The organism is Nakamurella sp. GG22, from assembly GCF_052976845.2.
In genome coordinates this window covers 57,245-170,281 of sequence record NZ_JBRIIO020000011.1, presented here as the reverse complement: position 1 = coordinate 170,281, position 113,037 = coordinate 57,245, and the positions used below count along the sequence as shown (strand labels likewise).

Genomic DNA, 113,037 nt, shown 5'->3' with positions numbered 1-113,037 from the left:
CGAAGAAGTTCGCGCAGGGATCCAGCTGCGCGCCGCGGGTGACCGTCACCTTGATCGGCGTCGGTCGCAGTCCCAGCGCCACCCGCTCCTCGCGTCGGGCGTCGGTCCGCACCAGCAATCGCGGATTGTCATTCCGGACCGTCGCGGCACCGACCAGGATGGCGTCGCTGGACGCCCGGACCGCGTCCACCCGGTCAAAGTCGGCAGCGTTGGACAGCATCAGCCGCCGGTCGGTCGGGCCACCCACGTAGCCGTCGATCGACATGCCGCAGCTCAGCAGGGTGTACGGGCGGTCAGCCACCGGCCACCTTCTTCGAGCGCCGAAGGCCGGCGACCGCCAGCACCGCGGCCCCGGGCAGGCTGGCCACAAGGACGATCACGCCGTACACCACGGCTGTCGAAAAGCCCTGCGCGGCACCCATTCCGGCGGATCCGAACGCCCAGGCCGCTACCCCCTCGCGGGGGCCCCACCCTCCCACGTTGACCGGGACCGCCATGGCGAGCATCACCAGTGCGGCCAGGGGAATCATCCGATCCAGCGATTCCGTCGAACCGGCGGTCCGGGCGGCGATCAGGAAGGTGGCGCCGTGACCGGTGACGACCAGGGCGGACGCGATGACGATGCCGGGCCACGCCTGCCGGGCGACCAGTGCGGTACGGATGTCCGACCTGGCGGTCCGCACCCAGCGCATCCATCGCGCCGACCCACCGCGCCGCCGGGCCGGCAGGACCAGGACCGCGACGACGATGACGCCCGCCGTCCCCGCGATGACGAGGAACACCGGCATCAGCGACCGCACCGGTGACGGCAGCGCGACCAGCACGGCCACCGTCACGAGGACCTGCACGACCTGACCCGCGGAACGCTCCCAGCCGACCGCGCGGAGGCCCCGGCCGACGTCACCGGCGTCCCGCCCGTGCACGACTCCGCGGTGCACGTCGCCGACGACACCTCCCGGCACCGTGACGTTGAGGAACTGGGAGCGGTAGTACGCGGCAACCGCCGCCGGCAGCGAGAGCCCGACGCCGAGGCCGCGGGCCACCAGCCGCCAGCGCCACGCGCAGCAGACCGTGGTGAGCACGGCGATGCCGCTGCCAGCTGCCAGCGTCCAGCCGTCGATGGTCCGTAGACCGTCGATCACCGGTCCGCTGCCGAGCCGCCAGCCGAGCAGCACGAGCATCGCGCCGCCGCCGAGCACCTTCAGGCAGGTCCACTGGCGGCGGGTCATCGCGCGGGCTCCTCGCCGGGTGAGTCCGCCGCCGCGCTCCACCCGTCGCCCGTGGGCAGCACGAGCAGGTCGCGGTGCCACACGGTGGCCAGGAGCGCACCGTCGGCGGCTTCGGCAGCGCGACGGCCGGCGTAGTCGGTGGCAGCGGCGGTGAGCGAGGGCTCCTGCTCGCAGGCCGCCCGTACCCAGCCGGCGAACCACTCGGCGAGCAGCGGAGCGTGCGAGGCGTCGAGCCGCCAGGGAGTGTCCCGGTCGATGACGGTCGCGCCCGCCCGCTCGAAGGACTCGGCCGCCATCAGGACCGCGTCCGGACCGAGCAGGGTGCCGCTCTCCGTGTCGCGTCGTTGATGCGCGTTGAACGCGGCCACGATCGCCCCGTCCAGCGTGTCCGGTGGCGCGAGCTCGACCCGGCCGGTGACCGAGAGCGTCAGCAGCACAGGGCATCCTGCCCGCACGCAGGCCGCAACGATGCGGTCGAGTTCGTCCGCCGTGAGCATGTCCAGCAACGCTGATGCGGTGATCAGGGACGCGCCGGCGAGCCGCCCGTCGTCGAGCCTGGTGATGTCCTCCAACCTGGTCTCGCTCGAGATCTGCTCCCCGGCAGGGCCGGTGGTGGGCAGGCCGGACGCGGCGACGGACAGAAATCCGGGCTCTCGGTCGTACAGCATCCAGTGCTGACGGCCGCTCAGCTGCGGCGCCAGCCAGCGCCCCATCGACCCGGTGCCGCAGCCGAGATCGTGGATCACCGTTGGCCGGTCCGGCGGCAGCCACCGGCGGACCCGTTCGACAAGATCGACCGACCGGGCCTGCGCGTCGGCGGGCTCCCGCAGGGTCAGCCAGTCCACGCTCAGGTCCGCGGCGCGGGCGGTCATGCCGACACCGCCATCAGCACCTGCGAGATGTCGGACGACGCGTCCGTCCAGGTCCGCAGATGACGCCGCCGCTCCGCGGCCGAAGCCTGCAGGCGGCGACGCAGGCCCGGTTCGGAGAGCCACCGGCGCAGCGCTGCTGCCAGCGCGTCCGGGCTGTCGGGCGGCACCAGCAGTCCCGGCACACTGCCGTCGGCGGCGGTACCGAGGGCCTCACGTATTCCACCGACATCCGTTGCGAGGACCGGAATCCCACGGGCCAGTGCCTCCGTTACGGCCATCCCGTAGGTCTCCATCCGGGAGGCGACGACCAGCAGATCGCGGGCGGCGTAGGCCTGTTCGAGGTCGGCGCCGTGCAGCGGGCCGGTCAGTTGCAGCCGGTCCATGAGGCCGGTGGTCTTCACCTCCCGGCCGATGCGATCGGCGAAGGCGTCGTCGCGATCGACCGGCCCGACGCAGACGCAGCTCCAGTCGAGGTCGGTGATCGTCGCGAGCGCCGCGACCAGCACGTCCTGGCCCTTGAGTGGTGTAACCGCGGCGACGCAGAGCAGCCGCCCACCGTCGGTCGTTGCCGTGGCGGGCTCTGCCGGGTCCGCGCCCGGTTGCGCGACGTGCACCCGGTCGCGCGGCAACGGGTAGCGACTCACCAGCCGGTCCCTGGTCCAGCCGCTCGTCGTCACCACGGCCGCGGCGGCCGCCAGGACGGCACCCTCCCTGGCGTGCGCGCCGGGCGGCTCGTCGACCGTCGCGGCGGCGCCCAGCGGCAGGTGGACCAGGACGACCAGCGCGATCCGGGCGGCCTCCGGCACCAGCACCCGCGGTGCCGTCGACGCGATCAGACCGTCGACGAGCGCGACACCGCCGTCGGCGACGTCGGACACTGCCGCGGCCAGCGCGGCCAGGGCGGCGGCGTCCGGCGACGGCCAGCAACCCGGCACCTCCCGGACCCAAACCGACCACCCGAGGCCGGCCAACCCCCGGGAGACCCGTCGGTCGTAGACATTCCCACCGCTGGGCCGCGCGGGGTCGCAGATGCCTTCGGGCACCACGACGTGCACCGCGCCGAAGCCGGCCGGTCCACGCAGCGGCCCGGCGTTCACAGCTGTCGCTCGTAACCGGCCGACGCGACGTGCGATTCGTGCAGCGTGACGGCGATGGCGTCCAGTTCCTGCGCGCCGGGCCCGAGCTCGCCGGCCCCGATTCTTTCGACCAGCCGATCGGCGACCACCCGGGCGAGCGCTTCCGTCGACGTGTTGATGCCGGCGAACTCGTCCAGCTCGTCGAGGTTCCGATAGCTCAGCTCCCCGACGATCAGCTTCAGCACCTCGGCCGCCCGGCCAATATCGACGAGAACGTTGTCGCCGTCGAGGGTTTCACCCTTGAAGGTGGCGTCGACGACGTACGTTGCGCCGTGCAGCCGCTGCGCGGGGCCGAAGACCGCACCGCGGAAGCTGTGCGCGATCATCATGTGATCGCGGACCGTCACGCTGAACATCGCGGCACCCCACTGTCGTCATCGCACACTGTCGTCATCGCCGACCACCGGAGCCCGCGATGTCCGCGGCGCCGTCCGACGGATCGGTGTAGTCGATGGTGTGGCACAGGGCCGCAAGGCGCGCGTCGGACAGGGCCGCCATCACCTGCGGCAGGTCCTCGAACGGCGATGAACCGGTCAGCAGCGCGTCGAAAGCGGGATCCCGGAGCAGTTCGAGGGACAGCCCGAGCCGGTCCGTGAAGCTGCGGCTCGCCCGCCGCGCGGGCGACACCATGCCCACCTGGCTGGACCGGATGGCCAGCCGGCCGGAATGAAAGCGGCCGCCCAACGACACCTGCACCGCCGCGTCGCCGTACCAGCTCAGGTCGATGACGGTGCCCTCGTCGGCCAGCAGATCGAGCGCGCACTGCAGACCCGATGACGTCGCACTGGTGTGCAGGACGAGGTCGCGATTGCCCTCCGCGTCGGCCGGAGCCGCGAACCTCGCCCCAAGGTCCGACACCACTCGTTCCCTGCTCGCGTCGACGTCGACCACGGTGACGTCGACACCCGGGAACCGGGTGAGCAGGCGCGCGAGGCAGCAGCCGACCATCCCGGCCCCGACGACTGTGACCCGGTCTCCGATCAGCGGTCCCGCATCCCAAAGTGCGTTGACCGCTGTCTCGACGGTCCCGGCCAGCACGGCACGCCGGGCTGGAACCCCGTCCGGCACCGGGACGACCGCGGGGGACGGCACCACGTAACGGGTCTGGTGCGGATAGAGGCAGAACACCGTGCGCCCCGACAGCTCCGCGGGCCCGTGCTCGACGACCCCGACGTTGAGGTATCCGTACTTGACCGGCCCGGGAAAGTCGCCCTCCTGGAACGGCGCCCGCATGGCGGCGTACTGACCGGCCGGCACGCCGCCCCGGAACACCAGCGTCTCCGTGCCGCGGCTCACGCCGGAGTACAGCGTCCGGACGAGGACATCGTCCGGACCCGGGTCGGGCAGCGCCGCGGTACGGATCTCGCCGACGCCGGGTTCGCGCAGCCAGAACGCACGTGCGACACCCGACACCGGAACACCCTTTCACCGCTGGACATGAACCGCACGCCCGTCTTTGTCGTGTTACGTGCGTAGGCATCCACACCGGTACACGAACCCGGCATCACGATTCCGGGAACACGGTCTCGGGAACACGGTCTCGACAGGGACTGACTGGTGGGACTCCTACCCGGTACACGCCCACTCGACAGACACCCACTCGATAGACACCCACCCGATAGACACCCACCCGATAGACACCCACCCGATAGACACCCACCCGATAGACACGGAGGTTGGGGTGCGAACGGTTCAACGCGGCCCCCTCGCCGGCATGGCGGCCCAACTGGCGTTGCTCGGCCTCCTTGCGGCGACCGTCGGGATCGGGACGGCGGGCTGGGTGGTCGGCATCCTGGTCGGGTTGGTCACCAACGGGCTGCTCGCCCGCGCGCTGCACCGGAACAGCTGCACCGCCCTGGGTGCGGCGAACGCCGTCACCCTGACCCGAGCCACGCTGGTTGGCGGCATCGCGGCACTGATTGCGGCGTCGACGGAAACCCTGGGATCTGCGGAATCTGCCGGGGCCGCGACTCCGGCCACGGTGCCGGTGCTGGTCGCACTCTGCGCGGTCGCTCTGCTCCTCGACGGCGTCGACGGGCAGGTTGCGCGCCGGACCGGGACGGTGTCCGCGCTGGGCGCGCGGTTCGACATGGAGGTGGACGCGTTCCTGATCCTGGTGCTGAGCCTGTTCGTGGCGGAGTCGTTCGGTGCCTGGGTGCTGATGATCGGTGCCGCCCGGTATCTCTTCGTCGCGGTCGGAGTGCTGGCACCGTGGATGCGCGCATCCCTGCCGCCCCGCCACTGGCGGAAGGTGGTCGCCGCTGTTCAGGGGGTGGTGCTGACCGTCGCGGCGGCGCAGGTCCTGCCGCACGCGGCGGTCGTGGTGCTGCTGCTGGCCGCGCTGGCGTTGCTGGGCGAGTCGTTCGGCCGGGACGTGTGGTGGTTGTGGCTCCAACGGACAGCCGAGCGGGCCGAGCCTCAGTTCCCGTCCGGCCCGGTCCCGCCCCACGCAGCCGTGACTGAACCGCCGCCTCTCATCCGGAACGGAACCGATCCCGCGGCGCCAGGGACCGGTTCAGCCGATGGACCGCGCGGCGTTCAGGAGACGTCCGCAGCACCGAGCGCGGCCAGCAGTTCGTCGAACAAGGCCGGACCGGCGGCCAGGCAGCCCGTCTCGGCGCCGGTCGGCGTGACGACGGTGTACCGGGCGCCCGCCTCGCGCGCGATGAGGCCACCGGCAGCGACATCCCAGGCCTTCACGCCTTCCTCGAAGTAGCCGTCCACCGCGCCGGCCGCCACGGCACACAGGTCCAGCGCCGCCGAGCCGATCCGCCGGATGTCCCGGAGCTGCGGCAGCAGGGTGGCGATCAGCGCGCCCTGCACCCGGCGGCGTTCGGCGTCGTACCCGAATCCCGTTGCGATCAGCGCACCGGCCATCGGCACCGGGTCGTTGACCCGCAGGGGCCGACCGTCGACGGCCGCGCCCTCACCGCGGACGGCGTGGTACGTCCGGCCGTTGGTCGGGTTGTGCACGACGCCGACCAGCGGGCCGTCCCCGTCCTCGACGGCGACGCTCACCGAGAAGTTGTCCAGTTGGTAGAGGTAGTTGACGGTTCCGTCGAGCGGGTCGATCACCCATCGCAGACCCGAGCGTGAGGCCCGGCTGGCGCCCTCTTCACCGAGCAGCCCGTCGTCCGGCCGCTCGCCGGTGATCAGGTCCACCAGGATCTGTTCGGCGGCCCGGTCCGCGTCCGAGACCGGGTCGGTCAGTGACGATTTCGTGTCCAGCCCCTGGATCACGCCGTAGCGGCTCATCAGTTCCACGCCGGCGGCGCGTGCCCCGCGCATCGCGAGGTCGAGTAATGCGGCGGTGTCGAACGGCCCAACGGAATCGGCGCTAGTGGAATCAGCGCCAAGGGGATCAGCGCCAAGGGGATCAGCGGCGGAAGTCATCGGGCCATCAGATCAGTCGTCGTGCAGGGCCCGGTCGGCCGGTCCCGCCTCCCAGCGGGTGAACGTCACCGCGAGCCCGTCACGGGACGGCGCGCAGCAGTACGGCCCCGCATAGGCGACGGCGTCCGGGGCGATCGGCGCCAGCCGGAGGAACCGCCACGGCTGCGCTTCACGCCTGATACGGAAGGTCAGGGCGTCACCGGACCGGCTGACCCGCAGCGTGACCTCGCTGCCCGACCATTCCGGCACCCAGGCCACCGACCAGTCGGACCTCCCGTCGGTGACCACGACCGACGCCTGCATCGATCCGTCGCAGAACTCGAGACCGCCCTTGGTCCACCGACTCTCGTCGATTCTGACCATGATGCCGGCCTGGTCGAACTGCTGGTCGAAATCGGCGATGAAAGAGGTCTGGACGGCCCACCCGTCCGGGAGATCGCTGAGCAGGGCGTGCGCGGTGTCGTGGACGAAGCCGTAGGAGGTGGTCCGCCAGGCGTCGCTGCCCTCAGCTGCCCGCATGACGAGCCGGCCACGGTTGATCGCGACGTGCGGAGGGCGGTTCGACCACCAGCCCTGCTGCCACGGGATCGACTGCGTGCTCTCCATGATCGCGGAGCCTGCCACAGTGGGCCGGGCCGGGCCGTTTGTCCCAGATCGCTGCTGGCAACCTGGCCGGTATGGATCTCCGAATCTTCACCGAGCCGCAGCAGGGCGCCTCCCATGCGGACCTGCTGGCCGTCGCCCGCGCCACCAGGGACGGCGGCTTCTCCGCCTTCTTCCGCTCCGATCACCTGCTGCGGATGGGCGACGGAACCGGGTTACCGGGCCCGTCGGATTCCTACGTCAACCTGGGCGCGATCGCCGCCGTCGTCCCGGACATCCGGTTGGGCACGCTGGTCACCTCGGCGACTTTCCGGCACCCGTCGATGACGGCCATCGCCGTCGCGCAGATCGACGACATCTCCGGTGGACGGGTCGAACTCGGACTCGGAACGGGCTGGTACGAACAGGAGCACACCGCCTACGGGATCGACTTCGGCCGGTCGTTCGGGGACCGGTTCGACCGGCTCACCGAGCAACTCGAGGTGATCACCGGGCTGTGGGCGACCCCGGCGGGCGGGACGTTCGACCACAGCGGAACGCATTACACGCTGGCCGGCGCTCCGGGCCTGCCCAAACCCGTGCAGCAGGCGGCCGACGGCACGCCCCGGGTGCCGATCATCATCGGTGGTCACGGACCGAAGAAGACACCCGCGCTGGCCGCCCGGTTCGCCGACGAGTTCAACGTGGGCTTCGTCGACCTGGACAGCACCACGACGCAGTTCGGCCGGGTGCGCGGGGCGTGCGAGCAGGCCGGGCGCGACCCGGGATCGCTGGTCTATTCGACGGCGCACCCGGTGTGTGTCGGTCGGGACGAGGCCGAGTTCGCCCGGCGGGCCGCCGCGATCGGGCGCGAACCGGAGGAGGCGCGGAGCAGTCCGTTCGCCGGAACGGTCCAGGAAGTCGTCGACGCCATCGGCAGGTGGGGCGCGGCCGGGGTCCAGCGCAGCTACCTGCAGGTGCTCGACCTGTCCGATCTCGAGCACATCGCGCTGATCGCCGACGAGGTGCTGCCCGCGGTGCGCGACGCCTGACGATCCAGATGGCGATTGCGGTCCCTTCAGGCGAGAAATCGCAGCTGAACCGCCATCTCTCGACTGGCCCGTGCGTGCGGGCCTGGACGTGCGCCTACCGGGCCGCGCGACGGGTGAAGATCAGATGGAGAACCCCGGCCGGGGAGGGTGTCGCCTCGATGTCGAAACGTTCTTCCAGCCCTTCCAGTCCACCCCAGAGCCGTTCGCCGCGGCCCAGGATGATCGGCACGAGGACGACGTGCATGTTGTCGATCAGATCAGCCTCGAGGAACTGCCGAATCGTGCTCGCGCCGCCACCGATCCGGACGTCGAGGCCACCGGCCAGGGCGCGGGCCTGCTCGAGCGCCGAAGCGGGGTCGGCGTCGACGAAATGGAAGGTTGTTCCGCCATCCATCTCGAGCACCGGTCGCGGGTGGTGGGTCAGGACGACGACAGGAGTGTGGAAGACAGGGTTGTCGCCCCACCAGCCCTTCCATTCCTCGTCCTCCCACGGGCCGCGTTGCGGTCCGAACTTGTTACGCCCCATGATCTCCACGCCGATTCCGGGAGCCCACCTGCTGGCGAACGCCTCGTCGACACCGAAGGATCCGGCCGACTCGCCGTGGATGCCCATCTCGCGGAAGGTGCGCGTCTCGAAGGCCCACTCCAGCAGCCGGGTGCCCGCGTGACCGAACGGAGCGTCGAGTCGCTGGCCCTCACCGGTGCCGAAGCCGTCGAGGGAGACCGAGAAGTTGTGCACCCGGACAAGGGACATGGTGATCTCCCGAAGTGCTCGCAGACCCACAGAGACTTGTCAGCGACCTTAAGGGGACAGCGCAAGATGCACAGCGCGGGCGGTCGGACCGCGGGATCAGACCGAGCGATCAGACCGGAGCCGCCAGGCCCTCGATGACCTCGGCACCGGGCAGCCGGCCCACGTCCGCACCGTCAAGGATGATCTTCGAGCCGCGGATCCCCGAGCCGATCACCACCGGCCCCGCCGCAGCGACCGCCGCGTCGACCAGGATCGGCCAACCGGCGGGCAGGCCGATCGGGGTGATCCCGCCGTACTCCATGCCGGTGATCCGGACGGCCTCGTCCATGGGCGCGAACGACACCTTGCGGACGTCCATCCGCCGGCGCACCACACCGTTGACGTCGGCCCTGGTGGTCGCCAGCACGACCGCTGCCGCCCAGCGCTGCTCGCCGGCGCGTTTGCCGCTGACCACGACACAGTTGGCCGAGGCGGCGGACGCGACGTCGTAGGCCTCGCAGAACGCGGCCGTGTCCGCCAGTGCCGGATCGATGGGCGCCACGGAGACCACGCCGGTCCAGCCGTCCAGCGCCGCCCGCACCGACGGGGCGAGGAGCTCGGGGCGCTCCGCAGCAGGCGCGGCGTCGAGCCGGCCGAGGGTCAGAGGGGTGCTCATGGCGGACACCCTGCCATCCGTCGGGAACGGTCCGACAGGCGCAGCGTGCTGAGCGGCAGGAAGCACCCCCCGCACCGGGGACAATGGTCGGGTGAGTTCCTCCATCGCACCGGCCCGAGCGGGCACCCTCGCCATCGGCCCCTACCCGGTCTGGCCCCCCGTCGTGCTCGCGCCGATGGCCGGCATCACGAACTCGTCGTTCCGTTCTCTGTGCCGGGGCTTCGGCGCCGGCCTGTACGTCTGCGAGATGATCACCACCCGCGCGCTGGTCGCCGGTGATCCCAAGACGAGGGAGATGATCCGGTTCGGGGCCGACGAGCACCCGCGGTCGGTGCAGCTCTACGGGGTGGACCCGGTGGTGGTCGGGCAGGCTGTGCGGATCGTCATGGAGGAGAACCTGGCCGATCACATCGACCTGAACTTCGGCTGCCCGGTTCCCAAGGTCACCCGCAAGGGCGGCGGGTCGGCCCTGCCCTACAAGCGCAAGCTCTTCGAATCGATCGTCCGGACAGCCGTGCAGACCGCCGGGCCCGCCGGTGTCCCGGTGACGGTCAAGATGCGGATCGGTATCGACCCGGAGCACATCACCTACCGGGATGCCGGCCGGATCGCCGAGGACTGCGGGGTCGCCGCTGTCGCGCTGCACGGCCGGACCGCCGTCCAGCACTACTCGGGCAAGGCCGACTGGGACGCCATCGGCACGTTGAAGCAGTTGGTCACCAGCATCCCGGTACTCGGCAACGGCGACATCTTCGCTGCCTCCGATGCGCTCGCGATGATGGCGGCGACAGGATGTGACGGCGTCGTCGTCGGTCGAGGCTGTCAGGGCCGGCCGTGGTTGTTCGCCGAACTGGCGGCGGCCTTCGACGGCAGGCCGGCACCCACCCCGCCGGATCTCCGTGCGGTCGCGGTGATCCTCCGCCGGCACGCCGAGCTGTTGTGCCAGGAAATGGGACCGGACCGCGGCATGCGTGATCTGCGCAAGCACATCGCCTGGTATCTCAAGGGTTTCGCGGTCGGTTCGGAGCCGCGGCGGCTGCTCGGCATGGTGTCGACGCTGGACGAACTCGACGACCTGCTGGCCGGGCTGGACCTGGATCAACCGTTCCCGATCGCCGGTGACGGCCCCCGCGGGCGGCAGGGTTCGCCGCAGCGCAGGGTCGTGCTGCCGTACGGCTGGCTGGACGATCCGGACTCCGAGGTGGTGCCGGAGGGGGCGGAGCTGGATGACGGCGGCGGCTGACCGCCGCCGGGTCGCGCTCTGCGCCGCAATGCTGGCGGTGAGCGCCGTACTGAGCACCGGATGCACCGGGGGCGGTTCGGCGCCGACCACCGCCGTCGCGCCGGCCGTTCCGGTCGGCGACCTGGATGCCATCAGGACCACCGTCGATCGGTTGAACCGCTCGGCGGCCGGCGCGGTCGCCGAGCAGCAGGACGTGCTGGCGTCCGTGGTCGATCCGGGTTCCGCCGCCGCCTTGGACAAGTGCCCGACGGCGACCAGCACGCTCCGCTTCGAGCCGGTGTATCCGGCGCTGCGCCCAGCGCCGGAGTGGGCGCCGACCGACGGCACGCTGGCGGGCACGGTCTACGCACTCCCCAGCCTGATCCGGATCTACACCGGCGACCGGGTCACCGGCACGGACCTCACGACCCTGCACCTCGGCGTGCACGACGGTGAGGCATTGCTCACAGCGGTATGCGTCGGCTGAACCCGGACGTCTGCTCTGCGTCATCCGGGTGAAGCCGTACGAATGGCGTCGTTCGGGTAGCAACGGGGTACTTCCCCCGCCAGAGCGACTCGACCGGGGTCGACCGCTACGCCGCCCGGGATACATTCTGCCCAGATCAGCACTGTCCGTACGATCGGGAACGGGCAGCGGTGAACGCGGACCGCATGCGCACGCATGCACACACCGGCGGTCGAACGGCGAGTTCACCTGACGGCAGCAGCACCGGGCAGCACGCCATAGCGGAGACAGGGAGGTCGCGTGACCGACGAACAGCGCGACCCCACCACCGCGATCGACCCCGATGGCGACACCACGGCAGCGACCACCTCCACGACCAATTCCACCCCCCGGCACCGGGCCCGAGAACATCACCGGGTGCTGATCGCCGGTCGGATCGCCGTCGCCCTTGTCGCGATCCTCGTGCTGACCGGGACCGGGTGGGAATGGGCGATCAAGTCCAGGGCCGACTCCGGCATCATCTCCCGCAGCGTGCAGGCCATCGTCGCCGACGACACCAACATCGTGACCGCAACAGCGACCCCGCCCCCTGCCGAGTCGAACTCCTCCTACAAGCCGGAGAACATCCTGCTGCTGGGCTCCGACACCAGGGTGGGCGCGGCCAACACCGCGGCCGGCGGCGTCGACGACACGACCAGCGACGACGTCGCCAACTCCGATACCCAGATGATCGCGCACGTCTCCGGCGACCGGCAGCACGTCACGGTGCTGTCGATCCCCCGGGACACCATGATCGATGCACCGACGTGCAAGAGCTGGGATGCCAAGACCGGCAAGCTCTCCGAGGAGAACTACCCGGTTCAGCCGGGCGACCGCTGGCACATCAACTCGGCGTACTCCGTCGGCGGCCCGCAGTGCTCGGTGCGCGCGATCCAGGACCTGACCGGCCTGCGGATCGACCGGGTGATCGGCATCGACTTCGCCGGCTTCCAGAACATGGTGGACGCCCTGGGCGGCGTGACGGTCAACGTCTGCGGCCGGATCGACGACGCCGAACTGGGCGTGGTGGTGGCCGACGGCGGGGTCCAGAAGATCAAGGGCGATCAGGCGTTGAGCCTGGTCCGCGCTCGAAAGGTCAAGGGCGACACGGACTCCGACCTGGCCCGCATCCGCCGCCAGCAGATCGTGCTGTCCGCGATCCTGCAACAGGTCACCAGCGCCGGAACATTGCTGAACCCGGTGACGCTGGATGCGTTCCTGCAGGCTTTCGTGACGAACACCTTCACCGACAACGTGAGCATCGACGACCTCGTCGCGCTCGCCCAGTCGTTCGGCAGTCTGGACCCGGGCAGGGTCACCTTCTTCACACTGCCGACCGTGCCGAGCGAAGGCGACCCCGATGCGCTCGACGTCGACGAGACGAAGGCACCCGCTGTCTTCGACGCGTTGACCAACGATCGTCGGCTACCCGGCGAGCCGTCGGCCGCGGAGACACCGTCGGCGTCGGCCGCGCCGACCGAGACCTCGGCGGCCTCGTCCACCGCTCCGAGCAGCGCACCCGATTCGGCCACCACCGTCGACCCGGGCTCCGTCGACCTGACGGTGGTGAACGTCAGCGGCCGGTCCGGGGTGGCGACCGAGGCGATGGGGCTGCTGAACGACACTGGCTTCGGCGTCACAGACGCCGACCTGCTGGCGCCGGACGGCGATGTCCGTCCCGGGGTCACCGTCGAGTACGACCCGGCCAACCTGGCCGCCGCGCTCACGGTCGCGGCCACGGTCGAGGGCGCCGAACTGGTGCCGACCGACGGGCTCGGCAAGAAGGTCCGACTGCTGCTGGGCGAGGCGTGGGACGGCACCATCGCACCGGTGACCGCGGGGGCCGAGGTGACCGGCACGGTTGCCACCGGTTCCGCGGCCGCATCCGGCGGCAAGCCGCCCACGCTGACCTCCGGGGAGCTCCCGTCGATCAACGCCGGTCAGGAACTCTGCGCCTGATCTGCACGCGCCCCGGCGAGCTGCCCATCGGGCAGGGTCGCCAGGCGTTCACCGGCCGTTCACCGGAACAGTTCCGTCAGAACGAGCGGGGGGAACTATCGTTGACGGTATGAGACAGGCCTACCACCTCCGGCTCGCCGATCTGGGTGATCACGGATCGGCGATGTGCCAGGTCGCCAGCGACCTGCTTCGCGATGCCACCAAGGCCGTCCTCGACGCGGACCTGACGATCGCCGAACAGGTCATCGCATCCGATGTCCAGCTCGACCAGATGCGGTCGAACGCCGAGAAGGTGGCCTTCGAGCTGCTCGCCCTGGAGGCCCCGGTCGCCTCCGACCTCCGGACGGTCATCTCGGCCATCTGGATCGTCGCCGATCTGCAGCGGATGGGCGCACTCGCGATGCACGTCGCGAAGGCCGCACGGCGCCGTCACCCGCTGCATGCGGTACCGGCCGAGGTGCGGCCGATCATCGAACGGATGGGCCGCGTCGGCGTCCACCTCGCCGACCAGGCCGGCGTCGTGCTGCGCGAGCGTGACGTCGAACTGGCCCGCCAACTCGAGGTCGAAGACGACCTGATGGATGACCTGCAGAAGGAACTGTTCGTCGCTTTGCTCGACCCGGCGTGGCGGCACGGGGTCGGTCCCGCCGTGGACATCGCGCTGCTCGCCCGGTTCTACGAGCGCTTCGCCGACCACGCCGTCTCCGTCGCCCGCCGGGTGGTGTTCCTGGTGACCGGTGAGAACGTCGGCGGCGACACCACGCCGGCACTGACCTCCGCGCCCGAGAGCTGACCCACCCACCAGGGAGCCTTTCCGGCCAATGTGAATTGTCGGCCCGGCTGGTGCGAACAATGGATGAACGCGGGGACGTACCGGACAGTGCGGTGCGACACTGAGCGCCCATTGTTCGTGCGGGTCCACCACAGGGGCGACACCATGACGCTGATCGACAAAGCGGTGTATGTCGATGGTCAGCGGGCTCCGCAGGCATTGCCGACCCATGAGACACACGAGAGTTTCACCCGCAGCCACGGCATGGCCTGGATCGGCCTTTACCGTCCCGAGGAAGGCGAGATCCTCGCCATCGCAGACGAGTTCGACCTGCACGAGCTCCCCGTCGAAGACGCGATCATGGCGCATCAGCGGCCCAAGATGGAGCGCTACGGCGACACCTTGTTCGTCGTGGTCCGACCGGCGCGATATCTCGACAACGTGGAGAAGGTCGAATTCGGTGAGCTGCACATCTTCGTCGGCCGAAATTTCGTCATCACCATCCGGCGTGCCGAATGCCCCGATCTCGCCAAAGTCCGGAGGCGGCTTGAAACCACTCCGAAATTGCTGCGCCTGGGGACTGAAGCGGTGCTCTACGCCATTCTCGACGAGGTCGTCGACGAGTACATCCCGGTCGTCGCCGGCCTCCAGAACGACATCGACGAGATCGAGAACCAGCTCTTCGAGCGGGATCCGGATGTCTCCCGCCGGATTTACGAGCTGACCGGCGAGGTGATCGAATTTCAGCGGGCTACCCACGCGCTGCGCGACATCCTGGACGGGCTGGCCGGCGGCTTTGACAAGTACGGCGTCGACGTCGAGTTGCAGCACCACCTCGGCGATGTCGCCGACCATGTCCAGCATCTGGCGGACCGGGCCGACGCCTACCGGGCACTGCTCACCAGCGCGCTCTCGGTCAACGCCACCCTGGTGGCGCAGCAGCAGAACGAGGAGATGCGCTCACTGACCGAGGCGAGCTACGCGCAGAACGAGGAGGTCAAGAAGATCTCGGCCTGGGCAGCGATCCTGTTCGCGCCCACACTGGTCGGCACCGTGTACGGCATGAACTTCGCGACGATGCCCGAACTGCAGTGGACCTACGGCTACCCGTTCGCCATCGCGCTCATGCTGACATTGGGGATAGTCCTGCACCGGGTGTTCCGATCTCGGCGCTGGCTGTGACGCCGGTGCCCCGGTTATCGAACTCGGCGTGACGGTCGACCACCGGCTCCAGCATGCGGCACACCATGACCAGGGCGGCGGCCCACTCCGAACGCGGTATCCGCCACAGCACCGCCGCGACCCCGCGCCAGGCGCCGGTCAGCGCGGCCGGCAGCGCGCCGGCGGCGACATCGCCGTCGGTGACGTCTCTCTCGGGGACCAGCGATTGTCCGATGGCGACGTAGACGGCCGTGTTCTCGGCCGCCGACGCCTGATCGCGGGCGGCGGCCGCCGCCGCGTGGAAGGCGAAGATCCAGCGCGGGATGGTGCCCCTGCTCCCGCACCGCGGGCAGGGCCCCGCCGAGGAGCGATAGCTGGCCGGCTCCCCGCGGCGCTCGGCCACCACTTCACTCGAGGGGAAAACAGTCCCACAACTGTCACAGACCGCGGGTGAGAACAGCACAGCGCTCCTTCAGTTCGACGGCCGGCTCACCCCTCCGGCCCTGGCGCACAGCGTCGCCAGTGGAAACGAACGGAAGGTGAACGGACCATGAACATCAGGCCAACCGGCCGCCGGAAAGAATCGACCGCATGTAGCGGTCAGCCGAACCGCCCTGAAATGTAGTCCTCGGTGGACTTCTGCACCGGATTCGAGAAGATCTTGGCGGTGTCGTCGTACTCGACCAGCCGGCCCGGCTGACCGACGCCGGCCAGGTTGAAAAAGGCTGTGCGGTCGGAGACCCGGGCCGCCTGCTGCATGTTGTGGGTGACGATGACGATCGTGTAGCGCGTCTTGAGCTCGCTGATCAGATCCTCGATGGCCAACGTGGAGATCGGGTCGAGCGCTGAGCACGGCTCGTCCATCAGCAGCACCGACGGTTCGACGGCGATCGCCCGCGCGATGCAGAGCCGCTGCTGCTGGCCGCCGGACAGGCCCGCACCGGGCCGGTTCAGCCGTTGCTTGACCTCTTCCCAGAGGTTCGCCCCGCGCAGCGAACTCTCGACGATGTCGTCGAACTCGCTCTTGTTCTTCCGGGTACCGGCGATCTTGTAGCCGGCGATGACGTTGTCGTAGATGGACATCGTCGGGAACGGATTCGCCTTCTGGAACACCATCCCGACTGTGCGCCGGACGTTGACCGGGTCGACGCCGGGCCCGTACAGGTCCTCGCCGTCCAGCATCACCTTGCCGCTCACCCGGCCGCCCGGGATCACCTCGTGCATGCGATTCAGGATGCGGATGAAGGTGGATTTCCCACAGCCCGACGGCCCGATCAGCGCCGTCACGGACAGCGGCGCGATGTTGATCGAGGCACCTTCGACCGCCAGAAAGTCGCCGTAGAAAACGTTGACGTCCTCGACGTCGATGCGCTTGGCCATGTCTCACATTCCTTGTCGGTGGAGCTTCTCGTTCGTATGTGCTGCGGCGGCTCCCCGCCACAGAAGGGTCATCGGCTCTTGGGTTGCGCGAGTTTGGCCAGCAGCCGGGCGCCGATGTTCAGGATCAGCACCAGCAGGACCAGGGTCAGCGCGGCACCCCAGGCGCGGCCCTCGGTGAACGCGTTCGAGGTGGTGCCCGATCGCTTCCCGAGCTGGTCCCAGACCATCATCGGCAACGTCGCCTGGTCGCCGCCGAACGGATCGAAGTTGATCGAGGCGGTGTATCCGACCAGCAGGATCAGTGGCGCGGTTTCCCCCGCGACCCGGGCGATCGCCAGCAGCGCCGATGTGATCAGCCCGGACATCGCGGTCGGCAGCACGACCTTGATGATCGTGCGCCACTTCGGGACACCGAGTGCGTACGACGCCTCCCGGAGGTCCCGCGGCACCAGCTTGAGCATCTCCTCCGAGGCGCGCACGGACACCGGCACCATCAGGATGGCCAGCGCGATCGCCCCCGCCGCACCGAAGGGGCGCATGCCGAACCCGAGCAGCAGGAACGTGTAGACAAACAACCCGGCGACGATGGACGGCACGCCGGTCATCACGTCGACGAAGAACGTCACCGCCTTGGCGAACTTGCCCCGGCCGTACTCGACCAGATAGATGGCCGTGAAGATGCCGATGGGCAGCGCGATGACGGCCGCGATCCCGACGATCTCGAGGGTTCCGATCAGTGCGTGATACAGCCCGCCACCCTCCTGCCGGCTGGTCACCCCGTTCATCGACCGGAGGAAGAAATTGGCGCTGAGCACCGGGAATCCCTTGACGGCGATGTAACCCAAAATCAGCACCAGCGGGACGATCGCCGCGACGAAGGAGGCATAGACCAGGGTCGAGGCGAAGCGATCCTTCGCCCGGCGCCGCCCTTCCACGGAGAACGACCACCCGGTGAGGGCGATCACGAACAGCACCGCGGAGCTGAAGAACCAGGTGTACCAACCGGTCCAGCCGAGCATGGCCTTGAGACCGAACGCGACCAGCGCGCCGACCGCCCCTGCACCGAGCGGGGCCCATTTCGGCAACCGGGCGCCGACGAGCTCGGACGTCGTCGACGGTTTGCTGGGCGGCGGTGCGACGGCCACCGATCCGGCGCCGGCCGCGGGCGATCGGTGCTGCTCGCTCATAGGGTGAACTCCTTGCGGCGGGCGATGACGACGCGGGCGATCGAGTTGACCACCAGGGTGATGACGAACAGGAACAGCCCGGCGGCGATGAGTGCCGCGATGGCCGTCGGCGAACCGCCGGCCTCACCGAACTTCAGCGCGATGGTCGAGGCGAAGGTGTCGCCGCCCGGCTCGGTGAGGTGCCAGTTGATCCGGAAGCCGGAATTCAGCACCAGGGCGACGGCGATGGTCTCGCCCAGCGCGCGGCCGAGGCCCAACATGGCCGCGGAGATCATTCCCGGCCGGCCGAACGGGAGCACCGCGGTGCGGATCATCTCCCACTTGGTCGCACCGAGCGCCCAGGCCGCGTCGATGGTCTCCCTCGGCACCTGCAGGAAGACCTCGCGGCAGACCGCCGAGACGATCGGGATGATCATGATGGCCAGCACGATGCCGGCGATCAACAGCGACTTGCCGAACTGGCCGACGCTGGTCGCGGTCGAGTTGTCGAAGATCGGGATCCAGCCGAAATAGTCGGACAGCCATTTCTGGAATCCCTGGGTCTGCGGGATCAGGAAGTACAACCCCCACATGCCGAACACCAGGGACGGGACTGCGGCGAGGAGGTCGACCAGACCGCCCAGGGTCGTGGCCAGCCGCCGATTGGCGTAGTGCGAGATGAACAGGGCGATCCCGATGGCGATCGGTACGCCGACGATCATCGCGATGAAGGCGGCCACCACCGTCCCGAAGAACACCGCGGCCATGCCGAAGACCGGCGGGTCACCCTGCGGGTTCCAGGTCTGGGTGGTGAACAGGTTGCCGTTGTTGTCGGTGAACGCCGGGATCGCCTTCCAGATCAGGAAGCCCGCGATCGCCGCCATGACGACGAGGAGCAGCCCGCCCGATCCGGCGGCCAGTCCCTTGAACACCCGGTCGCCCAACCGGACGGAACGTCCGGTGATGCCGGCCTCCGGGCGACCGTCGGGCGTTCTCGACCCGGGCCGGTCGACCCGATCCTCACTGTCCGGGTCACCGGGGCCGACGGGGAGGGCGCCGGGGACCCCGAGCGCCGCCACCTCGAACTGGTCGTCCGTCATCGGGCCGGCACCCGTCGGGTGCGCGTCGTTCCGGTGCGGATCCGCGCGGTGCGCATCTGTCGGGTTGGCCATGTCTCCTCGACCGGTCGTTCGACTGAGGGTGGGCCGCCGATCGTCATGCTGCTCATGGTGACCGATTCGGCGGGTTGTGCAGAAGGGTGAAGCCGAACTCCGCATCTTGACGGCGACCGCCGGTCCGCCCGGCCGGGGAGTGCCCCCGGCCGGGCGGATGGGAAGGCGGCGATTGCCGTCACGACGTGGGCCCGACCTCGATCACGGCTCGGATCAGCTGCTGATCGACTGAGCGGCAGCGATCACCTTGGTCTGGATCTCGGCGGGCAGCGGAGCGGCTCCGAGTTCTTCGAGACTCGCCTGACCGTCGGTGGCGGTGTAGCCGAGGAACGACTTGAGCAGCTCGCCCTTGTCGCCGTTGCCGGCCGAGCAGACGATCTCGTAGGTGACCAGGACGACCGGGTAGACGCCCGGCTCGTCCGTCGCGTAGTCGAGCTTCAACGCGAGGTCCTGACCCGATCCGACGACCTCCGCTGCGGCGACGGCCTTCCCGGCCGACTCGGCGGTCAGCTCGACGGCGCCGCCGCCGTTGTCGATCTTGGCGACGTTCAGCCCGTCGTCGACGGCGAAGCCCCACTCGACGTAACCGATGGAACCGTCGGTGCTGGCCACCTGCTTCGAGACGCCGTCACTGCCCTGGGCGGCGACGCCGCCGGGGGCGGCCCAGGCCTTGGCCGGCTCGAAGGTCCATGCGTCGGCCGCGGCGGCCTTCAGGTACTTGGTGAAGTTCTCCGTCGTGCCGGAGTCCTCGGCGCGGTGGACGGCCTGGATACCGAGCGCGGGAAGGGTCACACCCGGATTGACCGCCGCGATCTCCGGGGCGTTCCACTGGGTGATGGTCCCGGCGAAGATGCCGGCCAGCACGTCCGGGGTCAGCGTCAGGCTGTCGACGCCGGAGATGTTGTAGGCAAGGGCGATCGGACCGGTCACCATTGGAAGGTCCAGCGCGGGGTTGCCCGCGCACCGGCTCTCCTTGGCGGTGGCCGCCTGGTCTTCCTTCAGCACGGAGTCCGACCCCGCGAAGTCGACCTGGTTGCCGATGAAGTCCTGCACACCCTTGCCGGAGCCGCCGCCGCCGTAGGCGTTGAGATTGGCTCCGCACTTGCTGTTGTAGTCGGCGATCCACTGCTCCATGACCTTGCCCTGGGCGGTCGAGCCGGAGGACCGTAGGTCGCCGGTCGCGCAGGCGAATCCGGCGCCTTCGAAGGTGGTGTCCCCGCCGGCGGCCGAACTCGCGGCCGACCCGGCCGATGTCGCGACCGACCCGGCCGACGACGCTGCCGAACCAGCCGCCGACGTCGCTGCGGCGGCAGACGTGCCGGCCGCGGCGGCCGACGATGTGCTGGGCGTGTTGTTGTCGCTGCCACAGGCGCTCAGGGTCAGTGCCCCGGCTGCCAGCAGGGCCATCAGCCCGCCCAATCGCGTGATCTTCACGCAGAAACCTCCATTGACTCGAACCGACTGCTCGGACTCTTCGCCCGTCAGGGCAGGTGGGATCACCGGGTGATGACCGCCAGAACTGGACGCTAGAGGCCCCGCATGGACAGCAGACCCCGCCAAAGTGAACGGAGAATGAACCGGTCGGAGCCGTCCCGCGCCGCATGGTGGTGGCTCTTCGCTCCGTCGACGGGAGACCTATCGCGACTGCGGTTGGACCCGCCGGGCCCGCTGTTCGGTTGGCTTGCCGGCCGGCCGCGCCGCCACCGTCAGCTGGTATCCGAAGCCACGAACGGGTCGGATCCACGACTCACCGGCGCTGCGGTCGAACCGTCGCCGCAGCCGGGCGATGTGCACAGACAGGCTGTTGCTGTGCAGCGTGACCGGCTCTCCCCACACCGCCGACACCAGCTCGTCGCGGGAGATGATCTGGTCGTGCCGTTCCGCGAGATACCGGAGCAGCAGGAACTCCATGGGTGGGATCACGCTCTGCACGCCGTCGATCCAGATCCGCGGCCCCGACCCGTCCACCCGCAGCCGGCCGAGGTCGAGCGCCATCGGCTGAGCCCGGAAGGCCGAGCCGTCCCCGATGGAGGCTTCGACGGCCTGCAGCACGGGAGATGCGGCCAACGGCAGCGGCACCACGGCGGTCGCGCCGGCCGGGATGGCGTCGGTCATCGCCGGCGGAGAACCGGGCACCCCGACGATGACCGGCGTGCGGCAGTCCACCTGGCGCAGGATCCGCAGGAAGTCGATCACCCGCAGGCCTGCGCCGCCGGTACCGACGACGATCACGTCCGGGGCGGCGCGGCCGGCCAGGTAGAGCACCTCGCCAAGGTCACAGCGGTGTTGTATGTCCACGGACTGCCCGACCCAGCCGGCGCGCAGGACCGACGCCTCGTCGTCATCGCACGCCAGCAGAACGAGCAGCCGACCCGCGGCGCGCAGTCCACCTGCCCGCAGCTGCTCCGATCGATGCTGCTCTGATCGCAGCTGCTCTGATCGCATCTGCTCTGATCGCATCTGCTCTGATCGCATCTGACCCGGTGGCGTCTGCTGCGAGCGCAGCCGGCCGCCGACGACACCGATGGATCGGTCGTCGAGGCTGGTGCCGGCTGCGCTCATCAGGGGTTCACCAGGGGCTCAGTGGAACTGCGGGATGATGAGGTAGAGGCCGTAGAGCACCAGGAGGCCGGAGATCCCGACGCAGGCGTACCCGGCGAACCTGGCGGCCGGGCCGACCGTCCTGGTGGTGCTGCCGTTGCCGCCGGTCAGCGTCACGACTCCCAGCGAGAAGACGCCGACGATCGCGATGGCAGCGACGACCGTGGTGATTGCGACCAGCAACAGCGAGTTCCAGTCGATGTTCATGCCGCCACCTTCGTGCGCTCGGGCGTGACCGTGACGTCGGCCGCGTCGTTGACGTTGGAGCTGGAGACCGGTGCGCGCTTCGAGATCGCATAGATGGCAGCAGACCCGGCGATGAGTGCGACGAACACGAGCACGATCCCGACGGTGCCGGTCAGCGCGATGGCCGCTGCCACCCCGCCGACCAGTGCGGCGGCCGGCAGCGTCAGCAACCAGCCGTAGAGAATTCTGCGGGCGGTGGTCCATCGCACCTTCGCGAGCTTCTTCCCGATTCCGGAACCGAGGATCGAGCCGGAACAGACCTGCGTCGTCGAGAGCCCAAATCCCATGTGTGACGACGCGAGAATCGCTGCTGCGGACGTGGTCTCGGCGGCAAATCCCTGCGGCGCGTGCACCTCGACGATGCCCTTGCCCATGGTCCGCATGATCCGCCAGCCGCCCGAATAGGTTCCCAGCCCGATGGCGATCCCGGCTGCGGCGATGACCCACAACTGTGGTCCCGACCCTGACTCCTGATATCCCGCGGTGATCAACACGAGGGTGATGACACCCATCGTCTTCTGGCCGTCCGAGGTTCCGTGTGCCAGCGCCACCATGGACGCTGACACCGTCTGCGCGTGCCGGAACCACCCCGCGGCCGGTTCCCGGTCGGCCTTCCTGATCATCTTGTAGAGGAAGAAGGTGGCCAGGCCCGCGGCGATCGCAGCCACCAGCGGCGCCATCACCGCCGGCAGCAGGATCTTCGACACGACGACGGAGACGTTCACGCCCGACGCACCCGCGCCGATCCAGACGGCACCGATCAACCCGCCGAACAGGGCGTGCGAGGAACTCGACGGCAACCCGAACAACCAGGTGGCGAGGTTCCACAGGATGGCGCCGACCAGCCCTGCGAAGATCATGGTCGGAGTGACAAGGTTGTCGTCGACGATCCCGCCGGAAATCGTCCTGGCCACCTCGGTGGACAGGAATGCGCCGGCCACGTTCAGTATCGCCGCGATCAGCACGGCCCTCTTCGGCGTCAGCGCCCGGGTGGCCACAGAGGTCGCCATGGCATTCGCGCTGTCGTGGAAGCCGTTCGTGAAGTCGAAGAACAGTGCGGTGATGATGACCACCGACACCAGGAAAAGGGTTGTCGACATTGGGAAGTCGCTTCCGTCCGCGGGAGTGGACCCCGGCAGTCGCGCGCGGCCGTCGGTTCCAGGAACGACGGAAAGGTAACGCCGCTAAGTGAACGAAAGGTGAATGCTCCGCATATATCGAGGGCGTCGGTGTGAATGCCGCATCGAATTCGCTCATGTGGTGACAAATGCGAAAATCGGCTCCCCCTGGACCACGGCGACGGGGCACCGCGCCTGCCGAACGAGCGCGAGCCCGGTACTGCCGGCCAGCAGGGTGGTGAGCGATCCGTGCGGACGGCTGCCGACGACCGCCAACTGCGGCCGGCCGTTGGGTGCGTCGGCGAGGTACCGCATCAGGGTGCGAACGGGCCGACCGTGCAGCACCACCGAACGCACTGGCACCGTCGGGTACTTGGCCGCCCACCGCGCCGTGAGTTCCACCAACCGCCGGTGCCGTTCGGCGTCGCCGTCGTCCTCGGCACTCCGGTCCAGCGAGCTCCCCGCGGGCGGCGCCGCGCCGTTCCCGACGTGCACCGCGACCAGCAGTGAGTTGCGGATGGCCGCTTCCTGGAAGGCGAAGGCGATGGCCGGCTCGGTGCGGGCCGAGCCGTCGATGCCGACGACGACCGGACCGTCCGCCGCGGCCCAGGGGGAGGGCTCGTGCGCCTCCGCGCCCGGAGCCGGCACGAACACCACGCGACCACGCGCGAGGGCCGCCAGCTTGGCGCCGACGGAGCCGAATACCGTGTCCGAGATCCTGCCACCGCCGGATGTGCCGACCACGGTGACCGTGGCCCGCCGGGATTCCTTCAGCAGCACCGTCAGGGGGGATCCAACGTGGCTGACGGTCTCCACCTGCAACCCGGGATAGTCCGCGAGCAGCGCCGACCGTGCCGTGCGCAGCAGCGTTCGGGTCCACCGCCGGGTGGCCTCACTGACCCGGGACGCCACCAGTTGCGGCTCGAGATAACCGCCCTCCGGACTCGGCGTCATGACGTGGACCAGACGCAGCGGTACCGCCCGGCGGAGCGCGTCCTCGGCCGCCCACCGTGCGGCTGCCGCGGACGCATCCGATCCGTCGAGACCGGCCACCACGATCTCCGGGTAGGACATTTCCATCCGACGCCTCCTCGTTACCGCAGCGCGGCGAGAAGCCGCGCCACCGCAACGAGCATCTCGATACGGAGTGCCGGGAAGACGAACCGCAGGTGAACAGTCGGCATCGAACGGACAAAAGCCCCACGCGGCTGACCCAGTCGGTCTCGGGGGCGGCGCCGAAGGAGGCGCCGAAGGAGGAGCCGGGGGAGGAGCTCAGACGGAGTCGGACGCAACCTGCGGGCCGCGGACGACCGCGACGGGGCAGTCCGCATGGGCGACCATCGCCATGCTGGTCGACCCGAGCAGCATGCTGGCAAACCCACCGCGGCCGCGGTTTCCGACGATCAGCAGCTGCGGGGCGCCGTCCGGCGCGGCGGCCAGGTAGGACAACAGCGTCGCTGCCGGGCGCCCGCGCAGGACGCGCTGCTCCAGTTGGACGTCGGGATAGCGGCGCACCCAGCGGGCCAGGTGGTCCGCCAGCCGCCGGCATTCCTCTCCGTGCACCACATCGGCGTCGATGGCGAGCGGGTAGTGCCCGAAGGCATGCTCCAGCGGATTGTCGTTCCAGGTGTGGATGGCAACTAGTGGCGTCGACCGGATCCGCGCCTCGAGGAAGGCGAAGGACACCGCCGCGTCGGCCTCCGGGGAGCCGTCGATGCCGACGACGACCGGCCCGGTGGTCGCCGGGTGGGGCCGGACCGTCGGGTCCGGCGGCTCATCGGAGTCCGATCGCCGTGACTTCTGCCCGCCGGGCGCCGGTGGGTGCACGATCACCACACAGCCGTGCCCGTGCGACGCCAGTCGGGACGCGACGGAACCGAAGATCGCGTCGGCCAGCCTGCCGCCGCCGTGCGAGCCGACCACCGTGAGGATGGCGCCCTCCGACTCGCCCACCAGGACCGCCCACGGGGTGCCGTCATGCGCGGCCGTCTGGACGACCAGCTCCGGGTGCTCATCGGTCAGTTCGGAGGCCGTCGCCGAGAGCATGTGCCGAGCCCACTTGCGCATCTTCTCGGTGACCGGCGGCTGGACCAGGACGGGAGCGGGGTAGCTCGCCGGCTCAGGGTGCGCCAGCGCGTGAACCAGGCGCAGCGGCACCCCCCGCCGGACCGCGTCGGTGGCAGCCCAGTGCGCCGCGTACCGCGCGGCTCTGGAACCGTCCACCCCGGCGATCACCACGCCCGTGTTCGCAGCCGTCATCAGGTGCCTCCTCGACCGTGCACCGACCCGGAAGCGGTTCAGGACCCGACTTCACCAACGGTGATCGATCACAGCCTTCAGCATGGGACGCCGATTCGCCCCATCTGCGGCGGTTCGGCCGCTCACCGGCAGATCGGCGGTCGGCTCTCAGCTCGTCAGCGCCGCCGTGACGAGGTAACCGGCGGTCACCGCCACCAGGCCGGCCAGCACCGTGCCGAGCACATTGGCCGCCGCATAGAGCAGCGCGCGTTGTTCGATGAGCGACGCGGTCTCGTAGGACAGCGTCGAGTAGGTGGTCAGAGCGCCGCAGAAGCCCACCCCGAGCAGCAGTCCCAGCTCGGACGACGACGCGCCGACGAGCGCCGCCCCGGCGAGCAGGCCGAGCACCAGCGACCCGACGACGTTGACCGTGAAGGTCCCCCAGGGGAAGAGCGAGTCGTGCCGGCGCTGCACCATCCGGTCGGTCAGGTACCGCAGAGGCGCCCCCACCGCGCCGCCCACTGCCACCAGGACGTACTCGACGGCCACCGTCATCTCTCCGCTCAGTGCTCGCGACCGACGTACCGCAGCACCGTGACGTCGTCCAGGATCACCAGGCCCTCGGTGATCAGCTCGTCGAGCTGCGGCAGGAAGGAGCGGACCTTGTCGGCGGCGTCGACGATGATCACCGCCACCGGCATGTCGTCGGACATGCTGAGCAGTCGCGAGGTATGCACCACCGACGACGCACCGAACCCCTCGATGCCGCGGAACACGCTCGCACCGGCCAGACCCGCGACGTGCGCCCGGTGCACGATCTCCGAGCAGAGCGGCCGGTGGTGCCACCGGTCCGAGTCGCCGATGAAGATCGTCAGCCGGAGCGCGGCGGCCGGCGCATCGGTCGTTGCGTGGTTCATGGCGACCTCCTGGAGGAGAGCAGCACGCGGGCGCCGACCATGCCGAGCGCGACCGCGAGCAGGGCGCCGACGGCCGTCAGGAGCAGGTAGAGCAACGCCTCGGCCGGGTGGCCGAGCCTGATCAGGTTGACGATATCCAGGCTGTAGGTCGAGAACGTGGTGAAGCCGCCGAGCACCCCGGTGCCGAAGAACGGCCGGAGCAGCCGATGCGCCGTCCAGACCTCGGTGATCACCACCAGGAACACTCCGATGACGAGGCAGCCCAGCAGGTTGATCGTCAGCGTGGTGGCCGGGAAGCTGCCCGGTGCGGTCGGCCAGATCAGGCCCGCTTCATAGCGCAGCAGGGCGCCCATCGCACCGCCGAAGGCGACCGCGCCGAGCACCGGTAGCTCCTGCCGCGCGCGGCGCCTGCGCCCGGTGGCGGCGGCGGCGTTCATCAGGCTTGGCGGGTCATCGCGCAGGCGCCGGCGGCCGGGCGTAGACGGTGTTCGTGACGTGGATACGGAAGCCGAACCGCTCGTACAGCCGCAGCGCCCGGTCGTTGTCCCCCTCGACGTACAGCATCACCGTGCGGACCCCGCGAGCATGCAGGTAGTCGAGACCTGCTGTGGTGAGCGGGGTTCCGAGCCCACGGATGCCCGCGGCGGGATCGACCCCGATGACGTACACCTCACCGAGCGGGGTCGACGGACCACCGGGTCCGGGCGTGGGGTCGTCCTGATGGATCTTGGTCCAGTGGAAGCCGAGCACCCGGTCCGGGTCGTCCTGCGCGACGGCAAGGAAGAAACCCTCGGAATCGAACCAGCTCTGGGCCATCTCGGCCCGCAGGCCGGCGAGGTCCAGCCGGCCCTGCTCCGGATGCCATTCGAACGCCCTGGCGTTCACCGCCAGGAACGACTGCTCGTCCCGGCCCGGGACGAAGGTCCGCAACCGCACACCCGCCGGCAGTTCCGCATCCTGCGGGGTGTCCTGCGGGTCGTTCCCGGCGCCGGTGGAGTCGTCGAGCCGCATCTGCAGCAACACCCGCACCCGGGCCAGGCCGAGTCGCCGGGCGATCGCGCCGGCGGCCGGCAGGTCGCCATACGCCCAGACGGCACCCTGCCTGTCCAACGCCGCCCGCACCAGCTCGGTGCCGTGACCACGACCACGCACCGCCGGATCCACCACCACCTCCGCCGGATCGCGCGCAACCGCCACCGCGACGCCGGCCAGCTCCGATCCCGCCGGTCCACCGTCCGGCTCAGATCCCGCCGGTCCACCGTCCGGCGCGTCCCGCAGGGGCAACCAGTCCGCCGACCCGGCGGCAACGGCATCCAGCACATGCCCGGACACCGCGGCGACGCCGTCGACCGCCAGCGCGCGGGCGACCAGGTCGCGGATTCCGGGCGCCAGGTCCGTCCCCCGCCCCCATGACGCCGGGACGGGCCGGACAGGCGGCGTCACGCCGGGGTGCCGGCAGACTCGTCCCGGAGCACCGTCCGGGACGGCGGGACCATCTTGTAGCCGACATTGCGAACGGTGCCGATCAACGCCTCGTGCTCGGCCCCGAGCTTGGCCCGCAGCCGACGGACATGGACGTCGACAGTTCTTGTGCCGCCGAAGAAGTCGTAACCCCACACCTCGGTGACGAGCTGCTCGCGGGTGAACACCCGGCCGGGGTGCTGTGCCAGGAACTTCAGCAGCTCGAATTCCTTGTAGGTCAGCTCGAGCGGGCGTCCGCGCAGCCGCGCCGTGTAGGTGTCCTCCTCGATCGTCAGGTCACCCAGGCTGATCATCCCGGAGTTCGCCGAACTCGTCGTCCGGGCGGCCAGCAGCCGCAGCCGGGCGTGCACCTCCGCCGGTCCCGCGGACGAGAGCACCACGTCCGAGACGCCCCACTCCGGACCGATGGCGACCATCCCACCCTCGGTGACGATCGCCAGGATCGAGACGGCCAGACCGTCGGCTCCGAGCAGCCGGCACAGGGTGCGGGCGGCGGCAAGATCGTGCCTTGCGTCCAGCAGCAGGAGGTCGTAGGGACCCGAGGTCACCAGTGACGCCGCCTCCGGAGGTGCCGACCGGATCCTCACGGGCAGCAGATCGACAGCGGGCAGCACCGACGCCGGCGTCGGGTCGGTGGTCAGCAGCAGGAGTTCCATGTGTCTCCTCACTCATCCGCGCGGGTCACCGACGAGCGAAGTCTAACGTCGGCAGAGCGGCGATCATGCTGCGTGCGGGAGCCAGGGGGTTCTGGCTACCGGTCTCTCCAAACCCGTTCTTCTTGCTGAACCAGAGTCGGAATTATCATGTGCGTGTGACGACGTTGTAACGCCGCCTCTGTTGCCTGCGGCCACTGCGCCTGATGTCACAGTCAATCTACGAGCCTGGCGACAACGTTGGCGGAACGGCGTGTCGACAGCGCCCTGCCACACTGGCCCGGTGCGCAAGCTGCTGATCGGCCTGGTCATCCTGGCGGCCCTGCTGGTCGCGGCGGACTTCGGCGCCCGCGCCTACGCCGAGTCGCGCGCGGCGACGGCGGTGCAGGCCGAATTGCGAATGGCCACCACACCCGATGTCTCCATCGAGGGATTTCCTTTTCTCTGGCATGCCGCCACAGGTGAATTCCCGCAGGTTATCGTCACGGCCTCGCGGGTGGACAACACCGTGCTTCCCGGGACCAGGGCCGTCGCGAGCCTCGCCCGGGTGGCAGTCCCGCCGGGGGACCTGATCAATCAGGACACGTCCGGATTGACGGCGCAGTCGACCCGGCTGCAGGCGCTCATCCCCCTGAGCTCGCTGGCCGCGGCGCTGGGACAACCCGGCCTGACGCTGTCCGCGGCCGCCGACGGATCGCTCGCGGTGGCGGCGACGGTCCCCCTTCTCGGCCGGCAGGTACCGCTCACCGGAACGGCCCTGGTCACCGTCACGGACGACACGCTGACCATCTCGATCCGATCCCTGACGGCCGCGGGGCTGGACGTCACGCCCGCCCTCACCGCGGCCGCCGACGCCTTCGCGGGCGGGCTGAGCAGGTCCTTCCCGTTGACCGGCCTGCCGGTGCGGATCACGACGGCCGACGTCACCGTCGAGGGATCTGACGTGGTCCTCACCGCCACCACCGGCCCTGTCGCGCTCGCCGACCTGCAATGACAGACGAATAGCACCCAATAGCACCGTGTCACCGGTTGCCAATCGCTAGTACCGTCAATTCACCGCTGTAGTTGCCCTGTCGGACCGACCGAGGACGGGTAAGCGATGTTCGACACCGTTGCCGTGGGGGTTGACGGCTCCGAGGCGAGCCTGCAGGCCCTGCGCTGGGCGCTCGACGCCGCCACCCTGCATGGCGCCACCGTGACCGCGGTGATCGCCACCCCGATCGCCAACAAGGCGGGCGTGACGACAGCCGCCTCCCGGCTGTCCCTCACCATGACGAACGAGTACGTGCAGGACGTCCGGGAGGCGATCCGCCGATTTGCTCCGCAGGCGGATCTCGAGGTGATGGTGATCGAGGGCAACGCCACCCAGGTGTTGTTGAACATCTCCGATCGGGTCGACCTGCTGGTGGTGGCGGGCCAGGGTTACGGCGGCTGGCGCAAGACGATGAACCCGTCGCTGTCCGGCCAACTGGCGGTGCGGACGAGGGCAGCGCTGTGCGTCGTCCGATCCGTGCCCGAGCCGCCCCACGGGCGGGTCGTCGTCGGGTATGACGGTGCGTCCAGCGACGCCGCGGTCCGGTTCGCCGCCGACGAGGCCGCGCTGCGAGCCGCGAAGCTGCTGCTGGTGACCACCTGGCGCTATCCCAGGGACACCCGGGCGACGTCACTGGAGGCCGCAGGCCTGCTCGAGGACGGCGCCGCGGCGGGTCAGGCGCAGATGGTGGAGGAACTGCGCGGCTCGCACACGGCGGTCGTCGTCGAGACCACGGTGCAACTCGGGAACACCGTCGAGGTGCTCGCCGAACTGGCCGACGCGGCCGACATGGTCATCGTGGGCTCGCGCGGGAACACCGGCGCCCTGCACGGCGGACTGCGGCACACCGGCCTGGGCCGACTGGTGATCGGGTCCGTCGCCATCGGCCTGCTGCGCCGGCCCACCTGCCCGCTGGTCGTCGTGCCGCACGGCTGCTGACCGCGCCCATCTCTCGCGGGGCGGCTCTGTGATCCGGCACCGAGCCGCCCGATGACCACGTCAGGTAGCCATCCGACGTCCCTCCGTCGCTGGTCAGAAGGGGTGGACGGGTCCTGCTACCGTTGTCGCATGGGCCCGATGCTGACCAGTCGGCGCGCCGTCGACCTCGTCCGTGTCGGTAGCGCGCTCTGTTGCGTCACTCCTGGGTGCCCTTTCGCCTGCTGACCTGACGGTCACAGCTGCACCCCTCTCGCCCGATCCGCCTTCCCGCCGCGCGCGGGTCGTGCCGGTCCGGCCCAGGGCTTCGACCCTGTTCCCCCCAGAAGCAGATCCGGACCTGTCCGGACATCCTCTCCCCGTCGCCGCCAGGGCGCTCAGGTCAACACCCGCTAGGAGCACAGCATGAGCCGCGAGGATTCCCTCGTCACCACCGAATGGGCAGAGCAGAATCTGTCCACCCCCGGCCTCGTCTTCGTCGAGGTCGACGAGGACACGGCCGCCTACGACACGGGACACATCCCGGGTGCCGTGAAGATCAACTGGAAGACCGAATTGCAGGACCCCGTCCGCCGCGACTTCGTCGACAAGGCCGGCTTCGAGAAGCTGCTGTCCGCAAAGGGAATCGGCAACGACGACACCGTCGTGCTGTACGGCGGCAACAACAACTGGTTCGCCGCCTACGCCTACTGGTACTTCAAGCTGTACGGCCACCAGGACGTCAAGCTGATCGACGGCGGGCGGAAGAAGTGGGAGCTGGACGGCCGCGCGCTGGTCACCGAGGTTCCCGACCGGGTCGAGACCAGCTACACCGCACAGGACCAGGACCTCTCGATCCGCGCCCTGCGCGACGAGGTGGTCGCGGCGATCGGTACCCAGAACCTGGTCGACGTCCGCTCCCCCGACGAGTTCTCCGGCAAGCTCTTCGCGCCGGCGCACCTTCCGCAGGAGGCCGCGCAGCGCGCCGGCCACATCCCGACCGCGCTGAACGTGCCGTGGTCGAAGGCCGCGAACGAGGACGGCACCTTCAAGTCCGACGCCGAACTGACCGAGCTGTACGCCTCCGTCGGACTGCAGGACGACAAGGACACCATCGCCTACTGCCGGATCGGCGAGCGCTCGAGCCACACCTGGTTCGTGCTGACCGAGATCCTGGGCAAGAAGAACGTCAAGAACTACGACGGCTCCTGGACGGAATACGGCTCGCTGGTGGGCGTTCCGGTCGAGGTCGGCGCCTGAGCCGGCCGGCTCACCCACATTCCGGTCACCGACCGCCACGCGCGTCTCGAAAGGAACAGATATGTCTTGTGCAGCACCAGAACAGACCTCGGCACTGCCGGCCGGCACCGACGTCGGCCACCAGTCGGTCGTCCAGGGCCGGGTGCTCAACGGCTCGGATCCGGTCGGCGGCGCCTTCGTCCGGTTGCTGGATTCGACCGGCGAGTTCACCGCTGAGGTCGTGACCTCCGACGGCGGAGACTTCCGCTTCTACGCCGCACCGGGCTCCTGGACCGTCCGTGCCCTTTCGCGCGCCGGGAACGGTCAGGCGAGCGGCGATGTCCGGCAGGGCGTCAACCAGCTCGACATCGTGCTGGCCTGACACCCCCCAAGCTGCGGCCGGCTCCCCTCGGGGCCGGCCGCTGCCATGCCCGGACCTGCCGCGGGCCGGCGACCGGCGCATGTGACGTGCTCCCCACCACGGGTCGCGCGACGGTTGCCCACGCTAGGCTTGGAGCGTGGAGATCTTCTATACCGGACTGCTCATCCTGGTGGCGCTGCTGGTCACCTGGTTCGCGTTCTATGTCGTCTACCGGCTGGTGCACGAGGACAAGTGAGCGACCAGCCCGATCCCGCGCGGCACACCGGCCCGACGGCCGACGAGATCGCCGGCCTGGTCAGCGCCGAGCGCACCGCCGGTGAGTACGTCCCGGTGCCGACCAGTGGCACCGAAGCGGTCGCTGCCGCGGAACTGCGCGCCGAAGCCACCCGTGGCCTGGACATCGGCGACGTCGAGGCGCCGCCCATTCCGGCGGACACGGCCAACGTTCGCGCCCGTCCCGGCCTGCATCCCGACTGCCTCTCGCTGCTGCCGCTCGTCGGCGTCTGGCGCGGCACCGGGCGGTTCGGGAACGACCCCGGCGCCAAGGACCCGCAGTTCGGCCAGCAGATCACCATCTCGCACGACGGCCGGCCCTTCCTCCGGTACGAATCGATCAGCTGGTTACTGGACCCCGACGGGACGGTTGTCGGCCCGGCGAGCCGCGAACTCGGCTTCTGGCGACCACAACCCGACGGCTCGATCGAATTCCTCGTCGCACACTCCGAGGGCCGCATCGAAGTCTTCTACGGCCAGCCGAGATCGGTTGCCAGCTGGGCACTGTCGACCGACGTCGGCTGGCGGACACCCACCGCGCCACCGGTCGTCGGAACCACCCGGTTGTACGGCATCACCCCGGACGGCAGGCTCGCCTACGTCGAGGAACGGGCGCATTCGGATGTCGAACTGGCCCCTCACGCCTCTGCGGCGTTGGACCGCGTCGCCGGCTGAGCACCGTCGCTGCGGTGATCGGACGTTCCCGACGTTTCGTATGCTGGACGGATCAACTACCCCTCACCATCCCCGCCGGGAGCTGTTGTGAAGCCTGCCCCTCACCGCCGTCTGCTGATCGCCGCCGGATCGTCGCTGCTCGTCCTGCTGGCGGCGTGCGGTTCCTCCACTGACACTGCCTCGACCAGCACCGCCAGCAGCACCGCCAGCAGCAGCGCCGCGTCGACCAGCTCCCCCGCCAGCAGCGCCGCCTCCAGCAGCGCAGCGACGACGTCCGCAGCGGCTGGTTCCTCGGCGGCGTCGAGCGAGGCCGGCGGGTCCAGCGGGTCGTCCGCCCCGCTCGCCTGCGCGGACCCGGCGACGCTGGACACCGTGGCCGACAACACGCTGACCATCGCGACCAGCGAACCCGCCTTCGAGCCGTGGATGGTGGACAACGACCCGACCAACGGCAAGGGTTTCGAGTCCGCGGTGGCCTACGCCGTGGCCGAGCGGCTCGGGTACGAGCCGGCGCAGGTGACGTGGACCAGGGTCGGGTTCGACGAGGCGATCGCCAAGCCCAGCGGGTTCGACTTCGACATCAACCAGTTCACCATCACCGACGACCGCAAGAAGGTCGTCGACTTCTCCTCCGGCTACTACACGCTGGCGCAGACGGTGATCACCGTCGGCGGGTCGCCGATCGAGAACGCCACCTCGGTCGCCGAACTGAAGGACGCCAAGCTCGGCGCCATGAACGGCACCACCAGCCTGCAGGCCATCGACGACGTCATCGCGCCGTCCACGCCCCCGCAGGTGTTCGAGGACAACTCACTCGGCGCGCAGGCATTGCAGAACGGCCAGATCGACGGCCTGGTGGTCGACCTGCCCACCGCGTTCTACATGACCGGCGCGCAACTGACCGACGGAAAGGTGGTCGGCCAGCTCGCCCAGACCGGGCCGGATGCCGAGCAGCTCGGCCTCCTGCTGGCCAAGGATTCACCGCTGACGGACTGCGTCACACAGGCCGTCGACTCGCTGCGCGAGGACGGGACCCTCGACGAGCTGACGACGGAATGGCTCAGCAGCGACAACACCGCGCCTGTCCTGAGCTGACCTGCCTGAGCTGACCTGCCAACCCGAAGCCTGACCTCCACGAAACGAGCCGGTCGACCGGATGGCCACACCGCACGCCGAACGGCAGCAGGACGACTGGCAGCCATCACCACTGGCGTTGCAGCGCATGGCCTTCCGGCGGCGTCGGACCATCCGATCGGCCGTCGCGGCAGGTGTCTCGACCGTGGTCGTGGTGGTCGCAGGCGGGCTGCTGCTGGTCAATGCGCCGGGCTGGCCACGGCTGCGGAGCACCTTCTTCGACGTCGCCTACGGCTGGGAGGTGCTGCCCGAGATCGCCGCCGGCCTGTGGCTGAACCTGCGGCTGATGGTCATCTGCGAGATCGTCATCCTGGTGCTGGCGCTGGGCATCGCGCTGATCCGCAGCCTCCGTGGGCCGGTGTTCTTCCCGCTGCGGGCGGCCGCCACCGTCTACGTCGACATCTTCCGCGGCCTGCCGCTGATCCTGGTGCTGCTGCTGCTCGGCTTCGGGATGCCGAGTCTGCGGCTGAGCTGGCTGCCGTCATCGGCGTTGTTCTGGGGATGTGCGTCGCTGATCCTGGTGTACGGCGCGTACGTGGCCGAGGTGCTGCGGGCCGGGATCAATTCGGTCCACCCCTCGCAACGCGCCGCGTCCCGGTCATTGGGGTTGTCGCACTCGAAGACGATGCGCTTCGTCGTCGTGCCGCAGGCGTTCCGGCGGGTGATGCCGGCACTGATGAACGACCTGGTGTCGCTGCAGAAGGACACCGGCCTGATCTCCATCCTGGGTGTCGTCTACGACGCCGTGCTGGTCGCGAAGATCAACACGGCTCAGACCTTCAACTACACGCCCTACGTCGTCGCCGGGCTGCTGTTCGTGTTCGTCACCGTCCCGATGACGAGGCTGACCGACTGGGTCGCCCGCCGTCAGGGCTGGATCGGCGCCGGCACCGTATGACCGGCCCGACCGAGGCCGCCCCGGACGGCTCCCTGCTGGAGATCGCCGGCGTACGCAAGGCGTACGGCGACAACGTCGTGCTGCGCGACGTCTCGCTGTCGGTGCGGCCGCACGAGTGCGTCGCGCTGATCGGGGCCTCCGGTTCCGGGAAGTCGACCCTGCTGCGCTGCGTCAACCTGCTGGAGATCGTGGACGACGGCGTCATCACGCTCGAGGGACGCGACATCACCGATCCGGCGGTCAGCGACCTGCGTGCCGACGAGGTGCGGGCCCGGATCGGGATGGTGTTCCAGTCGTTCAACCTGTTCCCGCACCTGAGCGTGCTGGACAACATCACGCTCGCGCCGCGGCGGGTGCACGGCGTGCGGCGAGAACAGGCCGAGAAGGACGCCGCCGCGATGCTCGACCGGGTCGGGCTCGCCGACAAGGCGTCCGCGAAGCCGGACCAGCTCTCCGGCGGCCAGCAGCAGCGGGTGGCCATCGCCCGCGCGCTGGTGAACCGCCCGGTGCTGATGCTCTTCGACGAGGTGACGAGCGCACTGGATCCGGAACTGGTCGGCGAGGTGCTGACCCTGCTCGCCCAGCTCAAGACCGACGGGATGACGATGATGGTCGCCACCCACGAGATGGCCTTCGCCCGAGAGGTCGCCGACCAGGTGGTGTTCCTGGAGGGCGGCGTCGTCGTCGAGGTCGGCCCGCCCGAGCAGGTGCTGGGCGACCCGGTCGACCCGCGCACCCGCCGTTTCCTGCGCCGGGTCGGGCCGGCCGCAGGTGCGGGCTGACGCGGGCTGACCCTGCTAGCCCGCCAGCGCCGCCGAGACCACCTCGCGGGCCTCCTCCTGGACCTGCTTGAGGTGCTCGGGCCCGTTGAACGATTCCGCGTAGATCTTGTAGACGTCTTCGGTGCCGGACGGCCGCGCGGCGAACCATGCGTTCTCCGTCGTCACCTTGAGACCGCCGATGGCGGCACCGTTCCCGGGCGCTGTCACCAGCCTTGCGGTGATCGGCTCGCCGGCCAGCGAGTCGGCCTTCACGTCCTCCGGCGAGAGCTTCGCGAGCTTGGCCTTCTCCGCCTTGGTCGCCGGCGCATCGACCCGGGCGTACGCCGGGTCACCGAACTGACCGGTGAGTTCCTTGTACCGCTCGCTCGGTGACTTGCCGGTGACGGCGGTGATCTCGGATGCCAGCAGGGCCAGCAGGATGCCGTCCTTGTCCGTCGTCCAGACGGTCCCGCGCTTGCGCAGGAAGGACGCACCGGCCGACTCCTCGCCGCCGAACCCGATCGAACCGTCGATCAGGCCGGGAACGAACCACTTGAAACCGACGGGCACCTCGACCAACCGGCGGCCGAGTTGGTCCACCACCCGGTCGATCATCGACGACGACACCAGGGTCTTGCCGACGCCCATGTCGGCGCCCCACTCCGGGCGGTGGCTGTACAGGTAGTCGATGGCCACGGCGAGGTAGTGGTTGGGGTTCATCAGCCCGGCGTCCGGGGTGACGATCCCATGCCGGTCGGCGTCGGCGTCGTTGCCGGTGGCCACGGCGTAGCCGCCGCCCTCGCGCACCTTGGTGACCACGGAGGCCATCACGTTCGGGGACGAGCAGTCCATCCGGATCTTGCCGTCCCAGTCCAGCGTCATGAACGACCAGGTCGGGTCGACGACCTTGTTGAGCACCGTGAGGTCCAGGTGCAGCCGGTCGGCGATCGCAGCCCAGTACGCCACCGACGCTCCACCCAGCGGGTCTGCCCCGATATGCACGCCGGCGTCGCGGATGGCGGCGATGTCCAGCACGTTCTCCAGGTCGCCGACGTATCCGCCGACGAAGTCGTAGTAACCGGTGGTGTCAGCGTCCTTCGCCGCCTGGTAGTTCATCCGCTTCACGTCGGTGAGGCCGCCCGCCAGGATGTCGTTGGCCCGGGCGGCGATGACCGACGTCGCATCACTGTCGGCGGGGCCGCCGTTCGGCGGGTTGTACTTGAACCCGCCGTCGCGGGGCGGGTTGTGGCTGGGGGTGACGACGATGCCGTCGGCCAGCCTGGTCGTGCGCTTGCGGTTGGCCTTCAGGATCGCGTGCGAGACCGCGGGCGTCGGGGTGTACCCGTCCGCCGCATCGAGCATGACGGTGACGCCGTTCGCAGCCAGCACCTCCAGGGCGGTGGCGGTGGCCGGCCCGGACAGTGCGTGTGTGTCCGCGCCGATGAACAACGGCCCATCGGTGCCCTGGTCCGCGCGGTACTCGCAGATGGCCTGGGTGATCGCGAGGATGTGGTCACGGTTGAAGGCGGTGTCCAGACTCGAACCGCGATGGCCGGAGGTGCCGAACACGACCCGCTGGTCGGGATTCGAGACATCGGGGTGCAGGTCCTCGTAGGCCGCCAGCACGGCGTCGACGTCGATGAGATCGCTGGCCTGAGCAGGCTGTCCTGCGCGTGGATCCATGCGGGTATTGAACCGGACCCGGCCGGTCACGGCATCACCGAGCCCCCGACCGGCGTAGTCGCAGCGCCGGTGGAGGGCCCGATGCTCACCACTTCGCGATGACGGGGATCACCTCACGGCCGAGTGTGGTCAACGGGTCGATGGACCACAGCCGCGGCACGATCCCGTGCGCGTGAGTGATGCCCAGCTTCGAGAAGCCCTGCAGGGTCTGCAGAATCGCGTCGACGTTCTCACCCTTCTCGCCCGGGTCGAGGGGACACATCACGGTCTTCTCGATGTCGTCGTAGTTCCGGCCCTCCCGTTCGCAGTGCCCGCGCAGCACGTCCAGCTTGTGCTCCAGTTCCGGGCTCGGGAACAGGTTGCACGCCTGCGCATATTTGGCCACCAGTCGAAGGGTCTTCTTCTCGCCCGACCCGCCGATCAGGATCGGCGGGTGCGGCTTGTGCAACGGCTGCGGCGAGTTCAGGGTGCGGCCCAGCTGGTAGTGCCTGCCGTCGTACGCCCCATCGTCCCCGCTCCACATCTGCAGGCAGATCTGCAGGGTCTCCTCGAGCCGCTCGAACCGCTCCGCTGTCGGCGGGAAATCCAGGCCGAGGCCGGTGGCCTCCTCCTCGTTCCAGGCGGCGCCGATTCCCAGCCACGCCCGCCCGCCTGAGAGCACGTCCAACGTGCTGACCAGCTTGGCCAGCATCCCCGGCTGGCGGTAGGTCACCGCAGTCACCCAGGACACCAATTCCACGGTCGAGGTACGGGCGGCGAGATAGCCGAGAGTCGTGTAGGCCTCGAGCATCTCGTGCTCCGGCGGGCCGAGCAGGCCGATCTGCCAGAGGTGGTCCATCACGCTCACCTTGGTGAAGCCCACCTGTTCGGCGGTGGTCACGATGCGGTCGAGGTCGCCGCGCAACCCGGCCGGCCCGTCGGGATACGTGAAATCCGCGATGTGCAATCCGATTTCCATGACTGATCCTCTCGACGACCGAACGTCAACTTTTCGAGAGTAATGACGTGGTGACGGGCTGACGATCGCGCACCGTCGAAAGTCGCTTCGGGTCTTGCGTGCAATGCCCACGGTGACGACGCTGGTAAGTATGTGTCGCAACATTCGAACCCTGCACAACTTCGATCCGCCCGCCACCAATGACGAGGTGCACGCCGCCGCGCTGCAATACGTGCGCAAGGTCAGCGGCAGCACGAAGCCGTCCGCCGCGAACCAGGCGGTCTTCGACCACGCCGTCGAGGAGATCGCGCACATCACCCGGCATCTTCTGGAGGACCTGGTGACCACGGCGCCGGCCAAGGACCGGGACGTGGAGGCCGCCAAGGCACGCGCCCGGGCCGCTGAGCGGTACGGCCGCATCGCCGGGTGACGGTCGCGGGGTCCGGACGCCCCGGACATTCGGGATTTCACAGGACTTTTGCCGCGGAGACTCTCACACCAACCCTGGCTACTATCCGTCCGTGACCGCCTCCAAGCACATCGTCCAGGTCGACCTCACCGACGTGGAGACCTTCACCAGACAGTTCCTCGAGGAACTGCAATTCGGGCAGGGTGTCGCCCTGGTCCGTGCGACGACGCACGACCTCTACATGGCGCTGGCCAGAACGGTCCGCCAGCAGTTGATGTCCCGCTGGCTGGACACGCTGAACACCCAGCTCGACGCGAAGGCCAAGGCGGTCGCCTACCTGTCCGCCGAATACCTGCTCGGCCGGCAGCTGGACAACTCGTTGCTCGCCGCCGGGCTCAGCGACGTCGCGGCGAAGTCGATGGAGTCTCTGGGCCTGAACCTGGACAGCCTGCGGGAGGCCGAGGTCGAGCCCGGGCTCGGCAACGGCGGTCTGGGCCGACTTGCCGCATGCTTCATCGACTCCCTCGCCACCCTCGGCGTTCCCGCAGTCGGGTACGGGATCCGGTACGAGTACGGCATCTTCCGGCAGACCTTCGTCGACGGCGCCCAGGTCGAACAGCCCGATTCCTGGCTCACCAACGGCTCCCCGTGGGAGTTCCCGCACCCGGAAATGGCCGTCACGGTGCGGTTCGGCGGCAGCACCGAGCATTACGTGGACACCGACGGCGTTATCCGGTCGCGGTGGAACCACGGCTGGGAGGTGCGCGGGATCCCCTACAACTACATGGTCCCCGGATACGGCATCGGCAACGTCAACACCCTGCGGTTGTGGAGCGCGAGGGCCACCCAGGCGTTCGACCTGTCGGTGTTCAACGCCGGCGACTACCTCGAGGCGGTCCGCTCGCAGGCCTTCGCCGAGAACATCTCCAAGGTGCTGTACCCGGAGGACTCCACCCCGCAGGGCAAGGAACTCCGCCTGCAGCAGCAGTACTTCTTCGCGGCGTGCTCACTGCGCGATTTCCTCGACCACACGCTGCCCCGCGACTTCGACATGCACGACCTGCCCGACCGGGTGATCTTCCAGCTCAACGACACCCATCCGGTGATCGCGATCCCGGAGCTGATGCGGATCCTGGTCGACGAGCGGCAGATGGAATGGGACGAGGCGTGGGCCATCACCAAGAAGTGCTTCGCCTACACCTGTCACACGCTGCTCCCGGAGGCGCTCGAGGTGTGGCCGGTGAGCTTGCTCGGTCGGCTGCTGCCGCGGCACCTGGAGATCATCTACAAGATCAACGAGGACTTCCTCGAAGAGGTGCGGGCGGCCTACCCGACGGAGGAGTTCCGCGCACGGCGGATGTCGATCATCCAGGAGTACCCGTTCCAGGCCGTGCGGATGGCGTACCTCGCGACCGTCGCGGGTTCGATGGTCAACGGCGTCGCGGAGCTGCACAGTGAGTTGCTGCGCGACCAGGTGCTCTCCGACTTCGCGGCGTATTGGCCGGAGAAGTTCACCAACGTCACCAATGGCGTCACCCCGCGGCGGTTCGTCAGGCTGGCCAACCCGGGCCTGTCCAGGCTGATCACCGCCACCATCGGCGACGGGTGGGTGCGCGACCTCGACCGCCTGCAGGACCTGGAGCCGTACGCCGACGACGACGCCTTCGTCCGCGCCTTCGCCGCGATCAAGGGCGCGAACAAGGTACGGCTGGCCAGTCTGCTGGAGCGACGGGACGGCATCGTCCTCGATCCCAGCGCCATCTTCGACGTGATGGTCAAGCGGCTGCACGAGTACAAGCGGCAGACCCTCAAGCTGCTGCACGTCATCACGCTCTACCAGCGCATCCAGGACAACCCGGAGCTCGACATCCAGCCCCGGGTGGTGCTGTTCGGAGCCAAGGCCGCGCCCGGCTACCGGATGGCGAAGACGACGATTGCGCTGATCAACGCCGTCGCCAAGGTGCTGGAGGCCGACCCGCTGGTGGCCGGCCGGCTGAGCATCGCGTTCCCGGCGAACTACAACGTCACCCTGGCCGAGACGCTGATCCCCGCCGCGGACCTGTCCGAGCAGATCTCGCTGGCCGGCAAGGAGGCGTCCGGCACCGGCAACATGAAGCTGGCGCTGAACGGCGCCCTGACGATCGGCACCCTGGACGGCGCGAACGTCGAGATCCGGGACCTGGTCGGCAAGGAGAACTTCTTCCTGTTCGGGATGACCGAACCGGAGGTCACCGCCACCGCCACCGCCGGCTACCGGCCGCACACCTACTACGAGTCCGACCCGATGCTGCGCCGGGCGATGGACGCGATCTCCTCGGGCGAATTCTCCGCGGGCGACCGCGGCGCCTTCGCCCAGCTGGTCGACTCGCTGCTGCACCATGACCAGTACATGGCGCTGGCCGACTACAAGGCGTACATCGAGGCCCAGGACGCTGTCGACGTCGCCTACCGGGATCAAAAGGCTTGGACCCGCAGCGCGATCCTGAACGTGGCCCGCTCGGGCTTCTTCTCCAGCGACCGGTCCATCCGCGACTACATCGACCGGATCTGGCACACCTCGGCCGTCCCGATCGACTGACGGCTCGGTGGCCGGACCGAACCCCTCGGTCCGGCTGGGCCCGGCGCTTTCACTGAACTCCCCCCTTGCACACGCCCGCAAACCCCCGCCGGGCGCAAGGCTGAGGTTCAGTGGACGGCGCGACCTCGGCCGCAAGCTCCTTTCGGCGCCATCCCGGGGGCCCGACCTGAGGCACCTCAGACCACCTCAGTCGGCCATCTGAGGCATTCGGGGGCGGAAGTGTGCTCGCTCGTCCGATCCCGGGACCGGGTGCTCAGCAGCACTGTTGCTCTTACGACGACGAGCAACCGGTTCGCCGACGTTTCGAGGGAGAGCCCGATGAGCATGTCCTGGGGACCGGCAATTGACGCCGAACTCGGTTACCGCCAGCAGCAGGTCCGAATTGGCGTCCTCCGCGCCACCAATCGCCGTGCGGCCCGCAGCACTGCCCGCACCAACCGGCGGCGTTCCGCGCAGCGAGCGGAACGTTCCGCCTTCACCACGCTCGGGCGGCCGGCGCACGCGGCGTGACCGACGCAGGCGGAAGCCGCCAAACCAACGCCATCACCAGGAGCGACCCGAGCTGCGGTGTCGGTGCCAACTGACACTATGGACACCGTGGCTCGGTCCGCGGCAGGTGCGCCGTTCGTCGCTCGCTCCGAGCAGGTGGGGCAGTTCGAGCTGGCGCTCACCCGCGCCCGGGCCGGCGAGCCCGGAGCCCTGCTGATCTCGGGCGACGCGGGCGTCGGAAAGACCCGGTTGCTGGCCCGGATGGCGGAGATCGCCGCGGCCAACGGCGCGTTGGTCGTCACCGGTCACTGCATCGACCTCGGCGACGTGGGCCTGCCGTACCTCCCGTTCACCGACATCCTCGGCCAACTCCGCGGCACCACCGACACCGTCGAGCGGGCGATCGCCGCGCGGCCGGCGCTGGGCAGGTTGCTCGACGGCGGCATCGCCGAGGCGTCCGTCGGCGCCGAGAACCAGGCCGCCCGCCTCCAGTTGTTCGACGGGGTGGCCGCGGTACTGGGCGCCGTCGGCACTCCGGACCGCCCCCTGGTGCTGATGGTCGAGGACCTGCACTGGGCGGACCCGTCGAGCCGTGACGTGCTCCGGTTCCTGCTGGCAAGGCTGCGCAACGAGCATCTGCTGGTGGTCGGCACCTATCGGACGGACGACCTGCATCGCCGTCACCCGCTGCGGCCGGTCCTGGCCGAGCTGTTGCGTCACCCCAAGGTCGACCACCTCGAGTTGCCTCCGTTCACCCACGACGAGCTCGCCGAGTTCGGCGAGGCGGTCACCGGTCACACGTTGCCGGAGTCGGCCTTGCAGCGGGTTCTCGCCCGTTCGGAGGGCAACGCCTACTTCGCCCAGGAGTTGCTGGAATCCGGTTCCGACGCCGCCGCCCTGCCCGGCTCGTTGGCCGATGTGCTGCACGGACGGCTGGAGCGACTCGAGCCATCCGTGCAGACTCTGGCCCGGATCGCCTCGGTGGCGGGCCGCAGGGTGTCGGAGCCGCTGTTGTGGGCGGTGGCCTCTCAGGATCCGTGTTTCCCCGACCCGGCGACGTTCGATACCGCGCTGCGTGAGGCCGTCACCCATCACGTGCTCGCCGCCGAGGAATCGCGGTGGATCGCGTTCCGGCACGCGTTGCTGGCCGAGGCGGTGTACGCCGACCTGCTGCCCGGCGAACTGGCCTCCCTGCACCGCGCCTACCTCCGTCAGCTGACCGCCGATCCATCGCTGGGCTCACCCGCGCAGATAGCGCACCACGCACTGCGCAGCCACGAGTTACCGGCCGCGCTCGCGGCGTCCCATGCCGCGGCCCGGGAGGCGGCCGACGTGCTCGCCCCGGTGGAGGAACTTCGGCACCTGGAGACGGTGCTGCAGTTGTGGGACGCGGTCCCCGATGCCGCAGACCTGGTGGGCGAGGACCGGATCGAGGTGGCCATGTCCGCCGCGGCCGCCGCCAGCAGGGCCGGTCAACCGGCCCGCGCCGCCGCGCTCGCCCGCTCCGCGCTGGCCAAGGCCGACCCGGTCCGCGCCGCCGGGCTCACCCCGGCCGCGGTCACCTACCTCATCGACGAGGACCATGCGCGGGAGGCGTTGGACCTCGCGAACCGCGCGCTCGAGGTGCTGGACGCCGATGCCCCGTCGCCGGACCGTGCGAGATTGCTGGCCGCGCATGCCAGGTCGGCCCTCAACACCGATCTCGACGACGAGGCCCGGCGCACCGCGGAACGCGCCATCACCGAGTCCCGACTGCTCGGGGTGGCCGACGCCGAGGCCGACGCGCTCACCACACTGGCCGTGCTCTACGTCGACGACGCCGACCGGGCGGGCGCACTGCTCCGCGGCGCACTGGAAACCGCACGGAGCACCGGAGACCTGATCGCCGAGCTGCGCAGCGTGCACAACCTGGTCGCCAATCGGTATTACGCGGGCGCGCTGCGGGAGGCGGCCGAAATCTGCGACGACGGCATCGAGCGGGCCCGGGCGACCGGCGTGCTCTGGACCGGATACGGCGTCGGCATGTTGATCTTCAGGTCGCTGATCCGTTACGTGTCAGGCGATCTCGCTCCCGCTCCGCCGGACGTGGACTGGGTGCCCGAGTCCGCCACCTGGATCATGTCGGTGGTCGACCTGTACGCCGCCGCGGCGCGCGGTGACGCCGACGTGATCGCCAGGGGCCGCGCCGTCAAGGCCGACTGGCGGCGCGACCCGATGGCTGCCCTCATCTCCGGCGGCTGCACGATCGACGCGCTGACCTGGGCGGGCGAGCAGCAGGCGGCCGTCGACCTGACGCTGCAGGTGATCGAGTTCATGGAAGGCGCCTGGAACGACTACTTCCTCGGCGGAATCTGGCTGTCCGCGCTCGGCCTGACCGCCTTGGCCGACAGGGCGGAACAGACCCGGCTGGTCGGCGGCGACCCGTCACCGGACATCGATCTCGGCGGGGTCCTGCTCGAGCGGACGATCGAGACCGCACGTCGGGGGCGACCACGCGGGGGGCGACTCGGCCCGGAGGGCAGGGCCTGGATGGCGCGAGCCCGGGCAGAGCACGGCCGGCTCATCGGCGATGACGATCCCGCCCGGTGGGAGGAGGTCGCCCGCGAATTCGACTACGGGTACCGGTACGAGATCGCGCGCAGCCGTTGGCGGCGCGCGTCGGCGCTGGCCGCCGCAGGCGACCACCCGGCGGCGCAGTCGGAGGCACTGGCCGCACTGGCCGAAGCAGTCGAGATGGGCGCACGTCCGCTCGCTGACGCGATCCGGGACCTCGGCCGGCGGGCCCGGCTCGATCTGCCCGGCAGCCGGCCGGCCGTCGGAGTTCTGACCGACCGCGAGGAGGCGGTGCTGCGACTGGTCGCCACCGGCATGACGAATCGCCAGGTGGGCGAGCGCCTCTTCATCAGCGGGAAGACGGTCAGCGTGCACATGTCCAACGTGCTCTCCAAGCTCGGCGTCAGCGGCCGCGCCGAGGCCGTCGCGGTGGCGCACCGCCGGGGATTGCTGGCCGAGGAACACCGACCAGGAACGCCGACCAGGAACGCTGACCAGGATGACTGACCGAGAAACGCCGACCGAGAAACCCTGACCGCTCAATGCGGACTAATGAACGCGGACTCATGAACGCGGACTCATGAACGCGGAGGTTGACCAGGACCGGCGGGCCGTTGCCGCGACCCTGGGCAAGGATGAGCAGGTGGCCCAGACCGACGACGCGCTCCGCGAAGCGACGGACGAGCTGTATTCGGCGGATCCCGACGCGTTCATGACCCGGCGGGGTGAACTCGCCGCCGCGGCGAAGAAGTCGGGAGACACCGCGACGGCGAAGCGGATCGCCGCGCTGCGCAAGCCGACCCGATCCGCCTACGCCGTCAACTCGCTCGCCCGTTCCGACCCGGATGGCATGGCCGAACTGGTGGAACTCGGTGAGCGGCTCCGCGAGGCGGAGCGCACCGTCGACCCCAGGCAGATTCGCGAACTCACCAAACAGCGCCGGCGGCTGGTGAACGACCTGACCCGCCGGGCGTTCGACGCCATCGGTGACACCTCACCCAGCTCCGCGGTCCGTGACGAGGTGGTCTCGACACTGACCGCGGCGCTGGCGGAGGAGAGCATCGCCGCCCAGGTCGCGGACGGCACGCTGGTCAAACCGGCCCGCTGGGAGGGTTTCGGATCCGTCGGGTCGCCCGATCTCACACTGGTGCCGTCAGGAACCGACAGTGGCGCCAGCCGCAGAAAGTCTGAGCCAAGGCTGGAACCGACTGCGGTGCAGCGGCCGTCGTCATCGGGACGGTCGAGAGAAGACCGCGCCGAAGCCCGGCGGAAAGCGGAGGAGCAGGAAGCCGAGCGAAAGGCCCAGCAGAAGGCCGCCGCGGAGGAGGCGCAACGCGCCAGGCTCGCGGATGCACGGCAGGCCGCCGACGACGCCGAGGAGGCGTACCTGCTGGCGGCCGACGAGGAGCAGACCCGGGTGGACCGGCTGCGGGAACTCGAGGAGCAGGTTGCGGACGCCCGAAAGGCCGTCGACGAGGCCCGGGTCCAGCTCCGCCGCGCCGAGATCCGGCAGCGCCGGGCGGGGGATGCGCTCGCCCGGCTGGGCGGCTGACCGTCAGCGCGCCAGGTCGCGGGCGACCGCCGCCAGTGTCGGCGAGCCCACCGATTCCTGCACGCAACGGGCGAAGAGCCAGTCCCGCAGGCGTTCCGGGTCCAGATCGAGGAGTGCGGCGATGCGTCGGACGAAGCCGCGCGCATCGGCGGTCAGCCGATCCGGGCAGTTGAGCATGTGCTGCAGCGGATCGTAGGTGGGGTCGCCGACGTAGGGCTTCGGATCGATCACCAGCCACGGTTCGCGTTGCGCGGCAAGGATGTTCCCGGCGTGCAGGTCGGTGCACAGCAGCATCTGCGCCGGTGCGTCGAGCGGCAACTGCCTGAACATCTGGATGCCGTCCCGAGCCAGACCCGGGTCGAGCAGGTCGGCCCGGTCGGGCGCATCGGGACTCGCCAGCGCCGCCGCGAACCTGGCCTCGAACGAATCGCCCCACCAGCCGCACATGCTGGCCAGCGACCGGAACGGGTGGCCGGCCGGCGGCTGCACCCACAGCCGACGCAGCAGGGCGGCCACCAGCTCGTCCTGCTCGGCGGGCGGGCTGACGTCGGCGAGAACCGTTCCCGGGTCACACTCCTCGAGCAACAGCGCACGGCTCGACCCGATGACGGCGGAGTCTAGCAGCCGAACGGTGCCGTCACCCGCCCACACCCGCAGGCCGTCGGCTTCGTGCAGCCCCTCGTCCTCCAGCGCCGCGGCATTCTGCCGGACGACTTTCAGCACCACCCGCCGGCCGATGGGGTCGCGCGCCGGCGCAACCCACGCGGTGACGCCGCCCGGCTGATAGGGCCGGCCGGGCTGCAGTTCCCAGTACTGGGCGGTCACCCTGACGACGTCGGCCAGGTCGGCGAGCCAGGCGTGCGCCGCCGACCCCGGCGGCTCGTGCTGCTCGATCCATCCGGCCAGGTTCGCCGGAATCTCGAACGGGTGCATGGTCGTATCTTCCCCGAGGCGCCGGCCACCGCCGACTGCTTTCCGCCGGCCCGGAGCACTCACAGCATCGACGGTGTCTCAGATGTCGTGCGTGCTGAGCCCGCCAGCAGAGTGTCGACCCCGTCGACGAGCGCGCGCAGGGACACCCGCGTCCTCGTTTGCGGCTCATGCCCCCAGCACCGGACCCCGCCGCCGCGGTACCGAGGGCCCGACGATAGGCACTGCGGTCGTCACCGACTGTGTTGAGCGTGCAGCCTCCTGTTCCGACGGTGCAGGAAGATGCGACACGATCGCGTTGAGTCCGCAGACTTTCCTCGCGAGGAACCGGGGCACGATGCACCCCGCACTCCAGGGCGCCTGTACGCAGCGCGGAAGCCCCATTACCGTCATTCCGACGAAGCGTGTCGATCCGGACGACAGACGCCGGCAGCACGGGACACCGAAGGGAGCTCCGGCAACAGTGACCGTCATTCTGGACACCGACCTGTTGCCCCGGCAGGAGCGCGCCGACGCCATCGAGCACGCCATGCAGCTGTCCGGGATTCCCGCACGGCTCACCCACGAGCCTCCGGTCGACGAGGTGTCGGCGCGCATCGAACTGTGGGCGCTCGGCGGCGGCACCACCCTCATGCATCGCGAGGGCACGGGTGTGTGCCTGACCAGGACCCAGCGGCAGGTCCGCGCAGTCGCACCGGAGCGCATCGCCGTGACGGTGCTCGGTCCAGGTCGATGGACCTATGCGCAGGGTCGGCACGACCAGCAGGTCGAGTCACCCAGGCCGGCAATGGTTCTGACCGACCATGCGGTTCCGTACGAATTCAACCGAATCGGCGGGGGTGAGACCTTCTCGCTCAATCTCGATCACTCTGCACTCGGCCTGCCGATCGACCGGGTCCACGCTGCTGTCGGGCTCATCGCGTCCAGCCCGGTGTACCCGCTGGTCCGTGACAACATCCTGCAGCTCAACTCGACGCTGATCGCGGAGCCGGCCGGTCCGACCTGGGCGATGCTCGGCAACGCCGCGACCGAGCTGGTCCGCGCACTGATCATCAGTGCAACCGAAGATCAAGCGCGCCAGTACGTTTCCATCACCGACAGCCTGGGTCTGCGGATCAAACTGCACGTCGAGGCACACGTGCGGGATCGGGATCTGACGCCGTCCCGGATCGCGCACGAGCACCACATCTCGCTCCGCCAGCTCTACAACGTCTGGTCGAGGACGAACGAGCAGCCACTCGGCCAGTGGATCATCGCCCAGCGACTCGACGCCGCGCGCCGCGACCTTGCCCGACCGGACTCGCGTGCTCGCACCATCGCCGCGGTCGCCCGGGATTGTGGATTCGTCGACACCGCCCATTTCGCGCGCACATTCCGCCAGGCGTACGGGATGTCACCGCGTGAGTGGCGTGCGATCGCGCGGTTGGACAGTGCCGCGACGAGCCAGCGCTGAGCTCCTGCGCGCTGAGCACACAACGCTGCACGAATCGGAGATTCGCCGACCGGTCGTCGACCTACCGTCGGGCGGTGCCCCGGACGGCCGCAGGGCGCCCCATCACCGTATCCAGGAAGGTCCCCATGACAGAAGCACCCGCCCCGACCCTGACCGATCGGGAACTCGCCGAGATTCAGCGGGCCAACGATTCCGGTCTCACCCCCGTTGCCTTCGTCCACGGCCTGTGGCTGCTGTCCAGCAGCTGGCAGAAATGGCGCGACTTCTTCGAGGGCCAGGGCTACGCCACCATCGCACCGGGCTGGCCGGATGATCCGGCAACCCTGGAGGAGGCGTATCAGAATCCTGATGTCTTCGCGCACAAAATGGTCCAGGAAGTCACCGATCACTATCTCCAGGCGATCTCCCTCCTGACGAAGAAGCCGGCCGTCATCGGCCATTCCTTCGGTGGGCTGATTGCGTTGAAGATCGCCGGTGAAGGCGCCTCGATCGCGACGGTCGCCATCGACAACGCGCCGTTCAAGGGAGTCCTGCCCCTTCCGTTGAGCGCGCTGAAATCCGCGTCGCCCGTCCTGGGTAATCCGGCCAACCGGGGTCGAGCCATTTCCCTGACGCTGGAGCAATTCACCTTCGGGTGGGGCAACACCCTGGATTCGTCGGAAACCAAGGAGCTGTACGAGACCTACCATGTACCCGCCTCCGGTGCACCGCTCTTCCAGGCCGCCGTCGCGAACTTCAACCCTTTCGGCGGCGAAACCAAGGTGGACATCAAGAATCCCGATCGTGGTCCAGTGCTGATCATCGCAGGCGACAATGACAACACGGCCCCCACCGCCATCACCCATGCGACGCATCGGTATCTGGCCAAACACAGCACTGATGTCACCGAACTGGTCGATGTCCCCGATCGCGGGCATTCGCTGACGATCGACCACGGATGGCAGGACGTCGCCGAACTCGCACTCGGCTTTGTCAAGCGCTTCAGCTGACGTCGCGCGCGCCGTCATCACGACATCCCGACCAGCAACATCCCTGGAGATCGACATGACAGAAATACTTCTCGGCGACCTCCCATCGCGACGCAGACGTCGAGGAGCGATCGCCGCGATCGCCCTCGCTGTCACACTGGTGTTCTCACTCACCCTGCCCGGCGCATCGAGTGCCACCGTCGCCGCGCCGGAAGTTTCACCTGCGGCAGCGACCGGTGCCGGCCACGGACCCGGCGCCAAGCCGACGATCGTGTTCATGCACGGCGCATTCGCGGACGCCTCGGGCTTCGCCGGCAGCATCGCCGCACTGCAGCGCGCCGGGTATCCGGTGCTGGTCCCGGCGAATGCGCTACGCGGTCTGACGACCGACTCCGACTCGCTCAAAGCCTTCCTCGGCACGATCACCGGGCCGGTGGTTCTCGTCGGACACTCCTACGGCGGCGCGGTGATCACGAACGCCGCGACCGGCAACCCGAACGTCACGGCACTGGTGTAAGTCGCCGCATATGCCTTGGACGAGGGCGAGACAGTCGATGCGGCAAACAGTCTGGGTGGCGGCCCATTTCCCTTCAGGAACACCGAACCGGGTCAGCCGGCGATCCGCACGTCCAGCGCCGGGTCGCACACCGCGGAGATCAGCGCGCCGTCCGCACCCACGGCCACCGAGAACGGCACTCCGTTGATTTTCAGCCCGGATACCGACAGGGCGCCGACGGAGGGCGACGGGCTGAGCCGGACGACGCCGTTCGGCACGTCGGGATCAAGACCGAGAAACGCCTGCAGCATGACGATCACACCGGCCGCCGCCCACGCCTGCGGTCGGCAGGACGCCGGGTAGGGAACAGGGACGACGAGATCGGACACTGCAAACCCACCGAAGAGCTCGGGAAGTCGCCCGTCGAACGCGGTCCCGGCCGCGAGTAGACCGGCCGCCAGAGCAGCGGCGTGCCGCACCAGGCCGGCCTTGATCAGCCCGTGCACGGCGATCGCAGTGTCGTGCGGCCACACCGATCCGCAGTGGTAGCTCAGCGCCGAGTACCCGCCGGCCGTGTCCGACATGGTCCGCAGACCGAATCCGCTGGACATGCTCGGGTGGATCAGACGGTCGGCCACCGCGCTCGCCTCGTCCGGCGTCAGGATGCCGGTCGCCAGCAGGTGCCCCATGTTCGATGCGGGCGAATCGACCGGGCGCTTGTCCCGGTCGAGCGCCAGCGCGGGGAAGCGGCCGAGATCGTCGGCCACCCAGAACGCCGAACGGAACCGGTCCGCCATCTCCGCGGCGTACCGGCGCCACCGATCGGCACCTGGGCGGCCGAATGCGTCGAGCAGATCGGCACCGGAGAGTGCGGCCTCGTAGGCGTAGCCCTGGACCTCGGCCAGCGCGACCGGCCCGGCGGCGATCGCGCCGTCGGCAAAGCGGACCGAATCGTCGGAATCCTTCCAGCCCTGGTTGGCCAGGCCGCGGCCGGAATCGTCGTAGTAGTCGAGGAAGCCGTCGCCGTCGGCGTCGCCGTGCGTCGCCATCCAATTCAGTGCGCGTTCCATCGAGGGCAGCAGCGCGGCCACTTCGTCAGCCGGCATCCCCCACCGCCATGCGTCGGCGAGCAGGCAGACCCAGAGCGGGGTGGCGTCGACGGTGCCGTAGTAGACCGGGGGCAGCGACGCCGACGCACCGTCATCCGGTCCCAGCGTCGTCACCGACCTGCGTACCTCGTGCGGGATCTTTCCCGGCTGCTCGTCGGTCTCACTGTCCACGGTCACGCCCTGCAGTGAGGCGAGCGCCCGCAGCGTTCCGGCGGCGAGTTCGGTACCCAGCGGCAGTGCCATCCGGGCCGCCCAAATCGAATCGCGACCGAAAAGCGTGAGATACCAGGGCGATCCGGCCGCGAAGAACTCATCGGCCGGCGCTCCGGGGAGAGCCATCCGCAGGGCGTGCAGATCGGCGACGGACCTGCTGACCAGCGGTCCCAGCCGGTGATCGCCGGCGAGCACCGACGGGATCGCGGCCGCGGGCGCCGACCGCGCGGGCACCACGCCGGCATCCCGGTCGCGGACGGCGAGCGACCAGGAAACCGTGACCTCCGACCGCGGGCCGACGACGAGCGGCCATTCCGCGGCAACGCCGGAACCCTCGAGATCGATTCGTGCTGCTGGGCAGGCGACCTCGACCCGCAGCCGCTCGGTGCCGAACCGCACACCCGACGCCGTCACCTCCGGTAGCGCCGGCGTCCCCCGCCGGCCCGCCTTCACCCGGTCCATCTCGAGCAGATCGGAGGCCAACCGGAGACCGACCCGGGTGCGGACCTCGGACGACGACCGGTTGACCAGTGTCAGGCTCTCCACCATGCCGGCCACGTCCGCCGTGCGCCGACGGCGGAGCCAGACGGAGGGATCGGGCGACGGATCCCCCAGCGAGCGGATCACGCTGACGAACTCGGCGCCGTCCGGTCCGACAGGTGACGTGGAGACCGCGTCGGCCTCCGCACCGTCGAACCGGACGGCCGCCTCGGCGAGCACGCGAACGTCAGCGACAAAGGCGCCCTGAGCTCCCTGGGGCCGGACCTGACCGTCCTGCCCGGACAGCACCGTGCAGGGCGCAGCAAGACAGGTGACGAGTTCGTGCAATTGGGGCTGCAATGCGACCTCGGGATCCCGGGTTGTGGTGTGCGACATGGTGTCCCAGTTCGTCCCTTTCTCCCCTGGTCTGCCGGACGTCGTGCGTGCGGGTGATGAAATTGTGACCGCCTCCTGGGAACCCGAGCCTTGACACTTCTCGTGACCACGGCAACACTACGACCATCCTTGGATCGATCCAATACCGCTGATGGCGTGAATTTGATCGATCCAACGGCCATCGCTTCATCGATCTCAGCGAGGAGACGACCGCGTGACGACGCCCGAGCAGACACCGACGCCTTCACCGGCGGTCGGCTCGAATCTGCTCGACACAGCGCACGCGGACGCGCCGGACGCCTCGGCGGGGCAGCCCCCCGGCGCCGGCAAGACGCGGGGCGAACGGGCCACCCTCGGATCCGTCGCCGCCCGCGCGGGCGTGTCCCGCCAGACGGTGTCCAACGTGCTGAACTCACCTCAGCTCGTCCGTGCGGACACCGCGGAACGGGTCAGGGCAGCCATCGCCGAGCTCTCCTACCGCCCCCATCTCGCCGCGCAGCAGCTCCGTACCCGGCGATCGCAGTTGCTCGGCATGCGCATCCACCAGGCGCCCGAACCCACCGTCTTCGACCGCTTCCTGCACGCCGTGACCGAGGCGGCGGCCGCCGCCGACTACCGGGTGATCCTGTACACGGCCGACGACGACGAGCGCGAGATCGATTCCTACGACGAGCTTCTCGACAGATGGAACGTCGACGGACTCGTGCTCACGTATACCCACTCCGGCGACCGGCGCACGAGACATCTCGGCGCGGCGGCCGTTCCCTTCGTGACGTTCGGTCGTCCATGGGACGGTGGCAACGGACACTCCTGGGTGGACGTCGACGGAGCTGCCGGCACCAGGGCGGCCACCCGACACCTGCTCGACTCCGGACATCGACGAATCGGTTTCGTCGGCTGGCCCGGGGATTCCGATGTCGGCAACGACAGGCTCTCGGGCTGGGCGGGCACGGTGAGCGCCGACGGCCTGTCCGTTCCGGAACCACGGCGCTGCCTCAATGACATCGACGCCGGCCGGGCCGCCGCAGCGGATCTGCTGGGTGACAACGATGTCAGCGCGATTGTCTGCGTGTCGGACATCGTCGCGCTCGGCGCTCTTGCAGCGGTGCAGGACCGCGGCCTGCGGGTCGGCAAGGACGTCGCTGTCGTTGGATTCGACGACAGCGACAAGGCGCAGGGCGCTGACCTGACATCGCTCACCCAACCGCTGCAACAAGTGGCCGAGCACTGCCTGCGGATCGTCCTCGATCAGATCAACCACCCCGGCGAGGGGCCGCCTGCGGAACACGTCCTGCTCGCGCCCGCCCTCGCGCTCCGCGGCTCGACCTGCAGAACGGCCTGACCGCCACCCGGCCCGAGCTCTACCGGCCAGGCATCTCCCGACCAGCTTTCCGAACGCAGTCCCCGCACACCGCCTGCCGAATCCATCGCGCCGGCTGACCTACCCCCTGGAGGAATACCGATGTTTGCCAACAGATTCCGGCGGACGGCCATCGCCGTCACCGGCATCACCACGCTGGTCCTCGCCGCCGCGTGCGGCGGCGCCAGCAGCTCGACCCCGGGTGCCGGCAGTGCGACCTCTGCGGATTCAGCCCCGGCCGCAGACGCATCGGGCGGTGCCGCATCCGGCGGTGCCGGTGCGGACGCCTCGAGCGGCGGCGCGGCCGCGGGCGGCGGCGAGATCACCCTGCTCTACGGGGCGTCCGGTCCCGCGGAAACCGCAGCCATCGACTCGGCTGCCGCCGCCTTCACCGAGAAGACCGGCACCAAGGTGACCGCGACCCCCGCGCAGGAACTGGTTCAGCAACTGGCTCAGGGCTTTTCGTCCGGTGACGCGCCGGATGTCTTCTACGTCAGCACGGATCAGTTCGCCAACTACGCAAAAGCGGGCAACTTACTCCCGTACGCGGACTCGCTCTCGAATTCCGAAGACTTCTATCCGGCCCTGAAGCAGACGTTCACTTACGAGGACAAGTTCTACTGCGCACCCAAGGACATGTCCACGCTGGCCCTGTTCATCAACACCGACTTGTGGACCAATGCCGGGCTGACCGATGCGGATATTCCAACCACCTGGGACCAGCTCGCGGAGGTATCCAAGAAGCTCACCAACGGTGATGTCGCGGGGCTGGCTCTCTCCCCGGAGGGCGACCGGCTCAATGCCTTCATGGTGCAAAATGGCGCATTCCTGGTCGACCAGGACGGCAACATCACGGCGAATGACCCGAAGAACGTCGACGCCCTCAAGTACGTGCAGACCCAATTGCAGGATGGGGCGTTCAAGACGCCCAAGCAGCTGGGTGCCGGCTGGGCCGGTGAAGCCTTCGGCAAGGGCAGCGCAGCCATGACGATCGAGGGCAACTGGCTGCTCGGAGCGCTGCAGAAGGACTTCCCCAACACCAAATACACGGTCGCCGAACTCCCGTCAGGGCCGTCGGGCGACAAGGGCACCCTGGTGTTCACCAACTGCTGGGGTATCTCTGCCACGACCGAGAACCCCGACCAGGCAAGGGCATTCGTCGAGGCAATGACCGCCAAGGACCAGCAGCTGACGTTCGCGAAGGATTTCGGCGTCATCCCGTCGATCCAGTCGGCGGAGGCGGACTATCTCAAGGAGTTTCCGAAGAACGAACCCTTCGTCAAGGGGGTCGAGTACGCCAAGGGCGTCATCGGGTCAGCCGGGATCACCGACGTGCTCGCCGACTACAAGGCGCAGCTGGAGGGCCTGCCCACGGGCGCCGACCCGAAGACCATTCTCGACTCGGTCCAGCAGAACCTGACCGACGCCATCGGCGGCTGATCCCGCCGGGTACGGCCGGTGCGGGGCGCACACCGGCCGTGCCCAGTCGGCTCAGCACGTCGTCCCTGTGCGTCGTCGACCGGAACACCCCCGACCGGACACACACCCCACCACCGCACTTCCGCGATTTCGTTGCGCGGCAAGCCTTCAGGAGCCCCTATGTCCGTCATTGGCAGCGGCGGAGTCGAAGAGTCCATCGCAGACATCGAACGATCCCGCACCATCGAAAAGAAGGCTCCGCCCAAACGCCCGCGCGGGTCCCGCAACCGGGACGCCGTTCCGGGCTGGCTGTTCATCGCCCCGGCGGTCATCGTCATCGTCGTCTTCGTTCTGCTGCCGGTGATCTCGGCGCTGTGGGTGTCGCTGTCCGACTGGACTGGCAAGGGTTCGCCGCTGAAGGCGAACTTCATCGGCGTCGACAACTACCAGGCCCTGCTGACCAAACCTGGTCTGGCACAGAGGGATCTGGCCACGTCGTTGCGCAACAACATGTATTACGTCCTTCTGGTCGTGCCGCTGCAGACAATTCTCGCGCTGCTACTCGCCACCACACTGAATCGGCGCCGGCTGCGCGGCAAGGGATTCTTCCGCAGTGCCTTTTACTTCCCGTCGGTCACGTCGTCGGTGGCGATCTCGATCGTGTTTCTGTTCCTGTTCAACGCCTCCGGCGTGGTCAACGCCATTCTGGCGTGGTTCGGGATCAACGGGCCCAACTGGTTCGCCGACCCCAGGGGCGTCGGCCACATCCTGTTGGGTTTGGTAGGGGTCGACACCGAGTCGCCCCCCGAGTGGCAGACCAGCCACGACTTCCTGGGGCTCACCTGGTGGCAATGGTGGGCCGGGCCTTCGGTCGCGATGTGCGCCCTGATCACATTGGCTGTGTGGACCACCTCCGGCACGTTCATGCTGTTGTTCCTGGCCGCCCTGCAGGACATCCCCGACGATGTGCAGGAGGCCGCGATGGTGGACGGCACCTCGACCTGGCAACGGTTCCGGGCCGTCACCCTGCCGGCCCTCAAGCCGACCATGTTCCTGGTCTTGACCCTTGGCCTGATCGGAACCTGGCAGGTCTTCGACGCGGTCTACATCATGAGCCAGGGGGCACCGGCAAAGACCACCCTCACCCCCGCGTTCCTGTCGTACCAGGCCTCGTTCACGAACGGTAAGTGGGGCCAGGGCGCAGCGATCGCGTTCATTCTCTTCGCCATCATCGTCGTTTTCAGCCTGATCCAGCGGTTTGTGATGCGGGATCGCGCCACGCTTGCACGCAGCCGCCGCATCGCCTCCTGGGAGGGAAAGTGAGCACCACTTTGTCCGGACGGCCACTCGCCGGGCCGGTCGCCAAGGCGTCCCCAGAAACGGTCAAGCGGCGCTGGCGGCTCGGTTGGTTGATCTACCTGGTCCTGATCTTCTTCTCGCTCATCTACCTCTACCCGTTCCTCATCCAGGTCGGCACGTCTTTCAAGTTCGACCCCGACGCCGCTGCCAATCCGCTCAACCCGATCCCACAAGAATGGACGCTGGATGCTTACCGGAACCTGGCGTCCCGCGACTTCCCGCTCTGGTTCATGAACTCGGTGATCGTCACGTTCTTTGTCACCATCGGGCGGGTGTTCTTCGATTCGCTGGCCGGGTACGCGCTCGCCCGACTGCACTTCGCCGGACGGTCGGCGATGTCGGCACTCTTCATCGCTCTCCTGGCCGTTCCCGGCGTGGTGCTGCTGATTCCCAAGTATCTCGTTCTCGTCCAGCTGGGCATCTTCAACACTTACTTCGGCATGATCATCCCGCTGATCGCAGATGCCGCAGGGGTTTTCATCATGCGTCAGTTCTTCATCAGCATCCCGATCGAGGTCGAGGAGTCGGCGCGGTTGGACGGCGCGAGTGCATTCAAGACCTTCTGGTCGGTCGTGCTGCCGATGGCACGGCCGGCGGTGATCACGCTCACCATCCTGTCGTTCCAGGCGTCCTGGAACGAACTGCCGCACTTCATCGTTTCGCGCCAGAGCCCTGAACTGAACACCTTGACGTCCGGTGTCGCCACGCTGGTCAGCGGACAACTCGGCGGCGGGACGCAATTCCCGCTGAAAATGGCCGCGGCCCTGCTGATGACGATTCCGGTCGCCATCGTGTTTTTCATATTCCAGCGGTACTTCGTCCGCGGCGCCAGCGCGGGCGCCGTCAAGGGGTGATCAGACCCGACAAGTACTGAGCAGACCCGTCACGGAAATCAGACGGGGACCTCGAGCAGCGCCGACAATTCCGCGGTCAGGCCGCCGTCGGACCGCTCGATCCCGTCGATCGCGATGACGGGCGCCAGCAATCTCGCGCTGGAGGCGAGCCACACGCCGTCGGCGGCATGCAGATCCGCCGCCGTCAGCACTGTGCTGTCGGTGGACCAGCCGGCATCAACGGCCACCCTGAACAGCCGCCGCACGGTGATGCCGTCGAGAATCCCGGGGCTCGGCGGCGTGAGAAGCGTGCGCCCGCGGGCCACCACCACCGACGCCGTCGGCGCCTCCAGGACGGCACCGTCCGACCCGAGGAAGATCACGTCATCGGCGGCGTTCGCCGTCGCGTGCCGCAGGGCGGCCATGTTGACGCCGTAGGACAGCGTCTTGGCGCCGGCCAGCAGCCACGGCGCGGCCTCCGCACTCTCGGCGGTGAAACCCCGGTTCAGCAGCAGGACACGGACACCGTTCACCCGCTGCCGGATGCTGACCGGCGACAGCGCCGCACCGAGGGCGTAACAGACCGGCGTCGAGGCAGACTCCGGCCCGCGACTGGCCACCAGCCGGATCACCATCTGCCGCCCGCCGTCCCAGGCCTGGACAACGGCCATGACCGCCCGACGCCATTCTTCCGGTCCGGGGACGACCATTCCCGTCATCTCGGCGGAGATCGCGAGCCTGGCCAGGTGATCGTTGAGATCGCGGGGGACGCCGTCGACCACCAGGGTGGTCTCGAACACCCCCTCGCCGCGCAGCACCCCGAGATCGTCCGGGCGGAGCAACGGCTCCTCGGGATCGAGCAGGCTTCCGTCCAGCAGCGCCACCAGCGGCGCGGGGTGGTCCGTCACGGTGCACACGGTAGGGGATGCCGGGCAGTGCCACCCGCCGCGGCTCCCGCGCCGGAGCGGGAGCCGGCAGCGGTCAGAGCTTGCGCAGCCTGATCCTGGACACGGCGTGGTCCGGGCCCTTGATCATCACCAGCGTCGCCCGGCCCCTGGTGGGCAGGATGTTCTCGACCAGGTTCGGCTCGTTGATGGACGACCAGATGCTGTTGGCCATTTCCACCGCCTCGCTGTCGGTCAAACCGGCATACCGGCGGAAATAGGAGCCCGGATCGGCGAACGCGGTTTCCCGCAATCGGAGGAATCGCTCGACGTACCACCGCCGGATATCGACCGGGTGCGCGTCGACATAAATCGAGAAGTCGAAGAAGTCGGACAACGCCAGCGCACTGCGGCCCGTTTGATCCAGGCTGGCCGGCTGCAGGACATTGAGCCCCTCGAGGATCAACACATCCGGCCGCCGGACGATCACCTGGTCGTCGGGGAGGATGTCGTACGTCAGGTGGTCGTATCTCGGGGCGCGCACCTCGGCCGCCCCCGACTTCACCTCCGCGACGAACCTGAGCAGCGCCCTCCGGTCGTACGACTCGGGAAACCCCTTGCGCTCCATCATGTTCCGCTGCTGCAGGATCCGGTTGGGATACAGGAAACCGTCGGTGGTGACCAGCTCGACGCGGGGCGTGTCGGGCCAGCGGCCCAGCATCTCCGCCAGCACCCTGGCGGTCGTCGACTTCCCGACCGCCACCGAGCCGCCGACACCGATGACGAAGGGGGTCCGCTCGGTGCGCTCGCCGAGGAACGTGGTGGTGACCTGGTGCAGCGCCCCGGTACCGCCGACGTACATGTTCAGCAGCCGGGAGAGCGGCAGGTAGATGTTCTCCACTTCGTCCAGGTCGATCGGATCGCCAAGGCCACGGAGCCGTTCGACCTCCTCGCTGGAGAGCGGCAGAGGTGTGGAAGCGGCCAGGGCGGCCCAGGCCGGGCGGTCGAGTTCGACGAACGGCGTGACGCCGTGTCCGTTGAACACGGGCGAGCGCCGCCGCCCGGCCACCGACGCCGCCGCGGCAACGGAGACGTCACTGTCGCCGACCACCATGAGGCGCAATTGTGCCGGTCGGTGGGCAGGTCAACCAATCGACGGCCGCTCGCGGAATGTGACCTGCGCCTCATTTCTCGCGATTTCCGGGCCACAACTCCCGCTAACTACCATGGGGGTATGGCAACACCGCTGGCCCCCGTCCCGTATCACTCGCCTCTGCTGCAGCTGCCCGGAGCGGTGAGTGCCACCGGCCTTGACGCCGGCATTGCCTGGCATTACGGCGACCCGATGGATGAGCAGCGAGCCGCCGTGTCGTCCATGGCGCTGTTCGACCGCTCGAACCGGTCGGTCATCACCGTGACCGGCGACGACCGGCTGACCTGGCTGCACACACTGACGAGCCAGTTCCTCAGCTCGATGAGTGACGGCCAGAGCACGCAGGCCCTCGTGCTGTCACCGCAAGGCCATGTCGAGCACCACTTCTCGATCACCGAACTGGACGGCACGGCCTACCTGGACACCGAGCCCGGCGCGGGCGTCGGGCTGTTGGGTTACCTGGACGGCATGCGGTTCTGGTCGAAGGTCGACGTCGCCGACGCGTCCGCGGCGTTCGGATTGCTGACACTTGCCGGGCCGAAGGCGCGGACCGTCGCCAAGCAGGTGCTGACCCCTGCGGCCGCCGCCCTGGATCTGAGCCGTGCCGTACCGCTGGCAGCCGGTGGCTTCGTGCGACCGTCCGACGACGGCGGCCTCGATCTCCTCGTCCCGCGGGACCAGATCGCCGCGCTGGCACGCTCCCTCGTCGCCGCCGGCGCCGTTCCGGCCGGGAGCTGGGCAGCGGATGCGCTGCGGATTCCCACCCGCCGGCCGCGGTGGGGCGTCGATACCGACGACCGCACCATTCCCAACGAGGTGTCCTGGCTGGCCACCGCGGTCCACCTGGAGAAGGGGTGCTACCGCGGGCAGGAGACCGTCGCCAGGGTGCACAACCTCGGCCGCCCGCCGCGCCGGCTGGTGATGCTCAACCTGGACGGCTCCGTGGAGGCACTGCCGGAGACCGGACAGCCGGTCGTCGGCCCGGGCGGCAGGGTGGTGGGCCGGGTCGGGACCGTGGCGCACCACTACGAGGACGGGCCGATCGCACTCGCGCTGGTGAAGCGCACCGTCGATGTCGGCACACCGGTGCTCGCCGGCACCATCGATGCGGCGGTCGATCCGGCGGACGCGCTGGACGCCGCCGACACCGCGACCCCGCTGTCGGCGATCGACCGGCGGGCGCTGAGCCATATACGGCGGAACTGAACCCGATGACGCCACCGATGGTCACTCTCGACCAGATCCTCGACGCCGCCGAGCTCATCCGGCCGCACGCCGTCCGCACACCGCTGCTGGCCTCGCCGTGGCCCGGGTTGTGGATCAAGCCGGAGAACCTGCAGCCCATCGGCGCGTTCAAGATCCGGGGCGCGGTGACGGCGATCTCCCGCCTCGATCCGGAGCTCCGAGCACGCGGCGTGCTGGCGCACTCCTCCGGGAACCACGCGCAGGCTGTCGCCTACACGGCGCGGGCGTTCGGCATCGATGCGCACATCGTCATTCCCGAGAACGCACCCGCCCGCAAGGTGCAGGCGACCCGCGACCTGGGCGCCACGGTCGAGTTGGTTCCTGTCGAACAGCGTTTCAGCCGGCCCCTGGAGCTCGCCCAGGAGACCGGTAAGGCGCTGATCCCGCCGTTCGACGACCCCGACGTCATCTCGGGCCAGGGCACCGTCGGGCTGGAGATCGCGCACGACGCTCCCGACGTCAGAACGGTCCTCGTCCCGGTGTCCGGCGGCGGGCTGATCTCCGGGATCGCGGCAGCGATGACGGCACTGCTGCCGGACGTCAAGGTGGTCGGCGTGGAGCCGGAACTCGCCGGTGACGCTGCCGAGTCCTTCCGGGCGGGCCGGCGGATCCCGTGGACGCCCGCGCAGACGGCGCGCACGATGGCCGACGGACTCCGCACGTTCAGCGTGGGAGAGCTTCCCTGGCAGCACATCTCGACCCAGGTGCACGACATCGTGACGGTCACTGAGGACGAGATAGCGGACGCCACCCGCCGGCTGTTGCTGGAGGCCCGGCTGGTCGCCGAGCCCAGCGGAGCCGTCGCAGCGGCCGCTTTCCTGCACCATCCCGAGCTGTTGCCCGGCGGCCGCACGGTGGCCGTGCTGTCCGGCGGGAACATCGATCCCGCGGTGTTGCTGGCATTGTTGTCCGATGCCTGACCCGGACGCGGTCGCGCTCCTCAGCTGACCGCGCCGTGCCCGACAGCACCGCCACGCCACTCTCGAGGCGACCACCACGCCGGCCCCGACACAACCACCACGCCGACCCATGCCAGGAGCACAGCCTTGTCCACCGTCCCGACCGAACTCGTCCGCGTCTACCGCTCCGGATTCCATGAGGGATCGCACTACGGCGCCGTCGTGATCACCGACGCCGACGGATCGCTCCTGCACCGGACCGGCGATGTCGAGAGCCCGATCTTTCCGCGTTCGTCGAGCAAGCCCTTCCAGTCCGTGGCCATGCTGAACAGTGGCGCCGACCTGGCGGGCGCCGACCTGGCGCTGGCGTCGGCCTCGCACTCGGGCGAGCCGATGCACGTCGACCGTGCGCTCGCGATGCTGGACCGGGCCGGCGTCACCGAGGACGACCTGCGCTGCCCGACCGCGCTGCCGATGAACGACGCCGCGAGGTTGGCGGTCCTGCTGGCCGGCGTCGGCCCCGCTGATTCCCAGGCACGCCGCATCTACATGAACTGCTCCGGCAAGCACGCCGGGATGCTGACCGCCAGCCTCGCGGCCGGCTGGCCCATCGACGGGTACGTCGGGGCAGACCATCCACTGCAGCGGCAGGTCGCGCGGGAGATCACCCGGCTCACCGGCGAGGCACCGTCAGCCGTCGGGATCGACGGCTGCGGCGCGCCGCTGTTCGCCGTCTCCCTGCTGGCACTGGCGCGCGGCTTCGGCGCCGTCACCGCGGCCGCTGCCGGCACCCCGGAGCGCACCGTGTCCGATGCGATGCGCGCACACCCCGAGATGGTGGGCGGGACCGGCCGGGAGGACACCCGGCTGATGCAGGCGTTCCCCGGGCTGCTCGTCAAGGGCGGCGCCGAGGGGGTGCACTGCGCGGCCCTGCCGGACGGCAGGTGCGTCGCAGTGAAGATCACCGACGGCGGCGACCGGGCGCGGATGCCGGTGCTGATCGCCGCACTCAGACTGCTGGGGGTGGGCTCCGCCGCGGCCGGCTCGGCCTCTGACGGCTCCGCCTCTGACAACTCCGCCTCTGACAGCACCGCGCCTGACAGCACCGCGCCTGACAGCACCGCGCCTGACGGCTCCGCCTCTGACCTGCTCGACGAGCTCGGGACGGGCACCGTGCTGGGCGGTGGTGTGCCGGTCGGCACAGTGCAGATCGCTCCTGGCGTGTTCTGATCGGCGACCGCATACGATGGCCGTGCCACCCGATACCGGATGCCGGTTCGCCGCTCCGACCGTCGGGTGGGTGTGGGAAGCGCACGATCGAGCCTGTACTGTTGACACCACGAAACACACCTGATTCCGGGGCCGCCGTTTCTCGGCCGCCCCGCTTCTTACTGCAAGGGGGTCCGCCATGGGGCGTGGCCGTCAGAAGGCTAAGCAAACGAAGGTCGCACGGGAGCTCAAGTACCACACCTCGTCGATCGACGTCAACGCCTTGCAGCGCGAGTTGACCGGCGGGGCGGTGTATCAGCCCCCGCCACCGCCCGTCGTCGATGATGACGACGATGACGACGATCCCCTGGCGATCTATTCGAAGTACGTTGACGAAATCAGCGACGACGATCCCGCTGTGTACGTCGCGCCGTCCCGACGTCGGTAGACGCTCCTGTGCGAGGCCGTCGCGGTGATGTCGTGATCACCCCGACGGCCGGAGTTCGTTGATGACATTCCTTGGTGAGTCGGCCGCTGCGTCCTCGGGTGCTCCGGACTCGCAACGGCTGGATCCGGTCGTCCTTGACGCCCTCTGGGACTTCTCTGATCCCGCCGGCTCGGAGCAGCGACTGCGCGAGGCGCTGGACCGTGCCCCGGACGACAGCACCGAACTCGCGGAGCTGACCACCCAGCTGGCCAGGGCACTGGGTCTGCAGGACCGCATCGACGATGCCCGCGCCCTGCTGGACGTCGTCGCGCTGCGCGGCTGCGCGGACCCGGTCGTCGGTATCCGGCTGTCTCTCGAGCGCGGCCGGCTGCTGAACTCCTCGGGAAGCCCGGCGGCGGCCACCGAACACTTCATCGACGCCCTCGGCGCGGCCCGCGCCGCCGGCGAGGACTTCCTCGAGGTCGACGCCGCGCACATGCTGGCCATCACCGATCGCGATCACGCCGACGACTGGACGGCGCAGGCGCTGCGTGCCGTCGGGCGCTCCGAGGACCCGCGCACCCAACGCTGGGCGGGCTCGCTGCACAACAATGCCGGCTGGGCGCGGCACGACGCCGGCGATTACGCCGCTGCTCTGGAGGAGTTCGAGGCGGCGCTGGCCGCATACTCCGTGCACGGCACCATCGAGCAGGTACGGGTAGCCCGCTGGGCCGTCGCGCGAGCGCTGCGTTCACTGGCCAGATTCGACGAGGCGCTCGAGATCCAGCAGCGGCTGGCCGCCCATGGCCCCGCCGACGGGTACGTCGAGGAAGAACTCACCGAGCTGCTCCTGGCGACCGGGCGCCGGGAGGATGCCGCGGATCATGCCGCGGCCGCGGTGGAGCTGCTCGCCGCGGACGGTTGGTTCGCCGACTACGAGTCCGGCCGGCTGGAGCGACTGCGGCAGATCGCCGCGAACGGCTGACCCGCTACCACCAGCCCTTGCGTTTGGCCCAGATCAGCAGGGTGATCGACATGATCAGCATGGTGACGAGTGCGACCGCCAACTGGCCGTAGTGCGTCTCGTCGTTCACGATCACGTTCATCCCGAGGATCGAGGACAACGCGGTGATCGGCAGCGTGACGGCCGCGATCACCGCCAGCCGCTCGGCGGCGATCGTCATCTTGGTGTTGGTCCGCGCCTGATAGAACTCGATGGTGCCGACCAGGTAGTCCTTCTGGCCGTGCGACATCGCCCGTAGCCGGTCGAACTGATCGACGCTGTCGTCGACCAACTCGGCGCCCCGGCCCGGTCCGAAGGCCTGGATCTTGGCCATCCGCGCATAGACCTCGCGGCTCAGACCCGCCATCGTCTCGACGGTCAACAGCCCGTGCCGCGCGCGGAACATCTCCTCCAGAAATTCCTCGGGGTTCCCGAGATGGCCCGCAGTGACACGTTGTTCGAGCTTCCAGACGTCCTGGGTGAGCACGGCGGTGTAGTTGCGGAGCCTGCCGGTCAACGCCGACACCATGGCATGCGACAGCTCGTACGCGTGCTGCGGCCGCAGCCTTCCTGACGCCAGCCGGTTCAGCAGCGATTGCACCTCGACGGTGGCCACCTTCGGATCGACCGCGGGATTGAGCGGACCGTGCACGGTGACCAGGTAGTTGCGGCCGACGAACTGGTCGAGCTCGATGTAGTGCACATGGCCCGACTTGCCGGCGAACGGTGCATGCAACACCAGGAACAGATGATCGCTATACACGTGCACCTTGGGCACCTGATTCCGCTCCTGGCAATCCCTGATCGCTAGCGGGTGGAAGCAGAACACCTCGGTCAGCGTCACGGCAGCGTCGTCATCCCACGACTGGACATCGACCCAGACGATGCCGTCGTCCCGGGTCAGCAGCTCCGGCAGCTCGTCCAGTCGGCGATCCGTCACTTCTACGGCGGTCCCGGGGGCGGAGGGCGCCTCGACAAACCGGATCTCCACGCGGTTCTCCCTTCCACGGCAACCCGGCCGGTGCAGCGCGAATTGCCGGTGGTCAGTGTGCGCGCCGTACTGCCGGTAAGCGGTCGGGTATCAGGGCGGGTCGTCACGCGCTCCGGACATCTGGGGCGACATCACCCGAGACCACCCGGCCATGTCCGGACAAGGGGGCAATGTGACACCGACCGTGCTGCTAGAAGAGTCCGACGAGGTCACGGTTGACGGGGCGGGATCCCGCCTACCGGTCACACCCGTTCTGCGGGTCGACACGGCGATGGTCCGGGATCTCTTCCTCGGTCTGCAGGCTGCGCTGCCGGATGTCGCGCTGCACTTCGCGGTCAAGGCGAATCCCGCCGCACCGGTCCTGCGCGCACTGGCCGCGCTGGGCTGCCGATGGGACGTCGCCAGCCCCGGGGAGGTCGACGCCGTTCTCGCAGCAGGCGGCCGGCCAGAGGACCTCTCCTACGGAAACACGATCAAGAAGTCGGCGGACATTGGGTACGCCGCCCGGCGCGGGGTCGACACGTTCACGCTGGACTGCGCTGCCGAGCTGACGAAGATCACCGCCGCCGCTCCCGGTTCGACGGTGCTGGTGCGGCTCGCCACCACCGGAGCCGGCGCCGACTGGGCGCTGGGCGGAAAGTTCGGCTGCCCACCGGCCGAGGCGGCGGCGCTGCTCGCTGCCGCGCACCGGGCCGGTCACCGGCTCGGTGTTGCGTTCCACATCGGGAGTCAGCAACGGGACCCGAACGCCTGGGACGCACCGCTCGCTCTGGCCGCCGAGTTGCGCCGGGGTGTGCGCAGCGACGGGGCGGAACTGGCCGTCGTGAACATCGGCGGTGGGCTCCCGGCACACCTGCTGACCGACGCACCGCCGATCTCCGCCTACGGCCGGGCGATCGACGACGCCATGCACCGGCACTTCGGCGACGACCGGCCGGAACTGATGGCCGAACCCGGACGTCACCTGGTCGCCGATGCCGGAGTCCTGGAGACCGAGGTCGTGCTGGTCTCCGAGCGCGCCGGTACCCGGTGGGTCAACCTCGACGCGGGCCTTTTCACCGGGCTGGTCGAGGCCTACGGCGAAAGCATCCTGTACCGCCTGCAGGTTCTCCGGGACGGCGAGCCGCTGGCCGGCGAGGTCGGCGAGACCATCCTCGCCGGGCCCACCTGCGACAGCCTCGACGTGCTCTATCAACGTCACCGATACCTGCTGCCGCTGGACCTGCGACCCGGCGACCGGCTCCGTTTCCTGTCCGCGGGCGCTTACACCGCGACCTACTCGTCGGTCGGCTTCAACGGCTTCCCGCCGCTGCGCGAAGAGTTCGGGCCGCTGGGATGACCGACCCCGTGGGTACCGACCCTGCGGATGACGGCCCGTTCCATGGCGGTCCCGTCGATACCGATCTTGCGGCGACAGCCGCCGAGCCGACCTTCCGGTCTGCCCTGCGCGAGCGCCGGTTCGGGTTGCTACTGGCCGGCCATGGCTCCGGCACCGTGGCGCAACTGGTGCTGACCCTCGCGGTCGGCATCGAGGTGTTGGCCCGGACGTCGTCCGGGGTGTGGGTGTCGTTGACCGTGGCGCTCGGGTTCGCGCCGTACGTGGTGTTCTCCGGGTACGCGGGCCTGCTCGCTGACCGGTACTCGCGGAGCCTGGTGCTGACGGTGTCCTTTGTCTCACGGGCCGCCTGCGCGGTGCTGCTGGCCGCCGCACTGCTGGCGCACTGGCCGGTTCCGGTACTGGTGGCGGTGGCCGCCGGGACGGCCGTGCTGGCCACCCCGTCGTATCCCGCGCTGGCCGCAGCGACGCCGGAATGCATTGCTGACGAACAGCTTCCGGCTGCCAATGCACTGGTGACCGGCGTGGAGAACGCCACCTGGATCGCCGGGCCTGGGGTGCTCGGGCTGCTGCTGCTGTCCGGCAGCGGACCGGCCCTGGCCACCGTTGTCGCTGCCGTGCTGTTCGTCGTCGCGGCCGCGTTGTCGGCCCGGGTTCGACTGCCGCGGCCCGCGGTCGTCCCCGTATCGGCGTCCGCGCTGCTCGACGGGCTGCGGCTGGTGGCGCTACGCGCGTCGGTCCGCCGGCCGATGACGGTGGCCGTCATCGACAACTTCCTCTACGGCTACCTGGTGGTCGCGATGGTGCTGCTGGCCGAGCGGGTGCTGGGCGGTACCGGCACCGTCGGCTGGCTGAACGCCGGGCTGTCGATCGGCGCGTTGGGTGCGATGGCCGTCGTCAACCGGATGGCCGCCCACACCCGACCGGCGCCGCTGCTTTCTCGGTGATGACGGTCTTCGCGGTCTGCACCGCCTTGGTGGGCATCGTCGGCTGGCTGCCGCTGACCGTCACCCTCGTCGCCATTGCCGGCGCGACGACCCTGATCGCCGAGGTGATGTCGGTGACGCTGCTGCAGCGGGCGGCGCCGGACGAACTGGTCGCCAGGGTGTTCGGCGTCTACGACCAGCTCAACGTCGGTGCAATCGCCGTCGGATCGTTGATCGCCGGCCCACTGGCCGACCTGTGGGGCGCCGACACCGCGATCGTGGTGGTCGCGATGGTCTCGCTGGCCGCGTCGTCCGTCGCGACGTCCCGGCTCTCGGCCCCGGGTGGGACCGCTACCGCCTCGCTCTCGGACACTGGCGGTTCGTGACGCCGGCCGGCCCATGTACCGCCCGGCCCTTCTGATCCGCGGCCGGCGACCGGGTTCAGCTCGAGGCGGCCATGGTGGTGCTGACCATGACCGCGGTCGTGATCGCTGTTTGAGCCTCCCGGATCACCTTGCGCACACTGTCACTGGCCCAGTTCCCCTCGCCGATCTCCTTGCCGCGGGCTTTCGCGACCTTGAGGTCGGGCTTGTCGACGACCGTCCTGAGCATGTCCGCGGCGGTGAGCACGGAGATGATCGCCGCGGTCCTGCCGTCCGGTTCGACGCCCATGACCAGTGCCGCGCCGACCGCTCCCCGAACACGCGCCTCGAAGCCGGCGTCCTGCGCGGGCCAGCGGGTGGTCGGGAACAACCCGAGCACCCTGCCGGACTCGCGGCGCAGGATTCCGCGCTTCTCCAGTGACCCCGTTCAACCGGTCGCGCAGGCCTTTGCCGAGGACACTGATGGCCTGTGAGGGCTTCACCGGGCCCTTGTCGGTGAGCCTCTGCAGCGCGGCATCGAGCACCGGATCTCCCGAGGACGCGGGGTTCATGACGACGACCTTCGCCTTCCGGTCGTCGCCCTCAAGGTTGACTCTGCCGAGCATCACGAGCTCCATCAGCACAGCGCCGGCCAGGGCCGGGTCGAGTTGGCTGGACGACACCGCGGTCTTGCCGGTGGCGTCGTCCGTCGCGAGCAGCAGCAGATCTTCGGCAATCAGCATCAGCCCACCGTAACCATTCGCCGGGCGAACGGTGCTGTGTGCCCCTCCGTGTGGGCGGGCGGTAGGCGCGGCGGTCTTGGACTCCTTCATCGATCGGCGCGACCAGCCCGCCATCCTCTGCCCACTGCCACAGGAGCAGGGTCCTGGGGCCGCGGGGGCGCGAATCTCCCTGCTTTGATGGCACTCGACGCGCACCGCGCTGCATGGTCGTCCGCACCGGGCCGGGCAGGGGTGGCGAGGTCGTCCCCGTCCGGGCCGGGAGGGGGCGGCGGGGTCGTCCTCCGCTCAGACGGCCGCTGGGATTGTCGTTCAGCTACCAGTACGGATCCCAGGCCGGATCGATCTGCGTGCCGTTCTTGTCGTAGAACAGCACGCTGTCTCCGCGTTGCGGGTCGGGGACGAAACCGTAGAACGCCAGATAGTCCGTGCCGGAAATCGGCGTCAGCGTCAGCTCCGTCGATCTGCCCGACTTCTGTTTCACGACAATCCGAGTCGCCGTCCCGGACGGCACGGCGCTGAGCACCAGTCCTCGATCGTCGATGGTGCTGCTGTGGAAGTCGGTCGGGTTCACCACGTACTGCCGCGCCGTGTCGGTGGACCGGCAGGCGTACGCCGACTGCCGGTTCTGCCCCGGCTCGTTGCGGAACTCCATGCTCACGCACAGATCCTGGCCGGGGTTGTTGCGCGACAGGTAGATGCGGTACCGAAGGCCGCCGTCCGTGCCCACCGCGATCGTCGGGTAGTTCTCGCCGGCGAGTTCTGATGGGAATCCTTCGGGGAACGGTACGAAATCGAAGTGGGTGGCGCCATCGCCGCCGATTCTCAACACCTCGTCGCCGATCGTCCATGGGAAGGGACTGCGGAGGAAGCCGGTGTACGCGTCGGTCAGCCCCGAACCCGGCGGGCAGCCCATGGCGGTGGTCATGGTTTCGCCTTCCTTCGGTGTGATGGTTCCGCTGACCTCAGTCGCCGGGCCACCGAACCAGTTGCAGCCGTCGTAGCCGCCGAGGGTGCCGTCCCCGAAGGTGAGGGTCAGCCCGCCGTTGCCCTCGAACGCCCCGGGAACCGCCACCGCCTTGCCGTCGACCACGGCCGAGGTCATCAGCCAGGTGATCCCGCGCAGCTCCGAGGTGTCGGCCGCGGGTGCCTGGGAGCTGGTCGTCGGTGCCGGAGAGGCTGCCGAAACAGCGGCGGGCACTCCTGTCCGATCAGGGGCGGGCGCCGCACATCCGGCCAGCACCAGCCCCAGTGCCAGACAGAGGATCGTGACGAGATCGGACCGGACTCGTGGCATGGCTGCCTCCCAGCTGTCCACTGTGAGACGGACGCATAGCCACAAGCGGTTGCATGCGGCCCACACGCGCCAACGAACCTGCAGGTGCTTTCGACCTGGCCGATCTGAAAAACACCGCGCCGACCGCCGACGAGGTCCTAGCCCGCGGTACGCATCGCCTGACATCACGGCGCGCGAAACATCTGCGCGCGCCACGCGATCGAGGTGGCGGTTCCGGTCCTTCCAGCAGAGAAAACCGGACCGGAATCGCCATCTCGACCAGCTCCCACGCACGCCCGGAGGCGACGGCGGGGCCGGCGGGTCGGCCGTCAGCCCATGAGCACCGGATCGTCGAGGGTGGTTGGCACTCCGAGGTAGTTGCCATACCGCGACACCGCCTCCGTCAGTGCCGCCGTCTCCGGTGCCGTGATGGGGCGCCGGAGCTGGACCTCGATCACCGCGCCGGCGCTGCTCAGCTGGTGACGCCAATGCCCGGCCAGCGCTCCGTCGATCAGCAGCACGTGCAGGTGCGACACATAGTCACCCACCGGCAGTACCCCACTGGGAGCCAGCATGCGGCGGCTCTCGCTGTACGACATCACCAGTTCGTCGTAGCCCTGCAAGAGGTCGACCGTGGGCGAGTTGTGCTGTGGGACAACGGCTTCGAGGACAGGATCAACGGGCGACCACAACGTCAGGCCGTCCAGGTCCTCGATGACACAGTCCCTTTCGATCGCCGAGAGTCCGCGGCGTGCCTGGCCGAGGGTCAGCGATGCCCAGGTCGCCAGATCCTTGGCGGTCACCGGGGCGCGGGTCGCCACGAACCGCCGGGCCAATTCGGTGAGCGCGCCGTCCTCGTCGAAGTCCGGTCCCGCCGGGACCCGCTCGTCGAAAGCCGCATAGGTGTGCTGCTTCCCGCGCATCGCGCCGCTCACCAGCACCTCGTCGTACTCGGCGTGGATCAGCATGAACACCAGCCGGCCACCCCCGGCCGGGATGCCGGCTGCTTCCAGCGCATCCGTCAGCTCGAGGCGGGTGCGGTGCTGACCGCCCTCAACTGCCGCGGCCAGCACGTCGCTGGACCGGGCCAGCACGGGCTCGTTGATCCCGTGCTGGCGGTCCTGGTACGCCATTTGCCGGCGGAGCCGCGGCGCGGTGAGCCGGAGCAACCAGCGCAGATCCTCCGGCACGACGAAATGCCAGGTGGGTCGCAGGACGTGCGTCCTGAGCAGCTCCCCGTTGTCGAACGCACGGAGCATCGCGGCCCGGTCGGGACCACCGACCACGTGCTGCGAGACACCCCACAACGCGTAGGCGAACTCCTGCGCCTGCACCGCGACGAGGTTGCGAACCGCGCCGGCCGGCGTCGCGGCGGTCGGCCGCCACTGTCCCTGATGAACCATGCGCCGTGCCATGACGGACTGCGCACGGGCTTTCATGGATCCATGGTCCCGCGAGAAGCGGTCAATGCTGGTCCTGAGTGCACAAACCCGGCGAGGTCAGACCCGGCGGAGGTCAGACCGGGCGGAGGTCAGACCAGACCGAGGCCACAATCAGCCGGAGGTCGGCCCGACGAGGCCCGACCTGACGAAACCAGACCAGACAGAACTCAGAACCGGGGATGATCCCCGCACAGCGTGACCCGCTCGGTCCGGTCACCGGACTCCTCGACGGTGCCCAGCACGACACTCCACAGATGACGGGCGGTCAGCATCGCCATCGCGCGGTCGACGTCATCGGCGGGCAGCACCGCAACCATCCCGATGCCCATGTTGAACGCCTTCTCCATCTCCTCCCGGGACACCCGGCCGTGCGAGGAGATGTAGCCGAACACCGGCAGCGGATTCCAGGCGCGGCGATCCAGCGCGGCGGTCAGACCGTCCGGGATCACCCTGGCCAGGTTGTTGGCCAGGCCGCCGCCGGTGATGTGCGCGTAGGCGTGGACGTCGGTCTCTCTGGTCAATGCCAGGCAGTCGAGGGCGTAGATCCGGCACGGCTCGAGCAGTTCCTCGCCGAGGGTGCGGCCGAACTCCTCCACATGGCCGTCCAGCGGGAGCCTGGCGATGTCCAGCAGCACGTGCCGGACCAGTGAGTATCCGTTGGAGTGCAGCCCGGAGGACCCCAGACCGAGGACGACGTCGCCCGGTCGGATGCGGTCGGGACCGAGAATCGCGTCCGCCTCCACCACTCCGACAGCGGTGCCGGCGAGGTCGTAGTCGTCGGGCTCCATCAGGCCGGGATGCTCGGCGGTCTCGCCGCCGACGAGCGCACAGCCGGCCAGTACGCATCCCTCGGCGATCCCGGAGACCAGGTCGGCGATGCGCTGCGGCTCGAGTTTGCCGCAGGCGATGTAGTCCTGCATGAACAGCGGTTCGGCGCCGCAGGCGACCAGGTCGTCGACGACCATCGCGACGAGATCGATGCCGATCGTGCCGTGCACGTCCATGGCCTGCGCGATCGCCGACTTCGTCCCGACACCGTCGGTGGATGACGCCAGCACGGGCTCCCGGTACCGGTGCAGGGGCAACCGGAACAGCGAGGCGAAACCGCCGATGCCGCCGATCACCTCCGGCCGGTGAGTGCGCCGGGTGAACGGCTTCATCAGGTCGACGGCCTGTTCGCCCGCCGCGATGGAGACCCCCGAACCGGCGTAGGTGGCGCCGGTGCCGATGGAATGACGTCCGTTGCTCATGCAGCTACTCGTCTCATGGTCTGGTCAGCGCGTCCTCTGCGCCGTATCCGGCCGCCGTCACCGGCGCGGCGTCTCCCGCCACTCCCCTGGCGTGCCCGTCGAGCGGGCTGCGCAGCAGCGGGTCGGACGCCGATCGGCCGTTGACCTGCGCCGGGTTGGCGACGCCCCTGGCGATGCCCTCGAGGACGTGCTTGCCCACCTGGGCCGGGATCGGGATCGGGTAGTCACCGGTGAAACAGGCCGTGCAGAGCCGGTTCTTCGGCTGCTCGGTCGAGGAGATCAGCGCTTCGAGCGACACATAGGACAGCGTGTCGGCACCGATGGAACGACGGATGGCTTCGACGTCACCCGCGTTGGCGATCAGCTCTGCCCGCGAGGCGAAGTCGATGCCGTAGAAGCACGGCCAGCGCACCGGCGGCGACGCGATCCGGACGTGTACCTCGACCGCGCCGGCCTCCCGCAGCATTCGCACCAGGGCCCGCTGGGTGTTGCCCCGGACGATCGAATCGTCCACCACCACAAGGCGTTTCCCGCGGATGACGTCCTTCAGTGGGTTCAGCTTGAGCCGGATGCCGAGCTGCCGGATGGTCTGCGACGGCTGGATGAAGGTGCGCCCGACGTAGGCGTTCTTCACCAGCCCCTGGCCGTAGGGGATCCCGGACGCCTGGGCGTACCCGATGGCGGCGGGAGTGCCCGATTCCGGTGTTGGGATGACCAGGTCGGCCTCGATCGGTGCCTCGGCGGCGAGCCGGCGCCCGATCTCCACGCGGGTCGCCTGCACGCCGCGGCCGGAGATCGTCGTGTCCGGGCGGGCCAGGTACACGTACTCGAAAACGCAGCCCTTCGGCGTCGGCGGGGCGAAGTGCTCGCTGCGCAGGCCGTCGGCGTCGATCGCCAGCAGCTCCCCCGGTTCGACCTCGCGGACGAAGGAGGCGCCGACGATGTCCAGCGCCGCGGTTTCGGAGGCGATCACCCAGCCGCGATCGAGCCGGCCGAGCACCAGCGGGCGGACCCCGTGCGGGTCGCGGGCGGCGTACAGCGTGTGCTCGTCGCAGAACACCATGCTGAAGGCGCCCTGCAGTTCCGGGAGCAGTTCCATCGCCGCGGCCTCGAGACCCGAGTCGGCGGATTTCGCGGCCAGCAAACGCGTGATGACGTCGGAGTCGGTGGAGCACTTGCCCCGGCCGGCCTTGCCGGGCAGGGCCGCGACCTTGGCCGCCAGTTCGACGGTGTTCACCAGGTTGCCGTTGTGCCCGAGCGCGATGCCGGACCCGACGTCGGTGATGGCGAACGTCGGCTGGGCGTTCTCCCATGTTCCCGAGCCGGTCGTCGAATAACGGCAGTGGCCGACGGCGATGTGCCCGTTCAGCGAGGACAGCGTCTGCTCGTCGAACACCTGCGACACCAGGCCGAGGTCCTTGAAGACGACGATCTGCGAACCATCGGCGACCGCGATGCCGGCCGCCTCCTGGCCACGGTGCTGCAGCGCATAGAGCCCGTAGTAGCTGAGTTTCGCCACCTCTTCACCGGGGGCCCAGACACCGAAGACGCCGCACTCCTCGCGCGGCGACGGGTCCTGCTCGGGATCGAAGAGATGTGCTTGATCAGCCCCGACTGCGGGCGCGCCGGACCGTCTGACGGTAGGCATCGGTAGGAGGGTTTGACTGTGGATCGCGCCGGTCATGTTTTCCAGCGACGGACCATTGACCACGAAAACCGTGCTCCTCTGCGGGCGGATCATGCCAGGGGATCAGCGGTACCCCACTGTACCTGCTCAGCGTGGCAATCCGGGCGGTCCGCGAGCGCGCACGCGCCCGGTCAGTCGCTGTCGCCGCCGGCACCGGACGCGTCGGGGTCGATCGGCAGCACCGCCGACAGGTCGGCCCGGGTACCGCTCGCGACGACCCGCCCGTCCGCCACCGCGTCGGCCCAGGCGAGCGTTCCGGTGGCCAGCGCCAGCCACGTCACCGCGTTCGTCTCGACCACATTGGGCGGGGTCCCGCGGGTGTGCGTGGGACCGGCGAAGGCCTGCACCGCACCCTGTGGCGGCACCCTGATCTCCACCGACCGGCCCGGATAGGCCTGGGCGAGCCAGCGCAGCGTCGCCAGGACGGCCGTTCTGGTGTGTGCCGCGTCGAGCGGACCCGCGGCCCGCTCCAGCGCGGCGGCGACCTGGTCGCGGGTGACTCGTCTGGCCATGACGCACCACCCTAAGGCGCGGGACGACCCGGCTCGTCCGGTCGCGCGCCGTGCGCAGGTGTCAGCGGTGCACCGGCTCGGGGCACACCCGCGGATGCGCCGGGATGGGCGGAGCCACCGTGATACTGCAGTGGTGAGCATCACCCGTCACGGCGCGCGTCTGCTGGCCACGTCGTCACCGTTCAGCCCCACCTCGGCAGTTCTGGTGCTGCACGGCGGCTCGGTCGATTCGTCGATGCGGGTCGGCCCGCTGAGCGTCGCCGCCCTCCGGCTGGTGCCGGTGGCACGGACGGTCGCCCGTCTGGTTCCGGATGCCGCCGTCCACCGGTTGCGGTTCTCGATCCGCGGCTGGAACACCGATGGCGCTGCGGTGCTGCGGGACGCGCGCTGGGCGGTCGCGGAGATCGCCCGCCGGCACCCCGGCCTCCCCGTGGTGCTGGTCGGTCATTCGCTCGGTGGCCGGGTCGCGATGCAGACGGTCCGCACCGAGCACGCGGCGGTCGGAGCGGTCGGCCTGGCGCCGTGGCTGGTGGCTGACGATGCCGTCGACGGCTTGGAGGGTGTACCGCTGTTCGTGGTGCAGGGCACCCGCGACCGGACCATTCCGGAGCCGTCGACCAGGGCCTGGCTCGCCCGTGCGGTCAGAGCGGGCGCGCGGGTGGAATCGGTGCTGATCGAGCGGGGCGGGCACCCGATGCTCCGCTACGCGCGCCGCTGGCACGGGTTGGCCGCCGACGGCGTGCTGTCCGTTCTGGCCGCGGCCGAACGCCCCACGACACCGGAGCCGGGGATGATGCCGCCATGATCATCGCCCGTTCGATCGTGCTGTTCGTGCTCGCGGCACTGGCCGAGATCGGTGGGGCGTGGCTGATCTGGCAGGGGGTGCGGGAGCACCGGGGGCTGGTGTGGATCGGCGCGGGCGTCATCGCCCTCGGTCTCTACGGGTTCGTCGCGACGCTGCAGCCGGCGGCCGACTTCGGTCGCATCCTGGCCGCGTACGGCGGGGTCTTCGTGGCAGGTTCGCTGGCCTGGGGGGTCGTGGTCGACAAGTTCCGCCCGGACCGGTGGGACATCGCCGGCGCGACGATCTGCCTGGTCGGGGTCGCCGTCATCATGTACGCGCCGCGGGCCGGCTGACCAGCGGCACCGGACCAGATGGCGTCCGTCAGGTCTCGTCCCGCTGGTACATGTCGGGAATGCCGTCGTGGTCGGTGTCCAACTGCTCCTCCTCGTACATCAGGCGGTACCGGCGATTACGGAGCCGAAGCAGGATCCCGGCAAGCACGGCCGCCGCGACCGAACCCGCCAGCACGGCGATCTTGACGTGATCGTCGGCCTCCGAACTCCCGCCGAACGCGAGTTCGCCGATGAGCAGCGAGACGGTGAAGCCGATACCACCGAGGATCGCGACGCCCGTGAGATCTGGCCAGGTCAGGCCCTTCTGCAACGAGCGGCCGGTCAGCTTGGACGTCAGGAACGTGGCGACGAGGATGCCCACCGGCTTGCCCAGGACGAGCCCGGCGATGATGCCGATCGCGATGGGGTCGGTCAGCGCGGACTGGAGGCCGGCCAGACCGCCGATGGCGACACCCGCCGAGAACAGCGCGAAGATCGGCACGGCGACGCCGGCGGAGATCGGGCGCCACAGGTGCTCGAAATGCTCCGCCATCCCGGGCCGGTCATCGTCCTTGCCGGCCACCTTGCGGGCCCGGACCGGGACCGCGAAGCCGAGCAGCACGCCGGCCACCGTTGCGTGCACGCCCGAGGAGTGCACCAGCGCCCAGGTGAGGAATGCCAGCGGCAACAGCAACCACCATGCACTGATCCTGCGCTGCACCAGCAGGGTGAAGATCGCCAGCGGAACCAATGACAGCAGCAGCCACAGCGGCTGGAGATCGGAGGTGTAGAACAGCGCGATGATGGTGATCGCCAGCAGGTCGTCGACCACCGCGAGGGTGAGCAGGAACGTCCGCAGCGCGGTGGGCAGGTGCGTCGAGATGACCGCGAGAACCGCCAGTGCGAAGGCGATGTCGGTCGCGGTCGGGATCGCCCAGCCCTTCGCGCCGGTGCCGCCGGCGATCGCCAGGTAGAGCACTGCCGGGACGATCATGCCGCCGACCGCTGCCGCCACCGGGACGACCGCACGCTGCGGGTCCCGCAGGTCCCCCGCGACGAATTCGCGTTTGAGCTCAAGGCCCGCGACGAAGAAGAAGATGGCGAGCAGCCCGTCCCCGGCCCACTCGGCGACTGTCAGGTCCAGATGCAGTGCTGCCGGTCCGAACGTGGTGTCCCGCAGGGTGAAGTAGCTGTCGGAGATGCCGGTGTTGGCCCAGATCAGCGCGATGACGGTGGCCAGCAGCAGCAGGGCGCCGCCGACCGTCTCCTTGCGGAGCAGTTGGGCAACGCGGCCGTCTTCGGCCCACGTGCCGGGGGAGAACAGCGCAGGGCGGGTGACGGCCATCGGAGGCCCCTCTCGTCGGTTCGGGTCGTCGTCTCAACCACTTGCCGACCAGACTTCCCGGCGCACCGCGGTTCACCTTATCCGCAGGCAGTCCGCTCGTTGAACACGACGTCCACTACGCGAACTGGTGCACGCCGACGTGCTGCTGTACGGCCGCGCCGACCAACCGGCCATCGAACGAAACCAGTGAAGCTCCGCGGTCGATCGCGGACAGCAGGACACAACAGTCGGGCATCTTCAGGCCGGTGACCCGCAGCCGGGCCAGCGCCTGCGCCGCACCGGCCGGGAACGGAACCTCCAACACAGGTTGCCCAACTCGGCCAGCACCTGTTCCAGCCCGCCCTCCCGGGTGGGCTGCACCAACACCTCCGCCAACGTCACGGGGTTGACGGTCAACTCCTGGCCGCCGCTGACCGCCTGCACGATGAACTCGTCGGCGCGCGATGGTGCGCATCGTCAGGATCGAGGAATGCGATCAGGACACTGGCGTCGAGGATGATTCTTCCGGCCAGTCATCGCGGAGCCGGTAGTGTCACACCCCGGTGTAACTCCCGGGTGACACAAGAATCCTGCCACCTGGACTACCTGGTGCTGAGCACTCGCAACCGCTGAGCCGACCGAATGGTCAGCCGAACAGGGCGGGCAGCGTCCCCGCCCAGGCCGCGCGCAGATCGGTCAGCGACAGCTTGGCGACGTCCTGGATGTCGACGAACTGCTCGTCCGGCGCCCCGGTGTCACCGGCGTCGACGACGCCGATCTTCACCCACGGCTGACGGCGGACGGTGCACATCTCGGTGAACCTGAGCTCCTCGGTGCGGGGCACCGCAACGAGCACCCGCGCGGTCGACTCGGAGAACAGCCAGACGAACGGGTCCGCACCCTCGGGCAGCACGATCCGCGCGCCGGTCTCACCGGACAGGCACATCTCCACGACCGCCTGCACCAGCCCACCTTCGGAGAGGTCGTGTGCCGCGGACACCATGCCGTCCCGGGAGCCTGCGATCAGGATGTCACCGAGCTTGCGCTCCGCCTCGAGGTCCACCGCCGGCGGCCGTCCACCGAGATGTCCGTGCACGACATCGGCCCACGCGGAGCCATCGAACTCATCACGGGTGGTGCCCAGCAGCAGCAGCGTCTCGCCGGTGTCCTGGCCGATCCCCGGGATGGTTCGCCGCCGGACGTCGTCGATGACGCCGAGCACGCCGATCACCGGGGTGGGCAGGATGTTCACCCCGGCCGTCTGGTTGTAGAGGCTGACATTGCCGCCGGTGACGGGGATTCCGAGCTGCGCGCACCCGTCGGCGATCCCGTGGATGGCCTCCTGGAGCTGCCACATCACCGACGGGTCCTCGGGATTGCCGAAGTTGAGGCAGTCGGTGACGGCGAGCGGAGCGGCTCCGGTGGTGACGACGTTCCGGTAGGCCTCGGCCAGTGCCAGCTGACCGCCCGCGTAGGGGTCGAGCATCGTGTACCGGCCGTTGCAGTCGGTGGCCATCGCGAGGCCGCGTTCCGGGCCGTCCTCGGTTTCCGCGACCCGGATGATGCCGGCGTCGGCGGGCTGTGCGAGCACCGTGTTGCCCCGGACGTACCGGTCGTACTGGTCGGTCACCCAGGCCCGCGAGCACAGGTTCGGGGAGGCGATCATCGTCATGATCAGGTCACCGAGCTGGTCGACCGTCGGCCTTTGCAGGGACGCAGACGTGTTGGCCTGCAACGCATCCTGCGAATCCGGCCGGGCAACGGGCCGGTGGTAGACAGGGCCGTCGTGGGCGACGGAGCGGGGCGGCACGTCGAGCACCGTCGCACCCTGGAATTCGATCGTCAGCCGGCCGGAGTCGGTGACCTCACCGATGACGTCCGCCTGCACCTCCCACTTCTCGCAGACGGCCAGGAAGGCGTCGACCTTGTCGGGCGTGACGACGGCGCACATCCGCTCCTGAGATTCGCTCGACAGGATCTCGGCGGGCGTCATACCCTCGGCGCGCAGCGGCACGTTGTCCAGCACGATGTGCATCCCGCCGTCGCCGGCCGACGCGAGTTCCGAAGTGGCACAGGACAATCCGGCGCCGCCGAGGTCCTGGATACCGACGACGAGACCGGCATGGAAGACCTCGAGGGTGCACTCGATCAGCACCTTCTCCGCGAACGGGTCGCCGACCTGGACCGACGGAAGTTTGCGTCTTCCTACGCTGTCCTCGCTGTCGCCCCCGGCGAACGTCGCCGAGGCGAGCACGGAAACACCGCCGATGCCGTCCAGGCCCGTGCGGGAGCCGTAGAGGATCACCTTGTTGCCGACACCGGACGCGTGCGCGGTCTGCAGGTCCTCCGCCCGCAGGACGCCGATGCAGGCGGCGTTGACCAGCGGGTTTCCGGCGTAGGAGGGGTCGAAGATGACCTCGCCGCCGATGTTGGGCAGGCCGAGCGAGTTCCCGTAGCCGGAGACCCCGGCGACCACCCCTGGCACGACCCGCTGCGAATCGGCGGCATCCGCCGGGCCGAACCGCAGCTGGTCCATCACGGCCACCGGCCGGGCGCCCATCGCGAGGATGTCCCGGACGATCCCGCCGACACCCGTCGCGGCGCCCTGGTACGGCTCGACGAACGACGGGTGGTTGTGCGACTCGATCTTGAAGGTGACCGCCCAACCGTCACCGATGTCGACCACACCGGCGTTCTCGCCGATGCCTGCCAGCATCTTGGAACGCATCTCCTCGGTCGTCGTCTCGCCGAAGTACGCCAGGTGCACCTTGGACGACTTGTACGAGCAGTGCTCCGACCACATGACGGAGTACATCGCGAGCTCGGCGGCGGTGGGCCGGCGGCCGAGGATCTCCCTGATGCGCGCGTACTCGTCGTCCTTGAGTCCCAGCTCCCGGAAGGGTTGCGCCACATCGGGTGTCGCGGCCGCATGGGCCACGGTGTCCAGCTCCTGGTCCAGATCGACCAGATCGACGGCGCCGATCGGGTCGGTGATGTCCAGCAGGTCGGCGGCGGTGGGGTGTGCCATGTGGTCGGTCATCGGGAGACCCCGGCGGTCTGCGCGGCAGCACCGGAATCCTGCGCGCCGGACGCGGCGCCGATCCAGTCCCGGACCGAGTAGAACAATCCGAGCCCGTCGTCGGTCGGCCCGGTCAGCGCGTCGATCGCGTGCTCAGGGTGCGGCATCAGGCCGGCGATCCGGCCGTCCGCCGAGCAGATCCCGGCGATGTCGCGCATCGCTCCGTTCGGGTTGCCCTGAGTCGGCCCGTCCCCGACGTAGCGGAACAGCACCCGGCCCTCGCCCTCCAACTCGTCCAGCACCTTGTCGGACGCGACGAAGCAACCCTCCGCGTTCTTCATCGGCACCAGGATCTCGGCGCCCGGCTCGAACCGGGACGTCCAGGCGGTGTCGGTGTTCTCGACCCGCAACCACTGGTCGCGGCAGATGAACCGCAGGCTGGCGTTGCGGACCAGGGCACCGGGCAGCAGTCCGGCCTCGCACAGCACCTGGAATCCGTTGCAGATCCCGAGCACCGGCAGTCCGCCGCGGGCGGCCTCGATGACGGACCGCATGATCGGTGCCTGCGCGGCGATCGCGCCGGCCCGCAGGTAGTCGCCATAGGAGAAGCCGCCGGGAACCACCACCGCGTCGACCCCGCGCAAGTCGGTGTCCGCGTGCCAGAGGGCGACGGGTTCGGCCTCGCTGTACAGGACAGCGCGGGCGGCGTCGACGTCATCGAGCGTTCCCGGGAAGGTGATGACACCGATCCGCGGGCCGGCGCCACCGGTACCGGCAACGGTCGCCGCCGGGCCGGTGCCGCCCTTGGCGATCACCGAGTTCCAGCTCACAGCGCCGCCTCGGGCGCCGCCTGGGCCGGCTCCTGGATGGTCCCGAGGCGGGTCACCGTCCAGGTCTCGATGACCGGGTTCGCCAGCAGCGTGCCGGCCAGCTCCTCCAGATCCTCGTCGGAGACGGTGTCGTCCACCTCGAGGTCGAAGTGCTTGCCCTGCCGGACGGACTGCACACCGGTGTGCCCGGTCCGGGCCAGGGCCGCGAGGATGGCCTTGCCCTGCGGGTCGAGGATCTCAGGTTTGATGACAACGTCGACTGCCACGCGCGCCACGGCGGTGCTCCCAGCGGGTTCGGGTTCTGCGGTTCGGATTCTTCGGTTCGGATTCTTGGGGGGCCGTTCAGGTCGGGTCGGACCTGCAGGAAGAGCGAGCGGCGCGGTCTCGCACCGCATGCTCCGGCGCATCCGACCGCTGGTCAGCTTATCGCGGGCCGGGGTATCGCCGGGCCGACGGTCCGAGGCCGGCCGCGCCGCTGACTGTTGCACCGGAGTGAACGTTCGTCCCATTTGAGCGCGGCTCGCGGGTAGTCCCGCCGCGCTGCCTTACAGTCTCCGCTGGCTGTCATGAGGCAGCGCCCGACGACCCGATGGAAACACAGTGACCGTAAAGATCCAGCGAGCAACCCCTGTCACCGCCAAGATTCAGTTCGTCCTGCCCGACGACATCCACGACGGCCCGGTGTCGGCCGTCGGAACATTCAACGACTGGAAGCCGGGCGTGCACCGGCTGGTGCGCCGCAGCAACGGCACCCGCAGCGTGACCGTCGAAGTTCCGCGCGGCACCGAGGTGAGCTTCCGCTACCTCGGCAACGGCGGGGTTTGGTTCGACGACCCCGAGGCGGAGGTCATCACGTCCGAGGGCGCACTGATCCGGACCTGACGCAGGGAGCGGGGCGGTTCCGGGGCCGAGCGTCAGCTGGTCGGCCGGAGCACCGGCCCGTCGCCGCCGTCACCGACCTGCTCGTCCTCGATCGGGAAGATCCGCGGCGGCGGGTCGGTGGTCTGGGTTTGCCATCGCCGGCCGAACAGGTACATCACCGGGAGCGTCGCGAGCAGCGGGCCGATGATGGCCACCGGGCGCAGCAACCACCACGTCATGGTGGGTTCGGTGCCTTCGACCTGCGTCCCGAAGATGGACCATTCGACGGCCCGGGACAGTGCCATCCCGGTGGTGTGGAACAGGAACAGCGGCAGCGCGAAGCGGGTGAACACCGTGGTGGCCTTGGCGAAGGCACCGCCCCGGCCCAACGCGTGCAGCACCAGCGGCCGGGTCAGCTCGGCGAAGCCCACCTGGAACACCGTGAGCGCCACGATGCACACCGTCGGCGGCGCCATGTTGGAGTCCTCGCCCGGCACCCCGACCATGGAACCGGGGTAGAGCCCGGAGAAGACCAGCCCGATCAGCGCGAACAACCCCGCGGTGGCCATGATCCTGCCCTGCTGACGGGCCTGCGGCGATTGGTAGGCCCAGTCGAGCCGGCCGTCGGAGTACCGGGGTGCGGAATCGACCCCGGAGATCCGGCCGTGGAAGTAGCCGAGCTGGAAGGCGAATCCCCAGACGAAAACCATGTTCAGCCACTCGACGCCGGGCACCCCGTACCGGAACCGCAGGATGTCGACGATCACGGCGAGTCCTGCGAGGACCACCAGGACCAGCGCGTCGTACCGGCGGTGCAGCCAGACGGTGATCGGCATCAGGCAGATGAAGATCAGGTAGGAGAACACGAACCACAGCGGGGACAGCACCATCAGCACGGCCTGACCCATCCAGGTCAGGTCGAAGACGATGCCGACGACGATCCCCAGGATCACCCAGGTGACCAGTAGCGCGGCCGACGGGATGGCCAATGACCGCGCCTGCCGGAGGGCGAAACGCCACAGCCTTTCCCCGCGGGCCTCGGCCCGTTCCCAGGACTTCAGGTGCACGTAGGCACCGATGTAGAAGAACACCGGCAGCACCTGCAGCAGCCAGGTGGCGATCCACAGCCCGGAGGTGAACCCGAGTGGGCTGGTCGCATAGGGCCCCTGATCGCCCCACACCAGGATCGTGAAGCACCAGTGCCACAGGATGACGACGAGCAGCGAGAACGCCCTCAGGAAGTCGGCATAGGGATCGCGTGCGACGCGCCGCGTTCCGGTGGCCATCGCGCTCCCTCCCCGAGGTGACTACTGCCATCTTCCTCGTCGACCCTGGTCAAGGGCGCAGCCGGGGCGTCGGATCACAAGCAGGTAGACGATAGGAGCATGGGGTCGGCGTTGCAGGTCCGTCGCGTGCCGGGATCGCGCGCGCGTCGCCGCCGGCTGGTGGCACTGGCCTGCGCGATCGCGGTGCTGGCCGTCAGCAACGTGATGTCGAACCGGGTGTTGCCGGCCTGGGCGTATGTGCCGTGGAACCTGACGATGGCCTTCGTGCTGCTCGGCATCGCCTACCGCGGCGGCGCCGGTCCGGTGGCCGTCGGGCTCGGCATCCGGCACTGGCACCGGCCGGTCGGGGTCGGCCTGCTGCTCGCCGGCGGGACCGCGCTGCTGTTCGCCCTCGGGATGATCGTGCCGGCGACCCAGAGCGCCTTCATCGACACCAGGATCGGCGACGCCGACACCGCGCAGATGCTCTTCGTCGTGCTGATCCAGATCCCCCTCGGCACGGTCGTGCTCGAAGAGGTCGCCTTCCGCGGTGTTCTCCCCGCGCTGATGGGGGTGTCTCCGGCGATCCGGTGGAGTTGGGGTCCGGTGCTCGGCGCGTCGACCCTGTTCGGTCTGTGGCACATCCTGCCGTCCATCGGCATCGGGGACGCCAACGCGGCGGTCGGCGGGGCGATCGGTCACAACGTCGTGCTGACAACGACACTCGCGGTGTTGGCGATGATCGTCGCAGGTGTCGCGCTGTGCCTGATCGCCCGGCTCGGCAAGGGCATCAAGACGACGATGCTGCTGCACTGGGCGACGAACTCGCTCGGTTTCCTGGCCGCCTGGCTGCTGTTGAACTGATCGCCGCCGATCGGGACACCCCGCACCGACGGCCGGTCGCTGCACTTGACCACCCTCCGGGCGACGTAGCCTGACCCTTGGCCGGAGCCGGGGCAGCGGTTCTGCCGGTCGTATCGGACGGTTGACCCTGGCGCGGCCAGGACGGAAGGTTCACGGATGAAGATCTCCAAGTACGGGCATTCCTGCCTGCACGTCGTCGACGGGTCGGCCAGCATCCTGATCGACCCGGGGATCTTTTCGCAGGGCTTCGAGACCCTGTCCGGACTGACCGCAGTGATGATCACCCATCAGCACCCCGACCATGTCGACACCCGCCGGCTCACCGGCGTGCTGCGCGCCAACCCGGACGCGGCGCTCTACGCGGACAGTGGCTCCGTCGCGGTGCTGGCCGACGCGGGCATCGAAGCCACCGCCGTGCAGACCGGGGACGTGCTCGACGTGGGCACCCGGGTGGAGGTGTGGGCCGGCGACCACGCGGTGATCCACCGCGACATCCCGGTGATCAGCAACGCCTGCTACCTCGTCGGGGGGCGCCTGCTGCATCCCGGCGACAGCCTCACCGACATCGGCCGGCCGGTGGAGATCCTGGCCCTGCCGACCTCCGCTCCATGGATGGCGGTCAAGGAAGCGATCGAGTACTTCCGTGCCGTCCATCCCGCGGTGGCCATCCCCATCCACGAGAAGGTGATGGCCAACACCGACATGGTCTACGGACTGCTGACCAGGCTCGGCCCACCCGACACCCGGTGGCTGAACCTGGACGACGGCCACTTCGAAGTGCTCTGACGATCCGCTCTGACCCGCCGATCCGCCGTCAGACGGGTCGGCAACCACCCCGGAACACCCACATTGCACGAGCCGGCCGACCACCGGCCGGGCGGAGGTAGGACATGGCCGACGGCCAAGGGCAACCCACCACCGAGCCTGCGGGCTCTGCCACGGTGACACCGGCGCGTCGCTCCTGGCGGCTACCGGTCGAGTCGGAGCCCGAACGCCCGGACTATGCGGTGGTGCGCAGGCTCGTCCTGGGCAGCGCGTTGATGCTGTTCCTCGAACTGGCACTGATCCGGTGGCTCGGCGCGAACATCGTGCACCTGAGCTACTTCTCCAACTTCGTCCTGCTGGGGTCGTTCCTGGGCATCGGGCTCGGCTTCCTGATCTCCCGGCGCTCGTGGTCGATCCTTCCCGCCACGCCGGTGATCCTGGCGTTGCTGGTGATCTTCACCTTCCTGGAACCGGTCACCATCGACCGGGCGGTGGGCGACCAGGTCATCTACTTCACCTCGCTCAGCACCACCGGCCCGCCCGCCTGGCTGGTCCTGCCGCTGATCTTCGTGTTGGTCGCGGCGTGCCTCGCCGGGCCGTCCGAGGTGGTCGGTCGGTGCTTCGCCCACCTGCGGCCGTTGACCTCCTACCGGTGGGACCTGGTCGGCTCGCTGATCGGCATCGGGCTGTTCACCCTGATGTCGTTCCTGCGCGCACCGTCGGTGGTGTGGGGCGTCATCGTCACCGTCGGATTCGTGGTGCTGATCGGGAAGTGGCAGCGTTACCTGGCCCTGGTCTCCGGCGCGGCGATGATCGTGGTGCTCGTGATGGAGACGCTGACCCCCGGCATCTCCTGGTCGCCGTACTACAAGATCTCCACCGAGGACCGCACCGTCGGTGGTCTCTCGCTGACCGACATCTCGGTCAACGGTGTCCCGCACCAGATCATGCGGGCCGCGGAGCAGCGGCTGCTGGAGGAGCCCCAGTACGGGCTGCCGTACGAGCGGTCGCCGGAGAATCCGCTGAACAACGTGCTGATCATCGGGGCCGGTTCCGGCTCGGATGTGGCGATCGCATTGAGCAAGGGCGCCAAGCACATCGACGCGGTCGACATCGACCCGCGGATCATGGACATCGGTGCCGAGAAGAACCCGGACAACCCCTACGCCGATCCGCGGGTGACCCGGCACGTCAACGACGGGCGGGCCTTCCTGGAGACCACGGACACCAAGTACGACCTGATCCTGTTCGCGCTGCCGGACTCGCTGGCCCTGGTGACCGGGGCGTCTCAGATCCGGCTGGAGAGCTTCCTGTTCACCGAGCAGGCGCTGCAGGCCGCCGCCGAACACCTGACGCCGGACGGCTCCTTCTCGATGTACAACTACTACCGCGAGGACTGGCTGATCGATCGGCTGGCCGGCACCGCGGCGGCCGCCTTCGGTCACCAGCCGTGTGTCGACAAGGTCGGCGGCGGCCAGGCGGTGGTGACGGCGGCGCTCGAGGAGTCGAACCAGTCCTGCGGTGTGCCCTACTCACCGGCCGGCGACGTCATCGCGCCCGCCACCGACGACCGGCCGTTCCTCTATTACCAGGGCGGCTCCATCCCGTCGCTCTACCTGTGGACGCTGGGCGGCATCCTGCTGATCTCGGTGATCGCCGTCCGCATCCTGGGCGGCCCGTTCAGGGCGATGCGGCCGTACGCCGACCTGTTCTTCATGGGTGCGGCGTTCCTGCTGCTGGAGACGAAGAACATCGCCACCTTCGCCCTGCTGTTCGGCACGACGTGGCTGGTCAACGCACTCGTCTTCGGCGGCGTGCTCATCATCGTGCTCGCGGCGGTCGAGACCACCCGAAGATTCCGAACACCGCCCTTGCCGGTGGTGTTCGGCGGGATCGCTGTGTCCCTCGCCGTGTCCTATTTCATCGAACCGTCGTGGCTGCTGACCATGCCGTTCCTGCCGCGCCTGCTGGTGGCGATCCTGCTCGCCTTCATCCCGATCTACCTGGCCAACGTCGCCTTCTCCAAGCGATTCGGCGCCTCGGACGACTCGCAGGCGGCGTTCGGGCTGAACCTGCTGGGCGCGATGCTCGGTGGTTGCCTCGAGTACCTGGCGTTGCTGACGGGCTACCGCAACCTGCTGCTGCTGGTCGCCGCGCTCTACCTCTGCGCCTTCCTGCTGGCACCTCGGAAGGGGCTGGTGTCCGTCTGACGGCGGACGTCTGACGGCGGACGTCTGACGGCGTCCGTCTGACTGGCGGCCGGGTGGATCAGGACGATGTGGCGGGCCACACGGTGCCGCCGGCGGCGACGGTGCGCACGGCGTCGATCAGGACGTCGGAGTTGCCGTCCTTCACCAGGTAGCCGGACGCCCCGGCCTCGGCGGCGTCCCTGGCCAGGGTCGAGCTCGTCGATCCGGTCAGCATCAGCACCCTGGACGCTGAGCCGCCGGCCATCAGCGCCCGGGTGGCCTCGGTCCCGGACATCACCGGCATCCGCGAGTCCATGATCACCACATCGGGCAGTACCGCACCGGCGAGCGCCGAGACCTCGCTGCCGTCCGCGCATTCACCGACGACGTCGATGCCGCCCGCCGCCCGCAGCATCCCGGCAACCCAGTGCCTGACCAGATGATGGTCGTCGACGATCAGGACGCGAATCACGGGCTCTCCCTCGCTTCCCGGGTGACGGAAGACGTTCCACAGTTCGCAGCCGCGCGTCATCCCGTCGTGGACAGCACCACAGCGATGCCGATCGTCGCAGCCATCACCGCGAGTTCGACACCGGCGAGCCGGACCAGCGGGAGGAGGCGACCACTGGCTGCGGATCCGAGGGTGTGGCGACGGTGGCAGTGCCCGATCGCGGCCATCAGGACGATCGCAAGTGTCTTGGCGATGATCAACTGGCCACGTTCAGTGTTCACCAGCGCGGGCCAGCCGTCCAGCATCAGAACACTTTCGATCAGGCCGGAAGCCCCGACGGCGACCAGGCACAGCAGGGCCGCGGTGCTGAACCCTGGCAGTGCCGATCGCAGATCGGACGGGAACCGGCGCAGGTGCAGCACCATGGCCAGCAGCCCGCCCACCCAGACGGCAGCGGCCAGCAGGTGCAGACCGAGCGCCGTCATCGCGGCCGTGGGACTCCCGTGGTGTCCCGCGTGACCGCTCAGCGCCGACGGCAGCAGCGCCGCCGCGGAGAGAACCAGCAGGACGGCACTTCCGGGCACCCCGCCGATGCGGCTCCCGAAGAGGGCGATCAGGACCGCGACCCACAGCGTTGCCATCGCGGCCAGAAGTTGCTCGCTGCCGAGCAGGACCAGCACCGCATCCAGGTTGCCGGGGAGCCCGCTCGCCGGGACACCGGTCAGGAACGACAGGGTCATCACCATCCAGCCGGTGGTCCCGATCGCCCACACCACTGCCCAGCGAACCGTCATGGCCGCGAGATGGGCCGCCGCCTCCGGGGAACGGCCGCGGGATCCCAGGCAGCGCAGGAAGAGCAGCCCCACCACCGCGACGCCGGCCACCCGCTGGAGGAACTGCGCGATCGGCAGGCCGATAGAGGTGAGCGGACCGGCGTCCGGCAGACCTGCCGGGGCCGGCTGATAGCCGGTCGCGGTCCACCAGCGGGCGATGAGGATGGCCAGGATGCCGGCGAAGGCGGCGCTGCCGATGACCGCGGCAGTGGGGGCGTTCCCGCTCGGGTCCGTCGCGGGCTCCGGTGTGGTGCGGCGGCTCTCGATGTTCAGCATGGGAGGTCCTCGGTCGGTGATCGATGGTGTTCACGCGCTTGCTGGTGTGCGCCGTGGTTCAGGGCGGCCGAGCGGTGATCGTCATCCCGGATCACCGCAGGCCGGCGTCAGGTCCCAAAGCATCCGTCCGTCCAGCGCGGCGGTGGGGATCGGTCCGTAGGCCCTGGAGTCGATGGAGTTCTCGCGTCGGTCCCCGAGAACGAAGACCGCGCCGTCGGGGACGGTCACCGGGCCGAAATACACGCCGTCGATGGTGGAGTGATCCACGTAGGGCTCGTCCACCACCGCACCGTCCACCAGCAGGCGGGCATCGGCGATGGCTACCGATTGACCGGCCAGCGCGACCACCCGCTTGATGACCCGCTCGCCGTCCTGCGGGTGCGGAAAGGTGACGATGTCGTCGACACGTACGCCTGCACCCCGGTCCAACCGCTGCAGGAGCACGGTGTCCCCGGTACAGACGGTCGGGCTCATGCTGTCCGAGGACACCGTCACCGTGTCGAGCACCTGCGTCCGCAGGACGACGACCCCGATCAGGACAGTGCCGATCAGGACAGTGCCGATCAACACGGAGCCGGCCGTCAGACCGACCGCGCGGCGGCGCATCGGTCAGTCGTCCGAGGACGGCGATCGGCCTCGATCGGGTCGTTGTCGTCGTAGTCGCCGTCCTTCAGGCCGACGCTGAACTGGTGCATCATGTCGTGGTCCTCGTGCGGCAAGTTGTGGCAGTGGACCATGTACTTGCCGCGGTGCGGCCCGAATTTCATCATCACCCGCACCTTCTCGCCCTCTCCCACGTACACGACGTCCTTCGGCCCGAGTTCGTACGAGAATGGCGCCCTACCATTGCGACTCAGGATCTTGAAGTCGACGAGATGGATGTGCACGGGGTGGAACCAGCCCCCGGAGTTGTTCTCGATATCCCAGATCTCGGTGGCGCCGAGATCCGGATTCGCGAGCACCTTCTTGAATCCCGAGTCGACGACGTCGTGCCACGTCTCGCCGTTGAGCGTCCATTCGTTCGTCGTGTCGTCGCGCTCGACCCTGATGCTGCGGACCTTCATCGAGCCGGTGGGAGTCAGCGCCATGACCTCGTTGCCGGGATTCAGCGTTTGCGGAATCGTCAGTGCGGTCGGGTCGTTCTTGTCGAAGGGGTCGGCCACGACGTCGAACGCCATGATCTTTCCGGTGTAGTCGTAATCCCGGTTGTTGGGGTTGGAGAGGTTGCGCAGTTCGATGCGCTGTCCGGTGGCGAATTTCGAGAAGTCGATGAGCACCTCATACCGCTCCGCACTGCCGTGCCGCCATTGGCTGACATTCTGGGATTTCGGCATCAGGCCACCGTCGGTCGCGACCATGTACATCGGCGCGGCCGGTGAGGTGCTCGGCCGGTACGACCGGGAGATGGACGCATTCAGGAAGCGGAAACGGTAGATGCGCTTCTTGACCTTCATCACCGGCCACGGCCGGCCGTTCACCAGGATGACGTCTCCCCACAACCCGGAATGGGTGCGATCGTCGTACAACTGAGATCCATTGGCGGCGAACATCATGTCGGACAGCGTGACCGCGACATCGAATTCACCTTGCGGCAACAACGCACGTTCCTGGTCATCGTGCAGGTGATATTGCGAGGCGAGCCCGGAGTAGGCGTTCTGCGCCGTGTAGTGCACGCCGTGATCGTGGTACCAGAGGGTGCGGGCCGCCTGGAAGTTGGGCTAGTGATAGATCTTCTTCTGACCAGGAGCGGTGATGTCACTGGCGTAGCCGTCGTACTGCGGCAATGACGCTGAGCCGTGCAGATGTGTCGAGATGTCCATCGGTGTGCCGAATGTCGGATGCGCCGTCGGCAGCTTGTTGTGCATCGTCATCTCGATGCGGGCGCCCTGTTTGACGTCGATCCGCCTGGCCGGGACAAGGCCGTCGTAGCCGAGGACCGGTGTGGTGAATCCGGGCACGATCGCGGCGCCGCCCGGCTTTGCGGTGATGTCGTAGCAGTCGATCGGCCCGTCGGCGTCCCACTTGGTGGTGGGAGTGAGGACCTCGAGGCGACTGAAGGTCGTCTGGAACGGCTTGGGCATCTTCGACGACGACAGCAGGCTCGCGCTCGACCCACTGACCGTGCGGCCCAACGGAACGGCGAGTCCCGCGGCGCCCAGGACGCCGAGGCCGCCGAGCTTGAAAGCATCCCTGCGAGTGAGTTGCATGATGGGGTCCTTGAGGAATTCGTGGGGAACGGGTAGTCCGGCGCTGATGCCCTTGCGCCCTGCACGCTGCCGGCCTGTCCAGCATGGAGTTCGAAAGTGTTGTTCAAAACCCCGATCAGAGGGGCGGGGGCACCCCCAAAAATGGGGGGCGCTACCGAGCCGGCCGCCCCGAAAGGACGAGTGCGGGCCACCGCTCCCGATCGGTCAGATGGGTACAGCAACTGGACCGAACGGGTATTAATCCGTGCGGCGACGCCCAACGGCCACCGCACGTGGCCAGATTGGTAGGACATCGCTTGCGCCGGCAACTTGTGGCGATGGAGGTGGACGCTGATCACAGACCCGGGTCCGTGATGCAGCAGCAGCGGTGCAGGCATTGCGGTGCTGGAGAGTGCGGTGTGATCGGGCCGGGGGGCGGCGAAGTGGGGGACGACGTGTACACAACAGAGGTCGATCGACAGCGCCCGGGCGAAGCGGGCGCCGAAACCGTCAGCACGCAAACGATTCTCGTCGTCGACGACCATCGCTCGTTCGCCGAGCTGCTGTCCGCTGCGTTGAACACGGTGGCCGGGCTGACCTGCGTCGGCACGGCGTCTTCGGCGTCGGAGGGCGTCGAGCTGGCCGCCCGCCTTCAACCCAACATCATCGTGATGGATATCCAGATGCCCAAACAGGACGGGCTGGCGGCGGCGCGACAGATTCGTCACGTCGCTCCCGGCAGCGTGATCGCGATGGTGACAGCTCACCGCGATCCGGCCTGGATATCCCGGGCCGCTCAGGCGGGGGCATCCGCGTTCATCCCCAAGGACGGCTCCCTGACGGAGATGATCGACGTGCTGACCCGGGTCCGGCCCGGACAGATGCTGGTTGCGCCATCGGCCTTCTCGGGGACCGCGCAGGACAAGAGCTGGTCGGGTGAAGCCCGCCCCGTCCTGACCCAGCGGGAGATCGACGTCCTGACATATCTGGGCCGCGGGATGTCTGCCAAGACGATCGCCCAGACTCTCGGCATCACCCTGCACACCTGCCGGGGCTACGTGAAGTCGTTGCACAGCAAGCTCGGCGTCAACAGTCAACTGGAAGCGGTCGTCAAGGCCCAGCATCTGGGGCTGATCGGTGTCCCTGAGAAGCACTGAGCGACTTCGCGGCCGGCCGGCCGGCCGGCCGGTTGGGTGTCCGCCGCGAGCTGACCCTGTTCGCCGGAGTCGCGGCGCTGACGCTGGCCGTCGTGGGCGCGGGCGCGGTGGTCGCGAGCCGCTCGGTGGCCCGTACACAGGCGCTCAAGGAATCGGAAAGGATCACGGACCGGCTCGCCAAACAACTGGTCGCCCCCTTGCTGGAGGACGCCCTGCGCGGCGACACGGCGAGGCGGGAGGAGCTCGACCGGGCGATCGAGATCCGCATGAATGACGGTTATCTCACCGAGGTCACCGTCTGGGACCGGTCTGGTCGGGTGCTGTACTCCGACCGGCCCGAAGAAATCGGCCAAATCGAGGAAGCGCCGGAGGAGGTGGCCGCGGCCATCGACGGCGACGCGAGGAGTTCCGATTTCGAGGAGCAGCCGGAGGCCACCGACGAGGTCTTCAGCGACGACGACCCCGGCTTCGTCGAGGTCTACGTGCCCCTGGACATCGAAGGGCAGCCGCCGCTCGCCTTCGAGGCGTACTTCGATTACTCACGGGTCAACGAGAACGCCACCACCTTGCTCGCTGCGATCCTGCCGCTCGTGCTGATCCCGCTGCTGGTCCTGCAGATCATCCAGGCGCCCATCGCCATCTCGCTCGCGGGCCGGGTCCGCCGGCACGAGGCGGAACGTTCCGCCCTGCTGAAACGCACGCTGTCTGAATCGGAAAAGGAACGCATGCGCGTCGCGGCCGACCTGCACGACGGGCCGATTCAGGATCTGGCGGGCGTCGGGTACGCCCTGGGTGCCATCGCACCGGCCATCCCGGACGCCTATCAGGACCTGATGCGCAGCGTGCACGACACCGTCACGCACGCCATCGGATCACTCCGCCGACTGATGGTCGACCTCTATCCACCCGACCTCGACGCCGCCCAGCTGGCCCTCACCATCGACAACCTGGCCGTACCGCTGCGCGAGAAGGGCATCGACGTCGAGGTTGTCGCCGATCCGCTCCCCGACCTCGACAACGACTCGGTGACCACGCTGTACCGGGTCGCGCGCGAGACGCTGGCGAATGTTGCCGAGCACGCCGCAGCATCGACGGTGCGGGTTGCGCTGATGGCCACCACCTTTCGGGACGACACCGGCTCCCCGTCGGTCAGCCTGCGGGTGAGCGACGACGGTGTCGGCATCGACGAGCGCGACGTCGACAAGCGTGCGGACGGCCACCTGGGTCTTCGCCTACTCAAGGACCGCGTCGAGAGCCTCGGCGGTACCTTCACTCTCACGACGGCACGGAGCCGGGGTACGACGATCGTAGCGACCCTGCCGGTTGCGGGCGGGCCGTCCGCGAGATAGCAGCCGCCCAAAATTGGGGGTCTGCCGACCCCTACGCTGCGGCTTCCCGGTCGGCCGCGGGAGCGGAATCCTGAGCAGGTAGATCGTCGACGCCGCAGCCGGTGGATCCGCCCGCAGCGCTGTCGGATCACCTGCCGATTTCTCCTTCCCGTCGATTCCTCATCGCCGGGTATCTCCCACAACCTGGAGTCCACATGACTGTGAACGACCCGCTGGACAGCCGCGGTCGAAGGGCTGCCCGACACGGGCAGCGCAGACCCGGCTGGATGCACCGGATCGCCTTGCTCACAACCGTTGTCGTCCTGCCGCTCGGACTGGCGAGCAATACGCTGGCCACCACGCAGGTGACCGTCAAGAATCCCGGCGGACTCGTCGCCGCCGGACCGGTGGACGGTGCCAATGGCTTCCCCACCTGGTACGCCGACAGCGCGGGTAATCGGGTGGAACCCTGCCTCGACCCGGACAACCCGCTGTGCGGATTGCTTCCCGGTGATGTTCCCGATCCGGAAAGTCCCATTTCCTTCCCGGACTATTTCCCGGAGGAATTCTTCTACCAGCTCATCGACAGCAGCCTCACCCTACCCGGCGGCGGAAAGGCGACGCTCACCCTCGGCTTGGAGGCCGCCTTCGCGAACGGTCCCGCCGAGGAGGGTGAACAGGTGGTGTTCGCCCGCACCCGGGTGGTGCTGAAGGGCGCACCGCGCAGCACGACGGTGACGATCAAGCACCCCTTCGGTGAGCTGACCGTCGACACCGACGGCACAGGCGCCGGCCGACTGGTCCAGGACATCTCCCCCGCGGTGGGCAACTTCGAGGCCGCTCTGAAGGGAAACTTCGGACCCTTCCTCACGTGGGACCCCGCCGTCGCACCGCAGGCACCGGCCGGCTTCACCGGTGATCCGGCAGTCGCCCACAAGGTGGTCGGCGGCCTCGCCGGGTACAACAAGTTCTCCGTCTCCGGCGGCGGACTGGCTCTCGAAACGGACCAGTTCACCATCAGCGGCAAGCTCGCGACCAACACCGGCGTCACCGCTGACCGTGCCGTGATCAACGGCGGCTACCTGGACGTGTTCGCCACCAGCAAGGGCTCCGCGCTGCAGGTCGACGGGATCACCGATTCCTTCGCGACCACACCGATGACCCACGACGACGGGACCGACCGCCACTACGCTCGCATCGCGTTGACCGGGACCGGCCGGCCTGCCCAGGTGACGATCCGGAATCTCAGCGACAAGCCGGTCAGCACCGCGGTTGTCAAGACCGGCGACATCACCGTCACGCAGGCCGACTACGACGGCAGCACGTTGACCGTTGCGGCGACCGCCGGTAGCTACCCTCTGACGGTGGCGGGCCTGGGCACCCTGGAGAGTTCCGAACCGAAGACGTGGACGGTTCTCTCGCCACCGCCCGCTGTCAGCATCAAGGGGACCAACGGGCTGACGGTCGTCTTCCCGGTCCGGATCACCGGTGGTCCGGCGATGGACCCGGCCCTCCCGCCGGTGCCGCCGGAGACCGATCCGGGTCCGATCAACGACAACACCCCGAACAACCCCGCCTCGGACCCGGTCGCCGCCATCGCCCCGGTCAGCCCCACCCGGCTCGGCACCAGCGTGACGCTGGACGGCAGCGCATCGGTCGGCGCCGCGAGCTACGCCTGGACCCAGGTGAGCGGCGGCCCCGCTGCGACCATCACCGGTGCGAACACCGCAAAGCCGATCGTCTCGTTGAAGTACTTCACGTCGACAACGGCGACAGCACCGTCACCCACCGCCACGCCCATCGTCTTCCAGTTGGTGGTGACGGACGGGGCGGGCACCGCCAGCACGCCGGTGGTCGTCGAGATCCCGGTGAAGACCGACGTGCTGAGCGTGTCGACGGGTGCTCGTCACCGGCTGGGCACGGAACTGCGGATCGACGGCACCTCGTTGATCGACGGCGCCGCCGGCGTGCTGTCGCCGGCGACCCAGGTCGTCATCTGGGACACCACCCGGCCAACCCCGGTCAAGCTGGGCAGCTTCCCGGTCGACACCCTGGGCGCCTGGGCCGCCCGGCAGAAGCCGGGGCCGACCACCCAGGTCCGATCGGTCCTGATTCAGTCGACGCGGGGCGGGACGGCGGTGGCCACCCTCTCCACCTGATGCCCTGACACACCGTTGAAGGGGTGCCCGCCGTTCCACCGGCGGCCACCCCTTCACACTTGCCTGCTCCATTCCCGGTGCGCCACATTCGTGTGCCAGCAGCGGGGCACCTGTCACAGTCACCGGGGCTGCGGTGTCTTGTGGTCATGACAGACACCACTTCCACTCCCACCTCCCCCGCCGCCAACCCGGCGCCGAGCCAGACCCCGGCCGTCCCTGGTACCGCCGTCCAGGGTCCGGCCGTCGCTGGTCCCGTCGTCCCTGGTCCCGTCATCCCTGGTCCAGCCGTCCCCCGTGACGTCAGGAGCGCGCGGGCACGCATCCCGCTGACCGAGCCGCGCGGCCTCTTCGACCGGTTGGTCGCCGGTTACGCCAAGCGCCGGTTCGGCCAGGTGCCCGACAACCTGCTCGCGATGGCGCACAACCGCCGCGTCCTGGTCACCGACGCACGGTTCGAGATGTCCGTCGCCCGCTGGAAGGCGCTGGACCCCCAGCTCAAAGCGCTGGCCGAGATGGCGGCCGCCTCGGCCATCGAGTGCAGCTGGTGCATCGACTTCGGTTACCACGAGGCACATTCCAAGGGATTGGACACAGTGAAGATCACTGCCGTGCCGCGGTGGCGGACCGCGGACGTGTTCACCCCGGTCGAACGCCGGGTGCTCGAGTACGCGGAGGCGATGACCGCCACCCCGCCGACCGCCACCGATCAACTGGTGGAGGCCCTCCGGCAGGACATCGGGGATGCGGCTCTTGTCGAGCTGACGATGATGGTAGCTGTGGAGAATCTGCGTTCGCGGTTCAACGCCGCACTCGGCCTGGCGTCACAGGGTTTCTCCGAGTCCTGCCGGGTGCCGCAGGCGCCGACGCGACCCGGCCCGATCGGTCAGCAACGGGAGCCCTCGTGACGGATCTCGACGACCCGCCGCTCACCGATGGCACCGAGGAGTTCGCCGAACACCGCGGCCTGCTGTTCACCGTCGCCTACGAGATCACCGGCTCGGTGGCCGACGCGGAGGACGTCGTGCAGGAGAGCTACCTGCGGTGGGCCGCGCTGCCGGACGGGCAGCGGGCGGCAATCCGGGCGCCGCGCGCCTACCTCGCCCGGATCGCGACACGGCAGGCCCTCAACCGGGTTCGCAGCAGATCCCGGTTGCGCGAGGAGTACGTCGGCCCATGGCTTCCCGAGCCACTGGTCACCGCCCCCGACATCGCCGAGGACGTCGTCCTCGCCGAGTCCGTGTCGATGGCGATGATGCTGGTGGTGCAGAGCCTCACACCCGACGAGCGAGCGGTGTTCGTGCTGCACGAGGTGTTCGGCTTCGCCCACGACGAGATCGCTGCGGCCGTCGGCAAGTCGCCGGCCGCGGTCAGGCAGATCGCGCACCGGGCCCGGTCCCACGTGCAGGCCCGGCGACCACGCCCCACCGCGAGCACGGCGGACGTGCCGGAGGTCGCGCAGCACTTCATGATCGCGGCCGCCACCGGGGACCTGCAGGGACTGATGGACGTGCTGGCGCCCGACGTCGTGCTGCTGTCCGACGGCGGCGGGAAGGTCCGGGCGGCGATGCGTCCGGTGGTCACCGCCGACCATGTCGCGAGGCTGCTGATCGGTTTGCGCACCAAGATGATGGCCGGCGAGAACCCGCCCGTCTCGCGCACGGAACCAGCGATGGTCAACGGCCGGCCGGGCGCTCTCCTCTACTACGACGACGTCCTGGACACGGTGGCGACGGTGGAGATCGAGGGTGACCGGGTCGCCGCCGTCTACCTCGTCAGGAACCCGGACAAGGTGCGGACCGCCGTCGCCCAGCGGGAGGCCGGCCGCTGACGGCACCCGCCGGATGCCTTCGCGTCTTCTTTTGGACACCCGGGTAGGACAAGCTGGGGTGTGACGTCCCGGGCTCGCCGTGACGTGCTCACCCGCACGAGGAGTTCTTTGTGACCGATACGGCAGTCCAGAACCATTCAGTGACCAGCACGGCAACGCTCTCGCCCCAACAGCTCGCCGACCTGCATGCCTGGTGGCGGGCCGCCAATTATCTGGCCGTCGGCCAGATCTATCTGCTCGACAACCCTTTGCTCCGCCGCGATCTCGTTTCCGATGACGTCAAACCAAGACTGCTGGGCCATTGGGGAACCACCCCCGGGCTGAACTTCATCTACGCGCACCTGAACCGCATCATCCGCGAGCAGGACGTCAACGCGATCTTCCTCGCCGGGCCTGGACACGGCGGACCCGCCGCCGTCGCGAGCGCCTACCTGGACGGCACGTACAGCGAGGTGTACCCGCGGATCACCTCCGACGAGGAGGGTATCCGCAAGCTCTTTCGTCAATTTTCGTTCCCCGGCGGCATCCCCAGCCACGTCGCCCCGGAGACACCGGGATCGATCCACGAGGGCGGCGAGCTCGGCTACGTGCTGTCTCATGCCTACGGCGCGGCGTTCGACAACCCCGACCTGGTGGTTGCGGCGGTGGTCGGCGACGGCGAGTTCGAGACCGGTCCGCTCGCGGCGTCATGGCATGCCAACAAGTTCATCGACCCGCTGCACGACGGCGCGGTGCTGCCGATCCTGCACCTGAACGGCTGGAAGATCGCCAACCCGACCATTCCGGCCAGGATCACCCGCCCGGAACTCGAGGCGCTGCTCACCGGCTACGGCCACGAGGTCTTCACCGTCGAGGGCGACGACCCGCAGATCCTGCACGAGACGATGGCCACCACGATGGACGCGGTGCTCGCCCGGATCCGGGACATCCAGGCAGGTGCGCGGGAACGCGGCGAGACCGAGCGGCGCCCGTGGCCGATGATCCTGCTGGTCACCCCGAAGGGCTGGACCGGGCCCAAGATGATCGACGGCCTGCAGTACGAGGGAACCTGGCGGTCGCACCAGGTCCCGCTCACCGGCACCAAGGACAACGACGACCACCGCAAACTGCTCCAGGAGTGGATGGAGTCCTACCGGCCCGAGGAGCTGTTCGACGACAACGGGAAGGTGATCGACTCGATCAGTGCGCTCGCCCCGGCCGGCGACCGCCGGATGAGCGCGAACCCGCACGCCAACGGTGGCCTGCTGATGAAACCGTTGGTGCTGCGCGATTTCCGCGAACGCGGCGTCGAGGTGACCGCGCCCGGCGCTTCGATCCACGAGCCGACCCGGGTGATGGGCCAGTACCTGCTCGACGTGATGACCGACAACCTGGAGAACTTCCGGATCGTCGGACCTGACGAGACGGCATCGAACCGGCTGGACGCCGTCTACGCCGTCACCGACAAGGTCTGGCAGGGCGAGATCCGGCCCGAAGACGAGCATCTGGCCCATACCGGCCGGGTCGTCGAGATCCTCTCCGAGCACACCTGCCAGGGCATCCTGGAGGGCTACCTGCTGACCGGCCGGCACGGCCTGTTCTCCTGCTACGAGGCGTTCATCCACCTGGTCGACTCGATGTTCAACCAGCACGCGAAGTGGCTCAAGGTGACCCGCGAGATCGGTTGGCGGCGGCCGATCCCGTCGTTGAACTACCTGCTGACGTCACACGTATGGCGGCAGGATCACAACGGCTTCTCGCACCAGGACCCGGGTTTCGTCGACCACGTCATCAACAAGAAGGCCGAGGTCGTCCGGGTGTACTTCCCGCCGGACACCAACACCCTGCTGTCGACCACCGAGCACTGCCTGGCCTCGGTGAACTACGTCAACGTGATCGTCGCCGCGAAACAGCCGTCGTTCGACTGGCTGACGCCGGATGAGGCGGGCGACCACTGCGCCCGCGGCCTGGGCATCTGGGACTGGGCGTCCAACGACAACGGCGACCCCGACGTGGTGATCGCCTGCGCGGGTGACGTTCCGACGCTGGAGGCCCTGGCTGCCGTCAGCATCCTGCGGGACCGGCTGCCGGAGTTGAAGATCCGGTTCGTCAACGTGGTCGACCTGATGCGTCTGCAGGACAAGAGCGAGCACCCGCACGGGCTGTCGGCCCGTGACTTCGACACCCTGTTCACCGTCGACAAGCCGGTCGTGTTCGCCTACCACGGGTACCCGACGCTGATCCACCGGCTCACCTACCGGCGGACCAACCATGCCAACATCCACGTCCGCGGCTACAAGGAGGAAGGCACCACCTCGACGCCGTTCGACATGGTGATGATGAACGACATGGACCGGTTCCATCTCGTCATCGACGTCATCGACCGGGTGCCGTCGCTGCGGTCCTCGGCGGCGCTGCTGCGTCAGGAGATGGTGGACGAGCGGGCGGCCGCCCGGCGGTACACCCGCCAGTACGGCGACGACATCCCGTCGGTCCGGGACTGGACCTGGGGCGGGTCGACCGGTTCGGGCGAGGGCCCGGCGGCGCCGTTGTCGGACACCAGCGCGGACTTCAGCCCGGAGGTCGAGTCGGCCAAGAGCTGACCCGCGCAACGCCGAGATTCCGGTCGTCGCAGGACGACCGGAATCTCGGCGTTGGGAGACATGGACCCGATGAAGACGACAGGTGGGCGCCACAGTCGCCCACCTGCCGAGTCGTTCACACCTTGACGACGTCGCGGCCGTGCGCGGTCAGCGCCCAGATCACGAAGATGTCGAGTGCGATGATCAGGATCGACCACAGCGGGTAGTACGGCAGCCACATGAAGTTCAGCACTGCGCTGATCCCCACCACGATGACGCCGACCACCCGCGCCCACACCGCGCCGGTGAAGAGCGCGAAGCCGGCGAGCGCGATCACGATGCCGCCGAGCAGGTGGACCCAGCCCCACGCCGTGATGTCGAACTCGAAGGTCCACTTCTCGCCGACGACGTAGAACTCGTCGTTGAACAGGGCGACCATGCCCTGGATGGCATGGAACACCCCGATCATGATCATGAGCGCGCCGGCGAAGACGGTCAGACCGACCGCGGCGCTGCTCGGAGGACTGCTGGTGCGTTGGTCGGTGACCATGGGAATCTCCTTCGCGGGGCGGACAACCTACCTCCCCAGCGTGCTCGTCCGGCCCGTTGCCGGCACCACTCGTGCGGGATGAGACCAGGCGGCCGGACCCGCGAAAGTGCTTCCCGCGGCGCCTGTCGCGGCTCGCGGTCTCATCCGTTGCGGATGACATCGGTCGGTCCCCGCCGGTGCTGCGGCACTGCGAACGGTGGCGCTCGCGGGTTCAATGGCCTGTGCCGATCGGGGACCTGAAGGAGGACGAGTCGTGGCCTGGTTCGTACTGGTGTTGTCCGGTGTTCTCGAAGCAGGGTGGGCCCTGTCGCTCAAGGCCTCCGACGGCCTGTCCAAGCTGTGGCCATCGGTGTCGTTCGTGGTGCTGCTGATCGCGTCGATGGCCGGTCTGATGTTCGCGCTCAGGACGCTGCCGGTCGGGCCCGCGTATGCCGTGTGGGTCGGCATCGGTGCGGTCCTCACGGCCGTTGTGGGCATGGTGGCCTTCGACGATCCGGTCTCGGCGGTGACCATCGGTTCCATCGCGCTGATCATCGCGGGAGTCGTCGGACTGCAGTTGGCCGGTGCCGGCCACTGATCCGGCAGGTCCGTCCGCGGGCGACCGCACGGTCAGCCTCCGACGTTCAGCCGATGACGGTCAGCCCGGCCAATCCGCGAACGAACGGCCCGAGATGCGTTCGTACGCCTCGATGTAACGTGCCCGCGTCGCGTCGACCACCTCGTCGGGCAGGGCGGGCGGCGGGGCGTCGGACGCGCGATCCCAGCCGGACGCCGGCGACGTCAGCCAGTCCCGGACGTACTGCTTGTCGAACGACGGCTGCACCCGGCCGGGCTCGTACCCGTCGGCCGGCCAGAACCTGGACGAGTCGGGCGTCAGCACCTCGTCGCCGAGCACCATGGCGTTGCCGAGCATCCCGAACTCCACCTTGGTGTCGGCCAGCAGCAGCCCCCGGCTCGCCGCGTGGTCGGCGGCCCTGGAATACAGCGCCAGCGTGAGCGCCCGCAGCTGCTCGGCCCGCTCGGCGCCCACCGTCGTCACGACCGCATCGAAGGACACGTTCTCGTCGTGCTCGCCGATCTCGGCCTTCGTCGCGGGCGTGAAGATCGGTTCCGGCAGTCGCGAGGCCTCGATCAGACCGGCCGGCAGGGCGATGCCGCAGACCGCACCGGTCCGTTGATAATCGGCCATGCCGGACCCGGTCAGGAATCCCCGCGCGACGCACTCCACCGGCAGCATGTCGAGCCTGCGGACCAGCAGTGCCCGGCCGGTCGCCTCCCGGGGGATACGCGGATCGTCAACGGCGACAACATGGTTCGGCACCAGATCGGCCAGCAGGTCGAACCAGAAGACGCTCATCGCGGTGAGCACCCTGCCCTTGTCCGGGATCGGGTTGGGCAGCACGTGGTCGTAGGCGCTGATGCGGTCGGAGGCAACCATCAGCAGCAGGTCGTCGTCGATCTCGTACAGGTCGCGGACCTTCCCGGACGCCAGGTGCCGGTAGTCGCTCAGCGCGGCTCCACCTGTGGCCTGTGTGTCGTTGCCGCGGCGGGGATCGTTGCCGGGATCGGGAGTCCCGTTCATGGCGCGCCCGTCATGCCGCGCCGTCCAGCCCGCGGCGGCGCAGCAGCGGCTCGATCCGCGCGTCCCGTCCGCGCACCGACCGGAAGGCGGCCATCGAGTCCACCGAGCCGCCGACGGACAACAGCCTGCGGCGGAACAGGTCTCCGTTCTCCCGGCGCAGACCGCCGTTCTCCTTGAACCATTCGACGGTCTCCGCGTCGAGCACCTCGGACCAGATGTAGGAGTAGTAGCCGGCCGAATACCCGCCCGAGAAGATGTGCTGGAAGTAGGTGGTCCGGTACCGCGGCGGGACGAGCGGATGACGAATCCCGGCGTCGGTCAGGATCTGCCGTTCGAAGTCCTGGACGTCGGTGATCACCGTGTCCGGCGCGATGCGGTGCCACCCCTGGTCCAGCACCGTGGCGGCGAGATACTCGGTGGTGCCGAAGCCCTCGCCCCACTGCTCGGCCGCGCGGATCTTGGCGACGACGTCCGCGGACAGCGGCTCACCGGTGTCGACGTGCCGTGCGTACTGCTCGAGAATGTCCGGCCACAGGATCCACATCTCGTTGACCTGGCTGGGGAACTCGACGAAATCCCGCGGGACGTCGGTACCCGACAGCCTGGGATAGCGGACCTGGGAGAACAGTCCGTGCAGCGCATGACCGAACTCGTGGAACAGGGTGCGCACCTCGTCGAGGGTCAGCAGGGCGGGTTCGCCGTCCGGCGGCCGCGGCACGTTCAGCACGTTGACCACCACCGGCGCGAGATCGAACAGGAACGACTGGTCGACGAAGTTCGTCATCCAGGCCCCGCCGCGCTTGCCCTCCCGCGCGAAGTAGTCGCCGAGGAACAGGCCGATGGTCGAGCCGTCGGCGTTCCGCACCTCCCACACCCGGACGTCCGGGTGGTAGCCGGCGAGGTCGGTACGGGGCACGAGTTCGATGCCGTACAGCTGACGGGCGGCCGCGAAGACACCGTCCCGCAGCACCCGCTCGAGGTCGAAATAGGGCCGCAGGGCCGCGGTGTCGACGTCGTAGCGCTCGGCGCGGACGCGCTCGGAGAAGTACGCCCAGTCCCACGGCTGCAGCTCGACGCCGTCCTTCGCCGCCACCGCGGCGAGCAGTTCGGCCTCGGCGTCGGCGTTGGCCATCGCCGGGCCGACCAGCTTCGCCAGGAATTCGTCGATCGCCGCGCTGGTCTTGACCGTCTGGTCGGCCACCTTGGCGTCGGCATGGGTGGCGAACCCGAGCAACCTGGCCCGCTCGGCGCGGACCGTGGCGATCTCGATCGCGACCGGCCCGTTGTCGTGCTCTCCCGCGCTCGCCCTGGTCGTCGATGCCTCGAACAGCCGGCGGCGGACGTCACGGTTGCGCAGCACGGCCAGCAGCGGCTGCCCGGTCGGCAGCACCAGGGTGATCGCGTACTTGCCGGCGTGTCCGCGTGCCGCAGCCGCACCGGCGGCCGCCGCCACCGCGTCGGGACTCGCCCCGTCCAGATCGTCGGCTAAGTCGAGCAGCAGGACCGCCGCCTCGGTGGCCTGCAGCAGGTTCTGCTGGAAGCGGGTGGAAAGGGTCGAGAGGCGCTGGTTCAGTCCGGCCAGCCGGGTGCGCCCGTCATCGTCCAGACCGGCCCCGGCGAGAACGAAGTCGAGGTGGTAGCGCCGGACCAGCATGGCCGACTCGTCGTCGAGAGCGGGCTCCTGCTGCTCGTCCTCGAAGACGGCCGCCACCCGTGCGAAAAGACGGGGATCCAGCTTCACCGAGTCCGAATGCGCCGTCAGCAACGGGGCGTACTCCGACTCGATGGCGCGCAGCGCGTCGGTGGAGTTCGTCGACGTCAGGTTGAAGAAGACCGCCGACACCCGCTGCAGGGTCTGCCCGGACCGCTCCAGCGCAACGATGGTGTTCTCGAACGTGGCCGGGTCCGGGTTGGCGATGATGGCGTCCACCTCGGCGCGGTGCTCGGTCATCCCGGCCTCGAATCCCTCGGCGAAATGCCGGTCGGTGATCCGGCCGAACGGCGGCAGGGCGAAGGGCAGGTCGGACGGTTCGAGCAGTGGGTTGGCGCCGTCCGGCGCGCGCACGCTTACCCGGGTGAACTCCGATTCGGGCATCGGATCTCCTCTCAACAGTCGACCAGTCCATCACAGCCACCGGCAGGTCCCCCGGCCGCCCGGGAGCAACCCACTAGTGTGATCCGCGTGGGAGCCGACGACGACGAACCTGCCGGCGACGCCGAGTCGGACCCCGCAGCCACGCATGCCTACCGGCCGATCGGACCCCAGGAATCCGAACCTCCCGCGACGCAGGCCTTCGACCCCACCGCCACCCAGGCCTTCGACCCGGCGGCGACGCAGGAGTTCGATCCGACAGCGACGCAGGGATATGACCCTTCGGCGACGCAGGGATCCGACCCGGCGGCCGCGGCGGGACCGGGCACCGATCCGACGCCGGACATCGTCCCCGGGATCGTGCTGGACAACCGCTACCGGCTCGAGGAGTTGCTCGGCCGCGGCGCCACCGCTGAGGTATACCGGGCCACCGACGAATTGCTCGGCCGCTCCGTCGCGGTCAAGGTGTTCCACCGCGGCATCGGTGACGCCACCACCGTCGCCCGTCAGCGCACCGAGATGCAGGTGCTGGCCAAACTCCACCATCCGCACCTGGTCACCGTGTACGACGCACGGCTGGGCGTCGACCACGGACCCGGGGCCTCCGGTGACGACGACCTGACCTACCTGGTGATGGAACTCGTCCAGGGCGGCACGCTGGCCAACCGGATCACCCCGAACGGGATGCCGCCCGCCGATGTGGCAAGGGTCGGCGCTGCTGTCGCGGGCGCGCTCGCGGCCGTCCACAGCTACGGGCTGGTGCACCGCGACATCAAGCCGGCGAACATCCTGATCTCGCGGACCGGGGAAGTGAAGCTCAGCGATTTCGGCATCGCCAGGGAGCTGGAAGCCGAACGCCTGACGTCGGCCGCCGACGTCATCGGAACGGCCGCGTACCTGAGCCCCGAGCAGGCCAGGGGCGCCCAGGTCGGGCCGCCGACGGATGTGTACGCGCTCGGGTTGGTCCTGCTCGAGAGCCTCACCGGGCGGCGCGAGTACCCGGGCAGCGCGGTCGAATCCGCGGTCGCCCGGCTGCTCCGCGATCCGGTGGTGCCACCGACCCTCCCGGGTTCGTGGCCGACGCTGCTGCGCGCGATGACCCAGTCGGAGCCCGCAAGGCGGCCGACGGCGGCGGAGGTCGAGGCGGCGCTGACCGGCCGGGCAGAGGTCGTCGCGGCTCCGCCACCGGCGACAGCCACACTGCCGCAACCGGTTCCGGTCATCGCACCACCGCCGGCAGCGAAGCCGAAACCTTCGGCCGGCCGGACCTTCCTGATCACGCTGCTGATCCTGGCCGTCACGGCCGGCATCATCGTCGGGATCGTCGCACTGCTGCAGCAGAACAGCGGCACCACACCTCCGCAGGTGACGACACCGGTCACCAGCAGCCAGGTGGGCCCGTCGGTGGTGACCACCACCGAACGGACGACGGAGATCTCGACGCCGCCGACCACCGAGACGACGCCGACCACGCCGACGACGGAGACGACGCCCACGACCACGGAAACCACTCCGACGACCGAAACGACCCCCACGACCGAGACCACGCCGACGACGGAGACGCCCCCGACGACGTCCGAGCCGACCACGCCCCCGACGACGGAAGCCCCGGCACCGGGCGCAACGGTCCCTTCGACGCCGGAGACTCCCGACAGCGGCTGACGCTCGCTCCGGTCAGCCGCGATCAGCCCGTCGCGAGCCGCTCGCGCAATTCGGCGACATTTCCGGACTTGGGCAGCCCGCGCTTGACGAGTTCTTCCTGCAGTTGCGGCTTCGTCCAGCCGTCGTACGCGTCCGCCTTCTTCGCTTTGCGAGCGGGCGCGGCCTTTTCAGCGGCAGGCTTCTCCGCGGCAGCCTTTTCGGCGGCGGGCTTGTCCTGCACCGGCTTGTCCTGCACCGCAGCGGTTGTCGCCTTCGCCTCGGCAGCCGCCTTCTCGGTCGGGGCCTTCTCGGTCTGGGGGCCGGCCTTGGGGGTGTCGGCCTTCGGTGCGGGCGCGGCGGCGGCGGGCGCCGCCGGCTTGAAGGACGCCGGCACGGCGTCGGCGGCCGACTTGGCGGCGGTCGCAGCAAGACCGGCGAGCGGCTTGCTCACCGCCGCGGCCTGCTCGCGAGCTGCCTCGAGAATTGCCTCCGCCTGCTGACGGGCGACCTGCAGGACGGCCTCCGCCTGCTCACGCGCCGCCTTGCTGGCCGCCTCGGCACGTTCCCGCGCTCCTTCGAGGATGGATTCGGCCTGCTGACGGGCGGCCTCGGTGCGGGCCTCGATCTGTTCGCGGACCGCCTCGGCTTGTTCCCTGATCGCCTCGGCCTGATGCCGGGCGGCCTCGGTCCCGGCCTCGACCTGACCCCGGACCGTTTGTCCCGCTGATTCGAGTTCATCCCTGGCGGCTTCACCGACCCGCTCGCTCATGCCCAGCATCCGCTTGGCGAAATCGCGCTGACCCTCGAGCATCTTCTCGGCGAAGTCGAAAACCTGGTCGATCACCTGATCGGGCTTCGGCGCATTGGCGGGAACGTCCCCGACCTTGCCGAATGCGTCCTGGGTGATGCGCGTCCACGTCTCGACCGCATCGACGGCCTGGGCCTGTGTCGAGCGGACTGCCGCAGCGAATTGTTCCTGGGGCGAGGACATGGCATTCCTTCCGGTTGACACCACAATCCGGGAGGACTGCGGTGTGATTGTCACGCGAGCAACTGGTGGATCACACGGTATCGACAATCCCGTCACCGCGACACAGCGCACCACGCGGCGGGATGGCCAACTGTGGCGCGGGCTCCGGTGCAGTCGGTCGAGATGCCCGAAACGTTGTGCAAACAAGCACATCTCGCGGCTTCCAGCGACCAGACCGACTGTGTCCGAGACCCGACCGCGACCGGGCTCCGCATTTCGGCAACAGCCCGTCCGACGACGGGGTAATTCGGCGAGCCGGATTCGTTGCACGGTCGACTCTCGCCGCGCGGGCCGAGGTGCGGCGATGTCATCCAGCTCAGGCGCGATGCAAACGCGATGCAAAAGAGCCCCGGCCGAGTCGGCCGGGGCTCTTTTCAGGATTGCCGCGTTGCGGAGCGCTCTCGGGCGCACCGCTCGCATCACAGGTCAGGAGCGGATGCGTGAACGCCCACCGAACTTGATCCACAACAGCAGCACGATGACCGCGCCGATGATGGAACCGATGATTCCGGCCGGCTGGAAGAAACCGTCCTGCGCATCATTGCGGAACAGCAGGTAGCCGAGGAATCCACCGACGAACGACCCGATGATGCCGATGACGATGGTCATCGGGATCGACAGGTCCTGCTTTCCCGGTACGAGCAGTCGCGCCACAGCGCCGGCGATGAGCCCGACGACGAGCAGGCTGATGATGAGACCGAGCATGGTGCATTCTCCCTAGGAGTGTGTGGTCCACGGCCGCGTTGGATCAGGGCCGTGGGCAGACGGACAGGAATCGCCCGCTTGCTGAGCGTTGGTATCCAGCACCACGGTCGGTCAAACATGACTGCGCCGAATGATCGTTCCGGCCCGTTCGGCGGGCGTCCTCGGCAGGTCGATCGGCGGGCCGGGCGCGGAACGTGGGTGCGCGTGGGCACTGACCGGGTAACAGGTGCACACCTACCGCAGCCAGCGTGACCCCCGCCACAGCGGCACACTCAGGCCCGGTGCAGGATGACGGGCATCCCGAGAGCGAAGGAGCCCACCTATGGCGTCCCTGTCCAGCGATCTTTTCCGACTGGTCGTCCGAGTAGGTGTCGGTGGCGTCCTCGCCCTCGACGGATATCAGAAGATCCAGATCTGGTACCGCGGCCGGGCGACCGCCTCGGAAGCAGCGGCGGATCCGGAGATCGCGACGACGACCGGCGGACGGCGAGCCGGCCTCGCATCCGGGCTCGGCCAGGCGGTGGGCGGCGTCATGCTGATTCTCGGAGTGGCGACCCCGGCGGCCGGCGCTGCGGCGGCGAGCAGCATGGCGCTGACCGCAACCGCCAGCGCGGACGCCGCCGCGCACACCGGCCGGTCGATCAAGGGCGGCTTCGAGGTACCCGCCGTGCTCGGTGTCGCGGCCGGCGCCCTGGCGCTTCTCGGGCCCGGACGGATTTCGGTCGACCACCTGCTGGGTAACCGATTGGCCAATCGGCCGGCGGCGGTGTCCTCGCTGTTCAGTACAGCCTCGACCCTCGCCGTTGTGCTGCTCCGCAGGCAACGTGCGGCGGCCGCCGCGCGCTCCTGACGGGGCCGGCATCGACGGGCGGTGGGCACGGTCACACCTCGCGTTAGCTCAGTTAGCAAGAATGTGCGCTAATCTTGCTAACAGGCGCCGGGTTCCCGGCACCGTCTGACGTTGAAGGAGTTCCCCATGGCTACCGCCACCAAGGCCGCGCAGAACGGCACCGCCGCCACCGAGGCAGCGGTTGCCCAGGTCAACGACACCGTTGCGAAGGCAACAGCCGCCGCGAGCGACATGGTGCACCGCACCGCAGATGCACTGGCGCCCGTCGTCAAGTCCGCCGAGGCCCGTATCGCCGAGCTGACCGAGACGATCACCGCCGAGGTCAAGAAGGCCGAAGCCAAGACGCAGGAGCTCATGGAGACCTTCGCCGAAGAGGTCAAGAACGCAGAGGCGAAGACCCAGGAGCTGACCGCCGTCTACGCGGAGGAGATCAAGAAGGCCGAAGTGAAGAGCCGCGAGTGGAGCGAGTCCTTCACCTCCCAGTTCGCCCAGGTCGCCAGCCAGTCGCTGGACACCTACCAGCAGGCCGTGCAGCGCTACCTCGACGCGACGATCCAGTTCGTCGACGCCATGAAGAACGACTCGATCAGCGACCTGACCCGGCGCAACGCCAAGGCCGTCACCGACATGGTCGACGCCTCGGTCAGCCAGGCTCGCGGGCTGGTCAAGTAATCCTGGTCAAGTAGTCCTGGTCAAGTAATCCTGGTCAAGTAGTCCTGGTCAAGTAGTCCTGGTCAAGTAGTCCTGGTCAAGTAGTCACAGCCGGATCACCGGCAAGACCTGAAGGGATGGATGGCGCCGTCCGTCCATCCCTTCGGCTTCATCCCGCCCGATCGATCTGCCCCCGGGCCAAGATCACGAGCGGTGCACCAAGCTTTTACAGCCGAATCCCCCTTCCGCCCGCGGGCAGAAGGGGGATTCGTCGTACCAGGGCCGTCACTCAACAGCAGGCGAACTCAGGGCAGCGAACTCATGACAGGTGGAAAACAGCCTCGTCGACCAGCGATCCGATGCGCTCCGCTCGCAGCTCGTCCCAGGAGTCGCCGCGCGGCGCCGGCGCCTGCACCCGGATCGCCTTCACCGGAGCCGATTGCCGACCGAATCCGTCGCGTTGCCAATTGCCGCAGCGGACCCACCCGATTTGCTGGAGCGCCTCGTCGGCGGCCTCGTCGTTGGGCGCCTCCATCGGGGTATCGCTGACCCGGATGCCCCCGCAATCCAGCACAAAGACCGCGCCGCGGAATTGTCTTTCGGCTGAACCATTACCCTGGAACACCGGCCAATCCATGCAGAAGGATGTGGCATCTTCCTGAACCGCGGTGAATACCGGGCTTTGATCCGTCATGCTTCCTCCCCTAACCGGCGCTGGCGCCGGGAGTCGATGTCGCCAACAGGGTCGTGTCGCCAACAGAGGCAGTGCCTGTTCCGGAAACCGATGCAGGCAGAGCCCCTGTCACAGCAGGGTTGTCAACAGCAGGATTGTTGCGGAAAACGCCGACGTTTTCCTGTTCAGTCCGGCCTACGCGCGGTCATGCGACCGAACGACCCCGAGCAGGACTGATGATTTCTTCGGCGACGATTCCGCTGGAGCGGTATTGCGACTGATGAGACGTGACCCGTGCGGGCCTGACCAAGAGCGGTGTTGGCAAAACACTACTGCACTTGTCCCTGCACGAGAAGATTGCGGCAATCATCACCCTCGTGTTACCCCTCCACGAACGGATGATCTTCGGAGAGCATGCTCGACATCAGTCACAGAATGCGATGCAACTGCCGGCCGGTACAGGGCGAGAGCGTTTCCACACAGCACACGGTCATGATCGGCCGGGTCCAGCGCCGCGGTGATCAGGTTCAGATCCCCGACCTGGAACGGTCGCGGGGCCCGCGTGCCGGGTAGATCGGTGCCGAACATCAACGCACCGGGATGTGCCCGATGGATGCTGCGCAGCGTCGCGACGACATCCAGATCGGTCCGGGCGAAGCCGGTCGCCTTGACCGATGCGCCGGCCCCGGCCAGCCGGAGCAGCTCCGGCAAGCCGTCCGTCGTCAGGCCCAGATGATCGATGCTGATCCGCGGCAGCCGATCGAGCAGCGGCCGTAGTTCGGCGAGATCGGCGTTGCGGACGTAGAACTCGCTGTGCCAGCCGGCGATCGCGTACGCGCGGCGGCTCAGCTGCTCGATGTCGTCAAGCCGGACGGTCGCACCGCGAACCAGGTTGAACCGGACCGCGCGGACGCCCGCGTCGTGCAGGGCGGTGATCTGGTCGTCGGGACAATCGGCCGGCAGCTGGGTCACGCCGATGAAGCCCGAGCCGAGGGTGCGCAGCGCCGCGATCAGGTAGGACTGGTCGAACGCCTGGAACGAGCCGGAGACCACGGCCCCGCCGATGACGGGCAACCTCCGGACGCTCGCCCGGTAGTCCGCGCAGCCGAACGGCTCGGGAAGGAAACCCTGGTTCTCGACCAGGGGGAAGCCCGGATCGACGATGTGCAGGTGGCTGTCGAAGAGCCGGCGGGGCTGCCGGGTCTGGTCAGTGATCGCGTCAGGTGCCGTCACGTCACACCGGTCGGGTCAGAGGATGGCGCCCGGTCGGTAGCCCGCTGCCTCCGGATGCGCGGACACCACCTCGGCGACCCGCTCCAGCACCTGCGTCACCTGCTGGCCGGCGAGTCCGGTGAACGACAACGGATCGGCGAGCAGCGCATCGAGATCGGCGCGGGACAGCGGCAGCCGGTCGTCCGCCGCCAACCGGTCGAGCAGATCGTTGTCGACCTGACCCTTCTCGCGCATGGCAAGGGCAACGGCCACGGCATGTTCCTTGATCGCCTCGTGCGCGGTTTCCCGCCCCACACCCGCGCGGACCGCGGCGATCAGCACCTTGGTGGTGGCCAGGAACGGCAGGTACCGCTCGAGTTCGCGGTCGATGACGGCCGGGTAGGCGCCGAAGTCGTCCAGCACCGTCAGGAAGGTCTCGAACAGGCCGTCCATCGCGTAGAAGGCGTCCGGCAGCGCGACCCGCCGCACCACGGAGCAGGAGACGTCGCCCTCGTTCCACTGCGACCCGGCGAGTTCCCCGGCCATCGAGGCATAGCCGCGGATGATGACCGTCAGCCCGCAGACCCGCTCGCAGGAGCGGGCGTTCATCTTGTGCGGCATCGCCGAGGATCCGACCTGCCCCGGCTGGAAACCCTCGGTCGCCAGCTCCGCCCCTGCCATCAGCCTGATCGTGGTGGCCAGCGAGGACGGCCCCGCCGCCAGCTGCGCGAGTGCCGAGACGACCTCGTAGTCCAGCGACCGCGGGTACACCTGTCCGACACTGGCGAACACCGCGCCGGACGGCGAGAACTCCTGCACCACAGCTTGTTCCAGTTGAGCGACCGCTTCGGCGGAGCCGAGCAGATCCAGCATGTCCTGCGATGTGCCGACCGGTCCCTTGATGCCGCGCAGCGGGTACCGGTCCAGCAGGTCGGAGACCCGGTAGTAGGCCTGCAGCACCTCGTCGGCGGCCGAGGCGAACCGCTTCCCCAGCGTGGTGGCCTGCGCCGGGACGTTGTGCGAACGGCCGGCCATGACGAGGTCGGAGAACTCCGCGGCCCGTCGGCCGAGCCCGTCCAGGACTGCGACGCACCGGTCGCGGACCAGCTGCAGGGATGTGAGGATCTGCCACTGCTCGATGTTCTCGGTCAGGTCGCGGCTCGTCATGCCCTTGTGCACCTGCTGATGACCGGCCAGCGCGTTGAACTCCTCGATCCGCGCCTTGACGTCGTGCCTGGTGATTCGCTCCCGGGCCGCAATGGACGCGAGGTCCACCTGATCGACCACCGCCTCGTAGGCGGCGATGACGCCGTCGTCGATCTGCACGCCGAGCGCCGTCTGGGCCCGGAGAACGGAGAGCCACAGCCGGCGCTCCGCGATGATCTTGTCCTCCGGCGACCAGATCGCCACCATCTCCGGCGAGGCGTACCGCTGGGCCAGCACGTTCTCCACTGCACGTTTGCTCACCGGTCGATTGTCCCAGCCGCGGACGCCTGGCTTTCACCGAACCGGTGCCTGGCAGAGGCGGCCCGGATCACCGCCGAGTGCCAGGCAACGGTTCAATCAACGGCGCCCGACCACACGGCGAGGAGACCTCCGGCGTTGAGGTCGAGCCGAGGGTTTTCGTTTGCCCGCCGGACGGGGACCCGTCAGCATCTCGGGATGCCCACGCCGAGCACCCAGCCGCCCGCCGCCCTCGGGCAGGCGCGGCGGCGGTGCCGGCGATCCGTCTTCGGCCCAGGGTGACCGCCGCCCTGGTTGCCGGCCTGCTGGCCGGGTACGGCATCGCCATCCCGGTCGGCGCGGTGGCCACCTATCTCGTCTCCCTCACCGCGCGGACGTCTGCTCGGGTGGGCGCGGCCGGGGCGCTCGGAGTGGCCAGCGCCGACGGTCTCTACGCGATGCTCGCCGTCATCGGCGGGGCGGCGTTGACCGACGTGATCACCCGCATCGCCACCCCGCTGCGCTGGGCGTCCGCCGTCGTGCTGCTCGTGCTGGCCGCCCGCATCGCCTGGACGGCAATCCGCGACCACCGTTCCGGGGAGCTGGCGCCGACCGGTCCCGGGCGCCTGACGGCCGGCCGCGCGTATTCGTCCCTGCTGGGCATCACGATGCTCAACCCGGTCACCGTGCTGTACTTCAGCGCACTGGTGCTCGGCAGCAAGGCGAACAGCCTGGGTGGTGCCGGGGCATCGGCCGTCTTCGTCATCGCGGCCTTTCTCGCGTCGGCCAGCTGGCAACTGGTGCTCGTCGGCGGCGGGGTGGCGCTCGGCCGGATGCTCACCGGACGCACCGGCCGGCTCGTCACCGGGCTGGTGTCGAGCGCGGTGATCATCGTCCTGACCGTGGCGTTGCTGCTGTCGGGCTGAGCCCGCGCCACTCCGATCATGGGCACCGGCGGCCCTGCTGTACTTCTCGGAGACACAGGCGACTCCGAGGTGCAGTGAAAGTCCGACCGGAGCGTGGCGGACGTTTGCCTCCACCTCTTGCTCCCCTAGGTAGAATAAGACGTATGGGTACGGACATGCCCAGGATGACTCTGGCGACACAGGCGGTGCTCCGCGCCTTGATCCAGGACCCTGCGGCTGAGCGTTACGGAATGGAGTTGTCCGCAGAGGCCGGACTGCCCAGTGGCACCTTGCATCCGATCCTGGCCCGGCTGGAAGTTCTGGGATGGGTGGAGAGCGCCTGGGAGAACGTTAATCCGCTGAAGGTGGGACGTCCGCGGCGCCGTTATTACCGGATCAGCCAGCACGGATTAGCCCTCGCCCGTGGCTCGCTCGCAGAGGCCTACGCTCGACGTGCTCGCCCGTTGGGCCGCTTGCGTCCGCTCGGGGAGACGTCGTGAACGAGTTGTCACCGGGATTCATCCGCACTCCTACCCCGATCGCGGCGGGGCTGATCG

Annotated in this window: 111 protein-coding genes and 3 pseudogenes (2 of these 114 only partly in view); 55 read left to right on the top strand and 59 right to left on the bottom strand. The window is 69.0% G+C overall.

Annotated elements, in window-relative coordinates; all coding sequences use genetic code 11:
- The 6 genes in view from ACVBEQ_RS13260 to ACVBEQ_RS13235 are tightly spaced (at most 34 nt apart) and all read right to left on the bottom strand, a layout consistent with a single transcriptional unit that may run on beyond the window.
- A protein-coding gene (locus ACVBEQ_RS13260) for a RibD family protein (protein WP_447153769.1) crosses the window boundary here: on the bottom strand, window positions 1-301 show its beginning. The gene continues 389 nt to the left of window position 1, outside the view; the window shows 301 of its 690 coding nt (coding positions 1-301); its start codon is at window positions 299-301; its stop codon lies off the left edge, out of view.
- The gene (locus tag ACVBEQ_RS13255) at window positions 294-1,229 is read right to left on the bottom strand and encodes a lysylphosphatidylglycerol synthase transmembrane domain-containing protein (protein WP_447153768.1); all 936 of its coding nucleotides are present in this window, start codon (window positions 1,227-1,229) and stop codon (window positions 294-296) included. Before ACVBEQ_RS13255 ends, ACVBEQ_RS13260 begins: the two co-directional genes overlap by 8 nt.
- The gene (locus ACVBEQ_RS13250) at window positions 1,226-2,101 is read right to left on the bottom strand and encodes a class I SAM-dependent methyltransferase (RefSeq protein ID WP_447153767.1); all 876 of its coding nucleotides are present in this window, start codon (window positions 2,099-2,101) and stop codon (window positions 1,226-1,228) included. Before ACVBEQ_RS13250 ends, ACVBEQ_RS13255 begins: the two co-directional genes overlap by 4 nt.
- Entirely contained in the window at window positions 2,098-3,198 is a 1,101-nt protein-coding gene (locus ACVBEQ_RS13245; protein ID WP_447153766.1) for a glycosyltransferase family 4 protein, read from the bottom strand. Before ACVBEQ_RS13245 ends, ACVBEQ_RS13250 begins: the two co-directional genes overlap by 4 nt.
- A complete protein-coding gene (locus ACVBEQ_RS13240) occupies window positions 3,195-3,593 on the bottom strand; it encodes a 6-pyruvoyl trahydropterin synthase family protein (protein WP_447153765.1) in 399 nt (132 codons plus the stop codon). Before ACVBEQ_RS13240 ends, ACVBEQ_RS13245 begins: the two co-directional genes overlap by 4 nt.
- Before the next feature lie 34 nt (window positions 3,594-3,627).
- Window positions 3,628-4,650, bottom strand: a complete 1,023-nt coding sequence (locus ACVBEQ_RS13235; protein WP_447153764.1) for a zinc-dependent alcohol dehydrogenase — start codon at window positions 4,648-4,650, stop codon at window positions 3,628-3,630.
- A gap of 301 nt (window positions 4,651-4,951) precedes the next feature.
- Here ACVBEQ_RS13235 and ACVBEQ_RS13230 point away from each other — a divergent pair.
- A pseudogene (locus ACVBEQ_RS13230) lies at window positions 4,952-5,512 on the top strand (CDP-alcohol phosphatidyltransferase family protein); the annotation flags it as partial.
- A gap of 263 nt (window positions 5,513-5,775) precedes the next feature.
- On the opposite strand, the gene ACVBEQ_RS13225 reads toward ACVBEQ_RS13230, so the two are convergent.
- Both ACVBEQ_RS13225 and ACVBEQ_RS13220 read right to left on the bottom strand, forming a co-directional pair.
- A complete protein-coding gene (locus ACVBEQ_RS13225; RefSeq protein WP_447153763.1) occupies window positions 5,776-6,630 on the bottom strand; it encodes an inositol monophosphatase family protein in 855 nt (284 codons plus the stop codon).
- A gap of 12 nt (window positions 6,631-6,642) precedes the next feature.
- Entirely contained in the window at window positions 6,643-7,236 is a 594-nt protein-coding gene (locus ACVBEQ_RS13220; RefSeq protein WP_447153762.1) for a DUF1349 domain-containing protein, read from the bottom strand.
- 71 nt (window positions 7,237-7,307) lie between these two features.
- Here ACVBEQ_RS13220 and ACVBEQ_RS13215 point away from each other — a divergent pair, with 71 nt between their 5' ends.
- Entirely contained in the window at window positions 7,308-8,264 is a 957-nt protein-coding gene (locus ACVBEQ_RS13215; protein WP_447153761.1) for an LLM class F420-dependent oxidoreductase, read from the top strand.
- Window positions 8,265-8,358: 94 nt separating this feature from the next.
- On the opposite strand, the gene ACVBEQ_RS13210 is transcribed toward ACVBEQ_RS13215, so the two are convergent.
- Window positions 8,359-9,018, bottom strand: coding sequence for a dihydrofolate reductase family protein (locus tag ACVBEQ_RS13210; RefSeq protein WP_447153760.1), 660 nt, complete (start codon window positions 9,016-9,018; stop codon window positions 8,359-8,361).
- A gap of 109 nt (window positions 9,019-9,127) precedes the next feature.
- A complete protein-coding gene (locus ACVBEQ_RS13205; protein ID WP_447153759.1) occupies window positions 9,128-9,673 on the bottom strand; it encodes a YbaK/EbsC family protein in 546 nt (181 codons plus the stop codon).
- A gap of 91 nt (window positions 9,674-9,764) precedes the next feature.
- Here ACVBEQ_RS13205 and dusB point away from each other — a divergent pair, with 91 nt between their 5' ends.
- The 5 genes from dusB to ACVBEQ_RS13180 all read left to right on the top strand — a co-directional run bounded on the left by dusB (window position 9,765) and on the right by ACVBEQ_RS13180 (window position 15,313).
- Window positions 9,765-10,916 carry a tRNA dihydrouridine synthase DusB gene (gene dusB, locus ACVBEQ_RS13200; RefSeq protein ID WP_447153758.1) on the top strand — a complete coding sequence of 384 codons (1,152 nt, stop codon included), beginning with the start codon at window positions 9,765-9,767 and terminating at the stop codon, window positions 10,914-10,916.
- The gene (locus ACVBEQ_RS13195) at window positions 10,900-11,382 is read left to right on the top strand and encodes a hypothetical protein (RefSeq protein WP_447153757.1); all 483 of its coding nucleotides are present in this window, start codon (window positions 10,900-10,902) and stop codon (window positions 11,380-11,382) included. Before dusB ends, ACVBEQ_RS13195 begins: the two co-directional genes overlap by 17 nt.
- A 279-nt stretch (window positions 11,383-11,661) precedes the next feature.
- Entirely contained in the window at window positions 11,662-13,359 is a 1,698-nt protein-coding gene (locus tag ACVBEQ_RS13190) for an LCP family protein (RefSeq protein ID WP_447153756.1), read from the top strand.
- A gap of 109 nt (window positions 13,360-13,468) precedes the next feature.
- On the top strand, window positions 13,469-14,152 hold the full coding sequence (gene phoU / locus ACVBEQ_RS13185; protein WP_447153755.1) for a phosphate signaling complex protein PhoU: 684 nt from the start codon (window positions 13,469-13,471) through the stop codon (window positions 14,150-14,152).
- Between the two features lie 144 nt (window positions 14,153-14,296).
- Window positions 14,297-15,313, top strand: coding sequence for a magnesium and cobalt transport protein CorA (locus ACVBEQ_RS13180; protein WP_447153754.1), 1,017 nt, complete (start codon window positions 14,297-14,299; stop codon window positions 15,311-15,313).
- On the opposite strand, the gene ACVBEQ_RS13175 is transcribed toward ACVBEQ_RS13180, so the two are convergent.
- The 15 genes from ACVBEQ_RS13175 to ACVBEQ_RS13105 all read right to left on the bottom strand — a co-directional run bounded on the left by ACVBEQ_RS13175 (window position 15,255) and on the right by ACVBEQ_RS13105 (window position 28,268).
- Window positions 15,255-15,695, bottom strand: coding sequence for a hypothetical protein (locus ACVBEQ_RS13175; protein WP_447153753.1), 441 nt, complete (start codon window positions 15,693-15,695; stop codon window positions 15,255-15,257). The genes ACVBEQ_RS13180 and ACVBEQ_RS13175 overlap by 59 nt on opposite strands.
- A 197-nt stretch (window positions 15,696-15,892) precedes the next feature.
- Window positions 15,893-16,672 carry a phosphate ABC transporter ATP-binding protein PstB gene (pstB, locus tag ACVBEQ_RS13170; protein WP_447153752.1) on the bottom strand — a complete coding sequence of 260 codons (780 nt, stop codon included), beginning with the start codon at window positions 16,670-16,672 and terminating at the stop codon, window positions 15,893-15,895.
- A 68-nt stretch (window positions 16,673-16,740) separates the two neighbouring features.
- Window positions 16,741-17,859, bottom strand: a complete 1,119-nt coding sequence (gene pstA, locus ACVBEQ_RS13165; protein WP_447153751.1) for a phosphate ABC transporter permease PstA — start codon at window positions 17,857-17,859, stop codon at window positions 16,741-16,743.
- Complete coding sequence (pstC, locus tag ACVBEQ_RS13160; RefSeq protein ID WP_447153791.1) at window positions 17,856-18,938, bottom strand: phosphate ABC transporter permease subunit PstC; 1,083 nt, start codon at window positions 18,936-18,938, stop codon at window positions 17,856-17,858. The genes pstA and pstC overlap by 4 nt, the downstream gene beginning before the upstream one ends.
- A gap of 285 nt (window positions 18,939-19,223) precedes the next feature.
- Window positions 19,224-20,444: a phosphate ABC transporter substrate-binding protein PstS gene (gene pstS / locus ACVBEQ_RS13155; protein ID WP_447153750.1), complete on the bottom strand. Its 1,221-nt coding sequence runs from the start codon at window positions 20,442-20,444 to the stop codon at window positions 19,224-19,226.
- A gap of 201 nt (window positions 20,445-20,645) precedes the next feature.
- Window positions 20,646-21,572, bottom strand: a complete 927-nt coding sequence (locus tag ACVBEQ_RS13150; RefSeq protein WP_447153749.1) for a winged helix-turn-helix transcriptional regulator — start codon at window positions 21,570-21,572, stop codon at window positions 20,646-20,648.
- A gap of 18 nt (window positions 21,573-21,590) precedes the next feature.
- Window positions 21,591-21,818 carry a hypothetical protein gene (locus tag ACVBEQ_RS13145; RefSeq protein WP_447153748.1) on the bottom strand — a complete coding sequence of 76 codons (228 nt, stop codon included), beginning with the start codon at window positions 21,816-21,818 and terminating at the stop codon, window positions 21,591-21,593.
- Complete coding sequence (locus ACVBEQ_RS13140) at window positions 21,815-22,957, bottom strand: inorganic phosphate transporter (protein ID WP_447153747.1); 1,143 nt, start codon at window positions 22,955-22,957, stop codon at window positions 21,815-21,817. Before ACVBEQ_RS13140 ends, ACVBEQ_RS13145 begins: the two co-directional genes overlap by 4 nt.
- A gap of 153 nt (window positions 22,958-23,110) precedes the next feature.
- Entirely contained in the window at window positions 23,111-24,055 is a 945-nt protein-coding gene (locus tag ACVBEQ_RS13135; protein ID WP_447153746.1) for a universal stress protein, read from the bottom strand.
- Between the two features lie 192 nt (window positions 24,056-24,247).
- Window positions 24,248-25,234 (bottom strand): universal stress protein, encoded by a 987-nt coding sequence (locus ACVBEQ_RS13130; RefSeq protein WP_447153745.1) that lies wholly within the window; start codon window positions 25,232-25,234, stop codon window positions 24,248-24,250.
- A gap of 147 nt (window positions 25,235-25,381) precedes the next feature.
- Window positions 25,382-25,768 carry a fluoride efflux transporter CrcB gene (gene crcB, locus ACVBEQ_RS13125; protein ID WP_447153744.1) on the bottom strand — a complete coding sequence of 129 codons (387 nt, stop codon included), beginning with the start codon at window positions 25,766-25,768 and terminating at the stop codon, window positions 25,382-25,384.
- 8 nt (window positions 25,769-25,776) lie between these two features.
- Window positions 25,777-26,130 carry a DUF190 domain-containing protein gene (locus ACVBEQ_RS13120; RefSeq protein ID WP_447153743.1) on the bottom strand — a complete coding sequence of 118 codons (354 nt, stop codon included), beginning with the start codon at window positions 26,128-26,130 and terminating at the stop codon, window positions 25,777-25,779.
- Entirely contained in the window at window positions 26,127-26,567 is a 441-nt protein-coding gene (gene crcB, locus ACVBEQ_RS13115) for a fluoride efflux transporter CrcB (RefSeq protein WP_447153742.1), read from the bottom strand. Before crcB (ACVBEQ_RS13115) ends, ACVBEQ_RS13120 begins: the two co-directional genes overlap by 4 nt.
- Window positions 26,568-26,580: 13 nt before the next feature.
- Entirely contained in the window at window positions 26,581-27,573 is a 993-nt protein-coding gene (gene mshD, locus ACVBEQ_RS13110; protein WP_447153741.1) for a mycothiol synthase, read from the bottom strand.
- On the bottom strand, window positions 27,570-28,268 hold the full coding sequence (locus ACVBEQ_RS13105) for a winged helix-turn-helix transcriptional regulator (protein WP_447153740.1): 699 nt from the start codon (window positions 28,266-28,268) through the stop codon (window positions 27,570-27,572). Before ACVBEQ_RS13105 ends, mshD begins: the two co-directional genes overlap by 4 nt.
- Before the next feature lie 280 nt (window positions 28,269-28,548).
- Here ACVBEQ_RS13105 and ACVBEQ_RS13100 point away from each other — a divergent pair, with 280 nt between their 5' ends.
- From ACVBEQ_RS13100 to ACVBEQ_RS13075, 6 genes are all read left to right on the top strand, one after another.
- Window positions 28,549-29,259 carry an LmeA family phospholipid-binding protein gene (locus ACVBEQ_RS13100; RefSeq protein ID WP_447153739.1) on the top strand — a complete coding sequence of 237 codons (711 nt, stop codon included), beginning with the start codon at window positions 28,549-28,551 and terminating at the stop codon, window positions 29,257-29,259.
- A gap of 105 nt (window positions 29,260-29,364) precedes the next feature.
- On the top strand, window positions 29,365-30,237 hold the full coding sequence (locus ACVBEQ_RS13095) for a universal stress protein (protein ID WP_447153738.1): 873 nt from the start codon (window positions 29,365-29,367) through the stop codon (window positions 30,235-30,237).
- 51 nt (window positions 30,238-30,288) lie between these two features.
- Window positions 30,289-30,462 (top strand): putative leader peptide, encoded by a 174-nt coding sequence (locus ACVBEQ_RS13090; protein WP_447153737.1) that lies wholly within the window; start codon window positions 30,289-30,291, stop codon window positions 30,460-30,462.
- 177 nt (window positions 30,463-30,639) lie between these two features.
- Window positions 30,640-31,473 (top strand): sulfurtransferase, encoded by an 834-nt coding sequence (locus ACVBEQ_RS13085; protein WP_447153736.1) that lies wholly within the window; start codon window positions 30,640-30,642, stop codon window positions 31,471-31,473.
- Between the two features lie 61 nt (window positions 31,474-31,534).
- Entirely contained in the window at window positions 31,535-31,834 is a 300-nt protein-coding gene (locus ACVBEQ_RS13080; RefSeq protein ID WP_447153735.1) for a DUF1416 domain-containing protein, read from the top strand.
- Between the two features lie 330 nt (window positions 31,835-32,164).
- Window positions 32,165-32,782: a heme-binding beta-barrel domain-containing protein gene (locus ACVBEQ_RS13075; RefSeq protein ID WP_447153790.1), complete on the top strand. Its 618-nt coding sequence runs from the start codon at window positions 32,165-32,167 to the stop codon at window positions 32,780-32,782.
- Window positions 32,783-32,883: 101 nt separating this feature from the next.
- Here ACVBEQ_RS13075 and ACVBEQ_RS13070 read toward each other — a convergent pair whose 3' ends face one another.
- Window positions 32,884-33,177 (bottom strand): hypothetical protein, encoded by a 294-nt coding sequence (locus ACVBEQ_RS13070; RefSeq protein ID WP_447153734.1) that lies wholly within the window; start codon window positions 33,175-33,177, stop codon window positions 32,884-32,886.
- Between ACVBEQ_RS13070 and ACVBEQ_RS13065 the strand changes: the two genes are divergently transcribed.
- From ACVBEQ_RS13065 to ACVBEQ_RS13055, 3 genes are all read left to right on the top strand, one after another.
- Window positions 33,155-33,877, top strand: coding sequence for an ABC transporter substrate-binding protein (locus tag ACVBEQ_RS13065; RefSeq protein ID WP_447153733.1), 723 nt, complete (start codon window positions 33,155-33,157; stop codon window positions 33,875-33,877). The two genes, ACVBEQ_RS13070 and ACVBEQ_RS13065, sit on opposite strands and share 23 nt — an antisense overlap.
- A 61-nt stretch (window positions 33,878-33,938) precedes the next feature.
- A complete protein-coding gene (locus ACVBEQ_RS13060; protein ID WP_447153732.1) occupies window positions 33,939-34,814 on the top strand; it encodes an amino acid ABC transporter permease in 876 nt (291 codons plus the stop codon).
- Window positions 34,811-35,596 (top strand): amino acid ABC transporter ATP-binding protein, encoded by a 786-nt coding sequence (locus ACVBEQ_RS13055; protein ID WP_447153731.1) that lies wholly within the window; start codon window positions 34,811-34,813, stop codon window positions 35,594-35,596. Before ACVBEQ_RS13060 ends, ACVBEQ_RS13055 begins: the two co-directional genes overlap by 4 nt.
- 15 nt (window positions 35,597-35,611) lie before the next feature.
- Here ACVBEQ_RS13055 and pgm read toward each other — a convergent pair whose 3' ends face one another.
- Both pgm and ACVBEQ_RS13045 read right to left on the bottom strand, forming a co-directional pair.
- Complete coding sequence (gene pgm / locus ACVBEQ_RS13050) at window positions 35,612-37,258, bottom strand: phosphoglucomutase (alpha-D-glucose-1,6-bisphosphate-dependent) (protein WP_447153730.1); 1,647 nt, start codon at window positions 37,256-37,258, stop codon at window positions 35,612-35,614.
- Between the two features lie 85 nt (window positions 37,259-37,343).
- Window positions 37,344-38,216, bottom strand: coding sequence for an LLM class F420-dependent oxidoreductase (locus ACVBEQ_RS13045; protein ID WP_447153729.1), 873 nt, complete (start codon window positions 38,214-38,216; stop codon window positions 37,344-37,346).
- Window positions 38,217-38,346: 130 nt separating this feature from the next.
- Between ACVBEQ_RS13045 and ACVBEQ_RS13040 the strand changes: the two genes are divergently transcribed.
- The 5 genes from ACVBEQ_RS13040 to ACVBEQ_RS13020 all read left to right on the top strand — a co-directional run bounded on the left by ACVBEQ_RS13040 (window position 38,347) and on the right by ACVBEQ_RS13020 (window position 45,776).
- Window positions 38,347-38,625, top strand: a complete 279-nt coding sequence (locus ACVBEQ_RS13040) for a DUF2277 domain-containing protein (protein ID WP_447153728.1) — start codon at window positions 38,347-38,349, stop codon at window positions 38,623-38,625.
- A 91-nt stretch (window positions 38,626-38,716) separates the two neighbouring features.
- A complete protein-coding gene (locus ACVBEQ_RS13035) occupies window positions 38,717-41,182 on the top strand; it encodes a glycogen/starch/alpha-glucan phosphorylase (protein WP_447153727.1) in 2,466 nt (821 codons plus the stop codon).
- A gap of 318 nt (window positions 41,183-41,500) precedes the next feature.
- Complete coding sequence (locus tag ACVBEQ_RS13030; protein WP_447153726.1) at window positions 41,501-41,692, top strand: hypothetical protein; 192 nt, start codon at window positions 41,501-41,503, stop codon at window positions 41,690-41,692.
- A 78-nt stretch (window positions 41,693-41,770) separates the two neighbouring features.
- Window positions 41,771-44,731 carry a helix-turn-helix transcriptional regulator gene (locus ACVBEQ_RS13025; RefSeq protein WP_447153789.1) on the top strand — a complete coding sequence of 987 codons (2,961 nt, stop codon included), beginning with the start codon at window positions 41,771-41,773 and terminating at the stop codon, window positions 44,729-44,731.
- A 73-nt stretch (window positions 44,732-44,804) separates the two neighbouring features.
- A complete protein-coding gene (locus tag ACVBEQ_RS13020) occupies window positions 44,805-45,776 on the top strand; it encodes a hypothetical protein (RefSeq protein ID WP_447153725.1) in 972 nt (323 codons plus the stop codon).
- A 3-nt stretch (window positions 45,777-45,779) separates the two neighbouring features.
- On the opposite strand, the gene ACVBEQ_RS13015 is transcribed toward ACVBEQ_RS13020, so the two are convergent.
- Entirely contained in the window at window positions 45,780-46,709 is a 930-nt protein-coding gene (locus ACVBEQ_RS13015) for an aminoglycoside phosphotransferase family protein (protein WP_447153724.1), read from the bottom strand.
- Between the two features lie 460 nt (window positions 46,710-47,169).
- On the opposite strand from ACVBEQ_RS13015, the gene ACVBEQ_RS13010 reads away from it, so the two are divergent.
- The 3 genes from ACVBEQ_RS13010 to ACVBEQ_RS13000 all read left to right on the top strand — a co-directional run bounded on the left by ACVBEQ_RS13010 (window position 47,170) and on the right by ACVBEQ_RS13000 (window position 49,644).
- A complete protein-coding gene (locus tag ACVBEQ_RS13010) occupies window positions 47,170-48,159 on the top strand; it encodes an AraC family transcriptional regulator (RefSeq protein WP_447153723.1) in 990 nt (329 codons plus the stop codon).
- 125 nt (window positions 48,160-48,284) lie between these two features.
- On the top strand, window positions 48,285-49,148 hold the full coding sequence (locus tag ACVBEQ_RS13005; protein ID WP_447153722.1) for an alpha/beta hydrolase: 864 nt from the start codon (window positions 48,285-48,287) through the stop codon (window positions 49,146-49,148).
- A gap of 55 nt (window positions 49,149-49,203) precedes the next feature.
- Window positions 49,204-49,644: an alpha/beta hydrolase gene (locus tag ACVBEQ_RS13000; RefSeq protein ID WP_447153721.1), complete on the top strand. Its 441-nt coding sequence runs from the start codon at window positions 49,204-49,206 to the stop codon at window positions 49,642-49,644.
- Window positions 49,645-49,736: 92 nt separating this feature from the next.
- Here the strand turns inward: ACVBEQ_RS13000 and ACVBEQ_RS12995 are convergent, their stop codons facing one another.
- Entirely contained in the window at window positions 49,737-51,821 is a 2,085-nt protein-coding gene (locus tag ACVBEQ_RS12995) for a glycogen debranching N-terminal domain-containing protein (RefSeq protein ID WP_447153720.1), read from the bottom strand.
- Between the two features lie 214 nt (window positions 51,822-52,035).
- Between ACVBEQ_RS12995 and ACVBEQ_RS12990 the strand changes: the two genes are divergently transcribed.
- From ACVBEQ_RS12990 to ACVBEQ_RS12975, 4 genes are all read left to right on the top strand, one after another.
- A complete protein-coding gene (locus ACVBEQ_RS12990; RefSeq protein WP_447153719.1) occupies window positions 52,036-53,163 on the top strand; it encodes a LacI family DNA-binding transcriptional regulator in 1,128 nt (375 codons plus the stop codon).
- 120 nt (window positions 53,164-53,283) lie between these two features.
- Window positions 53,284-54,621: a sugar ABC transporter substrate-binding protein gene (locus tag ACVBEQ_RS12985; RefSeq protein ID WP_447153718.1), complete on the top strand. Its 1,338-nt coding sequence runs from the start codon at window positions 53,284-53,286 to the stop codon at window positions 54,619-54,621.
- A 159-nt stretch (window positions 54,622-54,780) separates the two neighbouring features.
- Entirely contained in the window at window positions 54,781-55,923 is a 1,143-nt protein-coding gene (locus ACVBEQ_RS12980; protein WP_447153717.1) for a carbohydrate ABC transporter permease, read from the top strand.
- Complete coding sequence (locus ACVBEQ_RS12975) at window positions 55,920-56,813, top strand: carbohydrate ABC transporter permease (protein ID WP_447153716.1); 894 nt, start codon at window positions 55,920-55,922, stop codon at window positions 56,811-56,813. The genes ACVBEQ_RS12980 and ACVBEQ_RS12975 overlap by 4 nt, the downstream gene beginning before the upstream one ends.
- Window positions 56,814-56,851: 38 nt before the next feature.
- Here the strand turns inward: ACVBEQ_RS12975 and ACVBEQ_RS12970 are convergent, their stop codons facing one another.
- Window positions 56,852-57,700: an aminotransferase class IV gene (locus ACVBEQ_RS12970; RefSeq protein WP_447153715.1), complete on the bottom strand. Its 849-nt coding sequence runs from the start codon at window positions 57,698-57,700 to the stop codon at window positions 56,852-56,854.
- 73 nt (window positions 57,701-57,773) lie between these two features.
- Window positions 57,774-58,790, bottom strand: coding sequence for a type I pantothenate kinase (gene coaA / locus ACVBEQ_RS12965; RefSeq protein ID WP_447153714.1), 1,017 nt, complete (start codon window positions 58,788-58,790; stop codon window positions 57,774-57,776).
- A gap of 120 nt (window positions 58,791-58,910) precedes the next feature.
- On the opposite strand from coaA, the gene ygfZ reads away from it, so the two are divergent.
- From ygfZ to ACVBEQ_RS12940, 5 genes and pseudogenes are all read left to right on the top strand, one after another.
- On the top strand, window positions 58,911-60,035 hold the full coding sequence (gene ygfZ / locus ACVBEQ_RS12960) for a CAF17-like 4Fe-4S cluster assembly/insertion protein YgfZ (RefSeq protein WP_447153713.1): 1,125 nt from the start codon (window positions 58,911-58,913) through the stop codon (window positions 60,033-60,035).
- A gap of 17 nt (window positions 60,036-60,052) precedes the next feature.
- Window positions 60,053-60,994: a threonine ammonia-lyase gene (locus tag ACVBEQ_RS12955; protein ID WP_447153712.1), complete on the top strand. Its 942-nt coding sequence runs from the start codon at window positions 60,053-60,055 to the stop codon at window positions 60,992-60,994.
- A gap of 126 nt (window positions 60,995-61,120) precedes the next feature.
- Window positions 61,121-62,005 (top strand): annotated as a pseudogene (locus ACVBEQ_RS12950) (asparaginase); the annotation flags it as partial.
- A gap of 376 nt (window positions 62,006-62,381) precedes the next feature.
- On the top strand, window positions 62,382-62,630 hold the full coding sequence (locus ACVBEQ_RS12945; protein ID WP_447153711.1) for a DUF3073 domain-containing protein: 249 nt from the start codon (window positions 62,382-62,384) through the stop codon (window positions 62,628-62,630).
- Between the two features lie 61 nt (window positions 62,631-62,691).
- The gene (locus ACVBEQ_RS12940; RefSeq protein ID WP_447153710.1) at window positions 62,692-63,594 is read left to right on the top strand and encodes a hypothetical protein; all 903 of its coding nucleotides are present in this window, start codon (window positions 62,692-62,694) and stop codon (window positions 63,592-63,594) included.
- A 4-nt stretch (window positions 63,595-63,598) separates the two neighbouring features.
- On the opposite strand, the gene ACVBEQ_RS12935 is transcribed toward ACVBEQ_RS12940, so the two are convergent.
- Entirely contained in the window at window positions 63,599-64,603 is a 1,005-nt protein-coding gene (locus ACVBEQ_RS12935; RefSeq protein WP_447153709.1) for a magnesium transporter CorA family protein, read from the bottom strand.
- 172 nt (window positions 64,604-64,775) lie between these two features.
- Here ACVBEQ_RS12935 and ACVBEQ_RS12930 point away from each other — a divergent pair, with 172 nt between their 5' ends.
- Genes ACVBEQ_RS12930 through ACVBEQ_RS12920 form a run of 3 tightly spaced genes read left to right on the top strand, consistent with a single transcriptional unit; the run spans window position 64,776 to window position 67,251 of the window.
- A complete protein-coding gene (locus ACVBEQ_RS12930; RefSeq protein ID WP_447153708.1) occupies window positions 64,776-65,942 on the top strand; it encodes a type III PLP-dependent enzyme in 1,167 nt (388 codons plus the stop codon).
- Between the two features lie 8 nt (window positions 65,943-65,950).
- Complete coding sequence (locus ACVBEQ_RS12925; RefSeq protein ID WP_473163177.1) at window positions 65,951-66,886, top strand: MFS transporter; 936 nt, start codon at window positions 65,951-65,953, stop codon at window positions 66,884-66,886.
- Window positions 66,886-67,251, top strand: a complete 366-nt coding sequence (locus tag ACVBEQ_RS12920; RefSeq protein WP_447153706.1) for an MFS transporter — start codon at window positions 66,886-66,888, stop codon at window positions 67,249-67,251. The genes ACVBEQ_RS12925 and ACVBEQ_RS12920 overlap by 1 nt, the downstream gene beginning before the upstream one ends.
- A 55-nt stretch (window positions 67,252-67,306) precedes the next feature.
- Here ACVBEQ_RS12920 and ACVBEQ_RS12915 read toward each other — a convergent pair whose 3' ends face one another.
- The 7 genes and pseudogenes from ACVBEQ_RS12915 to ACVBEQ_RS12885 form a co-directional block, all read right to left on the bottom strand.
- Entirely contained in the window at window positions 67,307-67,666 is a 360-nt protein-coding gene (locus tag ACVBEQ_RS12915; RefSeq protein WP_447153788.1) for a GOLPH3/VPS74 family protein, read from the bottom strand.
- A 22-nt stretch (window positions 67,667-67,688) separates the two neighbouring features.
- Window positions 67,689-67,970, bottom strand: a pseudogene (locus ACVBEQ_RS12910) (GOLPH3/VPS74 family protein); the annotation flags it as partial.
- A gap of 313 nt (window positions 67,971-68,283) precedes the next feature.
- Window positions 68,284-69,264 carry an META domain-containing protein gene (locus tag ACVBEQ_RS12905; RefSeq protein ID WP_447153705.1) on the bottom strand — a complete coding sequence of 327 codons (981 nt, stop codon included), beginning with the start codon at window positions 69,262-69,264 and terminating at the stop codon, window positions 68,284-68,286.
- A 308-nt stretch (window positions 69,265-69,572) separates the two neighbouring features.
- On the bottom strand, window positions 69,573-70,682 hold the full coding sequence (locus tag ACVBEQ_RS12900; protein WP_447153704.1) for a winged helix DNA-binding domain-containing protein: 1,110 nt from the start codon (window positions 70,680-70,682) through the stop codon (window positions 69,573-69,575).
- Between the two features lie 170 nt (window positions 70,683-70,852).
- Window positions 70,853-71,935, bottom strand: coding sequence for a phosphoribosylformylglycinamidine cyclo-ligase (purM, locus tag ACVBEQ_RS12895; protein WP_447153703.1), 1,083 nt, complete (start codon window positions 71,933-71,935; stop codon window positions 70,853-70,855).
- Window positions 71,936-71,948: 13 nt separating this feature from the next.
- Window positions 71,949-73,583: an amidophosphoribosyltransferase gene (gene purF / locus ACVBEQ_RS12890; protein ID WP_447153702.1), complete on the bottom strand. Its 1,635-nt coding sequence runs from the start codon at window positions 73,581-73,583 to the stop codon at window positions 71,949-71,951.
- A 170-nt stretch (window positions 73,584-73,753) separates the two neighbouring features.
- On the bottom strand, window positions 73,754-74,134 hold the full coding sequence (locus tag ACVBEQ_RS12885; RefSeq protein ID WP_447153701.1) for a sterol carrier family protein: 381 nt from the start codon (window positions 74,132-74,134) through the stop codon (window positions 73,754-73,756).
- Window positions 74,135-74,267: 133 nt separating this feature from the next.
- Here ACVBEQ_RS12885 and ACVBEQ_RS12880 point away from each other — a divergent pair, with 133 nt between their 5' ends.
- Together ACVBEQ_RS12880 and ACVBEQ_RS12875 are read left to right on the top strand one after the other, a co-directional pair.
- Complete coding sequence (locus ACVBEQ_RS12880; protein ID WP_447153700.1) at window positions 74,268-74,939, top strand: serine aminopeptidase domain-containing protein; 672 nt, start codon at window positions 74,268-74,270, stop codon at window positions 74,937-74,939.
- The gene (locus ACVBEQ_RS12875; RefSeq protein WP_447153699.1) at window positions 74,936-75,271 is read left to right on the top strand and encodes a YnfA family protein; all 336 of its coding nucleotides are present in this window, start codon (window positions 74,936-74,938) and stop codon (window positions 75,269-75,271) included. Before ACVBEQ_RS12880 ends, ACVBEQ_RS12875 begins: the two co-directional genes overlap by 4 nt.
- A gap of 28 nt (window positions 75,272-75,299) precedes the next feature.
- Here the strand turns inward: ACVBEQ_RS12875 and nhaA are convergent, their stop codons facing one another.
- The 5 genes from nhaA to purS all read right to left on the bottom strand — a co-directional run bounded on the left by nhaA (window position 75,300) and on the right by purS (window position 80,698).
- On the bottom strand, window positions 75,300-76,595 hold the full coding sequence (gene nhaA / locus ACVBEQ_RS12870; RefSeq protein ID WP_447153698.1) for a Na+/H+ antiporter NhaA: 1,296 nt from the start codon (window positions 76,593-76,595) through the stop codon (window positions 75,300-75,302).
- A 237-nt stretch (window positions 76,596-76,832) separates the two neighbouring features.
- A complete protein-coding gene (locus ACVBEQ_RS12865; protein ID WP_447153697.1) occupies window positions 76,833-77,018 on the bottom strand; it encodes a hypothetical protein in 186 nt (61 codons plus the stop codon).
- Between the two features lie 202 nt (window positions 77,019-77,220).
- The gene (purL, locus tag ACVBEQ_RS12860) at window positions 77,221-79,614 is read right to left on the bottom strand and encodes a phosphoribosylformylglycinamidine synthase subunit PurL (protein WP_447153696.1); all 2,394 of its coding nucleotides are present in this window, start codon (window positions 79,612-79,614) and stop codon (window positions 77,221-77,223) included.
- Complete coding sequence (gene purQ, locus ACVBEQ_RS12855) at window positions 79,611-80,405, bottom strand: phosphoribosylformylglycinamidine synthase subunit PurQ (RefSeq protein WP_447153787.1); 795 nt, start codon at window positions 80,403-80,405, stop codon at window positions 79,611-79,613. Before purQ ends, purL begins: the two co-directional genes overlap by 4 nt.
- Window positions 80,406-80,419: 14 nt before the next feature.
- A complete protein-coding gene (gene purS / locus ACVBEQ_RS12850) occupies window positions 80,420-80,698 on the bottom strand; it encodes a phosphoribosylformylglycinamidine synthase subunit PurS (protein WP_447153695.1) in 279 nt (92 codons plus the stop codon).
- Between the two features lie 325 nt (window positions 80,699-81,023).
- On the opposite strand from purS, the gene ACVBEQ_RS12845 reads away from it, so the two are divergent.
- Window positions 81,024-81,305: an isoamylase early set domain-containing protein gene (locus ACVBEQ_RS12845; protein WP_447153694.1), complete on the top strand. Its 282-nt coding sequence runs from the start codon at window positions 81,024-81,026 to the stop codon at window positions 81,303-81,305.
- Window positions 81,306-81,337: 32 nt separating this feature from the next.
- Here ACVBEQ_RS12845 and ACVBEQ_RS12840 read toward each other — a convergent pair whose 3' ends face one another.
- Entirely contained in the window at window positions 81,338-82,570 is a 1,233-nt protein-coding gene (locus tag ACVBEQ_RS12840; protein WP_447153693.1) for an acyltransferase family protein, read from the bottom strand.
- A gap of 99 nt (window positions 82,571-82,669) precedes the next feature.
- Between ACVBEQ_RS12840 and ACVBEQ_RS12835 the strand changes: the two genes are divergently transcribed.
- The 3 genes from ACVBEQ_RS12835 (at window position 82,670) to ACVBEQ_RS12825 (ending at window position 86,388) form a co-directional block, all read left to right on the top strand.
- Complete coding sequence (locus ACVBEQ_RS12835) at window positions 82,670-83,413, top strand: CPBP family intramembrane glutamic endopeptidase (RefSeq protein ID WP_447153692.1); 744 nt, start codon at window positions 82,670-82,672, stop codon at window positions 83,411-83,413.
- Window positions 83,414-83,569: 156 nt separating this feature from the next.
- Entirely contained in the window at window positions 83,570-84,199 is a 630-nt protein-coding gene (locus ACVBEQ_RS12830; protein WP_447153691.1) for an MBL fold metallo-hydrolase, read from the top strand.
- A gap of 104 nt (window positions 84,200-84,303) precedes the next feature.
- Complete coding sequence (locus tag ACVBEQ_RS12825; RefSeq protein WP_447153690.1) at window positions 84,304-86,388, top strand: spermine/spermidine synthase domain-containing protein; 2,085 nt, start codon at window positions 84,304-84,306, stop codon at window positions 86,386-86,388.
- Between the two features lie 58 nt (window positions 86,389-86,446).
- Here ACVBEQ_RS12825 and ACVBEQ_RS12820 read toward each other — a convergent pair whose 3' ends face one another.
- The 5 genes from ACVBEQ_RS12820 to ACVBEQ_RS12800 all read right to left on the bottom strand — a co-directional run bounded on the left by ACVBEQ_RS12820 (window position 86,447) and on the right by ACVBEQ_RS12800 (window position 90,134).
- Window positions 86,447-86,839 carry a response regulator gene (locus ACVBEQ_RS12820; RefSeq protein ID WP_447153689.1) on the bottom strand — a complete coding sequence of 131 codons (393 nt, stop codon included), beginning with the start codon at window positions 86,837-86,839 and terminating at the stop codon, window positions 86,447-86,449.
- A 56-nt stretch (window positions 86,840-86,895) separates the two neighbouring features.
- Complete coding sequence (locus tag ACVBEQ_RS12815) at window positions 86,896-87,927, bottom strand: copper resistance D family protein (RefSeq protein ID WP_447153688.1); 1,032 nt, start codon at window positions 87,925-87,927, stop codon at window positions 86,896-86,898.
- Window positions 87,928-88,008: 81 nt separating this feature from the next.
- Complete coding sequence (gene lepB / locus ACVBEQ_RS12810) at window positions 88,009-88,533, bottom strand: signal peptidase I (protein WP_447153687.1); 525 nt, start codon at window positions 88,531-88,533, stop codon at window positions 88,009-88,011.
- A complete protein-coding gene (locus ACVBEQ_RS12805) occupies window positions 88,509-89,600 on the bottom strand; it encodes a multicopper oxidase family protein (protein ID WP_447153686.1) in 1,092 nt (363 codons plus the stop codon). The genes lepB and ACVBEQ_RS12805 overlap by 25 nt, the downstream gene beginning before the upstream one ends.
- 45 nt (window positions 89,601-89,645) lie before the next feature.
- Window positions 89,646-90,134 (bottom strand): hypothetical protein, encoded by a 489-nt coding sequence (locus ACVBEQ_RS12800; protein WP_447153685.1) that lies wholly within the window; start codon window positions 90,132-90,134, stop codon window positions 89,646-89,648.
- Window positions 90,135-90,568: 434 nt separating this feature from the next.
- Here ACVBEQ_RS12800 and ACVBEQ_RS12795 point away from each other — a divergent pair, with 434 nt between their 5' ends.
- From ACVBEQ_RS12795 to ACVBEQ_RS12770, 6 genes are all read left to right on the top strand, one after another.
- Window positions 90,569-91,270 carry a response regulator gene (locus tag ACVBEQ_RS12795; RefSeq protein ID WP_447153684.1) on the top strand — a complete coding sequence of 234 codons (702 nt, stop codon included), beginning with the start codon at window positions 90,569-90,571 and terminating at the stop codon, window positions 91,268-91,270.
- Window positions 91,271-91,302: 32 nt separating this feature from the next.
- Complete coding sequence (locus ACVBEQ_RS12790) at window positions 91,303-92,619, top strand: sensor histidine kinase (RefSeq protein WP_447153683.1); 1,317 nt, start codon at window positions 91,303-91,305, stop codon at window positions 92,617-92,619.
- A 194-nt stretch (window positions 92,620-92,813) separates the two neighbouring features.
- Window positions 92,814-94,757: a PKD domain-containing protein gene (locus tag ACVBEQ_RS12785; protein ID WP_447153682.1), complete on the top strand. Its 1,944-nt coding sequence runs from the start codon at window positions 92,814-92,816 to the stop codon at window positions 94,755-94,757.
- Window positions 94,758-94,903: 146 nt separating this feature from the next.
- Window positions 94,904-95,662, top strand: coding sequence for a carboxymuconolactone decarboxylase family protein (locus ACVBEQ_RS12780; RefSeq protein ID WP_447153681.1), 759 nt, complete (start codon window positions 94,904-94,906; stop codon window positions 95,660-95,662).
- Window positions 95,659-96,585 (top strand): RNA polymerase sigma-70 factor, encoded by a 927-nt coding sequence (locus ACVBEQ_RS12775; RefSeq protein ID WP_447153680.1) that lies wholly within the window; start codon window positions 95,659-95,661, stop codon window positions 96,583-96,585. The genes ACVBEQ_RS12780 and ACVBEQ_RS12775 overlap by 4 nt, the downstream gene beginning before the upstream one ends.
- Before the next feature lie 110 nt (window positions 96,586-96,695).
- Complete coding sequence (locus ACVBEQ_RS12770; RefSeq protein WP_447153679.1) at window positions 96,696-99,167, top strand: phosphoketolase family protein; 2,472 nt, start codon at window positions 96,696-96,698, stop codon at window positions 99,165-99,167.
- 115 nt (window positions 99,168-99,282) lie between these two features.
- On the opposite strand, the gene ACVBEQ_RS12765 is transcribed toward ACVBEQ_RS12770, so the two are convergent.
- Window positions 99,283-99,696, bottom strand: coding sequence for a DUF7144 family membrane protein (locus ACVBEQ_RS12765; RefSeq protein ID WP_447153678.1), 414 nt, complete (start codon window positions 99,694-99,696; stop codon window positions 99,283-99,285).
- Between the two features lie 253 nt (window positions 99,697-99,949).
- Between ACVBEQ_RS12765 and ACVBEQ_RS12760 the strand changes: the two genes are divergently transcribed.
- On the top strand, window positions 99,950-100,273 hold the full coding sequence (locus ACVBEQ_RS12760) for a DMT family transporter (RefSeq protein WP_447153677.1): 324 nt from the start codon (window positions 99,950-99,952) through the stop codon (window positions 100,271-100,273).
- Between the two features lie 60 nt (window positions 100,274-100,333).
- Here ACVBEQ_RS12760 and ACVBEQ_RS12755 read toward each other — a convergent pair whose 3' ends face one another.
- Both ACVBEQ_RS12755 and ACVBEQ_RS12750 read right to left on the bottom strand, forming a co-directional pair.
- Window positions 100,334-101,278 (bottom strand): phosphoribosylaminoimidazolesuccinocarboxamide synthase, encoded by a 945-nt coding sequence (locus tag ACVBEQ_RS12755; RefSeq protein ID WP_447153676.1) that lies wholly within the window; start codon window positions 101,276-101,278, stop codon window positions 100,334-100,336.
- A 10-nt stretch (window positions 101,279-101,288) separates the two neighbouring features.
- Window positions 101,289-103,373, bottom strand: a complete 2,085-nt coding sequence (locus ACVBEQ_RS12750; RefSeq protein WP_447153675.1) for a M3 family metallopeptidase — start codon at window positions 103,371-103,373, stop codon at window positions 101,289-101,291.
- An 87-nt stretch (window positions 103,374-103,460) separates the two neighbouring features.
- On the opposite strand from ACVBEQ_RS12750, the gene ACVBEQ_RS12745 reads away from it, so the two are divergent.
- Window positions 103,461-105,032 carry a serine/threonine-protein kinase gene (locus tag ACVBEQ_RS12745; RefSeq protein WP_447153674.1) on the top strand — a complete coding sequence of 524 codons (1,572 nt, stop codon included), beginning with the start codon at window positions 103,461-103,463 and terminating at the stop codon, window positions 105,030-105,032.
- Window positions 105,033-105,054: 22 nt separating this feature from the next.
- Here the strand turns inward: ACVBEQ_RS12745 and ACVBEQ_RS12740 are convergent, their stop codons facing one another.
- Window positions 105,055-106,002, bottom strand: a complete 948-nt coding sequence (locus ACVBEQ_RS12740) for an SAP domain-containing protein (RefSeq protein ID WP_447153673.1) — start codon at window positions 106,000-106,002, stop codon at window positions 105,055-105,057.
- A 465-nt stretch (window positions 106,003-106,467) separates the two neighbouring features.
- Complete coding sequence (locus tag ACVBEQ_RS12735) at window positions 106,468-106,746, bottom strand: GlsB/YeaQ/YmgE family stress response membrane protein (RefSeq protein ID WP_447153672.1); 279 nt, start codon at window positions 106,744-106,746, stop codon at window positions 106,468-106,470.
- Window positions 106,747-107,068: 322 nt separating this feature from the next.
- On the opposite strand from ACVBEQ_RS12735, the gene ACVBEQ_RS12730 reads away from it, so the two are divergent.
- Together ACVBEQ_RS12730 and ACVBEQ_RS12725 are read left to right on the top strand one after the other, a co-directional pair.
- Window positions 107,069-107,596 carry a DoxX family membrane protein gene (locus ACVBEQ_RS12730; RefSeq protein ID WP_447153671.1) on the top strand — a complete coding sequence of 176 codons (528 nt, stop codon included), beginning with the start codon at window positions 107,069-107,071 and terminating at the stop codon, window positions 107,594-107,596.
- A gap of 126 nt (window positions 107,597-107,722) precedes the next feature.
- Entirely contained in the window at window positions 107,723-108,268 is a 546-nt protein-coding gene (locus tag ACVBEQ_RS12725; protein ID WP_447153670.1) for a hypothetical protein, read from the top strand.
- Window positions 108,269-108,566: 298 nt separating this feature from the next.
- Here ACVBEQ_RS12725 and ACVBEQ_RS12720 read toward each other — a convergent pair whose 3' ends face one another.
- The 3 genes from ACVBEQ_RS12720 to purB form a co-directional block, all read right to left on the bottom strand.
- On the bottom strand, window positions 108,567-108,941 hold the full coding sequence (locus tag ACVBEQ_RS12720) for a hypothetical protein (protein ID WP_447153669.1): 375 nt from the start codon (window positions 108,939-108,941) through the stop codon (window positions 108,567-108,569).
- A gap of 348 nt (window positions 108,942-109,289) precedes the next feature.
- Window positions 109,290-110,153 carry an amidohydrolase family protein gene (locus tag ACVBEQ_RS12715; RefSeq protein WP_447153668.1) on the bottom strand — a complete coding sequence of 288 codons (864 nt, stop codon included), beginning with the start codon at window positions 110,151-110,153 and terminating at the stop codon, window positions 109,290-109,292.
- 15 nt (window positions 110,154-110,168) lie between these two features.
- On the bottom strand, window positions 110,169-111,545 hold the full coding sequence (purB, locus tag ACVBEQ_RS12710; RefSeq protein WP_447153786.1) for an adenylosuccinate lyase: 1,377 nt from the start codon (window positions 111,543-111,545) through the stop codon (window positions 110,169-110,171).
- Between the two features lie 329 nt (window positions 111,546-111,874).
- Between purB and ACVBEQ_RS12705 the strand changes: the two genes are divergently transcribed.
- The 3 genes from ACVBEQ_RS12705 to ACVBEQ_RS12695 form a co-directional block, all read left to right on the top strand.
- A complete protein-coding gene (locus ACVBEQ_RS12705) occupies window positions 111,875-112,501 on the top strand; it encodes a LysE/ArgO family amino acid transporter (RefSeq protein ID WP_447153667.1) in 627 nt (208 codons plus the stop codon).
- 164 nt (window positions 112,502-112,665) lie between these two features.
- A complete protein-coding gene (locus tag ACVBEQ_RS12700; protein WP_473163176.1) occupies window positions 112,666-112,980 on the top strand; it encodes a PadR family transcriptional regulator in 315 nt (104 codons plus the stop codon).
- Window positions 112,977-113,037, top strand: the 5' portion of a protein-coding gene (locus tag ACVBEQ_RS12695) for a hypothetical protein (RefSeq protein WP_447153665.1). The gene runs 362 nt beyond the window's last position; the window shows 61 of its 423 coding nt (coding positions 1-61); it begins with the start codon at window positions 112,977-112,979; its stop codon lies beyond the right edge, outside the window. Before ACVBEQ_RS12700 ends, ACVBEQ_RS12695 begins: the two co-directional genes overlap by 4 nt.

Bases quoted from the DNA above. Each gene is read 5' to 3' on its own strand.
- purM (WP_447153703.1), bottom strand. From the start codon at position 71,935: ATGAGCAACGGACGTCATTCCATCGGCACCGGCGCCACCTACGCCGGT.
- ACVBEQ_RS12730 (WP_447153671.1), top strand. From the start codon at position 107,069: ATGGCGTCCCTGTCCAGCGATCTTTTCCGACTGGTCGTCCGAGTAGGT.
- crcB (WP_447153744.1), bottom strand. From the start codon at position 25,768: ATGACGGTGGCCGTCGAGTACGTCCTGGTGGCAGTGGGCGGCGCGGTG.
- ACVBEQ_RS13040 (WP_447153728.1), top strand. From the start codon at position 38,347: ATGTGTCGCAACATTCGAACCCTGCACAACTTCGATCCGCCCGCCACC.
- ACVBEQ_RS12940 (WP_447153710.1), top strand. From the start codon at position 62,692: ATGACATTCCTTGGTGAGTCGGCCGCTGCGTCCTCGGGTGCTCCGGAC.
- ACVBEQ_RS13145 (WP_447153748.1), bottom strand. From the start codon at position 21,818: ATGAACATCGACTGGAACTCGCTGTTGCTGGTCGCAATCACCACGGTC.
- ACVBEQ_RS13240 (WP_447153765.1), bottom strand. From the start codon at position 3,593: ATGTTCAGCGTGACGGTCCGCGATCACATGATGATCGCGCACAGCTTC.
- ACVBEQ_RS13255 (WP_447153768.1), bottom strand. From the start codon at position 1,229: ATGACCCGCCGCCAGTGGACCTGCCTGAAGGTGCTCGGCGGCGGCGCG.
- ACVBEQ_RS12995 (WP_447153720.1), bottom strand. From the start codon at position 51,821: ATGTCGCACACCACAACCCGGGATCCCGAGGTCGCATTGCAGCCCCAA.
- ACVBEQ_RS13215 (WP_447153761.1), top strand. From the start codon at position 7,308: ATGGATCTCCGAATCTTCACCGAGCCGCAGCAGGGCGCCTCCCATGCG.
- ACVBEQ_RS12700 (WP_473163176.1), top strand. From the start codon at position 112,666: ATGACTCTGGCGACACAGGCGGTGCTCCGCGCCTTGATCCAGGACCCT.
- ACVBEQ_RS13150 (WP_447153749.1), bottom strand. From the start codon at position 21,572: ATGAGCGCAGCCGGCACCAGCCTCGACGACCGATCCATCGGTGTCGTC.
- ACVBEQ_RS12955 (WP_447153712.1), top strand. From the start codon at position 60,053: ATGGTCACTCTCGACCAGATCCTCGACGCCGCCGAGCTCATCCGGCCG.
- ACVBEQ_RS13045 (WP_447153729.1), bottom strand. From the start codon at position 38,216: ATGGAAATCGGATTGCACATCGCGGATTTCACGTATCCCGACGGGCCG.
- ACVBEQ_RS12725 (WP_447153670.1), top strand. From the start codon at position 107,723: ATGGCTACCGCCACCAAGGCCGCGCAGAACGGCACCGCCGCCACCGAG.
- ACVBEQ_RS12825 (WP_447153690.1), top strand. From the start codon at position 84,304: ATGGCCGACGGCCAAGGGCAACCCACCACCGAGCCTGCGGGCTCTGCC.
- ACVBEQ_RS12735 (WP_447153672.1), bottom strand. From the start codon at position 106,746: ATGCTCGGTCTCATCATCAGCCTGCTCGTCGTCGGGCTCATCGCCGGC.
- ACVBEQ_RS13210 (WP_447153760.1), bottom strand. From the start codon at position 9,018: ATGTCCCTTGTCCGGGTGCACAACTTCTCGGTCTCCCTCGACGGCTTC.
- ACVBEQ_RS12830 (WP_447153691.1), top strand. From the start codon at position 83,570: ATGAAGATCTCCAAGTACGGGCATTCCTGCCTGCACGTCGTCGACGGG.
- ACVBEQ_RS12875 (WP_447153699.1), top strand. From the start codon at position 74,936: ATGATCATCGCCCGTTCGATCGTGCTGTTCGTGCTCGCGGCACTGGCC.
- ACVBEQ_RS13205 (WP_447153759.1), bottom strand. From the start codon at position 9,673: ATGAGCACCCCTCTGACCCTCGGCCGGCTCGACGCCGCGCCTGCTGCG.
- ACVBEQ_RS12885 (WP_447153701.1), bottom strand. From the start codon at position 74,134: ATGGCCAGACGAGTCACCCGCGACCAGGTCGCCGCCGCGCTGGAGCGG.
- ACVBEQ_RS12900 (WP_447153704.1), bottom strand. From the start codon at position 70,682: ATGAAAGCCCGTGCGCAGTCCGTCATGGCACGGCGCATGGTTCATCAG.
- ACVBEQ_RS13180 (WP_447153754.1), top strand. From the start codon at position 14,297: ATGACGCTGATCGACAAAGCGGTGTATGTCGATGGTCAGCGGGCTCCG.
- ACVBEQ_RS13130 (WP_447153745.1), bottom strand. From the start codon at position 25,234: ATGACGGCTGCGAACACGGGCGTGGTGATCGCCGGGGTGGACGGTTCC.
- ACVBEQ_RS12985 (WP_447153718.1), top strand. From the start codon at position 53,284: ATGTTTGCCAACAGATTCCGGCGGACGGCCATCGCCGTCACCGGCATC.
- nhaA (WP_447153698.1), bottom strand. From the start codon at position 76,595: ATGGCCGTCACCCGCCCTGCGCTGTTCTCCCCCGGCACGTGGGCCGAA.
- ACVBEQ_RS13140 (WP_447153747.1), bottom strand. From the start codon at position 22,957: ATGTCGACAACCCTTTTCCTGGTGTCGGTGGTCATCATCACCGCACTG.
- ACVBEQ_RS13055 (WP_447153731.1), top strand. From the start codon at position 34,811: ATGACCGGCCCGACCGAGGCCGCCCCGGACGGCTCCCTGCTGGAGATC.
- ACVBEQ_RS12800 (WP_447153685.1), bottom strand. From the start codon at position 90,134: ATGCAACTCACTCGCAGGGATGCTTTCAAGCTCGGCGGCCTCGGCGTC.
- ACVBEQ_RS13000 (WP_447153721.1), top strand. From the start codon at position 49,204: ATGACAGAAATACTTCTCGGCGACCTCCCATCGCGACGCAGACGTCGA.
- ACVBEQ_RS13220 (WP_447153762.1), bottom strand. From the start codon at position 7,236: ATGGAGAGCACGCAGTCGATCCCGTGGCAGCAGGGCTGGTGGTCGAAC.
- ACVBEQ_RS13070 (WP_447153734.1), bottom strand. From the start codon at position 33,177: ATGGTCAGCGTGTTGTCGGCCACGGTGTCCAGCGTCGCCGGGTCCGCG.
- crcB (WP_447153742.1), bottom strand. From the start codon at position 26,567: ATGAACGCCGCCGCCGCCACCGGGCGCAGGCGCCGCGCGCGGCAGGAG.
- ACVBEQ_RS12840 (WP_447153693.1), bottom strand. From the start codon at position 82,570: ATGGCCACCGGAACGCGGCGCGTCGCACGCGATCCCTATGCCGACTTC.
- ACVBEQ_RS13095 (WP_447153738.1), top strand. From the start codon at position 29,365: ATGTTCGACACCGTTGCCGTGGGGGTTGACGGCTCCGAGGCGAGCCTG.
- ACVBEQ_RS13030 (WP_447153726.1), top strand. From the start codon at position 41,501: ATGAGCATGTCCTGGGGACCGGCAATTGACGCCGAACTCGGTTACCGC.
- purF (WP_447153702.1), bottom strand. From the start codon at position 73,583: ATGCCTACCGTCAGACGGTCCGGCGCGCCCGCAGTCGGGGCTGATCAA.
- ACVBEQ_RS13225 (WP_447153763.1), bottom strand. From the start codon at position 6,630: ATGACTTCCGCCGCTGATCCCCTTGGCGCTGATCCCCTTGGCGCTGAT.
- ACVBEQ_RS13105 (WP_447153740.1), bottom strand. From the start codon at position 28,268: ATGGAACTCCTGCTGCTGACCACCGACCCGACGCCGGCGTCGGTGCTG.
- ACVBEQ_RS13015 (WP_447153724.1), bottom strand. From the start codon at position 46,709: ATGCACCCGTTCGAGATTCCGGCGAACCTGGCCGGATGGATCGAGCAG.
- purL (WP_447153696.1), bottom strand. From the start codon at position 79,614: ATGACCGACCACATGGCACACCCCACCGCCGCCGACCTGCTGGACATC.
- pstB (WP_447153752.1), bottom strand. From the start codon at position 16,672: ATGGCCAAGCGCATCGACGTCGAGGACGTCAACGTTTTCTACGGCGAC.
- lepB (WP_447153687.1), bottom strand. From the start codon at position 88,533: ATGCGCCGCCGCGCGGTCGGTCTGACGGCCGGCTCCGTGTTGATCGGC.
- ACVBEQ_RS12980 (WP_447153717.1), top strand. From the start codon at position 54,781: ATGTCCGTCATTGGCAGCGGCGGAGTCGAAGAGTCCATCGCAGACATC.
- ACVBEQ_RS12755 (WP_447153676.1), bottom strand. From the start codon at position 101,278: ATGAACGGGACTCCCGATCCCGGCAACGATCCCCGCCGCGGCAACGAC.
- ACVBEQ_RS13090 (WP_447153737.1), top strand. From the start codon at position 30,289: ATGACCACGTCAGGTAGCCATCCGACGTCCCTCCGTCGCTGGTCAGAA.
- ACVBEQ_RS13020 (WP_447153725.1), top strand. From the start codon at position 44,805: ATGAACGCGGAGGTTGACCAGGACCGGCGGGCCGTTGCCGCGACCCTG.
- ACVBEQ_RS12740 (WP_447153673.1), bottom strand. From the start codon at position 106,002: ATGTCCTCGCCCCAGGAACAATTCGCTGCGGCAGTCCGCTCGACACAG.
- ACVBEQ_RS13005 (WP_447153722.1), top strand. From the start codon at position 48,285: ATGACAGAAGCACCCGCCCCGACCCTGACCGATCGGGAACTCGCCGAG.
- ACVBEQ_RS13085 (WP_447153736.1), top strand. From the start codon at position 30,640: ATGAGCCGCGAGGATTCCCTCGTCACCACCGAATGGGCAGAGCAGAAT.
- ygfZ (WP_447153713.1), top strand. From the start codon at position 58,911: ATGGCAACACCGCTGGCCCCCGTCCCGTATCACTCGCCTCTGCTGCAG.
- purB (WP_447153786.1), bottom strand. From the start codon at position 111,545: ATGGTGGCGATCTGGTCGCCGGAGGACAAGATCATCGCGGAGCGCCGG.
- ACVBEQ_RS12780 (WP_447153681.1), top strand. From the start codon at position 94,904: ATGACAGACACCACTTCCACTCCCACCTCCCCCGCCGCCAACCCGGCG.
- ACVBEQ_RS13195 (WP_447153757.1), top strand. From the start codon at position 10,900: ATGACGGCGGCGGCTGACCGCCGCCGGGTCGCGCTCTGCGCCGCAATG.
- ACVBEQ_RS13060 (WP_447153732.1), top strand. From the start codon at position 33,939: ATGGCCACACCGCACGCCGAACGGCAGCAGGACGACTGGCAGCCATCA.
- ACVBEQ_RS12720 (WP_447153669.1), bottom strand. From the start codon at position 108,941: ATGACGGATCAAAGCCCGGTATTCACCGCGGTTCAGGAAGATGCCACA.
- pstA (WP_447153751.1), bottom strand. From the start codon at position 17,859: ATGAGCGAGCAGCACCGATCGCCCGCGGCCGGCGCCGGATCGGTGGCC.
- coaA (WP_447153714.1), bottom strand. From the start codon at position 58,790: ATGGTGGTCGGCGACAGTGACGTCTCCGTTGCCGCGGCGGCGTCGGTG.
- ACVBEQ_RS12750 (WP_447153675.1), bottom strand. From the start codon at position 103,373: ATGCCCGAATCGGAGTTCACCCGGGTAAGCGTGCGCGCGCCGGACGGC.
- ACVBEQ_RS12785 (WP_447153682.1), top strand. From the start codon at position 92,814: ATGACTGTGAACGACCCGCTGGACAGCCGCGGTCGAAGGGCTGCCCGA.
- phoU (WP_447153755.1), top strand. From the start codon at position 13,469: ATGAGACAGGCCTACCACCTCCGGCTCGCCGATCTGGGTGATCACGGA.
- ACVBEQ_RS13080 (WP_447153735.1), top strand. From the start codon at position 31,535: ATGTCTTGTGCAGCACCAGAACAGACCTCGGCACTGCCGGCCGGCACC.
- ACVBEQ_RS12945 (WP_447153711.1), top strand. From the start codon at position 62,382: ATGGGGCGTGGCCGTCAGAAGGCTAAGCAAACGAAGGTCGCACGGGAG.
- ACVBEQ_RS12835 (WP_447153692.1), top strand. From the start codon at position 82,670: ATGGGGTCGGCGTTGCAGGTCCGTCGCGTGCCGGGATCGCGCGCGCGT.
- ACVBEQ_RS13120 (WP_447153743.1), bottom strand. From the start codon at position 26,130: ATGAACCACGCAACGACCGATGCGCCGGCCGCCGCGCTCCGGCTGACG.
- ACVBEQ_RS12920 (WP_447153706.1), top strand. From the start codon at position 66,886: ATGACGGTCTTCGCGGTCTGCACCGCCTTGGTGGGCATCGTCGGCTGG.
- ACVBEQ_RS12815 (WP_447153688.1), bottom strand. From the start codon at position 87,927: ATGCTGAACATCGAGAGCCGCCGCACCACACCGGAGCCCGCGACGGAC.
- ACVBEQ_RS13135 (WP_447153746.1), bottom strand. From the start codon at position 24,055: ATGGAAATGTCCTACCCGGAGATCGTGGTGGCCGGTCTCGACGGATCG.
- ACVBEQ_RS13025 (WP_447153789.1), top strand. From the start codon at position 41,771: ATGGACACCGTGGCTCGGTCCGCGGCAGGTGCGCCGTTCGTCGCTCGC.
- pgm (WP_447153730.1), bottom strand. From the start codon at position 37,258: ATGGATCCACGCGCAGGACAGCCTGCTCAGGCCAGCGATCTCATCGAC.
- pstC (WP_447153791.1), bottom strand. From the start codon at position 18,938: ATGACGGACGACCAGTTCGAGGTGGCGGCGCTCGGGGTCCCCGGCGCC.
- ACVBEQ_RS12765 (WP_447153678.1), bottom strand. From the start codon at position 99,696: ATGGTCACCGACCAACGCACCAGCAGTCCTCCGAGCAGCGCCGCGGTC.
- ACVBEQ_RS13250 (WP_447153767.1), bottom strand. From the start codon at position 2,101: ATGACCGCCCGCGCCGCGGACCTGAGCGTGGACTGGCTGACCCTGCGG.
- ACVBEQ_RS12905 (WP_447153705.1), bottom strand. From the start codon at position 69,264: ATGCCACGAGTCCGGTCCGATCTCGTCACGATCCTCTGTCTGGCACTG.